A 114,038-nucleotide genomic window follows, 5' to 3' on the forward strand; every position below is an offset into this window, starting at 1 on the left:
CTAAAATCATGACAAATGGATACAGGCATTCAATAATGCGTTATAAAAGGGATTCTGCTCAGGATGAGCTGATGATGGATTTTTATGCTCATAAAGGTTCTTTAGCATTTATAGCTAAACTCTATCAAAATTTTCAGGTTGGCCATTAATATGCGTATTATTAGTCAGATCATTCAATTTGCTTTGACTAAAGCTCTGCCGCTCAGTCTACTCTTCCATATCCCACATGCTTCAGCTGCAAACCTTTATATTTTCAAAGATAAAGATGGTAATGCTTTGCTGACCAATGTGGTTGGTCGTGATAAAAAACCTAAGGGTGAGCTCAGCCAATATAGTAACCAAGTCAAGGTGACTTGGTATCCGGATACTAATGTTCATGCATATCGTAATTGGGGCGGTAGTGAAGCGTCGGTTCTCCCTAGCTATAGTCGCAACCGTAATGCCTATGATGATCTGATTACGAGTGCTGCAAGCACATTTGGCGTGGATCAGGGCCTTGTTAAAGCCATCATGCACACCGAATCAGGATTCAACCCCGGTGCTCGCTCGCCCGTTGGTGCACAAGGTCTTATGCAGCTCATGCCTGCAACTGCACGACGCTTTTTTGTGAGTGATTCTTTTGATCCTGCGCAAAATATTTCTGGTGGTGTGAAGTACTTAAATTTTTTGCTTAAACGTTATAACAATAATCACGAGTTGGCGATCGCTGCATATAATGCGGGTGAAGGAAACGTCGATAAATACCATGGTATTCCACCATTTCGGGAAACTCAGGATTATGTAAAACGCGTGATGAGCCGTTTTAATAACCTATACAGTAATGGGATTAAAGTAAGTGCTAGTTCCTCGTCACCAAATAACGGTGGTGAATCAAATTTAGGTGCGCGATCACGTCCCATTATTACGTATACGAATGCTGATGGCTCTGCAAGTGCAACATTCACACCGACTAGTCCTGCGAATACCAGCGCATTTGATGCGTTGCGTAGTTCAGCAAACTAGAAAATGGCAATCAACCACATTACCCGCGCTCAGGCAGCATGGCCTATTCTCATTCGAACGGCCAGAAGAAGAGCACGTATCAGCTATAGTGAACTGTGTGGTGCAATTGGTCTACATCCCCGCGCCGCTACTCATTTACTGAATGTGATCTATCAGTATTGCTTGATTTACGAGCTTCCCCCTATTGTTGCTTTGGCGGTGAGTAAATCAAGCCAACTCCCAGGGGTTGGTTATACAATTACTGGTCGGGGTGGTTTTGATTATGAGGCGCTTTTGGAAGAGATCTATGATTTTGATTGGCCAGATCGAGTTCCTAATTTTGCATTGATTGACCCAAAGCGTAAAATAACTAAAAATATTGATTAACAAAAATATAGAAAATTTCAGCCCTTAGCTCTTACTTGGCACAATAATATTCCCTGCAATTAGGTTATTCTTTCTTCAATTATTTTTTCTATTTCGTTCAGAAACCTTTTGAACTATTCGAGTTTCTTTTTATGTTGCCACGCTCACGTCCACTGAGATTCTTCATCATCACAGTCATAGCGCTTATCAGTATTGCCTTAGTGTGGTATGTGTTGAAGCCCAAAAATACAACTCCAGAATATATCACTGCTGCGGTGGTGACAGGAAATATTGAGGACAATGTGCTGGCTTCAGGGACCTTGCAGGCGGCCCAGCAAGTCAGCGTCGGTGCACAAGTCTCTGGACAAGTTAAAAATTTATCGGTCAAACTCGGCGATGATGTTAAAAAGGGGCAATTGATTGCACAAATTGATTCGACTACCCAACAAATTACTCTTAAAAATAATCAAGCGGCAGTGGCAAATTTAGAAGCACAGAAACTGGTTAATCAAGCTAATCTCGAACTTGCACAAGTACAGGCAGATCGCATGAAAGTCTTGCTGCATGATCAAGCTGTCTCCAAAACAGAAGCCGATACCGCCACATCAACGTTAAAAGTTTCTAAGGCTAATATTGCGGCGGTTGATGCTCAAATTGAGCAAGCTCAGCTTCAGGTGAACAATGCGCAGGAGTATTTGGGCTATACCCGAATCACAGCTCCTATGGATGGAACTGTTGTTGCCATCGTCACCGAACAAGGACAGACCGTAAACGCCAATCAAACTGCACCCACCATTATTAAGCTTGCAAAGCTTGATACATTGACAGTCCGTGCGCAAATTTCTGAAGCCGATGTCGTCAAAGTCAAATCAGGACAGACCGTTTATTTCACGATTCTAGGGAATCCAGATAAACGATACTATGCGAAGTTGCGGAGTATCGAACCCGCCCCTGAGTCGATTGCAACAGATACAACCACATCGAGTTCAAGCACAACTGCGGTGTACTACATCGGTTTATTTGATGTTCCTAACCCTGATGGCGAATTGCGCATAAAGATGACTGCTCAAGTCTATGTGGTAGTAGCGGATGCAAAAAATGTCCTTCTTATCCCTTCCGCTGCATTAGAAAAGGCTGCCGATGGAACACAAAGCGTTCGAATCTTAGATGTAAATGGGCAAGCGCAAACACGCACTGTCAAAATTGGTCTAAATAATCGTGTTAATGCTCAAGTTCTATCAGGCCTTAAAGCAGGAGAAAAAGTAATTATTGGGAATGCTTCTGATACTACGGATACAAAAAAAGCAAAACGTGATCGGGAAATGTAAATTATGAACTTTCCGGTTCTCACTACTGATAATACAGAACATATAACAAATCAAAAATTAAAACCACTGTTACAAGTAACAAATCTTGTGCGGGAATTCCCTGCGGGTGAGAGCGTTGTACGCATTCTAGATGATGTCAACCTGAGCATCTATGCAGGTGAAATGGTTGCCATTATCGGGCAGTCGGGTTCGGGGAAATCTACCCTAATGAACATTTTAGGGTGCTTGGATCGCCCAAGTGCGGGTAGCTATCGCGTTAAGTCTCAGGAAACACGGAGTTTAGAGCCTGATGCTTTAGCTCAGCTACGTCGGCTTAATTTTGGATTTATTTTTCAACGTTACCACCTTTTAGGTGATCTAAGTGCGCTTGGTAATGTCGAAGTGCCTGCTATCTATGCAGGGCTTAGTGGTCACAAAAGACATGAACGCGCAAGTATGTTACTGAAACGTTTGGGACTCGAACAACGTCTCCATAACCGACCAAGCCAGCTTTCAGGAGGGCAACAGCAGCGTGTGAGTATTGCTCGAGCTCTCATGAATGGTGGTGATGTCATTCTTGCGGACGAACCTACTGGTGCGCTGGATCGACACAGCGGCGTAGAAGTGATGAATATCCTGCGGGAGTTAAATAGCGAAGGTCATACCGTTATTATTGTGACGCATGATCCCAATATTGCTGCACAAACGGGTCGAATTATTGAAATCAGTGATGGTCGAATTATCTCCGATCGACCGAATACCCCCACGCCTCCACTCGATCAAAAAAAATCCTTAGAACGACCATCTATCACGGACCGATCTTCTTTTAATGCGTTGTTTGGTCGCTTGACTGAAGCTTTTCGCATGGCGCTCCTTGCGATGAATGCACATCGTATGCGCACTTTTCTGACGATGCTCGGGATTATCATCGGGATTGCATCGGTAGTTTCTGTAGTCGCTTTGGGGAATGGCTCCCAAAAGCAGATTCTGAGTAACATCAGTGGACTTGGTACCAATACGATTAGTATTTACTCTGGTAAAGACTTTGGTGATATGCAGAGCGGCAAAATTCAAACGTTGCGAGCCAGCGATGCGACTGCCCTGGCCGATCAACCCTATATTGATAGCGTGAGTCCTATTGTAAATAGCGCTGGAACACTTCGCTTCCGTAATGTTGAATCCAAAGCGACCATCAATGGTGTGGGGGAAAGTTATTTTAGAGTCGATGGATTAACGATTGCGCAAGGACAAGGTTTTGACAGTAATGGGGTTCGTGAACAGAATCAAGATGTGGTAATTGACCCCAATACTCAGAAAGCCTTGTTTGGTGCAGAAGGGGCTCCTAGCATCAATCCCATTGGTCAGGTTATCTTATTAAATAGTTTACCGAGCCGAGTCATTGGCGTCACAGCGCCTCAAGATAGCGTATTTGGAAAAAGTGACCGGCTGAATGTCTGGCTCCCCTATAGCACGGTCATGAGCCGTATCTCGGGGCAAGGATATTTAAGTGGTATTGTCGTCCGCTTAAAAGATAGCACTCCCAGCAGTGCAGCTGAGGCTGCCATTACGACGTTATTGACGCTAAGACATGGTGCCGAAGACACTTTTACCCAAAGTAGCGACTCGATAAGAACCATGATTAAGAAAACAACGTCGACAATGACGCTCTTGGTCTCTGCCATTGCCTTGATTTCACTGATGGTTGGAGGAATTGGTGTCATGAATATTATGCTGGTCTCCGTCACTGAGCGTACTCAGGAGATTGGCGTACGCATGGCTGTTGGTGCACGGCAAAGTGATATTTTGCAACAATTTCTGATCGAAGCAGTCCTAGTCTGTTTAGTCGGTGGGCTATTAGGCATTGGTATTGCTTTATTGGTAGGTGCTGTCTTTAGTCACTTTGCAGCAGGGACTTTGCAAATGAGTTTTTCTACAGTTTCGATGGTTGGAGCATGCGTTTCTTCATCACTCATCGGTATCGCTTTTGGTTTTGTACCGGCTCGCAATGCTGCGCGCTTAGATCCTGTTGTGGCATTAGCACGGGAGTAATTTATTCAAATGACTCTTTTACGTTTACCCACGCCAAACTTAGGCAGCATCCAATGCATAAATGCAGTCAGTATGGCCACAATTACAACGACCCAAATCACCCAAGTTGAGAGTCCAAACCGTACTGGATACAGTACATAAAATGCCGATAAACCAATACTATTACAGGCTAAAATTAAAATCGCACACGCATAGTCATGGAAACGTCTGGCATGGGCTGAATTGATCATCCATTCGATGTCTGAGTTATAGCTAGGTAAGCTTAAGTGGGCATCATTTAATTGCTCTAGTTGTGCTAGATAGGCTCGAATATTGGCAATAATCAGCTCGTATTTATAATTTAAAAATGCAAAGCTTGCCGAAGCAACCGGAAAACCTAACAAAATCCACTCAATATGAGCATTATCCAGACCTGATGCACTATGGGATGCAATCAGCGCGGCAAGTAACCCAACAAAAAAACTGATAAAAATGGTGAGCGCTTGTTGACGCTGGGATGTGCGCGCATTCAACTCGTTATAAGCCGAAATATAGCGATAGTTTGAGGTGACGTATTCATTCTCGAAACGATGAGTCATGATAAACCTTATAAACCATTAAATTGCTCTCAATAAACCTCATAATGAGTACGGGATGCGTACTCATTATGTTGATGCAGAAATAGACTCTAAATTAGTCAGCCATCATCCGTTCACTCATTGCCACAGTGTTAAAACCACCATCGACATACAGAATCTCACCAGTAATAGCCGAAGCCCATGGCGAGCAGAGGAATAACGCTGCATTGCCGACTTCTTCGATAGTTACATTGCGTTGTAAAGGTGCAATTTGTGCATTCACATCAAGCATTTTGCGGAAGCTCTTGATACCACTTGCGGCTAAAGTCCGAATCGGACCTGCAGAGATGCCGTTGACTCGTATTCCCTCGCCGCCCAAACTCGTCGCAAGATAGCGAACACTGGATTCCAAAGAGGCTTTCGCCAGACCCATGACATTGTAGTTAGGTAAAACGCGCTCACTGCCTTGGTAGGTTAAAGTCAGCAAACAGCCTTGGCGGACACTAAGTAAAGGGCGTGCTGCGCGTGCAAGAGCAATAAAGCTATATGAGCTGATGTCATGGGCAATTCGGAATCCTTCTCTATTGGTGACTGTTGTGAAGTCCCCTTCTAATTGATCCCCAGGTGCAAAACCAATGGCATGTACCAAACCATCCAAGCCATCCCAATGTTTGGCAAGATCAACAAAGGTTTGCTCAATTTCTGTGTCACTGGCAACATCACACGCAAATACCAGCGTTGAACCAAATGATGCTGCAAATTCATCCACACGCTTTTTAAGTTTTTCATTAGGGTAAGTGAATGCCAGCTCTGCACCTTCACGATGCAACGCCTGAGCAATGCCATAGGCAATGGATAATTTACTTGCAATTCCTGTCACGAGGAAACGTTTACCTTGTAATAGCATATTCACTCTCTTTATTTAGCACTTAAATCAAAACTGTGAAATTAAAAAATCTTCAAGCTCTTCATCCTAACAGATTTTTGATACCGCCCAGAACAGCAAAAATTGACATAAAGTACTCGCACGATATCAATCTTTAAAATAATGAGGCAGAGATCAAGCGTTTGGTGTACTCCGTTTGAGGATTGGCAAACAAATCCGCTGTCGATTGTAGCTCAATCATATGACCATCCTGCAAGACTAAAACGCGTTGGCATAATGCGCGGACAACCGCTAAATCATGGCTAATAAATAGATAACTGAGTTTTTCTTGTTGTTGTAATTTCCGTAATAGCCTGACTAAAGTACGCTGCGTGCTACGATCGAGTGCCGAGGTTGGCTCATCTAAAATGAGCAGTTCCGGCTGCATGATCAGTGCGCGTGCAAGTGCAACACGTTGCCTTTGTCCGCCGGATAGCTCATGGGGGTAGCGGTACATAAAATCTACGGGTAACTCAACTTTCTGTAAGGCAGATGCTACCGCCTGACGACGCTCACTAGGCGATATAATCTGTGCTTTTATACCTTCTTCAATGATACTTTCCACATTTAATCGCGGGTTCAGACTTGCAAAGGGGTCTTGAAATACCATTTGAAAACGATGACGAAATGGCCGCAGTGCAGACTGGTTTTGCCCGTGTAAAGCGTCGTTACCAAGCCAAATCTCCCCTGAACTTGATATTAAACGCGCAATTGCAAGTGCCAGAGAGGTTTTCCCCGACCCGCTTTCGCCGACTACCCCTAAAGCAGCCCCTTGCTGTAAAGAAAAACTTAAGGGCTTTAAGGCTTCAAAGCTGCGATGGGATTTATGCTGTCGAAGGTAACTTAACATTCCAAATGCATTATGGTTGAATTGGACACTTAAATCTTTGACCTCAAGAATCTGTGTATGCTTATCCGAGGAGATATGCAATGGATCACCGAAATGATGGTTCAATAAACTTCGCGTATACTCGTGCTGGGGGTGCTTGAAAATTTGATCGGTACGACCTTGTTCAATGACACGACCTGCCTGCATGACAATGATATCGTCACTGTATTGATTGACTAGGCTCAAATCATGACTAATCAGAAGTAACGCCATCTGTCGTTTTTGCTGAAGTTGATGGATGAGCTCTAGAATTTGTGTCTGCATGGTGACATCAAGCGCGGTTGTCGGTTCATCCGCAATTAAAATGTCAGGATTCCCCACCAGTGCCATCGCGATCATGACACGCTGCCTTTGACCACCAGACAATTGATGTGGAAAACGTCTTAAATATTGCTCAGGCTCTGTTATACCCACCTGAATTAACAGTTCAATGACCTGCCGTCTTTTTTCTATTGGTGAACCTGATGACAGCATCAGTTCTCCAACTTGATCTTCAATGGTATGTAGCGGGTTGAGTGCGGTCATAGGTTCCTGAAAAATAATCGCAATCTTTCGTCCCCGAATATGACATAACGCCGTCTCAGATAAGCCTAAAATGTCATCACCATTCAGCATGACTTGCCCCGAAGCACAGATGGCTTCTGGTAATAATCCCATCAGTGCGAGTGCTGATAATGATTTTCCAGAACCACTTTCTCCGACCAATGCCAGAGTGCGTCCCGGATACAAATCGAAAGACAGCGTGTCTACTAGAGCCTTTTGCTCCCCTTTCAACGAAAGCGTTAGATTTTCGACTGTTAAAGAGATCTGTTCCGAATCGCTCAGCAGATCATTTTGTTTGATATTAGCGCTTGGGGTCGAATGCATCACGAGCAGCCTCCCCGATAAAGACTAATATGGTGAGTAGAATGAGAAAAGTAAAAAATGCAGATAGGGCTAACCAAGGAGAATCCAAATTATTACGTGCTTGCGTAAAAAGCTCGCCTAGAGAGGGTGACCCGAGCGGTAGACCATAACCGAGGAAGTCCAAGGTGGACAGCGCAGTAATATTTGCAGTTAATATAAAAGGGATTTGCGATAAACTCGAGCTAAAAACATTAGGCAAGATGTGTTTGAATATGATTTTAAATGGACCTATCCCCATGCCTTGCGCAGCACGAACGTAGTCTAAATGCCGCGCTCGTAAAAACTCTGCGCGGACTAAGCTGACTAAACTCATCCAGCCAAACAACAACATAATCGCAAATAACCAGTAAACACTGGGTGAGAACATACTCACCAGAATCATTGTTAAAAAGAGCTGAGGCATCCCTCCCCAAACCTCTACTAACCTTTGGCCGATTAAGTCAATTAAACCGCCAAAATATCCTTGTACTGCACCCACAAGAATAGCGAGCAACGTGCCTGCAAACGTTAATGCAATTCCAAATAAAATAGATACACGCAAACCATATAAAATTCTTGCAGATACATCTCTACCCTGATCATCAGTACCCAACCAGTTTTGGCTGGATGGTGCTGAGGGGACGGAAACGTTGAGATCTAAATTAGGGCTCTGGTCTGAAAAAGGAATCGGAGGCCAAAGCATCCAGCCCTCTTTACTAATCAACTGTTTGACCACGGGATCACGATAATCCGTTTCGGTTTCAAAAGTACCGCCAAACGTCGTTTCAGGATATTGCTTGAATATCGGGGTATACAGATGATCTTTATAAGAAAGCAAAAGGGGGCGATCATTGGCGATCAGGTTAGCGAACATGGATATGATTAATACGAAGATAAATATCCAAAGAGACACATAACCAAACTGATGTTGCTTAAATCGCTGGATGCGCCTTTGCATCAGGGGGCTCAATTGAGTCAAATCGATCATAGAAGTCCCTGTTGATTAAAATCAATTCGAGGATCAATCCAGCGATATAAAAGATCACTCATCAATCGGAACAACAGCTGTACGAGCGTATAAATAAATAAGATGCCGAAAATAACGGGATAATCACGTTGCTGTATCGCCTCAAAACCCAGCAAGCCGATCCCATCTAAATTAAATACGATCTCAATTAGAAGGTTTCCTGTGAGAACGATCCCAAGCAGGGTTTCGGGCAATCTTGCAATCAGCACAAGTATGGCATTTTGAAAGACGTGTCTATATAGTACCCGGCTCATGGTCAAGCCTTTGGCACGTGCAGTAAGCACATAGGGTTTACTTAGCTCTTCTACGAATGAAAATTTAACGAGATAGGTGACAGCTGCAAAACCACCGATGGTCATGGCGATCAATGGCAACATCATATGCCAAAAATAATCTTTAATTTTTCCATAAAAACTTAACTGATCAAAATTCTCGGACATCAGTCCCTGAAGCGGGAACCAATGCAAATACGAGCCTCCAGAAAAAAAAACGATCAATAAAATTGCAAAGATAAACATGGGAATTGCATTGCCAACGACCAGCAATAAGGCCGTCCCTTGATCAAATCGACCACCGTGACTGACAGCTTTTTTTATACCCAATGGAATTGACACTGCATAAATCAGCAACGTACTCCATAACCCTAATGAAATCGTGACGGGTAGCTTGTCAATAATGAGCTGAATCACAGGTTTATCTTTAAAAAAACTGGTGCCGAAGTTTAACGACGCGTATTGTTTTATCATCATCCAAAAACGCTCAGTAGCACTTTGGTCAAAACCATATTGAGTTTTGATTTGTTGAATGATTTCTGGTGACAATCCTCTCGCACCTAAATACTGAGCTTGATTTGATTGTGCAAGCTTACCCACTTCACCTGATAACTCACCCACATGACCTAAACCCTGTGTGTCGAATTTTGCACGCTCAATGGCCTGCTCGACTGGACCACCTGGTGCCATCTGTACAATGACGAAGTTTGTCAGCAGAATTAAAAACAAAGTCGGGATAATTAATAAAAGACGTTTAAATATATAGATAGTCATTTATTGGCTACCTAGGTATTGATTGACTCTCTGTTCTGCTTTGGCATCAATCCACCAATAATCTACACCGATATCATAGAGAGGGCGTTGTTTGGGCATTTGATATAGATTCCAAAACGCGACTCTATTTCCCAAAAAACCATATAGAGGAATCATATAGAATTCTGCGCGAAGTACGCGATCTAATGCGCGGCTCAGATTGATAATAGCGCGTCGGTCTTTCGCAATCACCAACTGCTTCAGCAACGCATCAACCACAAGGTTTTGAATGCCTGCCGTATTGAGGCTCCCAGATTGCTCTGCGACTTGACTTCCCCAATAGCCTTGTTGCTCGCTTGACGGCGTTAAAGTTTGTGGAAATGTATCCATGATCATATCGTAATCAAAACGCCGTGTTCGCTCTATATATTGAGGAATATCAACTACACGAAGGCTTGCGCTGATGCCAAGTTTCTCAAGATTGCGAATAAATGGCAGAATAATACGCTGCTGACTCTCATCATTACTTAAGAATTCAATTTTATAAGGTTGACCATGAGCATCAAACAAATGACCGTTCACATAACGATAGCCCGCATTTAACAATAACTGCCGTGCTTTTAATAGATTATCGCGGTTAAAGCCCTGTCCATCGCTCATTGGTGCTTGCCAAGAGCTCAATATGCCTTGTTGAACCCCATTGGATAAATGAGGTAATAACGGTCTTAGATAGACGAGCTCGGCTTCAGGGGGTAGACCTTTTGCTTCGAGTTCACTATTAAAAAAATAGCTTTGTAGCCGAGTGTATTGTCCATTTAAAACAGATTTGTTTAGCCACTCAAAATCAAAGGCAAGCGTTAAGGCTTGACGTACTTTGAGATTTTGAAACTTTGATTGACGTAGATTAAAGACGAGCCCACTCATCGTAATGGGATTACGATTCGGCAAGACCTGCTTAATGACCAAACCACTTTTAATGGCGGGGAAATCATAACCACGAACCCAAGATCGTTCTGATTTTTCTAATCGAAAGGTATATTGCCCGACTTTGAAACCCTGAAATGCGGTATCTAAATCTCGGTAATAAAGATATTTGATTCGATCAAAATTATATTTACCTTGATTTACTAGCAAATCACGTCCCCAATATTGAGGATTGCGTTTGTAGATAATACTCCGACCGGCATCAATACTTTCGACGATATAGGGTCCACTGCCCAATGGCGGAGTCATCGTGACTTGATCAAAGGGGCGATTTTTCCAATCTTGACGCGATAAAATAGACATTTGTCCAATCGCAAATGCAATTTTACGGTTATGTTTAGTTTTAAAATCAAAACGTACCGTGTTCTGATCAACTGCTGTGACTTTTTTGATATCTCCATAATAGGATCGAAGTCCTGGGACAGCTCGAGTTAGGATCGTCTCGAATGTGAATACCACATCATCGGCAGTGACAGGTTGCTGATTCGAAAATCGAGCATTGGGATGAATATGAAATATGATCCACGATGGATCTTCAGTATCTCGCGTGATTTTGTCTGCAAGCAAACCATAAGCGACTGAGGGTTCATCCAGTGAGGTCGCGAGTAAAGAATCAGATAAATAGGCCGTTCCGTTAACAGCAGTCCCTTTGCTAATCAGTGCATTGAGACTGTCAAACGTCCCCTGAGCCATCGTTGAAAAAGTTCCACCTTTGGGGGCATTGGGATTGGCATAAGGAAAAAAAGCGTCTTGGGAATGTAGTGGTGTTCCATTCAGCGCTATAGCATTGCTTGTAGTTACTATGGCAAATGCTGGTGTGATTAGAAAAAACACCAGACTGACTACGATAACCTGAATACTGCCCATCCTTGGGCGGTTGAAGCACATAACTAGCGATGACTCTTTTTCTTCGCTACTGGTTTTTCAGGCTCAGGGACACTGATCGTATCACCTGCTTGGATACGTGTATCCGCAGGAATGTCATTTAAATCCGCTAAAGCCACGACTGTTAACCCATGCTTGGCTGCTATACGAGCCAAGGTCTCACCACTTCTGACCTTGTAATCACTCGTTGGTGTTTTTTCAGTAGATGGCTTGTCATCTTTAGCTGACGATTTTTTGTTTGGCAACTCAATTGCAGGAACGCTGATTGTATCACCTACCAGTAAGGAGGTTGTTGCGGGGATATCATTGAGTTTCGCTAAGTTACCAACGCTTAAGTTATAACGACTGGCAATCTTAGCTAAAGTATCGCCACGCTTAATCGTATAGTCATCTGTTTTTATCGTGCTGGATTTTGCATTACTGGCTGTTGAATCACTCACCTTGTCTGCTAATTTACCTGTTGAGTCCTTTGAAGTAGCACTGTCCGTATTTGCCACAAGATTTAAGCGGGTTCCTGTAATCAAATTACTCGTGACTTTTAAATTATTACGATCCGCAAGTTCACGATTCGTTAGGTTGAACTGTGCAGCAACATCCGTCAATGTATCGCCTGCCTGAACCACATAAGTCGTAGGCGTCTCAACAATTTTCTTCGCACCATAAAGATAAAGCGGCGTCCCTGTGATCAAGTTCGCATTGGCATCCATTTGGTTCCATTTAGCGATATCACGCCATGCTAGGCCAGCTTTCGTTGCCACATTCAATAAGGTATCACCTGCTTTAACGATATAAATCGTCCGTACACCTTTAGGCTTATCTGATACCTTGACGTCGGCCACGACTTTGGTTTCAACAGGTGTCAACTTATGGGTCTTGATATCTGTTGCTGTCGGTGATTTTAAATATGGTTGGTCATAACTTAGTGAGCGGGTTTCACCTTGCTTGTCCAAGACTGATTGCTGAGTCTGAATAGCGGTCAGCTGAATTTTGCCATCTAATGGATCAACGACTGGGGTGCTGGATGATGTAATCGATCTGATTTCGGTGACAACTTTATTTTTATCATCAGCACTCAAATTCGGCAATGAGCCGTTTTTGATATCAGCACTTTTGGGATCGATGGCCACAGCAACAATTGGAGCCGAGTTCAACGTTGTTGCTGGTGCAACGATAATCGGTGACTGAGTAACTGGCGCTGAGCTGTCTACAGGCGCTGTCGTATTACTTGCTGTGATGTTAGTCGCAGAGACATTTGGATTACTCACAATAGGCTGCACTGTTGATGCAGGTCTTGTAGTAATTGTCATTGTTGTTGCATCGGTCTTAGCAACAACAGGGGCTGGAATATTACTAGCAAGTTGAGTCGCAGTACTTTGACTTTGTACAGCATTCGCACTGTTATTTACGTTAGCAACAGCTTTTTGAACATTCGTTTGAGATGGCACGCTGGCTTGGTTAGCCATAGCTGCTAATGCATCGGCATTGGTTGGAATCCGCTGATTACCACGGACGGTCACGGATTCAGTAATGTTCGCTGTTTTACTGCTGCTCACCACATTGCCTGCTGCCATAATTGCGGCGGCTTGGGGCGTACTCACAGCGGTAGAGGTCTTGCCATCTGAACGCGTAATGGTTTGAGTAATCGTCTGTGTGATGGGTTGATTCATCGCGAGCAAACTACCTGTATCGGTCACGCCAAATCGACTTGGGTCTACGGTAGGTAGATTTTTAAGTCGTGCATCGACCGAAGCAGAAAGGCTGGTCGGAATCAAAACCCGATAAGGGCCATTCGGCGCAGTTACCCCTTGTAAGAATGCTGGATTGAGCTCGAATATCTCCTTGCTGGTTAAGCCGGTTGTTTCAACAATTTTCGCGAGATCAACAGGCCCTTGTAAGGTCACCGCACGGAAATGCGGACGGTTTGCAATACTATTGAGCTGAATACCGTAACTTTCTGGATTTTTGATAATTTGTGCGACCGCAATAAAACGTGGCACGTAATTCATAGTTTCTTCAGGTAACTTAAGTGACCAGTAATCGGTTGGCAAGCCTTGTGCAATATTGCGATTGATTGCCTGCTGAATACGGCCTGGGCCAGCATTATACGAAGCCAAGGCAAGTTCCCATGAACCAAATTTCTGATAAAGGCTGGTGAGAAAGTCGTAAGCTGCGCGGGTGGATTCAACAACATCTCGGCGTCCGTCATAGTACGAATCTTGGCGTAAACCATAGATACGACCCGTACTTGGGATAAATTGCCACATCCCTGCTGCCGAGGCGTTACTTGTTGCAAAGGGATCATAAGAGCTTTCAATGACGGGCAATAAGGCAAGTTCAGTTGGAATCCCACGGCGCTCTGCTTCAGTCACAGTATAGTAAAAATAACGACTGGCACGTGCTGATAAACGATCGATATAGGGCTGACGACTAACAAACCAGTTACGTTGAGCACTAATTCTTGGATTTTCAACCGATAAATCTAATCGATAACCTACCCGAATACGGTTCCATAAATTACCGTAGCGTAGAACGGCTAGACGATCACCTTCGACCGCTTCCATATCTGTCGCTTGTAATAGTTCTTCTAAGGAGTCTGCACTTTCGAGATCGAGATTATCCTGTGGGTTGCTACGCGATTGAGTTGAATGATTTTTTTTATTCGGAATCTTATGGGCAGAGTTTTGCGGTGGCGTTGAGCTACAGCCGGCCATAATACCGACAATGGCAAGGACTAGTGCATGAGGGGTATAACGGTATAGCATTGGTAAGGTACCAATGCGACCATTTTGTTTAGGTGTTTGTGCAAGTATTGCATCAGGACCGACTTGCGCAGGCAGCAAAAACGACGACATCATGTATTATTCCAAGTCAAACGCATATGTAATTAACATTGTAGACCGATAATGCATGCTCTACCAATACTCATAAAGTGTTTGGACGTAAGCGAATGTTGCGTTTGTGGTATCTTGTCCTACACTTTATTGAGTTATGTGAACTGTTACACACGAATACTCCAGAACCTTGACTAAAAATTACGGCATAATGGTCTTAAATGGTTCTTTATTTGCTGTGTAGTCAGCAAGATTTTCTATTTTTCTAGTGCTGAAAGCTCGGAAAACATACTGACTTCAGACTAGTACTCGTTCTATCGTTTTAATTTTAATCAGTCAACTCGGATATCACCATGTCGCTACTCACAACCTCATCCCAAATGATTACGCTTTATGTCGATGGTGCATGTCGGGGTAATCCTGGAAAAGGTGGTTGGGGTGTTTATGTGGAGTATGCGGATGGCAAAAAAACAGAGTTTTGTGGGGGAGAGCCGCATACCACCAATAATCGTATGGAGCTTATGGCTGCTATAGAAGGGTTAGCGCGTACTGACCCTGCCCTTGCCGCAACAGTATGGACTGACTCGAATTATGTTCAAAAAGGGATTAGTGAGTGGATCCATAATTGGAAGAAAAAGAATTGGAAAAAGAGTGATGGTGGCGCGGTTGTCAATGCAGATTTATGGAAAATTCTAGATAGGCTCAGCCAAAATAGAAAAATAGACTGGCGCTGGATTAAAGGTCATGCGGGACATGCTGGCAATGAAAAAGCGGACCAGTTGGCAAATCAGGGCCTAGAGACTCAAGGACCATCTGTGGCATTAGCTGGTGATAAAAACCAAACGTTGGCAGCGCATATGGACTCTCCGGAAGATCGGCCACTTATCATCAAAGCTAAAAATACTGAGTCAACTCCGCTCATGGATTTGCTTTTGCCCCCCGAAGAGTTCGATGATCTTGAAGAACCAAATTGGTTCAATGAAGAAGAACAAGATCTGTCAGAGTCGTATGAGCGTTTCGATGATGCTGAAGAGACAGTGGCAACACGACGTCCTTTGCCATCATCCCTAACCGATGATGCTCATGCCGAAGAATCACAAGGGGTGGTCCGCACTCATAATACAGCGCGATTAGATGCATTTACCAGTAGTGGTAAACGTCAGCTCATCTTAGATACAGAAACGACAGGTTTTGACCCCAAAACAGGCGATCGGATTGTCGAAATTGGTGTTATTGAACTTATTAATCGTAAATTGACTGGAAACTCTCTGCATGTTTATCTGAATCCACAGCGGTTAGTTGGTGAGTCAGAAAATATCCATGGACTCAGCGACGCGTTTTTAAGTGATAAGCCTTTATTTGCTGATATTGCCGATGAGCTTGAGGCATTTTTGGTGGGTGCAGAAGTGATCGCACATAATGCGAGCTTTGATATGCGCTTCTTGGAAGCTGAAATGCAGATGGCTGGGCGTCGGCCACTTGCTGAGCAAATCACGGTCACGGATACATTGGCTATCGCCAAGCGTAAGCATCCAGGGCAAAAAAACTCGCTTGATGCCTTAGCAAAACGTTACGAAATCAAAGAGCGTGACCGTACGTTTCACGGCGCATTATTAGACGCAGAGATTCTTGCTGACGTTTATTTGCTGTTAACTGGTGGTCAAGTTACGCTGGATATGGATATTCAGGAGGAACGCAGCGCTCAGGCAAATGAAAGCCGTACGCGTATTTCGCGTAAACTCACCGTTGTACAAGCCCATACAGACGAGCTTGATCTTCATCAAGCCTGGATTGCTGAAATGGATGGTGGTCGTGATGGTGCTATTTCCATTTGGCATAAATGGGAACAAAGTCAGACATCATAGCATCATGGATATATATGACTAAGCGTAGAATGTGAATCGGTTGGCATTACTTGCTTTTCTTGATAGGAGTGACTATCGAAGGATGAATGAAAAGTGACTAAGCGAGCATCACATTTGGTTTGAAGAACGACTTAATTCATGCTTAACCATTTATATCTATTCATATTTGATGTTTAGTCATGAAACATGATTGAGTTAAATTGTTGATCATGACATCATTGGATATAGCACGGATTCAACAACAGGAAAGGAACATGCCTGCATCACTCGCCTCAAATCCAAAATCATATTTTGATGTCCAGCACTTTGATATATCCTCTCTTTATATCGTCAAATCAGAAATTAATGCATCCTTGAATCAGGTCGAGTCTGCGTTAAGCCTATTTATTTCAGATCAAAGTGTCACTGTTGGGTTATTTGATGCAGCAGATGCGATGCATCAAGTTACGGGCATTCTCAAATTGTTACGTATGGACGGCGCTATTGAACTATCGGATGGAATCCGTCTGCTGTTGATTAATATTTCAGAGAATCCTGATACAACCGATGACAGTAAAATCACTGCACTCAGTGAGGGGTTGATGACGCTGACACGTTATCTTGAATTTGTACTCTTGAATGAAACGTTATCTGCTCAGTTGTTACTACCCATCACCAACTTAATCCGTAAGCTATTAGGTCTCCCCTTTCTATCAGAAGGTTATTACTTACAGCCTTATCTTGATGACGATGCGATACAAAAAAATGCATCGGCTGCGACAACAATGCCTCTTGCTCTGCAAGACAATCAGAAACAAGTCATTAAAGACCAACTTGCACAAATGTTTCAAACGGGCTTACGTGCTGTGCTGCAAAAGAAGTCTCAAGCACGTGATTTTGCCTTGATGCATAAAGCGACTACACTAATGACATCTCTGAGCATTCAACCAGAAGCACTTTACTGGCAGATTGCCGCTCAAGTGATTGCAACCCTTAAACCAAGTACACTATTAACGGATAGTCGTAAGCGTGTATTGATCTATATTGAACGGCGCATTACTCAGCAAAATGCCCTCTTCACACGTGATTCTATTGCGGACCTACTCGCCATGACGGCGATTATGGATGATGCAAATCCACTCTTGGCACAATTTGGTTTAACTGATTTAGTGAAACCCGATCAAGAAACATTAAATCATAAACAGTTTCTATTTGGACCTGACCAGGAGATGATTCATACGGTTAGTCAGTTGGTACATCAAGATATTGCCAAAATTAAAGAGCTTGTAGATCTGATTGTGAATAATCAGCAACCCGATGATGCTTTAAACACGCTGAGTACTTCTTTAAAAGAGCTTGGACAGACTTTGGAAGTGCTCACCTTAAACTATGCGGGTAAGGGCCTCAATGATCAAGCCAATCGGGTTAAAGAATGGGTAAGCCTTCCTGATGAAAACCAGATTAACGCCTTGATGGATCATCTGCTCGATAGTGAAAATGCCATTATTCTCATGGAGCAGACTCATACTCCGGGTTTAGTCATGTTGCCTTTTACAAATTTACGAATTTCACTGCATCAGTTAGTCGATGCACGCAGTTTAATCGTTGCAGAAAGTAGAACGAGCTTAGCAGGTGCAATGGACATCATTCTTTCATACCTCGAGAACAATACAGATTCAGCGCAAATTCAAAGTATTGCAGCAGCTTGCGAGTCTGTGAGTGGTGCCATGGCGTTTTTGAATGCACCACGTGGACAAGCTATTCTTCGTGCAGCGGCTCAATATGTGCATGAATCATTTGAAATCACACAGCCTAGCCTGCAATCTATTGAGTATCTGACGGATGCTATTGCTTGCGTCGATTACGTTCTGGAAGGTATGGAAAAGAAAAAACCAGCAGGTGAAAATCCTTACCATTTTGGTGAACGCAGTTTGGCTAAATTAGGCTATCCTGTTGATCAGATCGCCGCTTAGATGTTAAAGGATTACCGTGTTGAGTACTTTGCCACCAAGTCGAGCCAATGATTTAGACATAACAACGTACGGACTCCTCATTGATGGCAATGCAATTGCTGTCACTGAGGATGGGCGCCTCCCTATTCTTTCTGAACGCTATCCAACTGATATTGTTATTGCTGTGACAAGTGAAGCCATTTTCATCGCTCGGTCAATGGAGTCCGGGCAGGAGTTAGTGGGTTACACACTTACGCCATTGCGTCAGCTATTGACCCGCTGGTCTACCACTGAGTTTGAACGAGCCTCGCGGGGTATCCAATTATTAGAGTGGCGGCGGAACCATGGTTACTGTAGCCGCTGTGGCACAGCAACTGTTACTCATGCCCATGAATATGCAATGGTTTGTCCTCGTTGCGAGTATATGCAGTACCCAAGATTACAGCCTTGCATTATTGTTGCTATTACACGTATTGATTCTAGTCACAGACATAGCTTATTACTTGCGCGTTCATCCCGATCAAATATGCCGATGTTTAGCTTGATTGCTGGTTTTGTTGAGGTTGGAGAAACTCTAGAACAAGCAGTCGCAAGAGAAGTTAAAGAAGAAGTTGGACTCGATGTCAAAAACATTAGCTACTTAGGTAGCCAACCTTGGCCATTCCCCTCTAATATTATGATTGGATTTCATGCAGAGTATGCTGGCGGTGAATTGGTCTTACAAGAGGAGGAAATTGCCGAAGCTGCGTTCTATGCCTTCGATCAACTCCCCCTTGTTCCTCCGACTGGATCTATTGCACACCGAATGATCCAACAAATCATTAGCCAATATAATCATTAGTCTGCGTTCAGGCCTTGATAGAAGCGCCACATATCAATCGCCATATCATCAACGGTACGCATTGCTTCCCACCCGAGTAACCGCTTAGCATGCGATACATCAGCATAAACACTTGCGGAATCACCTTGACGGCGAGGAACGACTTGATAGGGTAAATCATGACCAACAGCTTTTGAAAAAGCATTGAGCATCTGCATGACAGAGATCCCTTCTCCGCGACCCAAATTTAAAATCTCAAACGCTTCAGATTGCTTGGTGAGCCAAGTTATAGCTTGTACATGACCACTGATGAGATCTTGGACATGGATATAATCACGCACTCCAGTGCCATCAATGGTGGCGTAATCATCGCCAAATACTTGTAGATAGGGACGTTCCGCCCTTGCGACTTGAGCGATATAAGGCATTAAGTTATTTGGTATGCCATGCGGTATTTCACCAATCAAGCCACTTTCATGAGCACCTGCAGGGTTAAAATATCGCAGAACTGCAATTCGCCAATCTTGTTCAGCACGTGATAGGTCTTGTAAGATGAATTCACACATCTGCTTACTACGACCATAAGGTGTGATCGGTGCTTGCTTTGCATCCTCTACAATTGGGAGTGATTCAGGTTCACCGTAAATAGCAGCAGTTGAACTAAAGACTATAGTTTTAACATGTGTAGATTTCATCACCTCTAAAAGCGAAATTAGACCATTAACATTATTATCATAATAATCTAAGGGCTGCGAAATCGACTCATTAACAGACTTTGACCCAGCAAAGTGCACGACGCTGGTTACCATATATTTTTCAAATATTTGCTGCAACTGTTCTTTTACTCTGACATCCATCTGTACAAATGGAATCTCATGACCAACTAATTGTGTCAAGCGATGCAGAACTGAAATGTTTGAATTGGATAGGTTGTCGACCAAGACAACATCATGGCCATCTTTAACGAGTCGCGCAGCCATATGCGAACCCAAATAACCAAGTCCGCCTGTGAGTAAAATCATCTACTTTCCTTACGTAATGTCTTTGACTATGAATTCTTGATAACTGCTATTATGCCACTGAATTCCATCATGCTAATCCTATACTTTTTTATGAGCAGCGTCTTACTTTTATTAACAGAACCCATGACCTCTCCGCTGGCATGGTATAGTGCCGAACTTGCAAAATCATTACTTGAGCAAGGCGCACAAGTCAAAGTTTTCTTCTACCAAGATGCAGCGGGTATTGCAAGTCGCTTGAATTGGCGTCCAAGTGACGAACCTGATTTGGCACAATTATGGCGACAGCTTGATTTAGATCGCGTCGTTTGTGTCAGTGCGGCCTTACTGCGTGGCATTACCGATCAAGATAACGCAACACGGCATCAGCTAAAGGGCGATAACATTGCTGAAGGATTTCGTTTAGTGGGTTTAGGGGATCTCGCAGACTCAATGTTGCATGTCGATCGCGTTATTCATCTGTAATCCGATAAATTTGCAAGCTTATTCTTTACGAATAAGTAACGTTATAAACCGCTCAATGCAGAGCACTTTTTTGTGTAATACATTTAATACTTATATGAAAACACTCCTCGTCATTATTAGTCAGAGTCCGCTTCAAGGACAATTACTACTAGAATCGCTTTCTGCAGTTATGGTGCTGGCGACTTACGGTATCCAAGTAAAAATTTTACTGACAGATGATGGGGTTGATTTATTAAGAGTACCATTCAAAAACGAAGAAAATACATCACACCCTTTTAAGTCAGCTCATGCTTTAGTAGAAAGTTTTGAATTCTATGATTTACTTCCCGTCTGGGTAGATCAAATCAGCGCAGAACAATATCGATTAACTCTCAATGAGACCATTATAGAGCATGAATTCATTGAATTAAACTCAGCAATATTGGGGTCATTTGATGGGGTGTTGAGGTGGTAAATATAATGCAAAATAATATAGATGCACTGAAAGTTGAATCTCTCAATAATACCTTACATCTACTCACAGCCGCCCCCCGTTACTGGCCAGTACTTCTGCCTCAGCTTCAATCAGTATGGCAATTGGGTGATTTATTGCTTTTAATAGCGGAAGCTGCGCAGGGTTATCATTCGGTAAAATTGGCGCCATTTGATCTAACTGCAATTCTGCAGTCAGACATGCAGCTATTGGGTATCGCTCCAAACGATGCCAATCCCATACAGATTGTTACTATAGATCAGTGGGCAGAATTGACCCTTGTATTTCAACGTACCCTGACATGGCGCTGTTAAATAGAATGACAGATAAAAACATCTCTAAAGATCAATTGACCCAAGAGTTGACATTACTCATTGCAATGCCCGAAGTGGACTCAGATGGTCATTTAATCAACTACCTAAGATGGACACCCGAAGTTGCACAGTTGTTGGCAGCACAAGATGGACTTGTCTTGACGGAGGTACATTTACAAGTACTTTTCGCAATGCGAACTTTTTATCAACGATTTGAACATGCGCCTGCAACTCGCCCATTGATCAAATTTTTGTTGCAATCAATCGGCCCTGAAATGACAAATGTTCATCTCATGGCGCTCTTCAACACAGGCCTTGTTGCTCGCACTCTGGCTCGTTTGTCAGGATTACCAAAACCAGCAAATTGCTTATAATATCCATCTAATTGTTGTTACATGTTATATTTAATAAATAACATGTAACAACAATTATTAAATAGTATTATATAGTTACTATTAATTCGGTATATTCAGTTCAGTCATCGGCCAACGCGGCGTCGTCGTCACGGCGAGTTCATCATGCTGCCCGGCTTTAAGTCGTTGCCACCCTGCAAAAGCAATCATTGCACCGTTATCTGTACACAGTGCAGGTTCAGCGTAATAAACTTTTGCAGCGATTCGCTCGATCTCCATCTGTAATCGTGTTCGGAGTGCCTGATTTGCACTGACACCACCGGCAATAACCAAGCGTTTAAGACCGGTTTGCTTTAGTGCTCGGACACATTTTTTGACCAAGGTATCTACCATTGCTTCTTGAAAACTTGCGGCTAAATCAGCTTCGCGCCCTTGCCCTTCAATTTTTTTATATTGGTTCAAAACCGCAGTTTTCATACCGCTAAACGAGAAATCTAAGCCTTGGTGCAACATAGGGCGCGGCAAATTAAACGCTTGTGGATCACCAGATTCAGCCAATTTGGCTACATTGGGTCCACCGGGGTATGGCAGGTTCATCATTTTTGCAACTTTGTCGAATGCCTCACCTGCCGCATCATCAATGGACTCACCCAATAATTCATATTGACCAATACCATAGGCAGCCATAAGCTGACTATGTCCCCCTGAAACAAGCAATGCAACAAAAGGAAACTCTGGGGGCGCCTCAGATAACAAGGGGGCTAACAAGTGGCCCTCCATATGGTGTACGCCGATAGCGGGAATGTCTAATGCAAAAGCCAGCGTACGCCCAAATAATGCGCCAGTCATCAGTGCACCCATGAGGCCAGGGCCTCGTGTAAATGCGACCGCATCAAGATCAGATTTCCGAGTTTGAGTTTGTGTTAGGAGCGTTTCTAATAAAGGAATCATTTTGCGGACATGATCACGTGATGCCAGTTCGGGTACGACACCGCCATACTCAGCATGTAATGCGATTTGACTATGCAAAACTTGTCCAAGCAAACCTTTTTCGCTATCAAACAAAGCTAAACCGGTCTCATCACATGATGTTTCCAAACCCAAAACCAGCATAAAATCAACCTTTACAAAATCAGAAGACCACTTAAGGTGCACATTATAGAGTTTTCACTGAGATTTAATGCAGAAAATTTGCAAAAAACCTGTATATATCTACGTTTCATGGTTGTCACTCGCAAAACTTCACGGTAGAATAGCTGCCTTCGTCTAACTAAGACGGATGTTTATTGATCGCAGTGAAAATTGTGTTAAAATGAACGTCTGTAGACCAACCGATATTGAACCACTGAACCTAAACTGAACAATAAGTTCGAGGAAGTTACATGCCACAAGTTAAGCTTAAAGAAGGCGAACCAGTTGACGTCGCAATCCGCCGTTTCAAACGTTCATGCGAAAAAGCAGGCGTTTTGGCTGATGTACGTAAACGTGAGTTCTATGAAAAGCCGACTCAAGAGCGTAAACGTAAAAAAGCAGCGGCTGTAAAACGCCACGCTAAAAAGCTGTCACGTGAATCAGTTCGTACAACTCGCTTGTACTAAGATGATTTGCACACATTGATAAACTCATTAATGTGTCAGTAAATGCGTTATCAGATTTAAAGCCGAGCTCATTGTCTCGGCTTTTATCTTTTTGGATAGGTGCTTTACGCTTCTTTTAAATTTTTATAGTCATTCAATATAAGGATATTGATTTCATGTCCGAGCTAAAACTCCGTTTAACCGAATCAGTTAAGTCTGCAATGCGCGAGCGTTTGTCTGACCGCTTATCCGTACTTCGCGGTGTACAAGCTGCAATCAAACAAATTGAAGTTGATACGCGCGAAGAGTTGGATGATGCTCGTGTTTTAGCATTGCTTGAAAAACAACTCAAACAACGTAAAGAGTCCATTAGTGCATACACTAATGCAGGGCGTGATGATCTTGCTCAAAAAGAGCAATTTGAACTGGAAGTTATCAGCGAGTTTTTGCCGGCAGCGATGACCAGTGAAGAGCTTGAAGTACTCATTAAAAATGAAATCGTGACCCAAGGCGCAACCAGTATCCGTGATATGGGGAAAGTGATGAATGCGCTGCGCCCACAGATTGCTGGTCGTGCTGATGCTGGTGATGTTTCCGCGCGTATAAAAGCAAAGTTATCGGTCTAATTAAAATATTGGGTATATTTGGTTGTTTAAAACTTAATAAAAAAGTCAAATATACCTATAATATTGATCACAGGCTCGAGAGCTCTAAAGCCCTCTATCCTTTAAATTAATAACACTCGCAACTATAAGTCTTTCAGCTTCTCTTTCATTTTCTGCTCCATATATTTGGTACGTAGCGTAATAAGTTCAAACTCAACTGATTTTTTATCTGCAAGTGCTTCAGCACGATCAAGTGAACGCAACGCAGATTCAATACTTCCTTGCCAAAATAGCATTTCAGCGCGATATCTCAGGACACTGATCGCATTTTTATTTGTGGCGGGAAGTTTTTCTGCCGCCTCCTTCATCAATTGCCAGAGCTGAATATCTTGGGGGCGTTTAAGTGTCCATGGACGCAGTAAATCGATCGCAGTTTGCCCTTGGCCTAGAAGCACATAGGCGCGTGCTAAAGTCATGATGATCGGACGGCTTTCTGGCATAACTCGCGATAAGGGTTCAAGCAGTTTGATTGCTGTAGCAGATTTATTATCAGCAATCTCAATTTCAGCAGCAGTGATGGTCACATAAGCCGAATCTGGATAGCGTGTGAGCAAAGGGGTGACCAGTTTTCTGGCATCAATAATTCTTCCTGCTTTTTGGTATAAATACGCTAAAGCAAGTGCTGCAGCATCATCAGTTTTTGCTTGTGGAATCAATGCTGAAATATTAGTTGTATTTGTTACAGCAGCAACACGTAATTGCATTACATGAAAGGCATCAAGCTGTGGAGAGCTTAATAAGCTACTGCTCTGATTCATCATAGAAGAAGCTGGCCGGACTTGATCCAAGCTATATTGGTTTGCTCTGAGTCTTGCTTCGCTAATACGCTCACTCGTTAGCGGGTGGGTCAATATAAATGATGGGACAAAGCCGACCATTCTGGTTTTCTTCTGCATAATTTCAAAAAAATCAGGCATTGCTCTAGGGTCATAACCCGCACTTTGCATGAGCTGCATCCCAACTCGATCCGCTTCCCGCTCGTTATCCCTACTGTATGCGAGCTGTTGACTCATCAATGAAGCTTGTGTTCCCATAAAGAGTGCTGATGAAGTGTCGCCATCTTTTTTTGCCAAGGCAATGGCAGCAATGGCACCACCTAATGCCCACCACTTTTGATTTTTCATGGCATCGGTCTGGCGACTATAGTGACGCTGGCTCACATGGGCGATTTCATGTGAGAGCACTCCCGCGACCTCGTCAGCATTATCCGCACTGAGAAGTAATCCCGTGTTCATGGCAACTAAACCTCCCGGTACAGCAAAGGCATTAATTTCCTCATCCTGGATGAGTAATAATGCAGTAGGCGTTCCCAACAAGGTTTGAGCATAAATCCGCCGATACATCCGTTCAAGATCATCCTGAACTAAAGGATCATCAACCACAGGCACTTCTTTATTGATCTCTCGCAATACCGCTTCGCCAATTGTCTTATCCCGCGCTTGATCAATCAATCCAGGCTGCGAACCTAAAGTGGGTAAAACGTAGCTTTCGCTTGAGGAGTGGACCTGCGTATCCCAAACATCTGACTCTATCTTGGCATGAGTGAGCATTGGACATATTGCGGAGATACCCAGTGTCCATAAAATAAGATTACATCTCATTAGCATGCTAAAATAACCCGTCATAATCAATGTTCATCTGAATTATCAAGGGATGATGTTCAGAGCGATAGTATGATTTTGCAACGAAAATCATCTCTTTATGAAACGTTTCTAGCTTAGCTGATAAAGATGAATCTATACTGACACACTTGAACGTTTTAGATATGGAAGTGAGCCCTCAGCCCCATGATATTTGAAATTGATACCAGTGGTTTACACTGCCCCATGCCATTACTCAAGCTTAAAATGACTTTACGCCAGCAGGCTGATGATGTGCATATTCGCCTTATTTCGACAGATCCAATGAGTCAACAAGATATCAAGCGCTATTGCGATATTGCAGGCTTAGTTTGCATTCAGCACTTCAACGACGATAAACAAAATAAGTTTATTTTTGATATTCACAAAAAATAATACAACAGACGATTATTTTTTATACAATTTATTTAACTTGCATTCCTGTGTAAACAATTTAAATCCTAAACTAAACCTAGATAAACAAAGCTTTGAATAACGTATACAAAGCGCCAACTCAGAAGCACTATAATAGCCCCTCTTCCATGCACTCTCTCTGATTTTTCTCAGAAATCTGTAAATCGCAGATTGACGTCATTCTATTGATTAAGCCCTCAAAAATAAAATCTGATTTTATTTCTGATAATTTTTTTATCTTATATTTAAGGAGCTCTTATGCAATTGAGTATCGATGAGCTTACGAGGTCAACACAGACTTGGCTTCCTGTCATTATGCAATACAGCGGTAAGTTACTTTTAGCACTCATCACACTGATTATCGGTTGGTGGCTAATCAACAAACTGACTCAAAAAATTGGTTGGATTTTACGCACTAAAAACGTCGATCCGGCACTGCACAGCTTTATTTGTACCATAGCGAACATTCTCCTTAAAGTACCCTTAGTGATCAGTGTTGCATCGATGATCGGTATAGAAACCAGTTCATTTATTGCTGCGCTTGGCGCTATTGGACTAGCGATTGGACTGGCATTGCAAGGGAGTTTGGCCAACTTTGCAGGGGGCGTATTAATTCTATTATTCCGTCCTTTTCGCATTGGAGATTGGATCGAAGCGCAAAGTGGAGTGAGTGGCAATGTCGATAGCATCCAGATTTTTCATACAACATTGAAAACTGCGGACCATAAAGTTGTGATCGTACCCAATGGCAGTTTATCAAATGGAAATATTACCAATTACTCACGTGAGCCCATGCGTCGTATCGATATTAACCTAGGGATCGACTACGATAGTGACATTAAACGTGCGCGTGAGGTATTACTGAATATCGCCCGTGATCAACGTGTTTTTGCAACGCCAGAAGCAGCAGTTCATGTGACGGGGCTGGGTGATAATGCGATCAATATTACGTTACGAATTTGGGTAGCCAATACAGATTATTGGCCTGTCACGTTTGACTTCTTGGAGCAAGCTAAAGAACAATTAACTGATGCAGGTATTGGTATCCCCTTTCCTCAGCGAGTCGTTCATTTGGTTCAAAGCTAAATTTAATTAAGCCGTTAGGGGGTATTACAGCTGTTACATTGCAGTTTGTATTATCTCCAAATTATCATGATTTATCCAATATGCCTCCAATCCTTCAATTTGAAACAAAGCGGCTGTTACTGCGTCAATGGCAACTTTCGGATTACCCGTTATTTTCAAAACTAAATGCTGATTCAGCGGTGATGGCATATTTTCCTTCTACATTGAGTGTCAGAGAAAGTGATGCAATGGCAGCGCGCTGTCAATCTTTGATTGCAGAGCGAGGTTGGGGGTTCTGGGCAGTAGAGGTCAAGGCAACCCAGCAATTCATTGGTTTTGTGGGGTTGCATATTCCAACTGCTACACTGCCCTTTTCTCCCTGTGTCGAAATAGGCTGGCGCTTAGCGGCTGAGTTTTGGGGACAAGGATATGCGACAGAAGCGGCTTGTAGTGTTTTGCAGATCGGGTTTGAAGTCCTTCATTTACCCGAGATCGTTTCATTTACGGCTTTATTGAATCAGAGATCACAAAGGGTTATGGAGCGAATTGGGATGCATGATGTACAGGAAAATTTCGAGCATCCGTCAGTTGCAATAGGCAGCCCGCTTCGACCACACTGCCTATATAGGCTTTCATATCAATAATGGAAACACCAGAAAAATAATTTATTCGATCGCTCGGACGACTAATACTGTGCCTTCAATTGCGATGACTTTTACCTTGGTTCCTTCAGCTAATGACAGCCCATCTTCTGTTCGTGCTAGCCAAAAACTATCTCCTACACGGATTTGAGCCGTCGGCTCGAGCGCACGCGAAAGGATCAATACGTGATCAATGAGATGATGCTGAATTTCCGAAATCACCGGTTTTTCTAAAGCTGTCTGTTGCTGGCGCCAGCGTGCCCAAATGATCAGAAATATCGTTGATAGAATGGCAAAAACGATACCCTGACCAAATGGCGGTAGTATCCATGTCACAGCAACAGTGATTAGTGCAGCCAGACTTAAACATAGGCAGAATAGAATTCCTGTCATTAGTTCAGCAATAAGCATAATGCTGGCAATGATCAGCCAAAATACCCCAGCACTCATGTGCGATCCTGTGGTGGTGAGAATCGTGATGGTTTAGGGGGAGCGACTGAAGTCGCCTGCCCTGTACGTTCAGACAAGAGTTCAGCAACACCCCCGACCGCACCCACTAACGCGGATGCATCAAGTGGCATAAAAATAACCTTACTGTTTGTGCTTTTTGCCATGTCCTTGAGAGATTCAACATATTTTTGTGCAATGAAATAGTTCAACGCTTGAACGTTACCATTGGTCAGTGCTTCACTGACTTGTCGTGTTGCAGTGGCTTCTGCTTCAGCGAGTCGCTCACGAGCCTCAGCTTGTAAGAACGCTGCTTGTCTTTCACCTTCCGCTTTGAGAATTTGAGCTTGTTTTTCACCTTCTGCCGTCAAAATTTCAGCTTGGCGACGACCTTCTGCCTCAAGTACATAGGCGCGCTTGGTTCGTTCAGCTTTCATCTGAGAGGCCATGGCATTGACCAAATCAGCGGGTGGATTAATATCTTTAATCTCAATCCGCGTCATTTTTACTCCCCAAGGCGATGTCGCATGGTCGATCGAAGACAATAACTGACCATTGATCTGATCGCGCTGCGATAACATGGCATCCAATTCCATTGAACCAATGACGGTACGAATATTGGTCATGACAAGATTGTTAAGTGCTATGGGGAGGTTACTAACTTCGTAAGATGCCTTATAGGCATCCATAATCTGATAAAAACAGACGGCATCAATCGTAACACCAGCGTTATCGCGAGAGATGACTTGTTGCGGAGGAACATTTAATAACTGTTCCATCACATTGACCCGCTTTCCAACTTTTTCAATAAAAGGAGTAATAAAAGCCAAGCCAGGCTCAAGTGTGCGGCTATATTTGCCAAAACGCTCGATGGTATATAGAAACCCCTGTGGAACTATCTTAATAGCCTGTAGCCCGATAAATACCACCAAAACTAAAAGAACAATCAAAAAACTTCCAAGCATGTCATCACTTCCCTAGATAATCTGACGCTATGATTAAGTTCTGACGTCAGTATTAGAATTACATTTCAAATATAACTGATTCAGATCAGCATATTCTGTCTATGATGTAACTTAATATGCATGATGATGAGCCACAATCATCTCCCCCCACATTTTGCATCAATCTATCGTATGCGAGCGGCAGATCGAGCATCGAGCATCGCGGCTTTCATATCACGAATTGCAGCCTCAAGACCAATGAAAATACTATCTGCAATTAATGCATGACCAATATTTAATTCATGGATTGTTGGAATTGCTGCAATTGCTGCAACATTATTCATATTTAAACCATGGCCTGCATTAACTATTAAGTCCAAGTCCACAGCATAAGCAGTTACATCTGTAATGCGCTCAAGTTCTAATAATTGATGGTCACCAACCGCTTCAGCATAAGAGCCAGTATGGAGCTCAACTACAGGAGCACCGCAAGCAATCGCTGCGTCAATTTGCTGTACGCAAGGATCAATAAACAATGACACCTCACAACCTGCTTTGGTGAGAACCTCCACAGCATGTTGAATTTTTTTATGCTGGCGGACCACATCAAGCCCACCTTCTGTCGTAAGCTCATTACGTTTCTCTGGGACTAGACAAACATGTTGAGGCCGAATTTCACATGCAAAATCAATCATAAAATCTGTGACAGCAATTTCCAGATTCATTCGTGTTTGTAAGAGTGGTCGCATACGGCGGACATCGTCATCTTGTATATGACGGCGGTCTTCTCGCAAATGTAAGGTGATACCATCGGCTCCGACACGCTCGCATAGGAGTGCAGCTGCCACTGGATCGGGGTATGCAGTACCACGAGCTTGACGCAAAGTGGCGACATGATCAATGTTTACCCCAAGTAAAAGTGACATTTTAAGCTCCTATAAATTGTTTTATATCATGGTATTAATGAGTATATAACGATGATGCTTTAATTCTGTTGATATACGTCAAAATGATGGTCTGATTCTCTATTCTTTGTTAATCGCTTTAATATACGCTTGATTGGTAGGGTTCACTGTATTAACTTTTCATATGAAATCGGTAACGAAGAGCAAACGAACCATCGCGATGTGAGCACAATATTTAAGCTTATCTCTAGTCTGCATAACCCGCAAAATATTAGTTTGAAATATTTGTCTTATTGGATATCCAAAGCGCCCGACTTTTCAAGGGCTTATCACCTAATTGTGCGGCTAAAGCATTCCGTAAAACTCGCGTTAGCATGGGGAGTGACTCTACTGAAAGTGTGAGTGGGACTTCATCACTTAGATCACCCATCGCTAATAGTGATGCACCTGTTTCGCCAGAAGTATGAAGTGCAAAACCCTCATCCCTTTGATAACGGTATAGCAAATGAGATTGAATGGGTACACCTAAACGATCATTTTTAAAGTCTATGGCATAACCCAACTGCGACAAAAGAACGAGTTCAAAACGCCGTAAGGTTGCAATTAAAGATTGCTGGTCAGCAAGAGCCTGTAAAGCATGCGTGTAAGCTGTCACTACAGTAGGCAAAGGCTCTTGATGAGGCAGTAACCTCACCAATAATTCATTTAAGTAGAATCCAGCAAATAGTGCATCTCCGGAGAGTATCTTCGCAGTCCCTACTGTTTCCGCTTTTGCAAAAGTTTTGAGCGCGGATTTTCCCGTTGCGAACAGGAGTGTCGGCTGATAAAGCGAAGGGATACTCTGCCGAGTAATCCCATCTACCCGTCCGGCTTCAAATGATAAAAAGTTCACGAGCTTACTATTTTCACGATAAGCTCGCTGATGTAGAACATAACCGTGAAGCGGTTCATTACGCATCACAAATTCCGTTTAGCCGATTGACGAAACTAATTTCAACTCGTAGCGTCACTTTTACTCGTATCTTTTTTATCATCGTCTTTCTTGTCTTTGCTATCGGGGGTTAAAAGATCAACGGTTCCCCCGACTACGGCTGCCGTTCCTTTAACTGCAACTTTAGTGACGTCATAAGCGATGCCAAGAGGAACAGTCACGATATCAGTAATACAACCTGATAATAAAAGACTTGAGGCAATAACGACTAGTAAAACTTTCTTCATTACACTTCCCTTTCCTTGAAAATAAAACGCGTGTTAGATATCACCATAACCAAGGCTTTTGAGTGCACGCTCATCATCAGACCAGCCCCCTTTTACTTTAACCCACAGCGTCAGCATGATCTTTTGTTCAAGCAGTTTTTCCATATCCTGCCTTGCCTCCACACCAATCTGCTTTAAACGTGACCCTTTATCACCGATCACAATTGCTTTTTGACCCTGACGTTCAACAAGAATCGTGGCGTCAATGAAAGTACATGCAGCTTTTTTCTGCCCATTGGCTTTAACTGCTTCGGGTTCTTGTTTAAAACTTTCAATTTGTACTGTTAGATCATAAGGAATTTCTTCGCCTAATTGACGCATAATTTTCTCACGAATAATTTCAGAGACTAAAAAGCGTGCAGGACGATCCGTGATCTGATCTAAGCCATACAGGGGTGGCGAGAAAGGGAGATGTTGTCCAATAACTTCATGTAAGCGATCTAAATTAGATCCCCGTAAAGCGGATACCGGTACAATTTCACTAAACTTCATACGAGTTGATAGGCGCTCAATATGCGGTAAAAGTGTGTTTTTATTGTCCAAGGTGTCGGACTTATTAATCACCAACACGACTGGCATTTCGGCATGGATCAGTTTTTCAAGAACCAGTTCATCGTCTGGAACCCACTTCAAAGCATCTACAACGAATAATACGAGGTTCACATCACGTAGCGCAGATGTAGCCGCTTTGTTCATCATGCGATTGATTGCACGTACTTCTTTCTTATGCATGCCTGGTGTGTCGACATAAACCGCTTGTACATTATCACGGGTATCGATTCCAACAATTTTATGGCGGGTTGTTTGTGGTTTACGCGAAGTAATCGAAAGTTTTTGTCCCAGTAGATGATTCATCAAAGTCGACTTCCCGACATTAGGACGACCGACGATCGCGACAAATCCTGCCCGAAAATCGGCAGGAACAACAGGAGAGTCTTTAAAAAATTGACTAATAAGGTCATCCGCAACGACTTTGTTCTGTTGTTTTGGTTGACTTGCGGAAGCGATGGAATTTTCTTCAGCAATGTCAATTTTATGATAAGTCAACGTATCGAGTTCTTCATTGGCCAACTGAGATGCGTCATTGTCCAAAAAATGTTCAGGCAAGTCGTTTTTGTTTGGAGAATTGCTATTTGAATTAGTCATTGTATGATCGCTTAAATAAAGAAGAGGTGATCTCGATGGCTTAAAAAAGCCCATCGAATAAAGTAAAGTGATATCAAATAAATCTAGATATAAGATATACGTTGATTGTGGTTCATTGTTGGAGATGTCTTCGCAATTATATTACGAAGACTTTGTTTTAGGTGGAAGTGATTCTAAAAACTGCAATAGCTCACTTGCGGCACTTTGTTCCGCATAACGTCGACTTTGCCCATGTCCGACAGTTATGGGGGCACCTTCGACATGGCATTCTACGGTGAATGTTTGATTATGTGCTTCACCTTGAGTGGCAGTCAAAGTATACGCTGGTAACGGTAAATGCTTTGCTTGTAGTAGCTCTTGCAGCCTCGTCTTAGGATCTTTTAAAGTATCTTTAGGAACTAATGTTGTCAGATAGGGCTCATACCATCGCAGCACAACATCACGTACAATATTTAAATCGGATGAATCCAAATACATTGCACCGATCAAAGCCTCAACTGCATCAGCCAAAATAGACTCGCGGCGATGACCACCACTTTTCATCTCGCCGCTACCTAAAATAAGATGCTCTCCCAGCTTTAAGTCTCTGGCAATCGCGGCCAGTGAGTCTTGCCTCACTAATGTCGAACGCAGGCGTGTCAAACGCCCTTCATCCTCGCTTGGAAAGCGATCATAGAGATAGCAGGCAATAATGACGCCCAACAGTGCATCACCCATGAACTCGAGCCGCTCGTAATTGGACTTTGAACTCACCGAGCGATGAGTTAGTGCTTGTTGGCATAGTTCAAGCTTATTAAAACGATAGCCTAAAGCCTTTTGTAATCGAACAACTTTTAAGGACTCAGTCATGGAGAAAACGCACTGCTATCTATACTCATCTGTTGGTACAATTAATTTCCTGCCTGAATTGACTTTTGATCAAATATTTTCTTGAAATGAATGACCAAATCAATGTTTGCAATAAAGTTTTTACGAACTTCATATTGCTTAACCACCTCAATACCACCATCCGTAGTTACCGTTAAGTAGTCACTAACCTTAACATCACGAATACCATTCATATCAAATTGTTGACTAAATTCGCGCATAAGTGCTTCTGGATTGCTATCGGTAGGTGCTGCTTTTAGGCGCTCAGCTATAATTTTATTCATTGTAAAATCATCGAGGTAAACCCCACCCACCGCTAAAGTAAACTGAATGCTTATAAATGCAATAAATAAAAGTGCAACTATACTCCAGTACGACATTCCCTTTTGTCCACGCATGTTTATCCCCTGTCAGCGCTGTTTAAAACTACAATCCTTAGTTAATCACACCATTACGACTAAAGCTAGGTAAATGCCAGCCCGGTTCTTTATGCATCCACACATAAACCGCTCGACCTGCTAAATTTTCTTCAGGAACAAAGCCCCAAAAGCGACTGTCTGCACTGCGATCACGATTATCACCCATCATAAAATAATGTTTTGCAGGGACAGTTACCTCCCAGTGGTGACCATTGCTTGCGACAAATACGCCATTATTAAGCGAATTGACAAACGGAGCTTGTGATGCAGACCACACGCCAGAAAGTTCACGGGTAATATGACTATGTGTTCCCATTTGTTCGCGAGAAAATTGCTCATAGGCGGAATCACCCATATCTGGTAATGCAACTTTTGCAACCTTCTCTCCATTAATGGTCAAACTTCCTTCGTCATAAACAATTTTGTCACCCGGTAATCCTACCAAGCGTTTAATGTAATTTGTCGAAGGGTTGAGCGGATAGCGAAATACGACCACCTCTCCCCGTTTAGGCTCACCACTGTCTAAAACTTTGGCATTCGTGATAGGCAAACGGACACCATAATCAAATTTATTAACCAGAATAAAATCTCCAGTTAACAACGTTGGATTCATTGATTCTGATGGAATATTGAAGGGTTCAAACAAAAATGAACGGACGACCAAAACAAGGGCGAGGATCGGAAAAAAATCATAACCCCAACTTACCCACATGCTTTCTGTGGCAATTTCACTAGATTTAACGCGCTTGCGCTGTTTGAGTACTAATATATCCAGCAACCAGATTGCAAAAAAAATCAGTGTTGCAGGCACCAGTATCAGATTAAAGTCAAAATCCATTGCAGCACAACCTTCTAGTAAAAGACCATTTTCATCTATGAATAGAACCAAAGGATTATGTAGCAATCTTCCCTTTGGCTAAATTCACTTACTTTTTGTCGACTTGCAATACGGCAAGGAACGCTTCTTGTGGAATCTCCACGCTACCGACTTGCTTCATGCGTTTCTTACCTTCTTTTTGCTTATTCAACAGTTTCTTCTTACGTGACACGTCACCGCCATAACACTTGGCCAAAACGTTTTTACGCATGGCTTTTACGGTAGAGCGCGCAATAATCTGGCTACCGATAGCAGCTTGAATCGCGACATCAAACATTTGACGAGGAATCAAATCCTTCATTTTCTCAACCAAGGAATTTCCACGGAAACGTGCATCTTCCATGTGAGAAATCATGGCTAATGCATCCACTTTTTCACCATTAATCAGCACGTCAACTTTAACCAAACGTGCTGGCTGAAAGCGTACAAAATTGTAATCCAATGACGCAAAACCACGCGATACGGATTTCAAGCGATCAAAAAAATCGAGAACAACTTCGGCCAAAGGAACTTCAAAAGTCAGGGAAACTTGATTACCTAAAAACTTCAGATCTTTTTGCACTCCGCGACGTTCGATACATAATGTCATCACATTGCCCAAATAATCCTGGGGGACCAGAATATGACACTCGGCAATCGGCTCACGTAACTCTTCTGTGGTACTTCCATCAGGCATTTTTGATGGGTTATCCACAAGAATCACATCACCATTTTTCTGCACTGCTTCGTAAATAACAGTAGGTGCAGAAGTAATCAGATCAAGATTATATTCACGTTCTAAACGTTCTTGAACGATCTCCATATGTAGCATACCTAAGAATCCACAACGGAATCCAAAACCCAGTGCATCAGAAGATTCTGGTTCAAAAAAGAGTGCAGAATCATTGATTTTAAGTTTTTGCAAAGCATCCCTAAACGCTTCAAAATCACTGGAATCAATTGGAAACAATCCCGCATAAACTTGAGGCTTAACTTTCTTGAACCCAGGCAACATTTCAACATCGGGAGTGCCATGCAGGGTGATCGTGTCACCCACGGGAGCACCAAAAATATCCTTAATACCGGCGATGACAAAACCCACCTCACCTGCTTGAAGGTATGGTGTTTCTGAATGCTTGGGATTAAAGACACCCACAGAGGAAACGGGATGACTTTGTCCCGTAGACTTCACCAGCATTTTGTCGCCTTTTTTAATGCGACCATGACGTACGCGCACAAGCGAGACAACACCTAAATAGTTATCAAACCAAGAGTCAATAATCAATGCTTGTAATGGCGCCTCAGGATCTCCTGTAGGGGCAGGAATGCGCTCCACCAGAGCAACGAGTAGATCATCAATACCAATCCCCGTTTTCGCAGAAACACGTGGAGCATCATCGGCTGCAATGCCAATAATCTCTTCAATCTCTTTGATTACACGTTCAGGTTCAACTTGCGGCAAATCAATTTTATTCAGTACAGGAACAACTTCTAAACCTTGCTCAATTGCGGTATAGCAGTTGGCGACCGACTGTGCCTCGACTCCCTGTGCAGCATCAACAACCAGTAGCGCGCCCTCACAAGCAGCTAGGCTACGAGACACTTCATATGAGAAATCGACGTGACCTGGTGTATCAATAAAATTCAATTGATAACGTTCACCATTAGGGTGATTAAAATACAGTGTCACCGAATGCGCTTTAATCGTAATTCCACGCTCACGCTCTAAGTCCATGGAGTCAAGGACTTGCGCTTGCATTTCACGATCCTGCAAGCCACCACAACGCTGAATGAAGCGGTCAGCGAGTGTTGATTTGCCATGGTCAATGTGGGCGATGATTGAAAAATTTCGAATATGCGTAATGTCAGTCACGGTATGCTTATCAGTCACGGTAGGCTTATAGGGTTCAAAAGAAAATAGTGCCGCATTCTAGCGCATTTTCTAACAAGATGCTGCGCTTACGAAAGCGATGTCGCTTTAATTCACGAGGTCTTATCTGACTCGGCGTAGCTTTTCAATGTGCAGCTTTAAAAATGAATTAATTGAATGCATTTACTTGACGCCATAAGCTACTTTAAATTCTGGAGGCATACGATGTGGGCGGCCAGTATCAATCGCAATACAGACCCAGTGGGTATGTCCCTCAAAAGCCAGTTTTTGATCAGATAAGCGAGTAAATCGGTAATAGCGATGTAAGTTCAATGCATTGTTATTATCAAGCCAAGTTTCCATCTGAACCTGCTCATTAGGAAAGAGGGCTGCCAGATAAGTCATATGATGCTCTCTGGCCACCATCGCATATCCTAAACGTTGAAAATCTTCGACTGTTATCCCCAATACATTCGAGTGGCTCCAAGCCAGATCTTCCATGAGTTTCAAATAGACTGTGTTGTTCATATGCCCAAGTCCGTCGATGTCTGCGGGTTGGACTGTGTAAATTTTTTGAAATACAGCGGATTGAGTAGCGGTTGCTTGATGAGAGGATTGATTATTCATTCATAGCCTACTGAGTTATATCCGAGTTAATTCATGCTGTTTTAATTGATGCCCCATGCACGTTAGTCACTCACTGGGCAGCTATTCTGCTCAGTGTCGTGGGAGAGACATTGCTTGATACTAAGGCACTTTCTACATGGACCGAAATATTTTTATCAACCATGGCTGAATAACTGTCCATGCCCCAATCATTACGATTCACTGTTAGATTGGCTTTGGTATTAATCGTCACGATTTTGGATGCGGCATCAAACTTAGGTTTTTCTAATGTCATAGCAAACTCAATTGGCTTCGTGACCCCAATCATTGTCAAGTCGCCATGTACCAGCGCATGAGCAGGATCAATTAGGGTGACCTGCGTACTTTTAAAAGTGATCACTGGGTACTTTTCAACATTAAAGAATGAGTTACCTTTGAGGATGTCATCACGCATCCCCGATCCAGTAGAAATACTATTTGCTTGAACAGAAATTGTCGTTTCCATATGTGCCGGATCGAATGCATCGCCTTTAATCTGACCCTCAAGGTGATCAAATCCACCATCGACCTTCATGATCCCCGCCGTAGTAAAACGAATCAATGTTTTACTGGCATCAATCTGCCAGTCCGCTGAGAATGCTAAAGCAGGACTTAGCACAAAGGATGCAATAAAACCCATTTTTAGTATTAATTGCTTTGAAAATATTGTTTTTGGATTTTTCATTATTCCCCGCTCCAATTTTTTGATGTTAATGAGAGTCTACTTCTGAATGCACTAATTAAAACATGGAGCAGCCGTGACTACACAGTATTCATAAGCAAAAAATATGAAAATCTACCTCAAAAAATTTTAAATCGTTTTTTTCGATTAAAAACATAAAAATTAACGGTTAGACAAATAGTCTGCCCAATTGTATCTTTGTTTCATCGAGACGACAGTATGTTTTAGTGGATTAAGACTTAGATTGTCATCGATCAAACAATTTTCTTTAACTGGATCTTTTCGTCAAGACTTTAATCGAAACTTATTAGAGTCGTGATTGAATGATTACTGAAGTTCATAGCGAGGATGTCATGACAAACCCAGCAGCAACACAATCAATCACTATCAAGAATCTTGAATCGGCTTTTGCCGGTGAATCGATGGCGCATATCAAATACCGTTATTTTGCCAAGCTCGCCCGCGAAATGGGTGACGAGGAAACAGCCAAAATTTTTGAAGAGACCGCGTCTCAAGAGGTTATGCATGCTTTTGGTCATTTAGATCTACTTTATCCTAAAGCAGAAATGACATCCGCAAAAGCATTGCAAATAGCCATTGAAGGTGAAACATACGAATACACTGAAATGTATCCCCAATTTCGTCACTTGGCAATTGAGGAAGGAAATACCGCAGCCGTTGCCGAATACGATGAACAGATTGAAGAATCGAAGGTGCATGCTAGCCAGTTTAAAGCCGTGCTTGAAAAGGCAGCAAAGCGCTTTGCCGCGCTTGCAAAAGTTGAAGAGCGTCATGCCAATCATTATCAACATGCTCTCGATGAATTGCTTGCACGGGGATAATAACGCTTTTTTTGTTGAAATTTTCACCCAATAGACCTGCTTTAAAAGACATTTTGGGGTTTGACATGGGAAATTTAGACGCTCAATGAATACCTTGGGTTTTAGATATTTAACAATCGCTGTATAATCGCGGCAAATTTGACGTACTGGCAGGACTCAAGATGTCACGATGACATCACTCCCACCGTGCGCCCTTCGGAGAAAGTAATGAAAAAGTATCAATGTATTGTTTGTGGTTGGATCTATGATGAAGCAATCGGCTGGCCAGATGATGGTATCCCAGCAGGCACATTGTGGGATGACATTCCTGATAGCTGGGTTTGCCCTGACTGTGGTGTAGGTAAAGCTGATTTTGAAATGATCGAAGTATAATTGCTCATTTAGCCAGCCATGCTGATATTTTTTAAGTCAGTACAGCCAAACGCTTTGGATTTAAGATTAAAGGCACCCGTTGCGTATAATCTTGAAACAAAGCGTTTTTTATATCTAAATGATATATGGGCAATCTTTTTTGGTTCTATTTGCGGAAATAGCATTTGGCTTTGTATTGGAAATGATATTGATTGTTTTTAATACATCCGTTTCAAGCGCTTGGTTTTATACTGCAAAGATGGCCTTATATATTTTATAGAATCAATCGAATTTAAGTAGTTGCCTTCACATGGATAATATTATGAATCCCATCGTTGTCGTTGGTTCCGGAATGGCTGGTTATACCCTCGCTCGCGAGCTACGTAAAGCCAGTGCAGAAGCACCACTTTTGATCATCACTGCTGATGACGCTATCAACTATTCAAAACCCGTATTATCAAATGCATTAAGTGGTGGAAAGCTACCTGAACAAATTGGTATGGGCGATCACGCTAAAATGACTGAGCAACTCAAAGCATCAATCATGGCACATACCCAAGTTCTAGAAATTGATAAAGAAAATAAAACCTTAACACTAAGAACAGATGCAGGTATCGTCACCCAGCCCTATGCACAATTGGTTTTGGCAGTTGGTGCGAGCCCAATCCGTATTCCCATTGAAGGCGATGGCACTTCTGAAGTCTATGCGATCAATTCATTAATCGACTACAAAACCTTCCATGCCTCATTAGCACAAAAGAAAAGTAAACGAGTTCTGCTGCTAGGTGCCGGGTTGATTGGTTGTGAGTTCGCCAATGACTTATTAACCACAGAGCATGATGTAACTGTTGTTGATCTTGCGCCACGCCCTTTAGGCCGTTTATTGCCTCCGGAAGTTGCAATTGCGTTTCAAAAACAATTGGAAGCCAAAGGAATACGCTTTGAACTTGCAACAACGGTTAAGCATATTGCGCATACAGACACTGGGCTGAATGTGACACTTGCTAATGGCCAAACTTTTGAGGTTGATATTGTGCTCTCCGCGATTGGTTTGAAACCCAATACAGAGCTTGCACATGCAGCTGAGTTGGCGATTAATCGTGGTATTCAAGTCAATCAATCTTTACAAACCAGTCATGCTGATATTTATGCAATGGGCGATTGTGCCGAAGTTGAAGGGCACTTGTTACCCTATGTGATGCCATTGATGCAGCAAGCACGGGCTTTAGCGCAAACACTAACTGGGAATCCTAGCTTAGTGCACTACCCTGCTATGCCAGTCAGTGTTAAAACACCTGCTGCGCCCTTAGTTGTACTTCCCCCTGCTCCCCATCTGGGGGTGACATGGAGTTTTGAAGAACTTGAAGACGGTATGATTGCTAAAGCAACAATAGGTGATGTACTGCAAGGGTTTATTCTGCTTGGCCCAACAGCGACTAAGCAGCGTATGGCATTAACAAAGTTAGTTCCCGACTTATTGGGCCTGCCAGCTTAATTCAATGTGATTGCCCAAAAACGCCTGCACTAAGTAGGCGTTTTTTATTGTTTATGCATATTGGGCTTAATGCGTTCGCTTATCATATAATAATCTTCTGACAATATAAATTGTCAGAAGATTATGTTAGGCTAAGTCAACACCAAGTACCTTAATACTTTAAACAACGCGTACTATACGGAAAAAGATTATGTCCTCATTGCAAGCGCCTATTATTTTTACCCCATCACCTTATGCTGACTTCATGCAACAAACTACGGTCAGGGTTGGAGACTTGGATTTTCATGTTGAAATTGGTGGTAAAGAGGATGCCCCTGTTATTTTGCTGATTATGGGTCTAGGAGCGCAAATGCTGTTGTGGCGAGATTTTTTCTGTAAAGGGTTGATTGATGCGGGTTATCGCGTTGTGCGCTTTGATAATCGTGACATTGGTTTATCTAGCAAAATGCGTGAAAAATCTCCTCGTTTTAGTCAGCCTCAATTGATGGCCCGCTTCACCTTTGGCTTAAAAACTGATGGAGCACTGTATACACTGTATGACATGGCAAACGACACCAAAGGTCTGCTGGATGCTCTTGGTATTGAAAAAGCACATGTGATTGGTGGTTCAATGGGAGGGATGATTGCGCAAATCTTGGCAGCAAATTATCCTGAAAAAGTTGAAACACTCGGATTATTATTCAGCAGTAATAATCGCGCCTTCTTACCCCCACCTTATCCAAAACAGTTCAATGCTTTAACCGGTCGTCCTGATTCACAAGATGAGGCGGGGCTCGTTAAACATTCCTTGAAGTTATTTGCCGCCATTGGTACGCCGGATCAAAGTACTGAAGAAGAGAAAATAGAATTTGCTCGTACACTGTATCGACGCAGCTATTCACCAGCAGGAGTAATGCGTCAATATCTCGCAGTACTCACGACAGGTTCCCTTCGTGCTGAGGGCGAGAAAATTACCGCACCAACGATCGTTCTTCATGGCAGCGAGGACAGATTATTACCTGTTGCGCATGGCCGTGCGGCAGCTAAAGCCATTAAGGGTGCAAAATTTCATTTGATTAGCGGCATGGCACACGATATCCCTAAAGGCTATACTCCACTCTTGGTTAAGCTCTTTACTCAACACATTAAATCTCACTCAAAGCCATAATTTATGTCTGCTCTTCCTTCACTACGCCAATTGTCGTATCTAGTGACACTTGCGGAAACCTTACACTTCACTGAAGCTGCAAAGCGCTCCTTTGTCACGCAATCTACACTGTCAGGTGGAATTATTGAGTTAGAGCGTGTTTTAGGTGGTGCTTTAGTAGAGCGTAGTCGTCAAACGGTTCGCCTTACCCCTTTAGGTGAGCAAGTGGTTGAGCGTGCAAGATTAATGCTTGCTGATGCGGGGGACTTGCTTAAACTCAGTCGCGAGCTTGGCGAACCTTTGACGGGTGACTTGCATCTTGGTGTTATTCCAACGATTGCTCCTTTTGTCCTTGCCAAGCTATTACACGCTGTACGCACGCAATACCCCAAATTAAACTTACGCATACATGAAGCGCAAAGCCAAATTCTAGTCCAGGACTTAGAAAACGGTGATTTGGATATGGTGTTGCTTGCATTGCCCTATCCGACTGAAAATCTTCAAGTAACAACATTACAGACAGAGCCACTTCTACTGGTTTGCCATGAGGATGACCTTTTAGCAAAGAAAAACAATCAACGCGTTAGCCAGTTACCACTTGAAGAGCTTCTGCTCTTAGAAGAGGGGCACTGCTTACGAGAGCATGCACTGAGTGTGTGTAGCCTCGGCGATCGAGCTAATTTAGGTGATCTTGAAGCGACGAGCCTACCTACTCTAATCGAAATGGTTGCTGCGCAACTAGGCTTTACACTGATGCCTCAGATGGCGATTGATTCAGGTTTTTTACAGGGCTACCCTATGCTTGTCTGCCAGCCTTTAATCGAACCACCCACTCGAACTTTAGCGTTATTAGCCCGAAAAAGCACGACCCAACAAGTTGAACTTGACGCATTAGCCAAGTTAGTCCGCCAGCTCCATTAATTTTTTATCACCGTAAATATTTAATATACTTATATTAGTGGTTGAAAGTCCAATTATAGAGCCTCCTACTATCGCTAAGCGCTTGACGGACTATAACTTTGCGAGTAACTTCCATAAACACGCAGCAAAAAACAACAAGACTTGACATAAAGCTTAATAAAAACTGTAAATAAAACTCAATAAAAAGACCGCCATAACATAATTATCTCTATCAGATATGGCTTAAGACGTTGAATAGTGCTCATCCAAAGGGGTTACAACGATGTCGATTCATAAATTATCCATTCAATCTTATTATACTCAAGCCACGGCTCTTGCCGCTGAATATGACCACGGATATCTTAAGCCCGAGCGACAGGAAAATCTAAGAATTGTAGAAGACTGGTTACCGGATTTCTTTTCTAATGCCAAAGTCCTTGAAGTTGCTTGCGGCACTGGATATTGGACTCAATTCATTGCCCCGGCAGCCGAGCATATCGTCGCGATAGACACCGCTCCTGAAACAATACGTATGGCTCGAAAACGCATAACGAATAGTAAAGTCTCTTTTATTGACGGGGATGCTTACGAACTTGAGCATGATATCGGGAAATTCAACGCGGCCTTTGCAGGATTTTGGTTCTCTCATATTCCCAAAGCAAGGCGCCGCGAGTTTTTACTCGGAATCAATGCGTTACTTGAACCGGGTTCAAAAGTTATTTTGATCGATAATCGGTACGTTGAAGGGAGTAGTTCACCGCTGACCCAATACGATGCTCACGGTAATACCTACCAGACTCGAATTCTTGAAGATGGTACAGCCCATCGTATTCTAAAAAACTTCCCATGTGCTTCTGAATTCAAATCATTAATGATGGATCTGGGGCATCAATGTAAATTTACGAATTGGGAGTATTTTTGGGCTTTTGAGTATGAAACCCCTTCCTAATGATATGAAAATCATCATTTCCAAAAAGAGATCTGATGCTACATTGAGAGTCTAGATGATGAATATTTTTAAAACGTGTTCTATCTGGTCTATTCTTTTTGCCCCACTCCTTTGCCACGCCTCTACGCTCAACGTCAAGGCTGGGGCATGGGAGGTGACCACATCAAGCACAGTCAAAGGTATCAACATTCCCGCTGAGACGCTGGCAAAGATTCCTCCTGAAATGCGTGCCAAAATTGAAGCGGGAATGAAAGCCAATCAAAAACCTCATGTGACTAAAAGTTGCATCACACAAGCAGACCTTGATCAAAACAAAATGCTGAGTAGCAATGAGTTTGGCTCTTGTACGAGGAAAGTGATTTCAAGCTCCCCGACTAAAATGACTTTAGAAAGTACTTGCCCAGCACCTCATGCCTCAACAGCACTAATCACCGTTGAGGCACTTAATCCAGAGAGTATGACGGGAAGCATTGATATCACAGCAGCATCTGCAAAGACGCATATTGATATCAAGGGGCATTGGTTGACGCCGAGTTGCGCAGGGATAAAGGGACGACCAAACTGGAAAGCAAAAATGGAGTCTTACCATCAACAGTTACCGCAAAGCAGTGAGTAATTTTTTTTAAATGAAGCTGAATAAGCATCCAGCTCCATATTTGCATCGAGCACTAGCGTGCTAACTTCTCAAGCAGTATCGATTGAGCCATATGTAACGGCTCACCTTCTTTAGGGACTACTCGCTCCCATATGCCTTCTTTGGTCAAGTTCCAAGCCTGTTGATTATCTTCAAGATAATTCTGTAGACCTTGTTGAATAATCCTACGACGGAGATGACCATTGTCTATTGGGAAACACACCTCAACGCGAGAAAATAAATTACGATCCATCCAATCGGCACTGGCACAATAGACCTTAGGTTCTCCGCCACTCCCAAAGTAATACACTCGGGTGTGCTCTAGAAAGCGACCGACGATTGAACGTACAGTAATATTCTCCGACAATCCTGGAACTCCTGGACGTAAACAGCAGGTCGAACGAATAATCAGCTCAACTTTCACACCAGCTTGTGATGCTTTATAGAGCGCGTCAATCAATTGACGTTCAGTTAAAGCATTCACTTTAACGATGATATGGCCACCTTTGCCAGATTTTGCAAAACCAATTTCTTCATCGATATATGCAAGAAGTTGCGGATGTAGAGTGAATGGTGCATGCAATAACTTCTGCAATTTTGCCGCCTTCCCCATACCTGTCAGTTCTTGAAAGATTTTATGAACATCTTCAGATAACTGTGGATTTGCCGATAGTAAACCGTAATCAGTATACATCCGAGCATTACCAGCATGGTAGTTTCCGGTCCCTAAGTGTACGTAGCGGGTCAGTTTGTCACCTTCACGGCGTACGACCAGAATCATTTTAGCATGTGTTTTATAACCAACAATTCCATAAACAACGACAGCCCCTGCTTCTTGCAGGATGTTGGCCACTTCCATATTGGACTCTTCATCGAAGCGTGCACGTAGTTCAATAATAGCGGTTACTTCTTTACCCTGACGTGCTGCATCGGCCAATATTTGTACAATCTCGGAGTCAGCACCACTGCGATATAGTGTTTGTTTGATTGCAAGAACCTGTGGATCGCGTGCAGCTTCACGGAGAAAATTAATAACCGGTGCAAACGACTCAAAAGGATGATGAATCAAAATATCCTGTTTTTTAATTGCTGCAAAAATATCTTCTGATGTTTTTAGAGCCGCCGGCATTGCTGGCGTAAAGGATTTATAGCGCATTTTTGGTCGATTAAAGTTCGACAATAAACGCGCCAAATTTACAGGGCCGTTCACTTTATATAATTGTGTTTGATTTAAGCCAAAACGACGGAGCAAGTATTCGACAATATTTTCTGGGCAATGGCTAGTGACTTCAAGTCGTACAGCCCGTCCAAAGCGGCGAGAGCTGAGTCCACCTTTCAATGCTTTCGCGACGTCCTCAGCTTCTTCATCAAACTCCAAGTCGGCATTTCGCGTGACACGGAATTGATGACAACCAGTGGCTGACATTCCTGGGAACAACTCACTCACGTGTTCATGAATAATTGCCGATAACATCACATGATGTTCGAATCCACCTGTCAAATGATCTGGCAAACGAACTACACGTGGGAGTGAGCGTGGTGCCGGAACAATTGCAAATTTTATATCACGACCGAAAGCATCTTTACCATCTAAGGTAACGATGAAGTTCAAGCTTTTATTGACCAAGCGAGGAAATGGGTGTGCTGGATCCAAGCTAATCGGTGTTAATACAGGTAGAACTTGTTCTCGGAAATATTGATGAACCCAAGTTGCTTGGTCATTGGTCAGCTCTTCGCGTCGCAAGAAGCGAATATTTTCTTCGGCAAGTGCGGGTAATACTTCTTCATTTAAAATTCGGTATTGACGATCAATTGCGGCATGTGCCGTTTCTGAAATTTTTGCAAGAATCTCAGATGGATGCATGCCATCAGGAGTCGTTGTATCATCACTATAGCTCAACTGCTGCATCAAGCCAGCAACGCGAACCTCAAAAAATTCATCCATATTGCGTGAGAAAATGAGTAGGAAAACCAAGCGCTCAATGACTGGGTGTAATGGATCAACAGCCTGCTCAAGTACGCGTAAATGAAAGTCTAATAAGGACAGATCGCGATTCAGATAGCGAACGCTTTGATCGTATTCAATCGCTTCAGAAGTTTGGACGGCCTGATTCATGATATTCCTAGTTTTTCAAATTAGTATGGTCAAAATGGGGTGAATATATGCAGGTTGCAGGTATTGAAGTCTGTTTGAAATAGTGTTGTAACAATCATTTGCATGTTCCCCCTATATTGTGGAGATGGAATATGACAGTTTATTGACAACTGCTATGTCATATCTTATTCAACAATATCTCAAATTACATTTGCCGCATCAACTCTATTCAGGGGTACGAGAGTACTCCATATAACGCCTAATGAGTCCAACGCGACGTAGCATTTTTCGATCTTTAGGATTCACTTGATAATACACAGGATTTGGCACAAGCCCTGCCAGTTTCGCAGCTTCAGTGGCATTAATTTGTGATGCTGATTTGCCGTAATAATATTGAGCCGCTGCCTCTATTCCATAGATACCACGTCCAAACTCAATCACATTCAGATACACTTCTAAGATACGCTGCTTGCTCCATATCCGCTCCATCATCCATGTGATGATTGCTTCTTCGCCCTTGCGGATATAAGAACGCTGATTGGTTAGAAAAAGATTTTTAGCAAGCTGTTGACTAATCGTTGAACCTCCAGCTACGACATGCCCTTTTTTATCATTCTTTTGTAGCGCGGCACGGATACCATCCCAATCAAATCCATGGTGGTATATAAATTTGGCATCCTCCCCTGCAATCAATGCACGTTTTACATTGATACTAATATTTGCATCATCGACCCATTGTTGATCAAGAGGCTTTCCTTCAGAGCTCCAACTATAAGCACGCATAAACATGGAGTGGTGAACAGGAAAGTGCTGCCACCATAACAAACATGCAAATACCCAGAGCTGAACGGCAAGGAATAATGACACTAGAACCAACAGGCTGCGAATCAATAGAGCTTTCATGTACGCCTAAGCATCAAAAAAGTTAAGATGGCTTAAGCATAGCTGATTTCACGATGATTCATGGCCGCAAACAGCGCCTCTTGAAAATTAAATGAATGCTTTTGATTCTGTTTTCAGCAAATACATTGAATATTGGAGTCTTTTTTCAAGTTTACCCCATCTAACCAAGGTCTATTAAATATCGATGACATGGATTCTATACGGCACTGAGGGTTGTCATTTATGCGAAAGCGCAGCACGTTTAATCCAGCAGTTTACAGCGGCTCGTTTTGTTGATTGGTACTATCAAGATATTATCGACTTGGCACTGGAAGAAACGGAACGATTAGGTTTATTTATTCCCGTTCTCAAGATCAAGCATGAGGAGCATCATTGGCCCTTTTCATTGGTTGAACTTTTACAGTGGCACCACGAACAATATCAGACCGAAGCCCTTTTAAAGCCCATCTGAATTTTTTAAAATCAACAGATTAGGAGTTGATAGAGCATGCTTTTATCTAACTGGAAGACTTTGGGATTAACTGGATTTTTTCTTTTAATAAATGTCTTGGTTTTTTCTCTTGAAACGGTCAACGGGGTCAATGTTTTTAGCCCGTCAACAGTTGATTTACTTCGCTGGGGTGCTAACTTTGCGCCACTGACATTGACTGGGGATAGTTGGCGGTTGTTCAGTAATATGTTTTTGCATATAGGCATCATCCATTTGGCTGTGAATTGCTGGGCACTCTATGCTTTTGGTATCTATACAGAATTTTATTATGGCAGACTCTACTATTTGGGCTTGTATTTAAGTGCAGGCTTAGTCGGAAGCTTAGTGAGCCTTATGCATAATCAAGCTACCGTAGAGATGCTGCTTAAGGGTGATATCCCACCAATTAGTGCAGGTGCATCTGGCGCAATCATGGGTTTAGGGGGAGCTTTAATTATTGCGGCGTGGCGGCCTAAAAGTGGACTGCTGATTACTCAGACGTTGAAATTAAAACCGCTATTGGTCATTATGGCAATCAATTTTGCATTTGGCTTAAGTGTTCGAGGTATCGATAATGCCGCGCATTTCGGTGGATTATTGACTGGAGCACTGGTCGGACTAGTTTTTTCTCTTACGGATCAACGATCACCAACGATTAAAACGATATTCAGAATCAGTATTTTTTTTCTTTTATTAATCGTCAGTTGGATCATATTGCATCAGCTTCAAGCACAAGCCTCAGCGCTTTTACCCATTCGCGCGGATATATTGTCAGAGTTGAAACCTCGCCGATGATCAAAGATTGAGTCTGCGACCAATATAAGGAGATAACACTGCTCTTTGAGAGTAGATGTTATATCCTGTAGATGAAAAGTAGTTTTTTACTTTATAGTCCTAGGGTTGCCAGATTTGGGCGCTATACTTAATTTAATATGAAGTTTTGATTTTTTTCACAATGCCTAAAAAATAGCATCAAAAGCGGTGCTAGGTTAGTTGTCATATTTTATGCTAAAACAGGATTTTTGAATGTCTATACACCCCGATCCATCCATTAATACGCGTAATGTATTGGGTGAGCCTTTGGCAAGCTGTTGTTTTAGCCCAATAACGGGTTATTACCGCGACGGATTCTGTCATACCGGATTACAGGATTTCGGTTTACATACGGTTTGCGTGCAAGTGACTGCAGAGTTTTTGAGCTTTTCGATGCAAATGGGGAATGATTTGGTTACGCCAATCCCTCAATTTGATTTTCAGGGCTTGGTACCAGGCGACTATTGGTGCTTATGTGTCACGCGCTGGAAAGAAGCTCTGGATGCTGGGGTTGCACCGAAAGTCAAATTGGAAGCATGCCATGCTGCGGCATTGTCGGTGGTTACCTTAGAAGAGCTACGTGAATATGCTATTTAGTAAATAGATTGTGATTTAGGGCTCTTTGAAAATAGTCTATAAATTTTGATTAAAGATAATTAATTTTTTCGGGATAATTCGCGCTAAAATAGCCTTCTACCCAATTCGCTGTCTGTAACCCTTTAATCACGACACTCATGTTCGTGAATAAAAGCTATTTATATCAATTCATCTACACAGAGTGACTCTATGTCTGCGATTACACTTAATCAATATCTTTTGACTCGTCAAGCCAATAGCCATTCTCCAAGACGTATTAATCACTTATCCGTAGATCTTACACAATTGATTTTGCAAACAGCAATTGCATGTAAAGGGATCAGTGCCGCACTACATAAAGGTGCTTTGGCAGGGATTTTGGGCAGTGCAAATACAGACAATGTTCAGGGTGAAACACAAAAAAAACTGGATATTATTTCTAATGTTTTAATGGTCGATACATTGCTTGGTGGTGGACAGGCTGCGGCGATTGCTTCTGAAGAAATGGATGAAATGATCGTGGCTAGTGATTCTGGTCGCTATCTGATTTTATTTGATCCTTTAGATGGTTCAAGCAATATTGATGTCAATATGAGCGTAGGAACGATCTTCTCGATTTTAGAGCGCCCAAATAGCAATGCAGTCACGACCGAAGATTTCTTTCAAGCGGGTCAACATCAGGTTGCAGCAGGATACGCATTATACGGTCCTTCAACACTGCTTGTTTTAACATTAGGTGATGGCGTCGATGTGTTTACACTAGATCGTGATCTCGGAGAATTTATTCTTACCTCTGAGAAGTTGACGATTCCTGAAGATACCCAAGAGTTTGCAATTAACATGTCAAACCAGCGTCATTGGGAACCCCCTATGCAGCGTTATATTACCGAGTGTCTCGAAGGTAAAACGGGTGTGCGTGGTAAGGATTTTAATATGCGTTGGGTTGCGTCCATGGTAGGTGATGTACATCGCATTTTGATTCGTGGCGGTATATTTATGTATCCCTACGATCTTAAAGACCCGAAAAAAGCAGGAAAATTGCGCCTGATGTATGAAGCCAACCCGATGAGTTTTTTAATTGAGCAAGCCGGCGGTGCTTCTACGACAGGTCGCCAACGTATTATGGATGTTAATCCTGATGGGTTACATCAACGTGTTCCTGTAGTATTGGGGTCGCGCAATGAAGTGTTACGTGTAACACATTATCATTTATCGCCTAATTCCGAGTTTCAAGAGTAATATAATATATTTCAAGGCATTAGCGCCTAGTTCTCTTAGCTCCAGTTTAAGGTATTGTTTGTTATATGCTTCCCGAGAAACCTTTTTTGCCGATCACTTCACGCGACAATCCACGTTTAAAGCATTTACGTGGATTGCTTGAGCATGCAAGTGTTCGACGAAAGTCGAGCCAAACGGTACTTGAAGGCATTCATTTATTGGATGCGTATCAACGCGCAGAAAAAATCCCAGATAGTATCTTTCTTGCTGAAAGTGCACAAACGCACCCTGAAGTAAATGATCTATTAGATGCATGGCCCAGCGTGGCACGTTTTGTTCTGCCAGATGCACTATACAAAGAAATGCGTACCTTGGGTCAAGGCATCGATATTATGGCTTTGATTGATACCGCATTTACAGCATTGCCTGAGCAATTGGATGCGGATGTTCTGATTCTTGAGGATGTTCAAGATGCGGGTAATGTAGGCACGCTTTTACGTACCGCTGCAGCCGCAGGGATTAAACAAGTTATTTGTACAACAGGTACTGCCCTAGTCTGGTCACCTCGTGTTTTACGCGCGGGTATGGGCGCTCAGTTTGGCTTACAAGTTATTGAGCATGCGGACATTAGAGAGATTCTTGAGCGTTTAACTATACCGTTACATGCAACAAGTTCGCATGCAGATCAGAGTTTATATGCGCTGAATCTTAGAACCCCAATTGCATGGCTCATGGGAAATGAAGGTCAAGGAGCAAGCCAAATTGCTTTAGAGAATGCAATTTCAGTCAGTATCCCACAGCCTGGTGGCCAAGAGTCACTTAATGTTGCGATTGCAGGGGCGGTATGTATGTTTGAAATGGTTCGGCAAAGATTGATTTAGTCTCCTCTTTGGTTATCGTTGCAGAATCCAGTACTACACGCCATGCATTTAACTTTGCTTCAAATGACATTCCAGCATGTGCGGGACTGGTCGATGGCAATCGCAGATATTCAATGTCGAAATTCTTAACTTTAGCTAGAGTATGACGTTTAAATGATGCTTCAGCTTTTGCACCATTGAAAAAAACGTGTCTGATCTTTGGATAATTTTGGAATAAAGTTTTAAAATCGTTTTCAGTTTCAGTCTCTGTCACAATACTTGAATCTAAACTGCCATCACGTTGACACGTTTGGAGTACATCCCAAAGCGCTATGCCTGAGGACTTTAAATGCACCAGTTTTTCTGGATATGGTGCGTGCGGATTAATATTCAAGAGCGCTGACATGATGCGCCAAAACGCATTTTGTGGATGCGCATAGTATTGCTCCTCATTCAAAGACTTAATCCCAGGCATACTTCCTAAAATCAAAACGCGAGCAGAATCAGAGATCACGGGTTCAAAGCTACGGATCAGACCACTCATGATTCAGCTCGCATCATCACAATCATCGACATTTAATCGCTCCAGCCGGAGCGTTTACGAATTTCAGTCAAGGTGACTCGATGTAATAGCTTGCCATTCTCAAAGATGGGTAGAAGCAGATTTTTTCTTCCCGCAAGCTCATCTAAGCGAATCGTTTCAATTCCATGCTCGGTTTCAATAACTGCTAATCTTCCGCGCTTACTGCGTTTAGCTTGACTGGTAATCGGGTCTTTGTAAACATCGCGCCAGATACCACCGACATCTGCAGCACTTGCTTTCATTGCCCAGCCCAATGTGTCGCGATCTACTTGCTGCAATAAACCACCGCCCATGCCAAATGCTAAATTGTCTACGCTAAACCCAGCAGCGATAATTGCATCTAAAATTTTCTGCAAGCTCACTGCGTTGATACCATCTCCTTGGATAATGCGTACATAATCAGGTAGGACCTTATAGCCTTTTTGATTGATACGATAGCCGAAGCGTACGGCTAAGCGCTCCAGTGACTCTCGCACAATTTTGACTGGATCGCCACTGTCAGGGCGAATCACCAAGACACCGCCTTGTTGCCTGACCTCCTCACGCAGCTCGCCGCCCCACAGATTATCGATGGCATTCCACAGGTCGTAACTATCACTCACCACCGCTACGATTTTTCCGGGGCCACCAAATTGACGGAGCATATTACGATAGGCATCCACTTCACCTTCTCGTCCCCATGAGGTAATCGTGCTGTGCTCCGCAGCAGGAATTGAAAATCCTGCGATTTTTTCTGGAGTTGTCATTCCATACCAGCGAGATGCGGCAATCAAACTGCTGACAGTGTCAGTCCCCATGAAATTCACCAGATGCCCTAAACCACCCAGTGCTGCACTTTCTAAGCTTGAGACACCACGTGCGCCAAAGTCATGGAGTTTGAATGGTAGTCCGCTCATAGATTCACAAGTTTTCTCCATTGCACAGTGAATAATCTGGCGACAGGCATAACTTTGACTTGCCACTGTCGATGGATACCAAACGGCACGCAATAATGCTGTTTCAAGAAAACTCGTTAGCCAATAGCATTGCGGATCGGTATTAATGATTTGTAGCACGGCATTTTTTGCAGGAAGAACAGTACCTTCAGCAAGTGCTTCGATTGCAATAGGCAGGAAGCCACTATGATGATCAACAATATATTGCCAACCGTCACGATGAAAGGGTACGCCATGCGCATTTAATAGTAATGCAGCCTCTTCAACATCTGCTAATGTGATCGGATGTGATAGATATTCAAGTAAGAATGCCTGTAGGCCAAAAAATACCACATCAGAAAACAACCCGCCACGCGGTTCGATATAGCTTGAGATAAAACGAGTTTCGGGAGGATATTGCAGCCAATGCGAGTATTTATAACTATCGCTATTCAGCAGCATGTTGCCAAGGCGGTTCGTTAATTGACCGATTTGATGTACGGATGCCATGTCAGAACTCCTCTGTCGGGCAGTGAATAATAAGAGTCAGCCGTCTATCGGCTCGCCTCCTTTTGAACATCTTAAAATTGATCTACAACAATTATGACGATCACAATCCGATCATTTCATTCATGATGGCGTAGTGATCTTCGTATAATAAATCTGGCGTCACGTTGGCTAAAGGCACCCAAAAAGCACTCTTGGCATCATCTCCCCCTTTCACCCGTGGCAAGCCTTCAGGGTCATTTTTTAATGCAAAGTAAAATGCATGCGTAATTGTACGGCCGCGTGCTGAGCGATAAGGGTCATCAAAACTGCGCTCACCATGTAGGGACCCGCGGAGCACTGGATCAGGGACTTTAAGCCGTGTTTCTTCACGGAGCTCACGGATACAAGCATCTACCAATGTTTCCCGCTCACCAATAAACCCACCCGGCAGTGCCCATAACCCACGCCCTGGCATTGCTTTACGTTCTACAAGTAAAATATGACCAGATTGAACAACAACAGCATCGACAGTCACAAACGTTGGTGGATAAGGTGAGCGTTCCCATTGTTTACGATAGGTATCGATAAACCATGCTTCTTCTTGCAGAAGTGCATAAGCAGAAGTTTTCTTAAATTCAGTAAGCAATCTAGAGGTACTTTCAGGTACGCGATCTGGCTGAGGCATGGCACCCAGTAAATAACTCTCCCGAATTGGTGTTGCTGAAAGACCTTGATAGTTTTCGACAGGAACAGAAGGCCAATGAGGAAACAGGGAGGGGTAGTAGGATGTCTTGTCTTTGCTATGGCCAATTAAGCCAATTCGTGCTTTATCTTTTTTTTGATAGTCGACATCAACCACCGATGCGACAGATTGTTGAACATGTACCACCCAACGCGTATCGTTATATAGGCAGTCATTCAAAGGAACACAGTGGATCCGTTTTGCATCATCTGCATGGAACGCAGCTAGAATCATTCGTACACGCTCGTCATAACTAAAAGCATTACGTGTACTACGTGGTAAGAATGCAGAGCCAATCAGCACGATCACTTGACGACTCCGCGCAAGTGCGGCACGGATTACGGACTCATGTCCAAAATGAAATGGTTGAAAACGACCAATAAACACGAGGTAATCGAAGTCAAATGCATCATTTGATGAGCGATCTATTTCAGATTCGTTATTCACGCGCAAGCTCCTTGGCGTTAGTGAGTGCACCATCGTCTATCGAAGTGCACGTCTTGAATCTAATAGACGACAATGCTTATTGTCAATACGTTCGTGTATCGCTTATGAAACTGGAGCTATCCAGCCAAGGCATTCAGCCCACGAGCTAAATCCAGTTGGATATCTTCGATATCTTCCAGCCCCACCGCGATCCGAATGAGCCCTTCGGTCACACCGGCCAGTTGCTTAGCTTCAGCAGATAAACGACCATGCGTTGTTGTCGCAGGGTGGGTTATCGTGGTTTTGGTATCACCTAAATTTCCCGTAATGGAAAGCATTTTAGTTGAATCAATGACCTGCCAAGCCGCCACACGACTCTGCTCTGGCGTATCCCCTTTGACCTCAAAGGATACAATTCCACCGAATGCACGTTGCTGGTTTTTTGCCAATTCATGACCCTGATGGCTTGGCAAACCACTGTAATAAACTCGCTTCACGGCAGGATGTGCTTCTAACCAAAATGCTAATTTCAACGCACTGGCTGAATGGGCTTCCATACGCAAACGTAAAGTCTCTAATCCCTTTAGAAACACCCATGCATTGAATGGACTCATTGAGGGTCCAAGCGTACGAGTTACGAGGAAAACCTCTTCTAACAATTTTGCACTACCCACGACTGCACCACCCAATGCTCGTCCCTGCCCATCCAAATATTTCGTTGCCGAATGGATAATCAAATCGGCGCCAAAATTGAGGGGTTGTTGCAGGGCTGGCGTACAAAAACAGTTATCTACGGCAAGTAGGATATCGTGTTCATGTGCAAGCGTTGCCAGAGTTTTCAGATCTGCTACTTGCGACAAAGGATTACTCGGTGTTTCACAGAAAAAAAGCTTTGTTTTTCCGGCCTGAATTGCACCTTTCCACTGGGCCAAATCGGTTAAGTCAACAAAAGTTGTACTTACCCCGAACTTACGCATGTATTTATCAAATAATGCGGTTGTGGTTCCAAACACGGCACGTGAACAAACAACGTGATCACCAGCAGCAAGATAAGCCATCGCAACTGACAGAATGGCTGCCATGCCTGATGCTGTAGCAACGCAGCGTTCCCCGCCTTCTAAGGCAGCTAAGCGCTGCTCAAAAATACGTACTGTCGGATTAGTAAAACGGGAGTATATATTGCCGGATTTCTCACCCCCGAATACCTGTGCGGCCTCAGCTGCACTGCTATAGACAAATGAAGAGGTCAGAAAAATTGGTTCGCTGTGTTCTGCCTCATGGGTTGGAGTATGGCCTGCACGAACAGCTAATGTATCAAAAGAAAATTGTGGTTCTGCAAGACCATCATTATCTTGGTTAATTTCGTATTGCAAACCACGGGGTAAACGCTCAGGTAAATCACTCATGACACTACTCATTGGGATAAAGCAAAAAAAAAAATTGGAAAAATTAACATTCTTCACATATGCATAAATTCTTTAAAGCTTATTATTCAGCATTCAATCAATGCATTGTGAAAGCCACTATCCAGTACGTCAAGCACAAAATCATGTGCTTGTATATCTCTAAGCCACAAACAAAAAGTTTGAAGCATCATTGACCTTATGCACTTTAATTTTGCGCGGCATGCCAACAGATAAACACCATGTTTATTGTTAAACTAAACAAATTGATCAGGCTTTGCTAAAGCATAAGTGCTGCATTAGAATTCATCGCTCTTTTTATCACCACCACATTCTAAAAATTACTGTATTCAGGTTTGGAGTCACGTTCATGTCGTCGTCTGTTAAGCGTTCTTCATTAAAGCAATCACGCTTTAAAGTCCCTTCGATAAAGAAACTGACAGAGTCTGCTCGATTTATTAATTTACATGACCGTATGTTTGATAGTGAGAGTCTTGTTCAAGCAGGTAAAACCCCTTTTACTGTCGTTTCCGATGATATTCAAGAACAAGGTCTCATCAAGTTACGTCATTATCCAGCACTTGAAGGCTTCCCAACACGTCATCGTGTGCCTGTTGTCATCGTTGCGCCACTCGCTATCAACATGCTGGTCTACGACTTGTTTGAGGATCGCTCTCTGGTTCGCTATTTATTAGAGCAAGGTTTCTCTGTCTATATGACCGACTGGGGAAGCCCAACACGGGAGCACTCGCGCTACAACTTTGAAGAATATGTGCTGAATTTCTTGCCCAAACTGCTTGAACAAGTAAGACAACACAGTAGGTCTCAGGAGCTATCCTTGCATAGCTGGAGCATGTCGGGAGTTTTCACTCTTCTCTACGCCGCCGCAACTAAAGATCCTAATATTCGAAATATTATCGTCTTAGGAACCCCCGTCAGTGCTTACCTCTCGGGTACCAATGGTGCACTCTTTCAACGTGCAGGCAAAGCCATGAATTGGATTGAACAGCATACTGGCTTCCACCCTCGCACACTTCCTGCTGGTTTATTGCATTCTTATGGGTGGGCCAATGCCCTCGGTTTTAAACTCTTAGATATTCAAGGCACTTTGAAAGGCCATCTATCGATGCTACGTCAACTCGATAATCGCGCCGCAGTAGAAAGTCATGCGACACATGGGGCATTTCTCAATCATATGGTTGATTATCCAGGTGGAATCAACCGAGATATGCTCATTAAAGTCTGGATGGATAATGGTCTGGCGCATGGCGAGTTTAAAATTGGTGGCAAGATTGTTTATCTGAAAGACATTCATGCTGCCTTACTTGCGGGTGGTGGTCGATCAGATACCATGGTCACCATTGATGCCGTACGACCATTGGTTGATCTTGTCGGTAGTCGTGACACCACCTTTGCCACATTGCCGGGTGGTCATGTGAGTATGATTGCGAGTGAAGCGGCGGCCAAAGAATTTTGGCCTATTCTTGGCGAGTGGTTAGCAAAGCGCTCAGATTAATTTTTTATCAATCAAGTTTAAAACACATATTTTTGAAAAAATATGTGTTGAGGATCCACTTTTGACTCTAAGATGCGCCATATATTGCACAGTTATCGATAACTTCGGTGACGTCGGCGTGTGTTGGCGTCTTGCACGACAGTTAGCCCATGAATACGAGATGGATGTTGTGCTGTGGGTTGATGATCTCGCCAGTTTTTCCAAACTTGCGCCAACATTAGAAGTTGACTTATTTCAGCAGAAATTGGATCAGATTACTGTTTGCTTATGGCAGGAGAATGATCTCACTGATATTCGTGAACACTTTGACTTGGTGATTGAAGGGTTTGGTTGTCGTTTACCCGACGCAATGATCAATAGAATGGCTAAGCAATCCGCAGATGGGCAACCCCCGTTTTGGATTAATTTAGAATATCTCAGTGCTGAAGCATGGGTTATTGACTGCCATGCCATGCCATCTACTCACCCACAAACGGGTTTGATTCAATACTTTTGGTTTCCAAGTTTCTATGCACAAAGTGGCGGTTTAATTCGAGAAGCTTCGTTATTCAATAGATATCTCGATCATTCAAGTATTCAATCCGATTTTTGGAGCGCGTTAGGCATTGGTGATGCAATGCATTTCGATCGACGTATTTCACTCTTTGCTTATGAGAACGTAGTTATTACTCATTTGTTGTCTGATTTAGTATCCGACCATGTCTCAACACTCTTACTGATTCCGATGAGTAAAGCACTCACTATCGTGAGTAAGTGGGTGGGTCGTGATTTAGAGGTTGGTGATCGAATCACTTTTGGGGCATTAACAGTCGCTGTTCTCCCCTTTATGAATCATACTGACTATGATCAGTTACTTTGGGCGTGTGATTTAAATATTGTCCGTGGCGAAGACTCATTTATTCGTGCGCAATGGTCCGGAAAGCCATTACTTTGGCAAATCTATCCGCAAGAAGATGATGCTCATCTTTTAAAACTTGATGCATTCGTAGATTATGTTACATCCAATGTTGATATTCATCCTTCTTGGCGACAAGCTATGAGCGCTTGGAATGATGCAAATACCCAAGATCACCTCTGGACTTCTTATCTGGCTCAGTTACCCAACTGGACCGTCTCTGCATACCATTGGCAGAAACATCTAACCAAGCAGTCAGATCTCGCGAGGCGATTAATGCATTTCTTTTCCAAAATGACTGCTAAAAGTTAAACATTTTATAAATAACCTTCAAATAATCATAAAACCGGATAACAACACACATAACAGTCATGAATTTGGTTAAAAAATCGGGTAGAATCGCGCCTTACCGAAACGCTCCATAGGATTCACCCCACATGAAAACCGCACAAGAAGTCAAATCTGGCAACGTAATTATGGTCAACGGCAACCCTATGGTTGTTTTGAAAACCGAATTCAACAAATCAGGCCGTAACTCAGCCGTTGTCAAAATGAAAATGAAGAACTTGTTGAATGAACAAGCTCAAGAGTCTGTATACAAAGCTGATGAAAAGTTTGATCAAATCATTCTTGAAACACGTGATGTGACTTACTCTTATTTCGCTGATCCAATGTACATTTTCATGGACGACGAATTCAATCAGTATGAAGTTGAAGAAGAGAACTTAGGCGATACCAAGAACTTCATCGAAGATGGCATGACTGATGTTTGTGAAGTTACCATGTATGAAGGTAAAGCAATCTCTGTAGAATTGCCAACGATCATCGTACGTGAAGTTGAATACACCGAGCCTGCAGCTAAAGGTGATACTTCAGGTAAAGTCACCAAAATTGCAAAATTAAAATCAGGTTATGAGTTGCAAGTTGCGTCATTCATCGAAATCGGCGAGCGCATCGAAATTGACTCACGCGATGGTTCATTCCGCGCACGCGCTAAAGGCTAATTTTGTTTTCTAAGTGATGCTTTGAAAACAAAATGTCTGCATGTTAAAAAGAGAGCTTAGGCTCTCTTTTTTTATGACATGAGTTATAGGACCGATTATGCATCCTAGCAAAGTGGATCGAAATCTTCTCACTCAACTGACGGATCTTCCTAACATTGGGAAGGCTTGTGCGGCAGATCTACAGTTGCTCGGAATTTCCAAACCTCAGCAACTGGTCGGTGTGGATCCCTATGCTTTATATGAATTGCTTTGCTTAAAAACAGGAGTTAGGCATGACCCGTGTATGATTGATACCTTTATTTCAATTACTCGCTTCATGAATGGCGAGGAAGCAAAGCCATGGTGGACGTATACGGCTGAGAGAAAACAGAGCGTTAGTTCAAGCACTAAAATTAAATAATAATCTTTTGGATACTACCAAAAATCTTATCGCCGGCATCCCCTAATCCAGGCACGATATAGCCGTGCTCATTGAGCCCTAGGTCAACTGAAGCGGTATAAATCTCAACATCGGGATGAGCATCAGCTACGCGTTTAATCCCTTCTGGTGCTGCGACCAGAACCATGACGCGAATATCTTTACAACCACATGCTTTTAGTACATCAATTGCCGCAACGAGTGAGCTTCCTGTCGCAAGCATAGGATCGATAATCAGACCTAAGCGATTGGCGATATCAGGAACCATTTTCGAATAATAGGTTCGGGCTTTTAGTGTTTCCTCATCCCGCTCCAACCCGAGCACACTTACTTTTGCACTGGGGATCAGGTTTAAAACGCCATCAAGCATCCCGATTCCTGCCCTTAGAATCGGCACTACAGTTATTTTCTTGCCTGCAATTCTCTGAACAGTCACTGGACCTGCCCATCCTGCAATCTCTTGGTCTTCAAGCACGAGGTCTTTAGTCGCTTCATAGGTCAAGAGCATAGTCACTTCTTGCGCAAGCTCACGAAAGTTCTTGGTGCTGATATCTGCGCGGCGCATTAAACCTAATTTATGACGAATCAGCGGATGACGAATTTCGTGAGTAGACATAATCTAAAAACTCCAAAATTTATAGGTAAGTTATCTTGAAATCCGGCTAAAAGATATTAGCCATCAACCACATTTGACGGTAATCTTCGATTCGAAAATAATGGCAATAACTGTATTAAAACAATACACAGTAAAATTAAAATACAACCTAATATGCCCTCAAAGTCCAAAACTTCGCCAAGCAATAAAAAGCCAAAAAAGGAAGCAAATAACGTTTCAGAAGACATTACAATTGCCGCGTCTGCTGCTTGAGTATAACGCTGTGCAATCACCTGCCCTGTATAGGCAATACCAACCGATATTAAGCCCGCATAGAGAATTGCGGTGGATGCTTGTTCCATGCCCGCAAGAGAAAATGGTTCCTTTATTAACCCCCAAACGAGTCCTAAAACACCGGCAACAAAGAACTGTGAAAATGCAACGAGAAAAGGAGAGTTAAGTCGCTCAGCGATGCGTCCAACAAATACGATCTGTAGTGCCCAAAACGGACAACTTGCTAAAACCCAGCTGTCTCCAGAGCCAAAAGTGAGTGAGTCAATACCTGAAAGTAGACCTATGCCGATCACGCAGCCAATTGACAAGGGCCATACAGACCAGTGGGGTCGCTGACGCAGAATCAACCAGGATAATAAGGGCACCATAGGAACATAGAAGCCTGTGAGGAAACCGGCATTTGTTACGCTCGTACTGGCAATACCAACTTGCTGCAAGAGTGCAGCAACAAATAGAAAAACACCTAGCATCGCCAATTGAACAAAATCATTTTTTTTATAAAGATAAATATTTGTCTGTGGGATGAGTCGAATGGTTTGTTGTCGTTTTTTATATTCGCGGTATACCAGAGGTGAAATCGCGAGTGTGCCCAGCACAAAACGTAAACCTGTGAAGGTGATTATACCAACCCCCTCAAGATTTTTTTGCACAACAAAGGTGGTTCCCCAGATTAAAGAAACCACCAGAAGCAATAAATTTGCCTGTAAACGACTCATATGAGGGCAACGTAATTTATAAGAAAAGTAAGCAAGAAAAAGACTTTAAAATCATTTGGGCCAAGACTAGGCCTTAGTTCATTTAAAGTTTAATTTGAGGTTAAATTATACCAATATTTGACTCATTGGTATAATTTTATTTAATGAATAACCCCAGACTAAATCAATGATTTATTTGACCTAGAAATGTGCGAATACGAGGATTCTCTTGTGCAGAAAAAAACTGCTCTGGCGAAGCATCTTGCGCGATACAGCCTTGGTCAAAAAATAAAATCCGGTCACCGACTTCTCGTGCAAAGCCCATTTCATGAGTAACAACAATCATCGTCATGCCTGATTTTGCCAGTTCCTTCATGACGTCCAGAACTTCTTTAACCATTTCTGGATCAAGTGCAGATGTAGGTTCATCAAACAGCAGTACTTCTGGCTTCATGGCGAGCGCACGGGCGATTGCGACACGTTGCTGTTGTCCACCAGACAATGCAAAGGGATATTTTGAGGCATGATCCAGCATCCCTACTCGTTCAAGGAGCTGTAATGCTTCGATATTGGCTTGCTCTTTGGATAATTTACGAACTCGTCTTGGTGCAAGCGTAATGTTTTCAAGCACGGTCATATGGGGGAATAAATTGAACTGTTGGAAAACCATGCCAACTTCAGCGCGCAAAGCACTTAAGTGACGTAAATCGTCGTCAACTTCGATGTCGTTGATAATGATCGTACCGCTATCATGGCGTTCCATACGATTTAGCATACGTAATAGCGTACTTTTTCCTGATCCGGATGCACCTATAATGACGGCAACTTCGCCAGCATTAAAATGCGTACTGATATTTTGCAATACATGAGCACTACCAAAATATTTATTAACGTGGTCAATGGTAATTAATGGCTTAATCATGATTGTCGTCCCTCGACATCAAATCGACGTTCAACTGCATTTGAAATTTGCGTCAGGATAGTCGTCAACAATAAGTAAATGACTGCGGTCGTCATCAATGTTGGAATGGGCTGGAAGGTCTCGGCTTGAATCCGGTTGCCGACATTAGTGAGTTCCACTACACCGATGGCATAGGCTAAAGAGGTGTCTTTGAGCAACGCAATAAAATTATTGACTAGTGGCGGTAATGCCACTTTGAATGCTTGTGGAAAAACGATGTCAGTAGCCGTATGCCAAGCAGATAACCCTAAAGACTGTGCCGCTTCGACTTGCCCCTTAGGTACAGCAAGTAGGCCAGAACGAATTGCTTCGGCATTATAGGCCCCTGCATTCAACGCTAAAGCGATCGCAGCAGACGTGAAGTCAGAAAACTGGAGCGACGGTATAAAAATAGGCAATGCTAGATACACAAATAAAATCTGGACCAAAAGCGGTGTGCCACGGATAACCCAAATATAAAATCCTGAAATTAAGCGAATAAAACGAAAACGGGACAATTTACCTAATGCAGCGATCACTCCCAACACTACGCCGATTACCCCTGCAATAATCGCCAACTCAACGGTTATACGTGTGGCTTTAGCAAACTCTTGAGCGTTTTCACCGATGGGTGATGGGATGTGTGCCAGAGGAATCGCAAGCAACCAAAGGAATAGCAGTAAAATGGCGATGGCAATAGCAATCGTCGCCGAACTTTTGCTCTGTCGGCCCCAACTGGCAGGCCAGTTTAAAAATTTTAATGACACTAATTTTCTCAACTACTTAAATATCATGAACAATACAACAAGAACCCAATGTCCGTGATGTCAAATTCTATTTACAACGAATATCTTCTTTAAAATATTTATTAGAAATAGCCGCATAGGTGCCATCTGCAAGGATCTGGTTAAAGGCTTTGTTATAAGCTTCTGCTAATGGAATATTTCCTTTGGATACAAGAGCGCCTACTTTTTCAACAAAAACAAAATCACCAATTTTAAGTCCAGATGCGGGATTCGCTGCGATCGCAGCTTTAGCCAAAAACTTGTCCGAAACCCATGCATCAGCACGTCCCATGGTCACAGCAGCTTGAGCATCAGTATCTTTAGGGAAGGTTTTGATATCTTTAATATTTGGAACTTTTTTGAGATTTTCGAGATAAGATGTCCCGACTTGAACAACCACATTTTTTCCTGCAAGGTTTGCCACACTACGTATTGCAGGGTCTTTGGACACAATGACCCCACCGGTACAATAATGGGGCGTTGTAAACGTGACGACTTTAGCGCGTGATTCAGTAATTCCATGCGATGCAATAACCAGATCCCAGCGATCTTGTTGTAGGCCAGCTATGAGCGCATCAAAACCCACACTTTTCCACTCAACAGATAGCCCCATTTTTTGAGCAACCGCATTGGCAATGTCGATTTCAAAACCTGTGAGTTTACCTGCTTGGAAGTAATTAAAGGGGGTAAACTGCCCTTCCGTCGCAATGATGATTTTATGATCTTTTTCTATGGCAGACAGTGAGCGCGCATCAACCCTTTGCAACGGCAGCAATGCAAGCCCTGCCAAAATGCCTGTTATACTTAAAGATACGATATTTTTAGCTTTCATACTCATTTCCTGCTTGTCAATCATTGCAATCTATCAATCATGGATATCATTATTTCTCATCGTGCCGAATCATTATATTTTCGACGCTCAGCAATGTTCAGCAATATATATACCAAAACTGATCTACATGTTCATCATCGGGTGATCTTATATCTTTGTAATGATAATAAAATATCATCGATAGCGCAGTATCACTTTTGATACGAATGACGTCATCTGCGAACCTTCGCAATCCGTCATGACTGTAATAATATGCTTTGAATCAGTGCATTAAGCGAATTTAAAGTTATGACTAATCTTCTGAAGCTTCTTACATATTTTGCAAAGGGTGCGATTGTAAGGTCTCTTTTATAGATGTGGTTAATTTATTTTCTAAATGGTAAAATTAAAAGATGTCAAAAAAAAAATAACTACCGTCTAAATCGACATAGACATTTAATCTATAGGCATATTTTACAACGTAATATCGACGGAGGAACCTGAAAAATGACTCAATCAATCGCATTTCTTGGACTTGGTGCTATGGGCTGGCGTATGGCTGCTCATCTACCGAAAGCATTTTCGGATGTACGGGTTTGGAATCGTACATTTAGCAAAGCCGAAGCCCATGCCGTACAGTTCGGCACACAGGCCAGCTCAATCGAGAATGCCGTTCAGGCCGATGTCATTTTTTCATGTTTATCGACCAGTGCAGAAGTCGAAGCATTAATTGCTGCCTCTCCACCTAAAGCAGGAAGCATCTGGATTGATTGTACCAGTGGTGAACCGACTTCCGCTCAGCGTCTTTCTGCAAAGCTTGCAGAAAATAACGTTCACTTCTTAGATGCGCCTGTTTCTGGTCAAACTATTGGTGCTGAAAAAGGGATTTTGACAGTGATGGTGGGTGGTGATGCGGTTGCACTTGAACGTGCACGCTCTGCAATTGAGCCTTTTGCTGGATTGATTGAACATGTTGGGGGGAGCGGCGCAGGTTTTGCGGTTAAGGCTGTCAATAACATGTTATTGGCCGTTAATCTTTGGTCTGTTGCAGAAGGGTTTAGCGCCCTAAAAGCTCATGGTGTCAATCTTGAAAATGCGCTCACTTGTATTAATGCTTCAAGTGGTCGTAGCTTGGCATCAGAAAATACATTTCCTCAACGTGTATTAAATCGTGAGTTTCCATTGACGTTTGCATTGAATCTACTCGCAAAAGATACGGGCATTGCGATTGATCTGGCGCACAGTGCAAAACTCCCCTCTCCTTTACTTGCACTGACTCAAAGCCTATACCGTGCTGCGAGCAATAGTCTGCCAGAAGACAGTGACTTTTCTGCTGTGGTGAAGTTGTTAGAAAGCTGGACAGGACAAGTCTTAGAAGTTTAAGTCCACACATTCACGATTATTCATCAGCATACATACTTGAGAAAATCGATTGAACGAGCCATCTCAAATGTTAAGTCTGCGTCAGTTAAGCGCATCAAATCCACAGGACATTGATGCGCTTTTTCTATTGTTTGAGCAAGCGTCTGACTACTTTCGTATCATTGAAGATCGGCCACCTAAATACAATGATGCCTATCTTACGCTGACTGAACTTCCCCCACTAAAAGGCATCGAAGATAGGCTATGTATGGGATTTTATATAGACCAACAGTTGGTTGGATGCATCGACCTGATTAGGGGATATCCAGAAACACATATTGCCTATCTGGGTCTGTTGTTTTTCTCTAAGAACCACCAGAGACAAGGTTTTGGAAAGGAAGGCGTGCAGCATGCAATTCAAATTTCTAAATCTTGGGGCTGTACTGTGCTTCGTTTAGCGGTAATTGAAACCAATCAACTTGCATTTTCCTTCTGGCAAAGACAAGGTTTTCAAGAAATTTATCGTAAATTCCTTTCCCAATATACAGGTCAGGCGATTGTGATGGAGCGGCATATCTAGAGTTTATGATCAGGTATAGTCCTATTTAGGAGTTTTAACTTGAGAACAATTGGTTTAATCGGTGGCATGAGTTGGGAGTCCACCATGCCTCACTATCGAATGATCAATCAAACTATTAAAGATCATTTAGGTGGTTTACATTCAGCAAAAGTCATTCTTTATAGTGTTGATTTACAGCCTATTGTAGAGCTTCAGCACACGGGAAATTGGTTAGAAGCTGGTCGGCAACTTGCAGAAGTTGCTTTATTACTTCAAAGTGCGGGTGCTGAAAGTATCGTGCTTTGTACCAATACCATGCACAAAGTTGCGCCTGCAATTGAAAGAGTCGTGAATATCCCCCTACTTCATGTCGTAGATGTCACTGCGGAGGCTATTAAAAAATCCAATTTTAAAACCGTGGGACTACTCGGCACGCGCTTCACAATGGAACAGGATTTTTATCGGAAAAAATTTGAGATTGAGCACGATATAAGTATTGTGACTCCCAATGAAACTGATCGTGAAACAGTCCATCAAGTGATTTACCAAGAACTGTGTTTAGGGAAAACTCTAGATTCGTCACGTACGGAATATCTTAGGATCATACAGCGATTAATAGATAATGGCGCTGAAGCAATTATTTTAGGCTGCACCGAAATCTCAATGCTTGTACATCAGGATGATTGTTTTGTACCACTTTTTGATACAACTGCACTGCATGCAAAATATGCTGCGAAATGGGCCTTATCTGAGTCGTATTAATTCATCAATACTTTTAGCCAACGCATAAAGCTGCCCATAATCTTTTTTTAATGTGAGTGATAAGTTTAAGCGATAAAAGCTTTTAATTATGATCGACCATGAAAAAAGGCACGCTTTGCGTACCTTTTTTTTTAATGACTTTCTAAATTTATTTAAACACTAGTCGATGAGAAGATGCTGGAGTTGCAGTAGTAAACCTGCACCCCCTAGATAAAGTGCTCCAACACCCGATGCCAGTGGATTGGTCAATGCTGTAGATTTGGTATTAGCTCCGATTGCATTAATTGCAGTCAAACCGGCTACCGCAAGCGCGTTGACTCCGATATCGACTTGTTTAACGACATTTAGGCTAACTGGATAAACGACAGGTAGTTTAATTCCCAAAAGACCACCTGATACTTGATCGATTTCTTGTACATTAAGTTCGCGAAGTGTGGACATTTCATTCACCATTATTAATTAAACTTATATGGAAAAACAGGATTATCATTACTAAACACAATTACTACATTGTTGCAATTTCAACGTTTCATTGTCATCACAGGGATGATGACAATGAGCCAACAGTACGCTTTATCCATAGAATATTCAATATCGAAATAATGCTTTATTGAGACATAATATACATTTTATAAAACTGATATTTTTAGATAAAAATATAATGTATTTATTATTCAATGATTTGTGGTGTACCAAATGATCAATTCACTTTTTCGGACAAACACTACGGGTCATAAGGTATAAATGCTTACGTAAGATGATGTGTTAACTTACAACATCTTCTTTTTGTTGAACATTTGGAAAAATTTAATGTGTAAAATATATTCTTTGCAACAAAAGAATAATAAATGTTAAATATGAATCATCTATTTGTTTAAGTTAATATTTATTTAATATGTGGTGCGTCGAGTCGTCATTTATTATTATTTTAATTATCCTTATAAAATCTTTGTTTAAGATGAATGAGAAATTATAGATGCTCTCTTGATTACGGCATTGAAGAAAGTTGGCGTGAATATTTCTTATGAAATTTCCACGCCAACTTGTGAGGTTTTATAGCCCTGTATGTTGAGCTATAAACGCTTTCATATCATCAACATTTGATGTCATGACTTTGACGCGTTGCGGCAATGCTTCAATATTTTCAAACCCAGCAGGGCGCTCAGCATCGCGACCTAATGCTTCTTGGATTGTCTCGTTAAATTTCGCTGCAAGAGCAGTTTCAAGGACGATCATCGGTACGTCTTGCTCGAGGTGCTCAAGCGCAACTTTGATGCCATCTGCAGTATGCGTATCAATTGTAATACCGTAATTCTGCTCAACTTGACGGATCGTATTCAAACGATCGCTATGTGTAGATTTACCTGATTGGAAACCAAATGCCGCAACTTTCTTGAATTCATCCCCATCACTACCTGTCTGGCCTGATAGATCGAAGCCGCCTTCCGTCTCTACTTTACGGAAAAGTGCGGCAACTCGCACAGCATCGCGATCAAGTAGATCGTAGATAAAGCGTTCAAAATTTGATGCTTTTGAGATGTCCATGGAGGGGCTTGATGTATGCCAAGTTTCCGCTGACTTTCGTACGCGGTAGATACCCGTTCGGAAGAACTCATCAAGCACATCATTTTCATTGGTTGCGACAACAAGCTTTGCGATCGGCAGCCCCATCATGCGCGCAATATGACCTGCACAGATATTGCCAAAATTACCCGAAGGGACTGTGAATGATACTTTTTCAGTATTTTGGGTTGTTGCTCGTAAATAACCCCGGAAATAATAAATAACTTGAGCAATGACCCGTGCCCAGTTTATCGAGTTGACCGTCCCGATTTTTTGCTTTGCTTTATAGGTTAAATCATTTGATACGGCTTTAACCATGTCTTGGCAATCATCAAACACGCCTTCGACCGCAATGTTGAAAATATTGTCATCCAATAAACTAAACATTTGCGCTGTTTGAAAAGCACTCATTTTTTTATGAGGGGATAACATGAATACACGGACACCTTTTTTGCCACGCATTGCATATTCTGCTGCGCTGCCGGTATCGCCCGATGTCGCTCCAAGAATGTTCAATTCTTCATGTTGTTTACTGAGCGTGTACTCAAACAAATTACCGAGTAACTGCATAGCCATGTCTTTGAATGCCAAGGTAGGGCCATTCGACAGGGCTTGTATAATCAGTTTACGGCCTGATTGGTCCTCAAGTACGCGAAGTGGTGTGATTTCAGATGCATTCTCACCAGCGCGAGCATTTTTATACACTTCAGCCGTATAGGTCTTAGTCACTAAAGCTTTAATGTCATCTTCAGGAATATCAGTAATAAATTTCTTGAGTACTTCAAAAGCAAGATCAGCATAAGAGAGCCCGCGCCAAGCATTTAGCTCATCATGGCTGACTTGTGGGTAGACTTCAGGCAAGTAGAGACCGCCGTCTGGCGCCAAACCACCTAAAAGGATTTCAGAAAAATTTTGAGCTGCGGTATAGCCGCGAGTTGAAACGTATTGCATAAGAGATATGGAATAGTGGCTGTTATTGACCGCAGATTATCGGCTATTCCAGCGCCTTTAGTCGAGTAAAATCTGTAGCTAATCGCCCTGCACTCGACTCTAGGAAGGTTTTACTGTCAATCTTCATGCTGTTGCCCGATGCTCAATAACGCTTCTGCATGAGCCAGTGTTAATGGCTCAAGACGTACATATTGACCATCGAGAGTAATGGTAATGGGTGACGACATATCAATCTCTAACCCCAAAAGATAGGGTTAGTTCACTTTTCTGACGATGACTGAGCCGATTGAATAGCCAGCACCAAACGAACAGATCACACCGACTTCCCCTACCGCAAAATCTTGAGAATTTCTATGGAAAGCAATGATTGAACCAGCAGAGCTGGTGTTGGCAAACTCATCGAGAATAATCGGGGCGAGATCCGCACCATGCTCAATATCTTCAGTGGCTTCGGCCGCGGACTCTTTGCCAAGGATCATTTTTAGAATAAATTTATTCATAGTGCCGTTAGCCTGATGTAACCAGAAACGACGTACTTGATGCACATTAAGGCCATTGGCTGCGACATGGTCAGTAATCATCTGTGCTACAAGTGGAGAAACTTCACGGAATACCCGGCGACCATCCTGACGAAATAATTTATCCGGTTGACCTATACCAGATTCATCGCCGCGATTGAGGAATCCAAAGTTATTGCGAATGGCATTAGAAAACTGGGTCAAGAGTTTGGTACTGATGATTTCAAAACCTGGTTTAGAGTCAGTTTCTTCGACGATAACCGCTGTACAAACATCGCCAAAGATGAAATGACTATCACGTGTACTAAAGTTATTGTGTCCTGAGGTGATTTCCGGGTTGACCATCAACACACGCTTAGCTGAACCCGCTTTAATTGCATTCGCTGCTTGCTCTAAACCAAACGTTGCTGCACTACATGCAACGTTCATATCAAATCCAAATCCATGGGTCATTCCTAATGCGCCTTGGACTTCAATGGCAATCGCAGGATAAGCCCGCTGCATATTTGAACAAGCCACCAAGACCATATCGATGTCATTTGCAGTTAAATTTGCCGCTTTCAGCGCCTCATTTGCAGCGATAACTGCAATTTCAGCTTGAATAGAAATTTCATCATCTGGACGTTCTGGGATGATTGGTGCGAGGCGATGAGGATCTAATACCCCTTCTTTATTCATGACATAACGTGCTTTAACACCTGATGCTTTTTCAATAAATTCAGCGGAGGTACTAAGTTTTGCTGCTACTGTTCCTGCTGCAATTTCCGCAGCATGCTCAGCATTATAAAGTTCAACATGTGTATTTAGACTTGTAGCAAGCTCTTCATTACTAATCGAAAATGGTGGTATGTACAATCCTGTACCTGTAATGCGAATACTCATATCAACCTCGTCATCAAACCATTTAAAAGATAAACTTAATGTTTTTGTAAAAAACTATTTCAAAAAAAAAGAGATCAGCTAGTTTCAACTGCTTGCCAGAGTTTGTCCAGTCTTGTAGGTGACACAGGCGTTCTCGTTTTCATAGGTTGAGCAAATAATGAAATTCGTAGCTCTTCCAGTAACCAGCGATATTCTGCCAATTTTGTTTCACTATCACGATCCTGTATTCTTGCCATGAGTGGACGCAATGTTTTAACGCCATCAGTATCTTTGCTCAAGCTGTTTGGAAGGCGTTCTATACGCATGGCAAGTGCTTTTAAATAACGTGGATACTGTCGCCAGTGTTCATTATCGATACGATACACAAAATCATTCAAATGCAGTGCATCCAATTGATCTTCTATATCATCCATATTAATGCCAAAGATCGTTTGATCGAGTGTCATCATTTTGCGACGTATCGCCTGCCATTCGACAAAAATTTCAGTCAATTCTTTAAGGACCTGCTGTCCAACAGATAAGAATTTTGCTTTATCCTTAATGATCATTACTGAGAATTCTCCACTTGTCAGTGGTAGTTCAGCAAATGTCACATCTAGCGTGGCGCGAATCAGCATATTCTCAAGTTGAGCCTGATTGCCAAGTGGCGCAAACGTTAAGATTAAGGCTTTTGGTAGTTGTTTTTTTAGTTGCTTGGCCTGTTCAACAACTTGTAAAGACAATAAGTGGAGTACGCCGCGTCGATGAGCTTCTCTTGCCGCTTTTTCATCGGTGAATATCTGAATTTTAATTTGGTCAGTTTTTTCATCGACAACCAATGCTTGAAATTGACTCACTTGTAGGCCTGAGATTGTCCGATTACTTTCAAAATGGAAACGCTCAGGGAACGTGGTGATTAAACCATTTTTTTCGGTTTGATCACTATTCTGATGTAGAGGTGATGTGGTCAGCGACTTACATTTAGCTTGCAATTCCAGTAAGTCTCGACCTTTTGCAACCACATGTTTACGTTCATTAATGACTTCAATCAAGGGACGTAAGTACAGAGGTATGTTTGAGACATCAAAACTACTTTGCTTGATGTCCTGCATGTTTAGTACGCGGACTATTTCAGCGGTAATGCTTTGACCAGAATCCATATCAAGTCGATCATAGATTTCATCTACGGTATCTGGAATAGGAACAAGCTTACGTCGCTGCTCTTTCGGCAATGACTTGAGTAAGGCTTCTACTAGCTCCAAACGCCAACCTTGGATACCCCATGACAAGGCATTCGCATTTAACTGTGGCAATGCTTGAACGGGAATCATGACAATGGCGCCATCATCATCGCCAGCAGGATCAAAAATATAACGTGTAGGCAGTGTAAGCTTACCGACCTGCCATTTTTCAGGGAAATCATTGGTATCAGGAACAGAGCCCGCTAAAATATCAGCTTCTGTTAAACATAAGAATTTAGGATTGGTTTTCTCGACTTCACCACGCCAATCTTCAAAAGCGCGACGACTAGCGATCGTTGCAGGTACTTTTGCTTGATAGAACTCAAACAGCGCTTCTTCATCAACCAACAAATCACGACGCCGTAGCTTATCTTCAACGCGCTGTACATCTTCAAGCATTTTTAAATTGTGCTTTAAGAATGGCGGCGTAATTCCTAACTCGCCTGTAACTAGACCATCACGCAGAAATATTTCATGCGATTCTGTTTGATTAATTTTTTCGTAATTAATCAGTTGTCTGGCTTGAATAATCAAACCAAATAATGAAATCTGGGCATAAGCATTGACGAGACCCGGTTTTTTTGCCCAATGAGGTTCAAAATAGTGATACTTAAGCAATCCACGTGCTGCTGAAATAATCCATTCCGGCTCAATTTTAGCCAGTGTGCGCATAAATACTTGGCTAGTTTCTACAATTTCAAAAGACATGACCCATGCTGCATTGGCACGATTTAAAGTACTGGCAGGGAAAATACGCGTCTTTTGCTGGCGTACTGCCATATATTCATTTTTTTGGTCCGTTTTTTGGGCAACAAAAGACAGCAAACCCGTGAGCAATGCGCGGTGCAGATTTTCATAGTTTGCTGGGCGTACATATCCATCTTCATCTGGAGCTTCAACCACTTTAGCTTTGACCTGTTGATCAATCAGCTTATTTGTAGTGACTGTCTCATTGAATGAAAGCTTGAGCTGCTCTGCCAGTTCAAGAAGTTGCTTATGTGTTTGCTTCCACTCTCGAATACGCAGCCAACTTAAATAATGTTGCTTTGCAAAGTTACGGCGTTGATTCTCAGTCAACTCTCTTTTTTGCTCAGCCAGCACTTTCCAAAGTTTAGTATAGAACAAGAAGTCCGAGTCTTTTTCTTTAAATAGAGCATGCTTCTGATCCGCTTGAGTTTGTTTATCTGCGGGTCTTTCACGCGGGTCTTGCACGGATAGTGCACTTACTACGATTAACGTGTCATGCAAGACTCCGAAATGTGAGCCTGCCAAAATCATACGAGATAAACGTGGGTCAATCGGCATCCTGGCCATCTGTTGGCCAATGGTGGTCAGTGTCGTCTCACCTTCATTCAGCGCGCCAAGTTCAACCAGTAACTTGGTCCCATCATTGACCAGGCGGTAGTCTGGTGGCTCGATAAACTCAAACTCATCAAATGTACCTAGACCCAAATTTGCCATTTGTAGAATAACGGAGGCTAAATTGGTTCGTCTAATCTCGGGTTCTGTAAATTCAGGACGTCCAAGAAAGTCAGCCTCACTATACAATCGGATGCAAACCCCTGCTGCGATACGACCACAGCGGCCTTTACGCTGATTTGCCGCTGCCTGACTAATCGCCTCAATGGGTAGGCGTTGTACGCGAGAGCGATAGGAATAACGCGAAATTCGCGCAAAGCCCGAGTCAATGACATAGCGAATATTAGGAACCGTCAAAGCTGTTTCAGCGACGTTGGTGGCAATAATAATGCGCCGTCCTTTGCCGGATGGATTAAAAATTCTTTGCTGTTCACTTAAGGCTAAACGAGCGAATAACGGCAATATCTCGGTATGCTTTGGCCCATAACGCGTAAGCGCCTCTTGCAACTCACGAATTTCAGATTCAGTACTGGCAAAGATAAGAATGTCAGCTTGCTGAGGATTGCCTTTGGTCGTGGCATCTTGATAACACTCTTCTACAGCGGCAACAACGGCTCGGGGAAGATTTTCTTCAAAATCATCAAATGCATCATCATCGCTGCCACCCACCGCAAGCTCTGAAATTGGGCGATAACGCAGTTCAACAGGAAAACTGCGCCCTTCTACAGAAAAGATCGGTGCATCATTAAAATAACGACTAAAGCGATTCACATCCAATGTTGCTGAGGTAATAATCACTTTCAGGTCTGGGCGTTTAGGCAGAATCTTGCGCACGTAACCTAAGATGAAATCGATATTTAAGCTACGTTCATGAGCTTCATCAATAATCAGTGTATCGTATTTGGTTAAAAAACGATCATGCGCCAGCTCTGCCAATAAAATCCCATCGGTCATCAGACGAATAAAGGCATCGTTATCACCGGTTTCATTAAAGCGAACTTTAAATCCGACAGATTTACCTAGGGGCTCACCTAGCTCTTCAGCAATGCGCTGCGAGACACTTCGTGCTGCTAGGCGTCTGGGTTGAGTGTGCCCAATCAGACCCGTTAATCCTCGCCCTGCTAATAATGCGAGTTTAGGGAGCTGCGTCGTTTTTCCAGATCCGGTCTCACCGGCAACAATAATGACCTGATTTTTTTGAATGGCTTCAATCAGTTCATCACCGGATTGGCTCACAGGTAAATCTGGGTTTAAGGCGATTTTAGGTAAGCGGCTATAGCGTGCTAAGACTTCGGCATTTGATTTTTTTAATAATTCAGCATGGCGTGCTGCATCATGATGCTTTCCTCGTAATAGCATCGATAAACGATGACGATCACGAGCCATGGGTAGGTGACGGATTGCAGAAAAATCTGGCGTAGTAGATGTCTCGAATGAGTTTGTCGGGGGTTGCGTTATTGTTGTATCTATTTCAGCTGACATTAACCATCTACTCTTACACTATGCTCAACCAATGGGTTTTCAAACGAAAGACCTTGCTTCATTTTTTCAAACATTTGTGGGTCTGCCCACTCTATTTGCACTTGTTCAGAAAATTCAAAATCCTGTAGCTTGAGTAAACCCATTTGTTCATTTTCCACATCAGCACGGAAACATTGGGCATAGCCAGTAGCTGTTTCGTGCACAATCACTGAATGGACCGTCACATCGCCTTCACCATTATGCGTAATAGTTTGGCGTAAAATGCTATCGGCTAAAAAGAAGAAGAATCTTGAGAATTGCTCAGCAGAGGGAGAAACCGGTAGCGAAATCCAACGTGCACTGTATTGCTTACATGCAGCAATATAGCCTTCATCATCCTGATTCCAAAAACAAATGGCATGATCAAAGCTGTCAATAATGTCACGAATCTGGCCTTTCAATAAGCCGAAATCATAGACCATTTGTCCATGATCCAAACGATGAGCCTCTAGGATCAATTCCACCTGATAACTATGTCCGTGGATTGAACGACGGCAACGATCACTGGTGCAATTGCGCACGATATGAGCGTTTTCAAATTTAAATAACTTGCGAATCAACATAATCTTTTACAGCTTAAATTTTGAGGGGCATACGATTAGAAAATAAGAGTGCGACTGATACAACAATGATCAAAGACAGCGCCATAGTGTTGATTATACGTCCTTCAGAACACTTTACGAAGAGGTCGATAAGATTAAGTGATGTGATGTCGCAACCCTAGAGTAAAATACATCGGCTAGAGCGGTCAATTAACGTTAAGACCCCGTTGGTTTTACAGAAAAATAGGGGATCGGTGCAAAGCTACGTTGCCATGCCGTCACACTTTGAGAAGTTCGCACTAAATCACTGGTGAGAAAACGCTCTCGTCCATTTGAGTTGACATCGATCCAAGTTTGGAAATAACTACTTTTTACATCGATAAGCTTTTGTATATTGTTTCGTTGTTCAGGTGGTGTTAATGGGATTTTTGAAAAAGACGAATCATTTAGAAAAGTAGCTGCACTTTTGATGATCGGTGTTGTTGCACCTATACGCTGGGTCACAAATGCAGTCATATCACTGACGGTCAAGCTATCATCCAATGCTGCCAAGACTACTGCAGGTGCAGTATTGACATTAATTTTTGAAGCGCTTGGTAAAGCCGTAATATAAGGTGCAATCAAATTATATTTTGCACCCTCAAAGCCACGCACCTTCCGCAATTCTTCAGGTTGTCCGAATAACCTATTCGCTGCAAGATAAGGAGGATTTTGTCCAAGATAAAAACTACTTTCTGCACCCAATGAGCCCGTAGGTTCGTCATTGGCATCTTCCCAATCGAGCACAGCGCCGGCAGATTCAGGATCAATGCCAACCTGCTTTAAGAGACGTTTAAAATATGCCAAGTTCGCAGCTTTATCTGTATCCGCAGCTAAATATAAATTATTAAGATTAAACATGCCGGATTGATCAATAATCCGTACGTTAATCACAGCATCTTCTATCGGGATTGGTGGTCTGGGCTTAGCCCATTCATCCTTAAGACTATCTGCACCAGTATTAAGTTTCGCACTCTGCATTAGCCCTGCACCCACCACACTCTCTCCTGCAAGTGCATACTGCAGTGACTGATCCTGACGTAAAAGTACATTGGTTTCACGAAGCATACGATCTTGACGCGTTAATAAACCGACGGCCAAGATCGTCGCAGTCACTACCATGAGTAGGATGGTGAGCAAGGCAACCCCTTGTTGTTTACTCTTTAAATGAGGGTGAGCTGGGTGTTTCATCTCAATCTCGCCCTCCGCCTGTTGTTGGTACGGCATTATCCGCTACGGGGTTTTGAGGAGTGGCTTGTGATGAATTCTGATTATCTTCTGGCTGGCTATTAGTAGTAGGCACCTGATTGGCGTTGGTATCGCTCTGTGGATTTGTTTGAGCCACAGCACTTGCACCATTTGTATTTGGAGTGGCTTGCATTGAGGCCGGTAGGTTTTTAACTAAAGGAAACAACCACTTCAATTGCTGGCCATGGGATGTCAGTGTAATTTGCACAGCCAAAGGTAATTTGATGAATGCCTGCGAGTCCGGTTCTGAGGAGGTTGGAATGCTACCATCCGTGCCGACAGGCCAAGTTGTTGTAGATGCTCTGTCTGCACTATCATCGATTGCGCTTACCGTCCAATCTGAAACATCATCCAACATCACTGTTTTGATTGGAATGAGGTTACCCGTTTGATCGACTTGTGCAAATGATTGACGAATCAGTTGTCCTTGTTGCACTGAATAAATGACCCGTTCTAATGGAGATACGCCCATTTGCAATGGGTCTATGACACCTGTTCGGGTTAAGTGGAACTCATTGTCTCGGATGAGCAATGCGGACTCTTTATTGCTTCCTAGTGTTGCTGAGCGCGGGATTGCTTGCGTGAAATCGCGTGACAATTGCTCATAAGTGGCTTGAATGCCATTAATTTGTTCTGCCTTGATCGCCGTTCTTTCACGCATTTGAATAAGATTTTCAAAAACTTGCCATCCCGCTAACGTTAATACCGCAAATATCGCCATGGCAACAATGAGCTCGATGAGGGTAAAACCCTTTTCGAAATACATTGCTGGGTGGGTAAGATGACGTCGGTTTTGAGTTTGATAATCAGGGAACATAAGACTTCTACTGCCCTGCTGGACGTTGAATGAAAATCACCAAAGACGTCACAGCATTCCCTGATTTGTCTGCACCTGATTCTACGGGCGCAACGGTGATGAGAACACGGCGTACGTCTTGTGAGAATGGTAAGGTGGATGCTTCGGTTCTTACAAGCCAATGCTGCCCTTGTTCCTCAACGTTATCCTCACCGCTCCCTTCAAGCCATGTTTGATTAATATTAATGTTGGCGGCTTTATTCATGGCGACAAAATGTGCCAGTGTTCGAGTTTCCAGTCTTTTGACGGTATTCACATAACCCATACCTGCCTGCGTTAAAGCTACAGCTGCAACGGCAAAGATGGCTAAAGCGACCATGACTTCAAGCAATGTAAAACCTGCTTGCTGTGGTTCTGCTTTAACGACCGAAACAGAAGACATTATTGATCACCATGCGTTGTACTATTGGATCCCGATGTATCGGTATTGACCCGTCCTAATGCTGTTACTTCAATAGCATCACCCACAGGTTTGGCATCTTGAAGAATCTGTAAGCGTGCGGCCGTTGCTTCACCGTTACCGAACCAAATCAGCTGTGGATTCAAAGCTGAATCGACCTTGAATTTTTCAAGCGCAGTATTCTGATTACGCGGCGCATTGTCCTGCAATAACGAGATGTTCAGCTCTGATCCAAGTGGTAAATCATGAACCTTGAAATCTTCCGCAAGTTTCCATCGCTTATCTTTGTTGGATTCATTGGGATCGAATTGAACTACGGCATATCGCGGTGGATCAGTTGCAGTCTGGTAAAAAGGCACTAAACCGAGCATTCGTCCTTGATCTTGTGCTTCTAAACGAATGATCGCAATCGAGTCAATCAACTCTTCACGCTCTTGCAGTAATTTACGGGTTTCTGAGCCTCCAAGCGATAAACTTACCATAGTGGTCAGTATCCCTGCGATCAAGATAACCAGCATGACTTCAATCAGAGTAAAACCTAATTCGTTTTGTCCACGCCCTTGATATTTGTCAAAATTACGCATTGATTAGTGGGTGGCTTGCGGAAAAGGAAGAGAAATCATTTGCTCAATCAATACCAACTTCAAACTCTCACGCTCCCCTAAATAGCGTTGATAAAAACTCGAGTTTAGAATTGCGGCGCCACCTTGCGTGACCGCCCAGACTGCTGCCAAGTAGTCCCGAGTTGTTAAGCGGCTATTAATACTCTCTAAATAAGAACCTGTTAAGGGTACAATGCGACGTAAACGTTGTTTTCTAATTCGATATAAATCTGAGAATAGACTACCCAAACCCACACCACCAGCAGCGAGACGTTCCTCGAGCTGATGCAAAAGCGCTGTACGCTGAGGCTGATCTAAGTGATGGCGCATATAGGTGATGAGCAACTCTTGAAATTCTGCTGTCGATTCTAGCAACAAATCAAGGAGTGCCTGTTCATGGCGAATAATGAGATGTAAATACAGCTCATCTTTACTCTGGAAGTGTTTATACAACGTCCCTTTGGCTAGATCCAGATGCAGCGCTAGCGTATCAAGCGTCATTCCACCTTCACCAGAGTCCAGTAAAAGTTGCTCGGCCATATCAAAAATCTGCGCTTCACGCGCTCTGAACTGAGCGTGACGATCTATTTGACGATCAGTAGTCATCCAGTCAATCCTTTATCTCGTACGATTGATATATCTAATGTACTTTGATTTAAATGATGATTATTCGTTTGTAGAGCTGCATGAATTTTATCTAAACGTTGCAGTGATTCTTGGGCATCCTGCAGCATCCGATCAAAATTGTTCGATGTGATTTGGGCTAATTTTTCTATAGAAATTTGATGCAAGTCAGCAAGGACACGCGCTACATGAGGCAAGTAGAGTGGCTCGTTGGATTTACCTCGATATGGCATAGGCGCCAAATAAGGGCTATCTGTCTCAATGAGTAAACGATCAAGAGGAACTTGAATGGCCACATCTCTTAAATCTTGAGCATTCTTGAAACTAATAATACCTGAGAATGACACGTAATAACCTAAGGCTAAAGCGCCTTCAGCTGTTGCCCAATCTTCAGTAAAACAATGCAGAACACCGTGAATTTTACCAAAAAACGCATGTTGTTCACGCAAAACGGTCAATGTATCAGCCCGTGCTGCACGCGTATGGACGATCACAGGCTTCCCAGTCAATTGACCTGCTGCAATATGTCGTGAAAACGACTCTCGTTGAACTTCTGCATTTTCAGTACTGTAGTGATAATCAAGTCCAGTCTCACCGATTGCCCATACTTTAGGGTCTTGAGCCAATGAAACTAAAGTATCGACAGTCGCTAATGTGAGCATCTCAGCAGATTCACAAGGATGTGCACCTACACTGATACCGATATCCCCATGATGATTCGCAATATCAAGCAGAGTCTCATGGTCATCTAAATCAACCGCCACGGCTAAAAAACGTGTAACACCCACTAAACGTGCCGCGTCTAAGGCGCGTTCTAACGAACCATCATAGGGCGTCAAATCAAGTCGGTTTAGATGACAATGTGAATCGGTAAACACGAAAAATACCCTATCTAAAAAAAGACTACTTTAAACCCAACATTATGCAAAAATACAATACTACAAAGTATATGTTGGACGATCAGAGTTCAGCAGGCCAGCGAGCGCCTTTTCAATTAAAATTTTGAGTTTCTGTCCTTCTTCACCAGCTAATTGCAAGGCAAAGCCCGCAGGACGTGTTCCTTGTGTGCGGTGTGTGACCCAGATCACTTTACCAGTCAGCGGCGTACGCTCTGTCGATTCTGGTAGCGTAACAACCACAAAAACCTCCTCCCCCAGAGGAAAGGTTCGATTACTGGGAACAAACAATGCTCCGCCCTGCACAAACGGCATGTAACTACTATATAACGTTTGCAAATCCCGGATGGGATAATTGATGATTCCTCCTGCTCGTGTGGGCAGCATATACACTCCTTTGTGTTAAAACTTTGAACATGCACCAAAATAACATGAATGCATCACTGCGTGCTAAGAATTGGGCACAAAAAAATAGGCTTTTAATTCATTTTCAGTAGGATGAATCATGAATTTTAGCTTATAGCTGCATCTCTTGTGATTTTAGTCCTACGGCGTATCCTGATTTAAGATATGTGCAATCTGATGTTCATGACTTTCATAGTATTCAACAGAAAATCCTTCAGCGCGCCAAGCGTCTATCCCGCCATGCAGAGATCTGACTTGAGTATAGCCTCGGCGTTTGAGCTCTCGGGCAACTTGAACGGCACTGGCATCATTAGGACAAGAACAATAAACAACCATCACCTGATCAAAAGGAATATCTGTAATAGTTTCAGCCAGCGCTTTTGGGTCTAATGCACGTGCCCCTGTAATACGCGCCAAGTCTAAACTTTTAACTAATGAGGACCTTGCATCAAAGATGAGTGGCAATTGCTCTTGGTTAAGAAGCTCCGCTAGCTCTTTAGGTGTAATTCGCGTTTGCAGTGCAAAGCGCTTAATCCGGTAACGTTGCCACCAGCGGAAAATCACATAAGTGATTAAAAACAGGAGTATAACAAATATGGCAATTTTGCCAAACTTAGCCATAGTGACCAAGACGATATTGATTTGCTGATAAAAAATAGCGCCGACGATCAGCCACGTCCCCGCCCAAAGTGCTGCTCCAGCAGTACTAAAGATGAAAAAGCTAGACCGACGTAAACCGAGCGCACCAGCCAAAGGGGGTGCAAGTGTGGCCAAACCCGGGATAAACTTGGCAATTACTAGTGTCGCAACGCCCCAACGATTAAAGTTGGTTTCAGATTGACGTACACAAGAGTCAGGGGAAAGTGAGATACGACACAGCAGATGCAAGATACGATGTCCGTAACGACGCCCTGCCGAATACCAGACAAAATCACCGAGTAAGGAGGCAACAATAGCAAGTAGTAAAGCGGTCAGCCCTAATTGTGGATCAACCATTGCTAATGAACCCATTAATAGCAATAACGGCAATACAGGAATGGGTAATCCAAGCTGTACAAGGAGCACCACAAGGAAAACACCTAGCGCACCATATTCAGTTAAAAGTGCAAACAATGTGGTCATTGCAAAATTCCTCATGCAGGAATGATAGGATTGCAGCTTGAATTCTCAATTAGGGCGTTCAAGGTGATCATCTCGCTAATCTTAAGACGAATAAGCAGTGATCGGGATTGTATTGTCCTCTTTTTTCTGCATTTAAAAAGAGTTCATGTCTGATAAAAAATATAAAACATTAATAAGTTCAGCTTAAGTATTCTTATCGCATCGCCAGGCGCTGCATCATATTTTCCATCACTAACTGCGCATTCACATTTTGCGTTTGTCCTGCAATGAGGTTGACTGCACAACGATCGAGATCAAGTAATGTGTCCAGAGTGACCAATTTCTCCAACTGATTAAACTGCCCAGCATCTAAATCGGTTTGAACTCTTCCTTGTCCCACATGTTCAGCAATCACATCACGCAGTAGTTGACGAACTAAATCAAGCCAGCTTTGAATCGGTAATTGTTTTTGCCAATAAGCCGCAGCATCAAGCACAGATCGTCTACCCGTCAATATTGCGAGCCAAGTCGCTAACCACTGACCGCGCAATTTAAACGAATCCATATTCGCAAGTGCAGTTGCTGCTAAAGGTGCGCCGCCAGCTAGACCTAATAACAATGTCGCTTGTTCCGTAGAAACGGCTGCCTCATCACGCACATATTCGATCGCAATCTCTGACTCAATACGCCCCAATGGAATTTGTTGTACACGACTGCGTATGGTTGCTGGTAATTGTAAAGGCTGATCAGCAACAAGAATGAGTAAAACACGTGGGGCCGGTTCTTCAAGTGTTTTGAGCAGCGCATTGGCTGCGGCAGTATTTAAGCTTTCTGCGGGTTCAAAAATAACGACCCGCCAACCCTGCCCCGTTTGCTGGACAAATGGCATTAGATCACGGATCTGATCAATTTTAATTTGGCGACTTTGTTTGCCTTTAGCATCTACTTCGCGCGAGATACGTAATAAGCTGGGATGATTGCCGACTTTCAGCCATGTGCAGCTTGCACAATGCCCGCAAGCCCCATCAACCGTTGGCGTATCGCACAATAACCAACCTGCAACATGTTCAGCGAAACGACGCTTTCCCGTTCCTGCTGCGCCAGTCAATAGGATACCGTGCGGTAAATTTGGCATGCGCCCAGTCAAACGATGCCACGCCTCACGTTGCCATGGCAATAAAGGCAAAAAATGCAATTGCTCGTGTGCGATTTGAGCAATGTCATCATCTTTTGCTTTAGGGGGAGCTTTCGCCATGGTTGTTTAGCCTGTTATAAAGCAATGAAATAAGAAATAAGTGTGCACTGCAAACGATATTACAGGTAAACCGAAGCGCCCAGTGCACGAATACGCTCCAAATCGTCAGGAGTATCCACGCCACCTGGCATCGAGACCACTGCATCCGCTATTGCAATTCGTCGCCCATGCTCAAGAACACGTAATTGCTCCAGACTCTCAAGCAGCTCTAAGACACCGACAGGCCAACTGACGTAATCCTGAAGTAACGATACACGATAAGCATAAAGTCCTAAATGTCTGCGTGCTGAAGCAGGGACATGGTTCACACCTTCCTTAAAACCGTCCCGATCATAAGGAATGGTAGCTCGGCTAAAATAGAGAGCCTCTCCTGTCAGGCTGCGGGCTACTTTCACGATACTGCTACGTAGATATTCATCGACATGGAGTATCGGCTCGCATAAAGTCGCCATTGCACACTGTGGCTGTGCATCAAGTAGTGCTGCAACCTGCTCAATCAGTACAGGTGGTAGTAATGGCTCATCCCCTTGTACATTGACGATGAGATCATTGGCGTCCCAGCCTTGTATGCGTGCCACCTCAGCAAGACGATCTGTTCCAGAGGGATGATCCGCAGAAGTCATTACGACATCAACACCCGCATTTCGGCAGACCTGCGCAATTCGCTCATCATCTGTCGCCACACATAGGCTATCCATCCCTTGAACTTTTCGTGCCTGATCAACGACACGGAGAACCATTGGTTTACCCCACAAGTCCAATAAAGGCTTACCGGGTAAGCGACTACTCGCAAAGCGGGTTGGAATGACAATATGACGCATAATTTTTCCTAAAACACGCAAAGAAAATTTTTAAATCTTGATCAATATATTGGATATTAACGTTGAATTTGACGTCGATCCGGTAAAACACCGATTTCTAAGAGTTGACGATACAGTAGGGAATAGCAAGCTGGAGAAAGCCATGCTTTTACAGGCAGTATCCATGCTTGCTCAATGAGTCCCTGTAAACGTGGGGCATCTTTAGCTGTAGTAATGATCTGAAGATCATCATTAAACTGAACATCACTGAGTTGATAAGGGTGATGGTCGGCAAAAGGATGCTCAATCACATCAAATCCAAGGTGCCTTAAACTGGTAAAGAATCGTGCAGGATTACCAATACCCGCTACAGCATGAACACGCTGCGGTGGCTGAGGTGCGGCCATTAGATCCATTGATTGATCCAATGGTACCAATTCTCCTGGAATTAAACGCATCTGATAAATGGACTGACCTGTTTCTGGATCATCAGTGAGCGGAAAGTCGCTATGCTCTATTACTGTGGCTGTATTCAGTCGATCTGGACTTTCACGAAGAAAACCTGCTGGGAGTAGCCAACCCTTCCCTATTCCGCGATTGGCATCTAAAACTATCCACTCAAGCTTTCTACCCAGTGCCAGATGTTGTAAACCATCATCACTCAAAATCAAGTTTAGGGACGAGCCTTGTGCAGCAACTTCAGCCAATAAGCATTCAATAGCCGCCTGCCGATTTGCGCCGACTGCCAGAGGCACCCCTGTCTGCTGTACGATGAGTAGAGGCTCATCGCCAACAACTTGCGCCGAATCATCAGCATGTACGATACGGGGAAATGTACCCATTTGTCCCCCATAACCGCGACTGATGACGCCTATGCCCAATTTTTGTTCTTGCTGCAAATAGCGAACAAGCTCTATCAATAATGGCGTTTTACCACTGCCACCCACGGTAATATTGCCGATAACCATAACCGGCACGGGAGACTCGTAAGCTTTTTTGATATCTAATCGATAGAGTAATCTTTGCAACCCCGTGACAGCGGCATAGAGCGCTGATAGTGGGCGGAGCCAAAACAACCACGGTGCTTGATTAGCCCAAGCTCTTGGTAGTGCAGTGCGCAGACTCATCACACCCGTCCTACATACGAGGTATCATCTAGACTCAATAAGATTTTGAAAAAAGTCTTATTCATGTGTCGTAACAACATCTACGAATTCGCGTTGATGGAGCTGGGCATACAAACCATTTTGAGCTAAAAGATCCGCGTGAGTACCTTGTTCGACGATGCGACCTTTGTCCATGACAACGATTCGATCAGCTTGTTCAATGGTAGATAAACGATGGGCAATTACAAGCGTTGTCCGACCATGCATGGCATGTGTCAAGGCTTGTTGAATGTAATGCTCTGACTCATTATCCAGCGCACTTGTCGCTTCATCTAGAATGAGTATAGGTGCATCTTTGAGCAGTGCACGCGCGATTGCCAATCTTTGGCGCTGTCCACCAGACAAAGACATCCCACTCGCACCAATCAGCGTGTCAAAACCCTGTGGAAGTGCATCGATGAATTGATCTGCAAAGGCATCTTTAGCCGCGGCTCGCACTTCTGCATCAGATTTATTGGCAAGCTGCCCATAGGCGATGTTTTCACGCACGGTTTGATCAAACAAAATGACTTGCTGCCCAACGGTCGCAATTTGGCTGCGTAGACTTTCAAGCGTGAAGTCTTTAATCGGTGTTCCATCTAATAGTAATTGACCACTGGTAATATTTTGAAAACGCATCAGTAGATTGATGAGTGTGGTTTTTCCTGCACCAGAGCGTCCAACCAAGGCGACGGTCTCACCCGCATTAATCGTTAAATTAATATCTGTCAGAGCGGCAGTATTATCCGAATATGAAAAACCAACGTGTTCGAAGGTGATCTGACCGACTAATGGTTTTATCAGCTTGCCTTGATCCTCTTCAGGAGGAGTATCAATCATCTCAAATACGGAATGCGCAGCAGAGATTCCTCGTTGAATCTTTTCATTCACATCAGTTAATGCACGTAAAGGTTTGCTGAGCATTGCAGCCGCACCGATGAAAGAAACGAATGCTCCAGCACTGGTCGTTGCACCCAAAATTTCAGGTCTTAGCGCTATCCAGACCACGGCCGCCATTACGAATGCCATGAGGAGCTGAATAATCGGTGAGTTTAGGCCGCTTGTAACGACCATCTTTAGACCCCTTTTCAAGTTCTCAGCAGAGGCACGACGGAAACGTTCACGCTCATAGGCTTGTCCACCGTAGTTTTTGACAACGGTATAGCCATTAATCGACTCATTGACAATATGACTGACTTCGCCCATCGCATTTTGCATTTGATGCGCCAGTTTGCGCATTCTCTTACTGGCTTTACGCACAAGGAAACCAACAAGCGGTGCGATGATAATCAGCATTAAAGACAAGCGCCAGTTGATCCAGAACATATAACCGAGTAAACCAATAACGGTTAAACCTTCCTTTAAGATGGTCTTAGCTGCTTCAGTTGAAGCAAAAGCGACTTGCTCTACATCATAAATAATCTTTGATGAAAGATAGCCGCTGGCGTGAGCAAGATAATATTCAGGGGATAATGTAAGTAAGCGATCAAAGACTTCGACACGTAGGTTATGTACCACGCTACGCGCTATGACGGAAATATAATATCCACCGACAAAGGAACCAACACCACGGAAGAAAATCAGGATAATAATAAGAAGCGGAAACAGGTTTTTTGCGTGTTGATCTTGCTGATTAATCGCATCAATAATATATTGGATGAGTCTTGCACTGCTGACCTCTGTTGCTGCAGCAATGATATTGCCAAGCAAAGCCAAAAGACCTGCCCACCAATAAGGTTTTAAATACGTTAATAGCCGATGATAAACTGCAAAACCTGACAATTATTTGCTCCCCATCGGAATTCGCGTACTGATATTTAAATTAACGAACCCTAGTTTGCCAGAAACATCCATAACTCTCACCACAGACTGATGAGTAGCACGTCCATCTGCAGCAATAACGAGCGGTCGAGTACGATCACCATGACTCGCGGTATCAATTGCTGTACGCAACTCATCCTCACTATCGGTGACCAACGGTTTACCGTTCACAGTATAAGCACCTTTCGCATCAACACCCACTTCAATTTTCTGAGGACGTTTTACCTCAGGGACTCCTGTGGCCTGAGGCAGTACAAGATTCAAGCGACTATATTTATTAAAGCTTGTTGAAACCAATAAGAAAACAACCAGAAACAACAAGCAATCAATCATTGGCGTTAAATTAATCGAGATTTCCTCAACCTGAGGTTTCCGGAATTTCATGATTGACTCTGTTTTACAGCAATTGGATTTGGTGCAATTTTCTGCGCAAATACCGATCCGGCGACATCTGTTGACGTGGGAAGAGTGCTCTCAGTTGGCAATGCCACTGCCACAGCAGCAATACTTGCTTGCTGAGGAATACCATGAATAAGATGGAGCAAAATACCAGACTGCTCTTCCATTTCCACTGCAAGATCTGCAACTTTTCGTTGATAGTAGCGATAAGCGATCAAAGCCGGAATAGCGACGAACATACCTGCCGCTGTAGACATCAGTGCCTGAGAAATCCCTGCTGCAAGCATTGCTGGATCTGTATTTCCACCGACATTGACTGCTAAGAAGGATTCAATAATACCCAGAACGGTTCCAAGCAAGCCCAGCAAAGGGGCAATATTACCAATGGTTCCAAGCAGGTTAAGGTGCTTCTCTAATCGGTGAATTAGCGTACTGGCACGGTTTTGTATCTGCAAAGTCATGTATTCAAGTCCACCACTTGAATATTGGATACCAGTTGCTAACAAATCACCCAGAGGTGAACTGAGTCGTAAAGCGGATAACTCTTCAGTACTTAATGTGCCTTGCTTGAGCTTTGTTTCCAATGATTGAACTAGGCCATTTGGTGCAACTTTTTTGTGCTGTAAACGGATTCCGCGTTCAATGATAATGGCAAGTGCAGCAATGGAACAGATGACCAACGGAAACATCAGCCAGCCGCCAGCCTTAATTAACTCCCACATCTTAAATCTTCCTAATTTTGGTTAAATTATCCATATATATCAACAACTGTAAACAACACGGTAAACTCGGCAAATGATATCGGATCAAGGTTGAACCGACATCACAGCCAAAATACCATCAAGCTCATCCAGCGAGTGGTAACGAATGACCAATTTTCCTTTTCCCTTAGGGTTGTGACTTAACTCAACACGGGCCCCTAATCGCTCAGCAAGACGTCGCTCTAAATCCCCGATATCTGCTGGTGCTACGCGAACAGGTTTCGCAGCGGGTGGATTTAATCGCTCACGAATCAACTGTTCAGTTTGACGCACTGATAAACCACGACCCACCACTACACGAGCAATGATGCTTTGATCTTCTAGGGTCAATGCAAGCAGTGCACGCGCATGCCCCATGTCCAGATCACCATGATCAAGCATGGTCTTCACTTCTTCGTTCAAACTCATCAAACGCAGCAAATTACTGACTGTCGCACGAGCCTTTCCAACAGTTTCAGCAATTTCCTGATGACTCATACCAAATTCATCATGGAAGCGTTGAAGTGCAAATGCCTGTTCCATTGGACTTAAATCTTCACGCTGAATATTCTCAATCAACGCCAACGCAATCGCAAGTTCATCCGGCAGGTCACGAATAATCGCGGGAATAACGTTAAGACCCGCTATTCGGGCTGCACGCCAACGACGCTCACCAGCGATGATTTCATATTGTGCTTCATCATCAGAGCCGCCAATACGCCGTACTACAATCGGTTGCATGACACCATGACGCTTAATCGAATCGGCAAGATCCGTTAAACTTTCTGGTGCAATTTCACGACGGGGTTGATAGACCCCACGCTGTAACTGATCCAGCGATATCTCAAGTAATGCTGCATTTGCAGGTGTTAGAGTATGCGTCTCGGCGACTTCTTCTCGAACCTGTTTAATTGAACCCAACAATGCATCTAGACCACGCCCTTGCGCAAGGCCACGCTTACGAATCATAGAGACTTTCCTTTTTTAAGCTTACCAGTGCGCACAAGTTCAGCCGCAGCACTCAAATAAGATAAAGCTCCTCGCGAACCTTTTTCATAAAACATGACAGGCATCCCATGTGCTGGCGCTTCTGCTAAACGCACATTACGAGGAATAATTGTTTCCAGCATTAAATTACCAAAGTGCACTGATAATTCTTGAGACACATCATTTGCGAGAGTATTACGCGGATCGAACATGGTACGTAAAACGCCGCGAATTTTCAGCTCAGGATTAAGGGCATCTCTTATACGATCTATCGTTGCAGACAGGTCCGCGAGACCCTCTAGCGCATAATACTCACACTGCATAGGAATAATCACCCCCGTTGCAGCACTTAATGCATTAATAGTTAGTAAATTGAGACTTGGTGCGCAATCAATTACAATAAAATCGTACTGATCTTCGACTTTTGCTAATGCGGTTTTTAGAATAAATTCTCGTTCTGTTCGTTCAAACAATGAAATTTCTACACCTGCTAAATCGCGGTTTGATCCCATTAACCGATAACCCACCTGAGTCGGTTGAATAACCGCCTCAATTGGCGCAACTTCAAGCAATACATCGGTCACACTATAAGGCAGTTCTGTTTTCTGTAACCCAGATCCCATGGTGGCATTGCCTTGAGGATCTAAATCGATGAGTAAAACTCTTTTTTTAAGCACGCCCAAAGACGCGGCTAAATTGACAGCCGTCGTTGTTTTTCCGACCCCGCCCTTTTGGTTCGCCACAGCCCAAATTTCAGGTCTCTTTCGAGGAGATATGTCGGTCATGTTCATTCAATTCCGAAAGGTTACACATAATAAAGTTGAGATATCTTAAAGGATGTTCGCAATCGCGTTTGTCACTTTTTAGGCAGTCATTTTTTTAGTCAGTAAAATCAAATGCCTTTGTTCATCTAATGATGGAACTGCAAGTGTGATAGTCTGCTGATGCCAGCTATCCATATCTGCCATTTCTTCACTGGGGATCAAGCCTTTCATCGCAGCAAGTACGGCATTTGGCTTTAAATACACAGCACAGTCGCGCACAAAATCAGACAGTGCAGCAAAAGCACGGCTGGTTACCACATCAAATTGACCTAAATCAGATAATGTTTGTGGGTCTTCAATACGGGCTTGTACCGGCAATACATTCGGCATCTTCATATCTGCAGTCATTTGGCGCAAAAATCGTATTTTTTTGCCATTACTATCCAAAAGAACACAATCTCTCTCAGGCTGAACAATGGCGATGACGAACCCTGGCAATCCCCCACCAGTGCCAACATCCAATAAACGTCCTTCAGGTAAATGAGGAATAATACTTAAACTATCAAGTAGGTGCTTGACCAGCATCTCCTTGGGATCGCGAATTGCTGTTAAGTTATAGGCTTTATTCCACAGCGATAGATTATCTTGATATTGCAGCAATTTACTCAGTGTATCGTCGGACAATTCCAAACCGAGTTTAAGTGAACCATCTTTGAGCTTGGAAAATAAAGGATGCATAGTCTTTTTTGCTTTGAAAAATCTAGGGGTGAATGATAGCAGGATGTGAGGCATGCGAATATTTTGATAAAGAAAATATTAAGATTTTCACAATAAAATTTTTAATATCAAGTAAATGTATCTGCGTCGAATGCGTCGGTCTGTTATGGCGTTAGCATATTTCTGAGATGAGCTAGAACAAAGTCTACAAGAGCCATTCTTCAAAATGACTCTTGTCAGCGTATCATGCTCAAACAGCTTGCTTGATGCCTTGACGTTTAATCATAATCAGCAGTAATTGTACCGCTGCTGGGGTTACACCCTGAATGCGTCCAGCCTGTGCGAGTGTGGCTGGACGAACAGCTTTGAGTTTCATGGTAATTTCTCGTGACAACCCAGATACCGCATCGTAATCAAAATCAACAGGCAAGGCTGTTTCTTCGTAACGCTTTAGATGTGCCACATCATCTTGCTGACGATCGATATAACCTGAATATTTCACTGCAATTTCGATTTGTTCACCAACCATTGGGGCAACATCAGAACCTGTTAATTCTGCAATTTGCGCAAATGTGACATCAGGTCGCTTTAATAAATCATAAGCATTATTTTCACGATTCAGGACTTCGCCCGTTTGCGCGATGAAAGCCATGCCTAACTTGTTATTTGGCGTTGCCCAAAGCCCCTTCAATCGTGCCGATTCACGTTCAATCGATTCAACTTTTTTACAGTATGCTGCCCAGCGCTCATCACTGACCAAACCAAGCTTACGACCCGCTTCAGTCAGACGTTGATCAGCATTATCTTCACGCAACATGAGACGATATTCGGCGCGGCTGGTAAACATGCGGTAGGGTTCTTTGGTTCCATGAGTGATGAGGTCATCAACCATAACACCTAAGTAAGCTTGGTCACGACTTGGTGTCCAGCTTTCTTCGTCGACTGCGCGGCGTGCTGCATTGAGCCCCGCAAGTAGACCTTGAGCTCCCGCCTCCTCATATCCTGTAGTGCCGTTAATTTGACCAGCGAAATACAAATTATGGATCGACTTCGTTTCAAGGGTTGGTTTCAAGTTTTGCGGGTTGAAGTAATCGTATTCGATTGCGTAACCCGGACGCGTAATATGAGCATTTTCGAGCCCTTTCATTGAGCGAACCAGACGCAGTTGAATATCAAACGGTAAGCTGGTTGAAATGCCATTAGGGTATAGCTCGTGCGTATTTAAGCCTTCTGGCTCAATAAAAATCTGGTGACTATCTTTATCTGCAAAGCGATGAATCTTGTCTTCAATTGATGGGCAATAACGTGGGCCTACCCCTTCAATCACACCGGTATACATCGGCGAACGATCCAAACCACTACGGATAATATCGTGTGTCTCAAGGTTGGTGTGTGTCATCCAGCAATTGACTTGGCGTGGGTGCATGGATACATCACCCATAAATGACATCACAGGTAGTGGTGTATCACCGGGCTGTGGAATCATCACAGAAAAATCAACACTTTTTGCATCTATTCGTGGTGGCGTTCCCGTTTTTAAACGCCCTACAGGTAATTTAAGTTCACGTAAACGATCTGCTAGCGCAATTGAAGGGGGGTCCCCTGCACGCCCGCCACGGGATTGTTGCATACCAATATGGATAATACCGCCCAAGAATGTGCCGCTGGTCAGGACAACAGTCCGAGCATCAAAGCGAATTCCCGATTGAGTAACCACACCTTTTACAGTATCGCCTTCTACAATGAGATCATCTGCAGCTTGTTGGAAAATATCCAAGTTCGGCTGATTTTCGAGCATTGAACGAATCGCCGCCTTGTACAAAATACGATCCGCCTGCGCGCGCGTGGCACGAACTGCTGCACCTTTACGGCTATTTAGCACTCGAAACTGGATGCCAGCGTGATCAGTTGCAAGTGCCATAGCGCCGCCCATGGCATCAATCTCTCGAACCAGATGTGATTTCCCTATTCCACCAATAGCCGGATTACAGCTCATTTGACCCAATGTTTCGATATTATGGGTCAGCAGTAGAGTCTGACGCCCCATCCGTGCTGCGGCAAGTGCAGCCTCAGTACCCGCGTGTCCACCGCCAATGACGATGACATCGTATGATTTTGGGTAATGCATGATGGTGACCTCAGGTTTTCAATCAGTATTTAAAAAGCGGAAATAGGAAAAATAGCCATTTGTGGCAATAATCTGAAGCATTATATCAAAAACATAAAAAGCCGTGTTGGTCTTCGATGAAAACGTTATTATGTTGTTAATTTAATTAAGAATTAATAATTTGAAACTATAAAGCAAAGTTGATCACGGCTAAAAGTGGATACTTAAGGCGTAAATATATAACTTAATTGACTTATTCTCTATTTGCCATCTTCCTATTGGCTTATGATCTTTTAAGTTTATTTTTCACCTAAGTATGGTGGTAATTGGTATTGAACTTGCAGGAGTCACTGGCAAAGCACTAAACTTGTGCGGAAACTATTAACAGTTTTCAGGCGAAACACGTGCAGGTACAAAACTTACGCACGATTAATTATTAATATTATAAACTAATGTTTTTATTAATTTTATTATTTTTGATAATATCAAAATTAGACACTGAAGTGATAATACCATCTGTGATGGTTTAGACTCTGCGTTACTTTACAGAGATATTCTAAGTGTATTTGGATGCATCGGACATTTGATTCATGAGCCGGAGGCTTGGATGAGGAAGTGATGATCGACGTATGCGACCATGAACAGACTATATTTCTAGCTTAAGACTGACTTTAACTACAGGAGATTGACCTATGCCAACCAAACCGATTACCAACAAATTTATGAAGTTTCATTGGTTATTTGTTTTTCTGATCGTTGGGTTACTTGCATATTTCGGTGGTGAGCAATTCAGTTCTAAAGCTATCCAACTGATTACCCAGGATTTTATTTTTCCAGTTTTAGGGTTCTTTTTTTCGATCTATTCAGCACTTCGCATAGTTGATCATACTGAAATCGGTCAAAAAATTCCAAGTAAAAATAAGAGTTTAGTTGCAATAGTTATCATGCTTATTTTTCTGGCTATCTATCTTGTTGTCCCATGTTTAATTTTATCATCAAAAATCTTTAATTAATTTCCAAGAAAAACCCGCATTATTTGCGGGTTTTTCTTGTGCACTTGGTCTACATATTTGGTCGGTCGTTTGGCCGAGCTGGTAAGCTAGTTGTTCTATGGTGGCTACCTTTATAAGCATGATGATGCTTAGCTCGATGATGGTGCTTATAAGAATGATGCTTAGTATGTTTATAAGTATGATGCTTATGAACATGATGATGGGTTGGTCGAATGGTAGTTCTGTCAATAATTTCTGCCTGCGCAGCAATTGGTGCAGCCATAACCCCAACCAACATTACAATCGATAATATTTGCTTTAACATTTTCCCTTTTCCTTAAGATAAAAGATCAGAAAATTACAGCCATATAAATATATATTAAAATTCTTAAATTGGTCATTTAAGCATCAAAAAATAACAAATTGAAAAGGCTCTCATGGCATTGTTGGATGTCTCTTCGTTTGATTGAATGGATTCATTTGACGAGAATCACTGGCAATAATACTTTCTTTCTGCTTTCAGCAGTAATCGTTGTGTCGTTGATAAAGAGCAGGCGAGAATCTTTTCGTATGGATGCAGATACAGCAGGCATATGCATGCAACGCTGGGACTCTATTTTAAATCGGATTGGGAATTTTCCGCGTACTGATCGTTTGATGGATGCTGCGGTGGTTATCGATGCTGGAGCATCGGCTATGCCTGCATCATAAAGTGAAAGTTCAAGTACTGAGCCAGCAGGGATTTTGACTGACTTAGGACCCTGCACTATACCAGACACCTGCAATCTACAGTTTTTTTCTGCATATGCTTGCGTTGCAAACGCAGTAAACATTGTGATCACGACTAAAGTTTTAATAGATGATTTCATAAGACTACTGAACACAATTTACAATCATAATAAAGAGCTTAGCCTACCCGTTTATTAAGCGCTACTGCATTGTATAAGGTCAGCTGGAAACGAATCCGTAATCATTTTAATACACGAACACGCAGTCGATGCTACATGGCATGGCTGTTTTAACATTTGAAGATATGCTATAAACAATGCTCATTATTTAAACGATAGTGGCGATTATCATGGATAGATGCGATATTCAATGTCCCAAATGTGGCAAACATGAATTCAAGGCAGTTCCAAATCGAGAAAGAAAAGATCGAATCGATGGCTGTGTTTGTAGCAACTGTAATTATTTCATTAGCACGCCAAAGTTAATCGAAAAAATCGAATCAGAAAAAGGTGCTCTGGTTACCAGTAAATAACCTTTTTATATGATGTTCCTTCAGTTAGATGGCAATCTAATTACGTCCCACTGCGGCCTGCGCTGCAGGAGATTGAGCAAGACGATCTAATGCTTGCTGGGTATCACCTTCATTAATAGGATGAAAGGTAGGTGAAGTCCACCTTACGATTGATTGAATAAGTAAACGAACTGTTGGAACATGATCATTTTCTCGACCCGCATTCTCTAGCATCATCAGCAGTCGAATCCATGAATGCTGACTGAGTTGCTTTGCTTTCTCATCTTGTTTAGCAATATGACGAAAGCTGTCCGCTACGACTTTGACAATAACCGGAATAACGACTGCCATAAGTGCTTGACGACTGATAAAAAAACCGAATTGGTTTTGACACAAGTGCTCAAATAGGTCATACGCAACCGTACGATGTTCAACCTCTTCTGCAAGATGCCAGCGAAACAAATCAGTCATAACCGGATCGGCATCATCCAAACTGGAATTTTCTACTGACCATTGCCCGACCCCCCCGTAAAATGCTCAATACAAGCAATCACGCCTACGCGCAGCACGAGCCATGGTTTATATAAAAGCTTTCTTTGCAGAAAGTTAAGTCCAACTGGCGCATCACCCAAAAACTGTGTAAATAACCAATCAACTCTTTCCATATAATCATCGGTTTCAATGCCATATTTCGAAAAATACTCCAGTGCTTTGGCATGTGAACGCGAATGTACAGCTTCTTGACGAATAAATCCCTCTACATCAGCGCGCAATTGTGGGTCAGTGACATAAGGCAGAGCTTGATTAAACGTCCGACAAAACCAGAGTTCACCTGCAGGCAGTAAAATGTGCGCAACATTCAAAAAATGAGTGGCGAAAGGATCATTAGGAATCCAGTGCAGTGGTGTATTTTGAAAATCAAATTGCACACGCCTTGCTTTAAGTTGATGGCGAACGATGCTGTTCATAACGATCTCCTGCAGCTAATGTTCGTTATTAACGAGTGATATCAATACGAGCAATCAAACGTGACGCACTGGGTGCAAATCGACTCAGCAAACGCGTTGTCCATGCTTCAACACCCACCAGTGAAATGGCTGAATTATTTTGCACTGCTTTAAATACAGACTCAGCTACGTCATCTGGGGAGAAATTACGGCGTTTATACATTGCATCCGCTTTTGCACGCTTCTTCGCCTGCTCTGCCTCAGTCAATCCCGTGTAGATTGTTGCGTTTGCGATACCGGTTGCAACAAAGCCAGGGCAAATCGCGGTAACACCAATTTTCTTATCGCGTAGTTCAGCGCGCAAGCACTCCGTAAGCATGTAGACCGCAGCCTTACTGGTTGAATATGCAGCAAGTTTTCGATTCGGAGCAAAAGCAGCCGCGGAGGCGATATTAATAATATGTCCGGAACGATGTGCATCCACCATCTGCTGTGCAAACAGACGTGATCCATGGATCACTCCCCAAAGATTCACATTCAGGAGTTTTTCCCAGTCAGAAATACTCGTATCCAACATCCCGCCAGCCATGCCTATGCCGGCGTTATTGATCACGATGTTTGCTCCACCCAACTCAGTCTTCACCCAATACGCAAGCTTTTCCATCGCTGTCGCTGAACCCACATCAACTGTACGTGTCCATGATTCAGCACCAAGCAAGCGACAAAGTGTAGCGGTACGTTCAGCTGCTTCCAAATTAATATCTACGACTACAATGTCAGCACCTTCTTCGGCGAATTTCAGCGCAGTTGCGCGACCTATGCCTGAGCCTGCACCTGTAATTACAGCCAGTTGACCTGTCAGAGGAAGTTTTGCCCGATTTGCATGCACACGAGAGCGTTGTAGTGCGCCTGACATCTGCCCACTTTCAATGCCCCCTACAAACTCCCCGATCCATTGTGCAATCAGATTAGGGTGGCTTAGTGGAACCCAATGATTTGCATTGATATCTCGTCGATACAGTTCTGCAACCCACTGGTGTAAATCTTCATATAGCTGTATACCCGCATAATTGTCTTTAGTTGGTACAATTAACTGTACCGGACATGCAGTAAAGCGTTCTTCTGGATTAATGAGTTTGTCACGAAAGTTTGCGCGGTAGAGCTGTACACCGTGGACACCGTCTTCAGCTTGCGTAGGGCTTGGAGTCGACTCAACGACGCCTTCACGATGCTCTAGATAATGCGGCCACAATTTACCAAATCCAAACTTCCAGCTTACAGGGGCAAGTACAGGTAAATGGAAAAAACCGATATACCATGAACTCAGCGCCTGTTTAAATACTTGAACCTTCGCAGCAGGTGAAAGATTTAAAGTTCGTTCTTTTAGCCAATGCCCCATATGATCTAATGAAGGACCAGAGATCGTGGTATATGAAGAAATACGGGATTTAAGGCGATCGGTCGTTACAGATTCCCAACTTTGTATAGAGCCCCAGTCATGTGCAGCGAGATGGAATGAGCGATTTGGGATTAATGTATCCACCACTGCTGCAAGATCCGCTGCCAAAAGCTCCATCTTATAGTCGGATTGTTTTTTAGGGATATCGGACTGACCAGCCCCGCGTACATCATAAGCAATCACAAAATAATTTTGTGCAAGACGTAAAGCGACAGGTTCCCATACTAGATGATTATCAGGATAGCCATGTACTAATACGATAGGTGTTTTTTGATTATCCCCATACGTTGCTACAAATAGCTCTATCCCATTGCTTTTAATTTTTAAAGTCTGCGTATTCATTATTTATTTACCATATTGGCTTTTTCAATTGGCCATAAACCGCGTTCTTTCCAGCGTTTTACGTGTGGGGATTCGTCGTCCAGCCAATACGCATCATCTTCGGTAATGACCAGTAGCTCCTCAAACTTTGCTCCCACGCCACGAAAACCCAGATGAGGTTCAACTGCCCAAAGCCCGGGAATTGGGGGATGGTTGGAACTCGCATTCGATGACCAAATCGGCGACCAACCTTGACCTCTTGCAACCAAGGCAAGTCGTCCCAAAGACTCAAGGGCTTGGAAGCCGAATTTGAAAAGTGTATTGGGCTTTTGGCTCTTCCGTAATGGCATTGGCTCTACAGTATGCGCAAGTGTTTCAAATGGATATGCCTTATGACGTGGTTCGTAGCCTTGTTTTAAAATGAGTTGATCAACTGCACGTGAGACTTCACTCATTGGACGGCGCTGCTTGATCAACTCTAAAATCATTGATCGATACTCAGCCAAATCATCCAGAATTTGATCTAATATTTTGTTTTCGCCTAGTACACCTGCATAGCCAATGTCGGCAACATAGCCATTAATAACAGGCGCATTATCCAAAATAAACGGCATGTTCTCTTCTAATCGACGATTAGTCGGTAAAAACTGAAGTGCCACTTTAAATCCTTGGAAAGCGGTACGATCGCCAAACCAAGCAAATGGAGAGTGAAACCAGTCTGTAACCCCATGATCAAGTAACCAAACTTCCTGCATTTTAGCTGCTTGCTTCTCCGTCATACCCGGTTTGAGCTCTTTGGCCACAGCTTCCGCTGCAGCATAGGCTAATCGCTGGACTTTTCTAAACTGCTCAAGATCTTCTGCACTAGGTAAGTAACCTTTTACTGCGGGTGCTTTTTTTAACATGATGTTCTCCCAGTCATATTGGATATAAAACGAATTACAATGAAGCCGCTAATTCAGCGCCATCACGAATTGCCCGTTTTGCATCAAGCTCAGCTGCCAGCTTAGCACCACCAATAATGTGATATTTGGCACGAGTCACAATTTCCTCAGTTGGATAGAGCGCCCTTACGGATTCCTGGCCTGCGCATACAACGATGGTATCAACACGCAGTAACTGTTGCTGCCCATCCACGGTAATCCAAAGGCCTTCGTTGCTGACACGGTCATAGCTGACACCACGCATCATTTTTACGCCACCTTTTTTAACTGCAGCACGATGAACCCACCCGGATGTTTTACCTAGACCTGCGCCAACGCTCGTGGTCTTTCTTTGCAACAAGTAAATTTGACGATAAGGTGGGTGTAGCTGAGGACGTGCTAATCCTCCCTCACTGTCGTAATTAGCATGACGGTCTACTCCCCACTCTTGTTGCCAATCAGCCAATGGCTGAGGCTGAGGAGTCTCTGGATGACGTAAGAGAAACTCACTCACATCAAAACCGATACCACCAGCACCGATCACAGCGACGCGAGAACCTACAGTCGCACCTCTCAATACTTCGGCATAGCTTAGAACCTGTGGTAACTCACTACCTTCTAATTTAAGTGGTCTCGGTACCACGCCTGTTGCTACGATCACGTCGTCATAACCTTCGCGTTCAAGCTGCTCACGACTGACTTGCGTATTCAAGCGGAGGTCAACTCCAGTCTTATGGATCATTTTTTTGAAATAGCGAATTGTCTCGTGGAACTCTTCTTTTCCAGGAACGACCTTGGCGAGGTTAAATTGACCACCAATATCATCCTGAGCTTCAAATAACGTGACCTGATGTCCGCGGCTCGCAGCAACGGTTGCTGCTGACATGCCTGCCACACCACCACCAACCACAGCGACACGCCGAGGTTTCTTTGTCTTGATATAGAGCAGTTCAGTTTCATAGCACGCTTGTGGATTGACTAAACATGATGCACGTTTGTTTGCAAATGAATGGTCGAGGCAAGCTTGATTGCAGGCAATACAGGTATTGATTTCATCGACACGATTTGTTGCCGCTTTATTTACCCATTCTGGGTCAGCTAAAAACGGACGAGCCATTTGAACCATATCTGCTTTGCCACTAGCCAGTACCTCTTCCGCAACATCAGGCATGTTGATACGGTTGCTGGCAATAATTGGAACCTGGATATGCTGACGTACCTCAGCAGTAACATCTACAAATGCGGCCCGGGGCACTGACGTCACGATGGTCGGCACGCGCGCTTCATGCCAACCTATCCCACTATTGAGCAATGTAATCCCAGCACTTTCAAGTGCTTTGGCAACCTGAATCACCTCATTCATGGTGTTGCCGTTATGTACAAAGTCAATCAATGACAGACGGAAACAGATGATGAATTTTGCGCCTACTTTTGCTCTGATCGCTTTAACGATTTCAACAGCAAAACGCATGCGATTTTCGATATCACCGCCCCAGCGGTCTGTACGCTGATTGACATGGCGGCTTAAGAATTGATTAATTAAATACCCTTCTGATCCCATGATCTCCACACCATCATATCCAGCGAGCTTTGCGATCCTGGCACAATTTGCGTAGTCTTGAATTGTCGACAAAATGTTGCGTTCACTCATCTCGCGCGGCTTAAACATGGATATAGGAGATTTAATCGGGCTAGAGGAAACAACCAGAGGCTGATAGCCATAGCGGCCTGCATGTAAAATCTGCATCAGAATTTTACCACCGTGCTTATGCACGGCACGGGTAACTAAACGATGATTCAGCGCATCTGTTGGCGAATTCATGCTCCCACCAAAAGGTAATAACCATCCTTGACGATTCGGAGAAATCCCTCCTGTAATCATCAAACCCACTCCCCCTTTGGCACGTTCACCAAAATAAGCGGCAAGTTTTGGATATTGATAAAAGCGATCCTCTAAGCCCGTATGCATGGACCCCATGACAACGCGGTTTTTGAGTTGGGTAAATCCAAGATCGAGAGGTTGGAGCAAATGGGGGAATTTTGGAATTGACATGGGTGATCTACACTCTTTAAAAGACATCGACGTATCACTTTTTACATTGCTTGCTTAAATTTATTTTAAATGAGCTTGCTAATGTGTACACTGACAACATTAAATTAGAAAATCGATATTGTCAATATAAAATTACGCCATCTGAACGATGGGGAGTATGCGTTTACGATAGATAAAATAGGCAACTGTTATAATGGTTGTATGAGCTACGGCGAAATATTAATGTGAAGGACAATTTAAGGTGACAAACAGCACTTCAGAACTAGAGCAACTAACCCCTCAATCTCAAGCAACCCCAAGAAACTATGCGAATAATTATCATCATGGCAATCTAAGACGTTCGCTCATTGATAAAGGGCTTGAATTATTGGAGAGTCGAGAAAATGCTGAAATCAGCTTGAGGGAGCTTGCTAGAGAAGTTGGTGTATCGACCAATGCGGCATATCGACATTTTGAAAATAAAGATGCGTTGATGGTTGCTTTGGCTGTAGAGGGCTGTCAAATTCTAATGCACGAACAATTGATCGCAGCAAAACAAGATCAAAACCCCGAGCGACAGTTCAGGAATATTGGCCGTGCTTATGTTAATTTTGCGATTAAGAACCCGGCGCTATTCCAACTCATGTTTGGTCGTTTTACTGCTGGAAATCATAGTTCCGAGCTAAATTCCGCCGCCGATCAAATCTATAAATATTTGATCGAAATTGTCTCATCCGCTATCAAACTTGAACAGGAAGATCCACGCGTAATCGTCTTTGCCTCTCAAGCTTGGAGTTTAGTGCATGGTTTAAGCGTTTTGATCTTAAATGGTCAATTCAAACGCCTGACTGATGATATTGATGGTTTGATCGGTGCGATCTTTAAAAATCAGATGTCGCTAGCCAGAAAAAGCTAAAAAAACCTGCCGTATAGACAGGTTTATATTTTTATCAGTTTAAATAGCTAGAGGGATTTCTGGCTTAGTTTCAATAGGCTTAACGAATTCAAATTTGTCCTTACTCTCCCCTTGCAAGGGCCTGTTCTCCGCTTTAGAGGGTGGTTTGGGTATAGTTGTAGGTACCGGTGGTTTGTCACCTGGGATTGTTGACATAACTTTAACCTCAATATAGAGACAAAATTGACGCTATGTTTATAGTCTACGCCTATACTCCTTCTGCAATACCTGAGTCACGTTTGTAAGTTGTCACGCCTTTATATTTTTACAGAGACTTCGTGTAACTTTTAGGTTTATATTTTAATATTAAAACAGATTACACTTGTTTTTATTCATGTTCCAAGTGCAAATCATCACTATATTCTTCAATAAAAAAAACAGTATAAACTTCAGACATTAGGATCTTATCTAGACAAGGGAAATTAAACATAATGATCGAAACGCAAAGTACTGAGCCCAAAGCCCCTTTGATCAATGGCCGAGCTATAGACTGGATATTATTCCTGCTTGCAATGATTTCACTTGGTCTACTCATTTGGCAAAATTTCGCACATGTTAGCCAATTTGAACTCATGATCATTAGACTGACTGATTATTCAGTGTGCTCAATCTTTGCAGCAGAGTTTTTTTGGCGCTGGTTTAAGGATGGTTGGACTCTTAAGTACCTCGGTCGTAATTGGTATGCCATCTTAGGGATGATCCCTATTTCTAATTCTATGATGCACCCTTACCCTTGGCTGCGCGCACTGCTAATCCTTGCGCGATTCGGCCGAGCGATCGATCGCATTCTGGGCGAGGGCTTCACTTATCGTTTAGTGAATCGTCTAAAAAATACTGTGGTCAACGCGATTAGTGGCTTGGTCACAATTGCGGTACTGGATCGGGTCACAGATGTTCTGGTCAAGGGCACATATACCGATAATATTGCACGTGCTCTTGCCGAAGATGAAGGACTATTGCGAGCAATGGTCTTGGAAAAGTTAAAATCTGATCCCCAAACTGGGCGCTTATCCTGGTTACCTTATCATGATGAGATTGTAGAAAGCGTTATCAATGCTGTTTTGCGAGTCACGGAAAGTATTTTAAAAGATTCACGAACCGATGAGCTCGTGTCAAATATGTTGCGTGTGAATGTTGAGCAACTTCGGGCAGCGATTGATGCAGAGGAGCAGGAAAAAGAAAAGGATTAACCTATAATTATTAAAATTTATAGTTAGATCTACTTCCAGTGGGTCATCTTACAAACTATAAAACTTGTGATTGATACCTAAAATCAAAACTAATTGCTCACAAATTAAACTCGTCGGAATGAAAATTAAGCAAAAGATCAATAAAGACCAAAGATTTATGAAATTAGTTCTTTTTTAGGTTGCGTCTGGTGCATATTTTCCCTAAAATCTCGCACCACGACAGGCGTATAGCTCAGCTGGTTAGAGCACCACCTTGACATGGTGGGGGTCGCTGGTTCGAGTCCAGTTACGCCTACCAAATTTGGTAGACAAAATAGTCACTTAGTGTTAATTCGCTAAGTGGCTTTTTTTATTTTCGGGGTATTTTCTGCGAATTAATTATTTTTTCAATAAAAAATTATAAAATGCATCGCTTACATGCGGTGTAAGAGGTCGAAGGTTCGAATCCTTTTATATGCTCACCTTGAAGCCTTACCCGTCTTCCCTTGAATTACATTAATCTAATGAGTTAGAGCATCGCTAAAGGATGATTCCGTGGCACCTTAAACCCTGCTGCATTTCGATGACCACCGCCGCCAAACTCAGCGGCAATCACTGCTACATCAAGACCGGCATCATTTGATCGCAAGCTAAATGCACGATGATCCTTTGTATCGGTATAGCAGGCGGCAAATGGATGACCTTCAGACAAGATGTGACCTGCGTCACTGCTAAAGGTAAATGGAACATTTGCCGTAGGCACACGATAACCAGCAATCTCCATTGTGCGAGTAACTTGATCCAGTATGTCGCGTAGATCCTTACGTTGCTTCAACGCCATGGCATTACCAGCCTGAATAGCTACATTTAGGTCTTCGCTAATGATCTGATCCAATTTATCCCAATTTTCAAAGGTTTGATCGAAAGCAAACACATAAGAAGTAATTTCACGTGTGTGATCTAAGCGGAACTGCCACAAATCACGGTCTTGAACGTATTTAACCAACAATGGCGAATCTTCTAATGGATAGAGATAATCCCAGGCCAACTGTGCCCCACTGCGGTTATTATCTGTGAACCACTCTAGATCATCTAAACCTGCCAAATCTTCAAGAGCAGTCTTGTGATGATCAATCAACACGACCTTTCCAGCAACTTTGATCATTGCCTCGACAATCGCACGCTTATAGCTAAAATCGACAAGGTAAACGACACGACCAGTCACATTCGGCGGTGCTTCAGAAAATACGCCCGGATGAAAATCAACGCTATTTCCGAACTTCTTAAAAAACACCCATGCAGCAGTGAAGCCGTCGGCACATTTGCCGTGGTAAATGACTATTGGTTTGCTCAATTAAATTCCCCTAAATATGATTTGGATTGTACTTGTAAGGGGGCTTGATGAATACGCTACGCGGTTTAATAATCGAAAAACACCACATTGAAATTGTTGAATGGCTTTTTATTGCGTTTATTGCGAATAGAAAAGCCAGAGTAAGTTCCAAATAAAACCATTTAAGTGACAATATTTGTTATTTGTTGACATTTGTCAGAGTCGATATTGCCCACTCTGAACCTCAATCTTCTCTATGACATTTACCACTTTTCTTAAAAATATTTAGCAAAAATAACGCTTGTCATCCATAACATACCGCTCGCCCAAATTTCCAAAATCTAGGCATGGTTTATGCTTGTGTTGAGTGTATTTTAATCAAAGCTCATCCAACTTAAGGATCAACCAGATGCCTAAAACAATACAAACAGACTCTGAAACCAAAGACCAGAACTCATCCATGGATCAGTTTCTGAAAGACAACCAAGATTTATCGTTAGAAATTCTGGCAGAAATGCTACAAAGACCCGCATCTGAGATTCGCCGGCGACGCCAGAATCTAGGCATATTCCGAAATACGCGGATTATGAATTTGCTTCCTTCTCACTAAACTGAGAGGCCATATCTAATAATGGCTTTAAGTAATCTAATATCAAAGAGTCACACGGACGTTACTCTTTACGCCAGCTTCTGACGATCATCATCATCTCTTTTATCGATTCTTTTTCAGAAAATAAATCTGTGCTATAGCGTGCGGTACGATAAATAGAAGCTATTTTTTTAGCTTGGTGTTCATATCCTGCAAGCTCAACACGCTTTAACCATTGCAACATGCCTTCATGGTCTTTTCGAGCCAATCCATGCTTGTCCAGACGACGCGATAATCTGATCAAGGGGATATCGAGTGGATGCCATTTTGGTCGTTTGCGACTCCATTGCACGAGAACGACAACGGCTAATACCAAAGCAAAAATCATAAACATCACTAAGACCTGCATCACTTGTGAACGCAAGCCTAAAAATTTAAACAAAAAATCGTTCTGACGTGCTTGATCAAAACCGACGACATCCCGTTGCCATAAGTATTTTGCATAGTCCACCCACTCATGCGCCTGCCCAAAAATTTTAAACTGGTTATAGCGAAGCGTCCCCGCAATTCCATCTCCGAACATTGTCGGGTTTTGTGAGGTTAGCGCTCCCATACCGCGTTCAATACGATCAGGAGCGATCGCTGCAGTTGGGTCATAACGAACCCAGCCTCGCCCCGTAATCCATATTTCGCTCCAAGCATGGGCATCCATCTGGCGAATCTCTAGGCTATGCCCATCTCGACCTAGCTGCCCTCCCTGATAACCCACTACCACGCGCGCAGGAACGCCTGCCGCACGCATTAGAAAAGTAAATGCCGAGGAATAATGCTCACAAAAACCACGTCTGGTTCTAAATAAAAACTCATCTATTCGATCACCATTCAGTGGCGGTGGCTGTAATGTATAAACAAAATTCTCATGCCGTATCCAAGCAGTCACATAACTGGCATAGAGTTCGGGATTACCTTTTGCTTGTTTAAATAAATTGTGCGCAAAAGCACGACTTTGTGGGTTACCACTTTCAGGAAGCTGCAAAGTATCTTGTGCGAGCCATTCTGGTAAGTCTGCATCTATTGTTTGTGTATTAAAGCGCAACAGTTTGTAAGTAGTTCTTTGTCTGATGTCATCGGATGCTTGAACCGTATATTCACGAGTTAAGCCGACATCAGAATTTTCTCCAATGGGAAAATTGAGTGCAAAAAGCCAGGGCTGTTGCGTTGGCTCAAGAGTAATTGAATACTTTGTTGGTTCACGGGTCTTTAAAGTCACCCCGTGAGCAAGCCATGGAGGAATGGACTGAGTTCCCCATTGGGTCGCTTTCAACCGTGCATCTTGCGTCGGACGCCATGTTCTTCCATCAAACGTGCCTAATACTAGGCCACGCCAATAAAGCTCTGCATTAGGAGGAATGAGGCCTTCAGGGAATACCGCACGAAATGCAAGTTCAGTGGATTGACTTAAGTTTGCAATATCACCAGGTGACATGCTGTCACTCATCCCCGTCTTCGCCTGATCTTGGCTCAGATGAATGGACCAAATCGGAGATATTCTAGGGAAAAAAATGAACAAGATAACCATCAGTGGCACGGCAATGGTTATTATAAAAAAAATAGTTTTAAGCGCATGGTAAGGACTAATGCCGTTGACATCCGTTCGAATAACTTGAATGGGTTGTGAATCATTCACGACCATATTCTGCATCATCATGGCATACAATATACTGCAGGTCGCCAATACAACCCAAACGGTTGTCGTTAGTCCTTGATCAAATAAAAATAGCCCAGCAGTAACAAATAATCCTAACGTCAATACAACATACACATCACGGCGCGTATTTACCTCAAATAGCTTACCCAATAAGCAAATAATCAGAAAAGCAGTGCCCGCTTCTAGTCCAAGTATCGTATGAAAAGTTTGAAATATTCCAAACAATCCTGACAAAAAAACGATCCCTTGCAATATCTTCTGCATGCGCAGCGACGGCGTAAAAAGACGCTGATGAACGAAAGACAGTTGCATCAGAATAGAAAATAAAGCGATTAGCAAAAGCCAATAAGGTAAATGTTCTGAGTGTGGGAAAACCACAAGTAGTTGGACAAGCATGACACTATCTTTAGCGGTCATTCGCATCACTGGATCTCCGCGAGCAAACGTAATGCCATGGCTTGGTGAGAGAGTCCTTGGCCAAGTGGAAGTGAGCGGCCAAGAACCTTTAATTCAAAAGTGACCTGTTCATCAGTCATCTTTTTGACCCAATATGCGAGTTTTGATAATCGTAGCTCATGACCACCGTACATATCCTTATAGTCGAGTATTTGCTCTCGACTATGTGCATCTGAGAATTGTTTGGTGTACGTCCCTTGACCACGTGCAAGGTGTGTCCATGAAACTCGAGATAGTGATTCACCGGGCACAAATTCTCTGAGATCATCAAACTCACTGGATCCTGCTACACGGATAACAGCTTCATCTTCTTCAGTTGCCATCGCGCTTTCGCCATGCAGAATACCTTCTATCGGTTTAGGAGATACCCATGCAATCAGATTAAAGCGGACATAGCTCCATGCTCTTAAAACCCCTAATGGATAGACGGTCTCTACGCGCAGTCGTGATGGTAAAAAACGTCCACGATCAGGTGTTAAAAGTTTGAAGCTTAATAAAACAGGACGATCCAAGTGTTCGATGATTTGATGCTGATCATCCCAAATCAGTTGGATTTGATAAGGAAACTTTCGACCATGAGGGGTCAAACGAATACGATACTCTGTATGCCCACCTGCTTCACTGTCAGTTGCATCGATAGCTTCAAGAAGTAAACCGGATAAGTTATTGAACGTATAATAGATGGTTACAATTACGGTACTACCTAGAAAGAAGCACAATCCTAGAACCAGATTGTTCGCATAATTGACACCCGCGATAAAGATAGCCAGCATCATGAGAGCTAGCAAACCACCCTCTTTGGTTAAAAAGATAAAAATTTGCTTTTGAGTCAGTTTGATTTGCTGAATAGCGGGCAAACGTCTGTTTTGCCACGCTTGAGTTTTTTGTTGAAACCATCCCTGAACAGCCATGAATCATCCATAAATTTTAATTGATTCGATTTAAATTCGGTTGATGCATCTACATAGTGAAGTGCATCAACTTTAACGTTCCTCTCGCTATATTTTGAGCCCTCGGACCTAATGCGTTGCATGTCCTCGTACTTTTTGAATCAGCATCACGATGATCAATACAATAGCGCCTGCGATCACCCCAAATAAACCATTTAATCCAGCCTCGACAATGCTTTTGATCGGCCCACTGATCTGCCCAACATGTTCAATCCATGTAGGTACGGCATGCAGATTAAGACTATGCATACCGTGAACGAGGATACCCCCTCCCACTAAAAACATTGCGATGGTTCCTGCGACAGATAGGAATTTCATCAGTTTGGGTGCAGCAGCGATTAGGACATGGCCTACGGCTTGGAGTGATTGACTTTTCTTTTTCTCAAGATAAAACCCAAGATCGTCGAGTTTAACGATTCCAGCGACAATGCCATAAACCCCGATAGTCATCACTATAGCCACCAGTGACAGTACTAAGGCTTGCTGCAAGAGCGTTGCGCCAACAGCCATCGTACCGAGTGCAATCACAATAATTTCTGCTGATAAGATAAAATCTGTACGTATGGCACCTTTGATCTTATCTTTTTCATAGGCAACCATATCCACATTTTTATCGAGAAAAGCTTCGACCAAGGCTTCCTTTTCTTGTTCGGAGTGATTTGAAGCATGCAGAAACTTATGGGCAAGCTTTTCTACGCCTTCAAAGCACAAATACAGGCCGCCAATCATCAGGAGCGGTGTGATTAATACTGGTAACATAGCACTGATCAGGAGTGCCAACGGAACGAGAATGAGTTTATTAAGCGCTGAGCCCTTTGCAACGGCAAACACGACAGGTAACTCCCGCTCTGCTCGAATGCCGTGTACTTGCTGAGCATTTAAAGCCAAATCATCCCCTAAGACACCAGCAGTCTTTTTTGCGGCAACTTTGGTCATCAAAGCAACATCATCTAAGATCGTTGCAATATCATCAATTAATGCAAATAAACTACTGCCCGCCATGTTCTTTCCTAATAAAGTTTACAATTTATTTAAATTTTAGTTATTTTTTAAACGACTACCGCGACTTGTTTCAAGCTCTGACCCGCAGTCGATACTCCGGCAACAACGCCACCCAAGCGATGATCTGCGACAGCCACAAAAACAGCTTGAATATCTTCGGGTACCGTATAACTCCGTCCAGCAACAAACGCATAGGCCTGTGCCGCGCGCTTCAGTGCAAGGACGCCCCGCGTCGATAGTCCAACATGTTGCCGTGACTCACGCGTTTTCAGCACTAAGCGCTGGAGATAATCTAAAACGGGAGTGGCGACATGAACCTGTAATACCGCTTGCTGCCAATTAATCAATGTACCCTGCTCTAACAAAGGCTGCATCTGAGCAAGTAGTTTTCTTCGATCAACACCGAGGAGCAAATCGCGCTCTGCTTGTTCAGATGGATAGCCTAAAGACAAACACATCAAAAAACGATCTAATTGTGATTCGGGTAATGGATAGGTTCCCGCTTGCTGCATTGGATTTTGTGTTGCAATGACAAAAAAAGGCTCTGGCAGTGGTCTTGTCTGCCCATCTTGCGATACTTGCCGCTCTTCCATTGCCTCAAGTAGCGCGCTTTGTGTTTTTGGACTCGTACGATTGATTTCGTCTGCAAGTAAAACCTGAGTAAAAATCGGGCCTGGGCGAAATTCAAAGCTCTGCTTTTCTGGATTAAACATTGAGAAACCCAGAATGTCGGTCGGAAGCATATCACTTGTGAACTGTACGCGACGGTAATTCAAACCCAGCCCTCGTGCTAAGCTTTCAGCGAGCGTTGTTTTCCCCATACCGGGTAAATCTTGTAGGAGTAAATGCCCGCCAGCAAGCAAACAGGTCAGGGATAATTTAATTTGTTCAGGTTTATCTAGAATGATATGACCCAAAGCGGTGAGCACTGACTCTATCAATGGTTTAGCTTGCTCAATGAGCGTGTGAATGCTTTGATCCACAACTGGTGACGGGTGCTTTTGGACAAATTGATCGACTGTCACGAAGTGGATATCCTTATGATTACGTGAATAGTATGGCTGTAGTCTAACTGAATCTACGCCTTTCATATATCCATTCAATCCCCTAAGTTCATAAAAATAAAAGAAGGCACTCTACTTTTCAAAGTAGAGTGCCTTCTTAAGAGTTCACCCAAGATTCGAACTGCTGGGAGCTCGGATCTCTGATGTAAGTTATTGCTTGTCGATTCGCAATCCTAGCATTCGTGGAGAATTGCCACGCAAAATTAACACACCCACTACACCTTGTTTGGGGAGTGCACGCTGCGCTTCGATAAAGGCTGAGAGATTCGATGTCGGGCGGTTATTTAAACGCACGATTACATCGCCCGGTTGCAACTGTGCTCGATCAGCAAGGCTATCTGGCTCAATGGCATCAATAACAACACCTTTAGCCGGTGCATCCGTTCTTTCCTTGTCATTCATCTCGCGGACTTTTAAACCCAGAGAGCCAGCACTGCTTGCCGCATTAGCGACTTTTTCTGGAGAGTCATCATCTTCTGTTGCGGCTTTCAATTTTGCATTCAAGGTCAATGGGCTACCATCACGTTGTATGCCTATCGCTACAGTTGCGCCTGGACGGGTACGATTAATGCGATTCACCAGATCAGAAGCTCGGCTAATTGGTTGATTATTATAAGTCAGGATAATATCACCATCTTTAATTCCCGCTTCACTTGCTGCAGATTTAGGTGATACTTTGGTCACTAAGGCACCTTCTGGTTTAGGAAGGTGATAAACCTCCGCAAGGTTGCGATCAATATCTTGCGGATAGACACCTAAGTATGCACGAGAAACCTTGCCACCACCTTTCAGCTGATCGGCAATATCAATGGCAACATCAATTGGGATTGAAAATGACAGCCCCATATAACCGCCAGTACCACTGAAAATTCGTGAGTTAATCCCGACGACCTCTCCTTTCTGGTTAAACAGTGGTCCTCCAGAGTTACCGGGATTTAAGGCAACATCTGATTGGATAAAGGGTACGGCACTATCGGCGGTCATTGAGCGCGATGTGGCACTGACAATACCCGCAGATGCTGAATAATCAAATCCAAAAGGTGACCCAATTGCCAGGACAGGCTCACCAACACGAAGGGCATCAGAATTACCAATTTTTAAGGATGGGAAATTCGTGCCTTTCACTTTTAAAACGGCAACGTCAGTGCGCTCATCACTACCAACAACTTCGGCATCGATTTCGCGACGGTCACTCAAAGTGATTGTGACTTTCTTTGCATCATCGACCACATGACGGTTCGTCAATAAATATCCATCAGGGCTGATAAAAAAAGCACTGCCATAGGATTTTTGTTCTGTTTGAGGTTTAGGTTGATTTGGGATTACGATTTGATTGCCGAAAAAGCGCTTCAGCATCTCGGGTAACTGCTGCTGCATCTGCTCTTCTTGAGTCAATTTTTTTGCGACGGTTACTCTAACGACTGCGGGTGCTACATTCGCGACCAAATCAGAGAAATCAATGGGCGCAGCTGCTTGCGTTGTTTGTAAAAGTACACCACCCATGGCACTCGACAATACAAGTCCTTGAAATAAACGATACCCCATTTTTTTTGAACCTTGACTTTCCATTACTTCCTCACCTGACTGAACCAAATATTAAGCTGACCTTCAATCGAAAACATGCGCTTTGGGCGTCCATTGCCGCAAATTCCCTTGAATAAATGACGTTAAAAACAAGATATTGCAGTTTGTTTTTTACCATAGCTGCTTTGGTTTATCTGTTAGCAATCGTTGCTTCCTGTGGTATTAATTTCAATGCACTACATGCAAAATGTAAAATAGCGCCAAACTTGATCAAAATTCATCGCGAATCTCATTTTAACCTTTGCCTGATTCGGCTCAGCATAATGGCCTCATGACCCATGATATCTGCTAAAAACGTGTCCCAACTGACAAAAAATACCAATTATTGCAATGACTCAAACGTTTCCCCCCTTGCACAGACGCCTTAATTCTTCGATACTCGCGCTCTTCTTTTAGAATTTTAAAGGTAATTGTCGTCCGTGAGCATGACTAAAACCAATAATGCCGCTAACTCAGCCCCTGCAGCGGATACATCAGCATCCATCAACCAATCAACGGATCTCAATTTTGATGTCATCATCGTTGGTAGTGGTGCAGCTGGGCTCACGCTTGCACTTTCTTTACCGAGTCATTTGCGCGTTGCCGTCATGGCAAAAGCGCCACTCACAGAAGCGAGCACCTATTACGCACAAGGCGGCGTTGCTGCGGTTTTAGATGAAACAGATTCAACGGAAAATCATATTGAAGATACATTGATCGCAGGCGCAGGATTATGCCATCGCGATGCGGTAGCATTTACTGTTGAAGGCGGCCGTGCGGCTGTTGATTTCTTGTTAAAACAAGGTGTTCGTTTCACCTTGGATGAAGAAGAGCAACTCCATCTCACTCGAGAAGGTGGACATTCGCATCGTCGAATCATTCATGCTGCAGATGCAACCGGTATAGCCATTTCAACGACCTTGATTCGCCAAGTGAAGAAGCGTACCAATGTGGCGATATTGACAAACCATGCTGCAGTTGACGTCATTACCAGTGACAAGCTTGGCTTGGGCGGTAAAAATCATGTGGTTGGTCTTTATGCTCTCGACATGACCACCAATAAAGTTAAAAGCTTTCAAACCCGTTTTATTGCATTAGCCTGCGGCGGTGCCAGTAAATCTTATCTTTATACCAGTAATCCAGATATCGCGACCGGCGATGGCATTGCCATGGCATGGCGTGCGGGATGTCGGGTTGCCAATATGGAGTTTAATCAATTCCATCCAACCTGTTTATACCATCCTGAAGCTCGCTCCTTCCTGATTACTGAAGCAATGCGCGGTGAAGGCGCTTATTTGCGCTTACCGAATGGCGAACGCTTTATGCCCCGGTTTGACGAGCGTGCTGAGCTTGCACCACGTGATATTGTTGCACGCGCAATTGACTATGAGATGAAGCGTCTAGGTGCACGTCATTTGTACTTAGATATTAGCCATCGTCCTGCTGACTTTGTTAAAGGTCACTTTCCAATGCTTTATGAGCGTTTGTTAGAACTCGGTATTAATATTACTAAAGATCAAATTCCTGTCGTTCCTGCTGCTCACTATACCTGTGGCGGAGTGATGGTGGATCTGAATAGTGAAACTGATATCTCCGGTCTTTACGCTATCGGCGAGACCTCTTTCACTGGTCTGCACGGTGCAAATCGTATGGCCAGTAATTCATTGTTGGAATGTTTTGTATTTGGCGCAAGTGCAGCACGCCACATTACCCAAAAACTATTAGAGCAAGACGTGGAGCCAAATCTCGTCGAAGTGCCACGCTGGGATGATTCCCGTGTACAGAATCCTGATGAAGACGTTGTCATTTTGCATAACTGGGAAGAGTTACGTCATTTCATGTGGAACTACGTTGGTATCGTACGCACGACAAAACGTTTAGAGCGTGCACTGAATCGCATTCAAATGCTCAAGCACGAGATTGAAGAGTACTACTCTAGCTATATTATGAGTAAAAATTTAATTGAACTGCGTAACCTTGCATTAGTCAGTGAAATGATTGTGCGCTGCGCATTACAGCGTAAAGAGTCTCGTGGTTTGCATTACACCTTGGACTATCCTGAGCTTTCGACTGAGATCAAAGACTCTATTCTTATCCCTCCTGATTTTACTGCTGGCTAAAGTTGACGCTCAGTATTTGGTATCAAAATGAGATGCCAATTACTGAGCGTTCCGACTGTTTTTTAATCACTCATTCTGTTACCCAAAAGCACATTATTTTCTTTAATTAATATTGTATCATTCACTATATTATTAATAATCGAAGCGTATTATGAGCACTCTCGCAGATGTAGCATTTTCTATGCTGGACTTGGTTCCGATTCAGGATCACGGCACAGTCAAACAAGCCATCGATAACTCTCTCAATCTTGCACAGCACCTTGAAATTTTGAACTTTAAGCGTTTTTGGCTCGCAGAACATCACAATATGGATGGCATTGCCAGCTCTGCCACCGCAGTGCTCATTGGGCATATTGCAGGGGGAACTAAAACCATTCGTGTTGGTTCTGGTGGTGTCATGCTACCTAATCATGCGCCTCTTATTGTCGCTGAAAACTTTGGTACGCTTGCTGCACTCTATCCTGATCGGATCGATCTAGGTATAGGCCGGGCACCTGGTGCAGATCAAATTACGATGCGCGCCCTACGACGCGGGTTAGTGGACGCAGATGACTTCCCAAATCAATTGAACGAACTACGTGCCCTACTCGCGCCTGTTCAGCCTAATCAGCGACTTATTGCTACGCCAGGAGCCAATAGCAATGTCCCGATATGGTTGCTCGGTTCTAGTCTTTTTAGCGCACAACTTGCAGGACAGTTAGGATTACCCTATGCCTTTGCTTCTCACTTTGCGCCGCGCATGTTGCACGAGGCCATTCATATCTATAAATCTCACTTTACGCCATCAGAGACGTTAAGTAAGCCGTATTTATCTCTAGGCGTGCCATTGATTGCCGCTCCAACCGATCAAGAAGCCGAGTTCCTCGCAACAACCAGTAAACAACGCATCCAAGCACTTTTCAGCGGTAAAAGCTTACGATTAAGGCCACCAATTGAAAATATGGGTCAAATTTGGAGTTCGCATCAAGAACAAATTTCGGTTGAATCATTCCTAGCCGCAGCAGTAATTGGCGGACCTCTAACGGTCAAAGCCAAATTGGAAAAGTTTCTTGAAGAAACGGGAGCTGATGAACTGATGTTTGTCAGTGATATCTATGACTTTGAATTGCGGAAAAGATCATTTGATATCGTTAATGCGTTAAAACACGCTTAACGTTATCTTTTTAGCAGTCTTAAAACATAAAAAAAGACACCCGAAGGTGTCTTTTTTTGAACTTACAATCTACAAGAGATTAAGCAAGAACGTTAGCAACTACACCCGCACCAACAGTACGACCACCTTCACGGATCGCGAAACGTAGACCTGGGTCCATCGCGATTGGGTGAATCAGTTCAACTGTCATTTGGATGTTGTCACCTG

Annotated in this window: 106 protein-coding genes, 1 tRNA gene and 3 pseudogenes; 42 read left to right on the forward strand and 68 right to left on the reverse strand. The window is 43.1% G+C overall.

Features of this window, described 5'->3' with window-relative positions:
• The first annotated feature begins 150 nt into the window (after nt 1-150).
• The 4 genes from ACLHG7_RS11485 to ACLHG7_RS11500 all read left to right on the forward strand — a co-directional run bounded on the left by ACLHG7_RS11485 (nt 151) and on the right by ACLHG7_RS11500 (nt 4,703).
• A complete protein-coding gene (locus tag ACLHG7_RS11485) occupies nt 151-1,002 on the forward strand; it encodes a lytic transglycosylase domain-containing protein (protein ID WP_410211156.1) in 852 nt (283 codons plus the stop codon).
• Between the two features lie 3 nt (nt 1,003-1,005).
• Complete coding sequence (locus ACLHG7_RS11490; protein WP_114898827.1) at nt 1,006-1,368, forward strand: hypothetical protein; 363 nt, start codon at nt 1,006-1,008, stop codon at nt 1,366-1,368.
• A 131-nt stretch (nt 1,369-1,499) separates the two neighbouring features.
• A complete protein-coding gene (locus ACLHG7_RS11495) occupies nt 1,500-2,675 on the forward strand; it encodes an efflux RND transporter periplasmic adaptor subunit (RefSeq protein ID WP_410211157.1) in 1,176 nt (391 codons plus the stop codon).
• Between the two features lie 3 nt (nt 2,676-2,678).
• Nucleotides 2,679-4,703, forward strand: coding sequence for a MacB family efflux pump subunit (locus ACLHG7_RS11500; protein WP_410211158.1), 2,025 nt, complete (start codon nt 2,679-2,681; stop codon nt 4,701-4,703).
• Nucleotides 4,704-4,708: 5 nt separating this feature from the next.
• Here ACLHG7_RS11500 and ACLHG7_RS11505 read toward each other — a convergent pair whose 3' ends face one another.
• From ACLHG7_RS11505 to ACLHG7_RS11535, 7 genes are all read right to left on the reverse strand, one after another.
• Nucleotides 4,709-5,281, reverse strand: a complete 573-nt coding sequence (locus tag ACLHG7_RS11505) for a hypothetical protein (RefSeq protein ID WP_410211159.1) — start codon at nt 5,279-5,281, stop codon at nt 4,709-4,711.
• A 94-nt stretch (nt 5,282-5,375) separates the two neighbouring features.
• On the reverse strand, nt 5,376-6,167 hold the full coding sequence (locus ACLHG7_RS11510; RefSeq protein ID WP_410211160.1) for an enoyl-ACP reductase: 792 nt from the start codon (nt 6,165-6,167) through the stop codon (nt 5,376-5,378).
• 133 nt (nt 6,168-6,300) lie between these two features.
• Nucleotides 6,301-7,941 carry an ABC transporter ATP-binding protein gene (locus ACLHG7_RS11515; protein WP_410211249.1) on the reverse strand — a complete coding sequence of 547 codons (1,641 nt, stop codon included), beginning with the start codon at nt 7,939-7,941 and terminating at the stop codon, nt 6,301-6,303.
• Nucleotides 7,919-8,929 carry an ABC transporter permease gene (locus ACLHG7_RS11520; RefSeq protein WP_410211250.1) on the reverse strand — a complete coding sequence of 337 codons (1,011 nt, stop codon included), beginning with the start codon at nt 8,927-8,929 and terminating at the stop codon, nt 7,919-7,921. The genes ACLHG7_RS11515 and ACLHG7_RS11520 overlap by 23 nt, the downstream gene beginning before the upstream one ends.
• A gap of 14 nt (nt 8,930-8,943) precedes the next feature.
• Nucleotides 8,944-10,032, reverse strand: a complete 1,089-nt coding sequence (gene yejB, locus ACLHG7_RS11525) for a microcin C ABC transporter permease YejB (protein WP_410211161.1) — start codon at nt 10,030-10,032, stop codon at nt 8,944-8,946.
• Nucleotides 10,033-11,883 (reverse strand): extracellular solute-binding protein, encoded by a 1,851-nt coding sequence (locus ACLHG7_RS11530; RefSeq protein WP_410211162.1) that lies wholly within the window; start codon nt 11,881-11,883, stop codon nt 10,033-10,035. It lies immediately after the preceding gene.
• A gap of 2 nt (nt 11,884-11,885) precedes the next feature.
• A complete protein-coding gene (locus ACLHG7_RS11535; RefSeq protein WP_410211163.1) occupies nt 11,886-14,735 on the reverse strand; it encodes a LysM peptidoglycan-binding domain-containing protein in 2,850 nt (949 codons plus the stop codon).
• A gap of 329 nt (nt 14,736-15,064) precedes the next feature.
• On the opposite strand from ACLHG7_RS11535, the gene dnaQ reads away from it, so the two are divergent.
• The 3 genes from dnaQ (at nt 15,065) to nudC (ending at nt 19,348) form a co-directional block, all read left to right on the forward strand.
• A complete protein-coding gene (gene dnaQ / locus ACLHG7_RS11540; protein WP_410211164.1) occupies nt 15,065-16,576 on the forward strand; it encodes a DNA polymerase III subunit epsilon in 1,512 nt (503 codons plus the stop codon).
• Between the two features lie 254 nt (nt 16,577-16,830).
• Nucleotides 16,831-18,528 carry a hypothetical protein gene (locus ACLHG7_RS11545; RefSeq protein WP_410211165.1) on the forward strand — a complete coding sequence of 566 codons (1,698 nt, stop codon included), beginning with the start codon at nt 16,831-16,833 and terminating at the stop codon, nt 18,526-18,528.
• 124 nt (nt 18,529-18,652) lie between these two features.
• On the forward strand, nt 18,653-19,348 hold the full coding sequence (gene nudC / locus ACLHG7_RS11550; protein WP_410211251.1) for an NAD(+) diphosphatase: 696 nt from the start codon (nt 18,653-18,655) through the stop codon (nt 19,346-19,348).
• On the opposite strand, the gene galE is transcribed toward nudC, so the two are convergent.
• Complete coding sequence (gene galE, locus ACLHG7_RS11555) at nt 19,345-20,349, reverse strand: UDP-glucose 4-epimerase GalE (RefSeq protein WP_410211166.1); 1,005 nt, start codon at nt 20,347-20,349, stop codon at nt 19,345-19,347. The genes nudC and galE overlap by 4 nt on opposite strands.
• Nucleotides 20,350-20,439: 90 nt before the next feature.
• Here galE and tusD point away from each other — a divergent pair, with 90 nt between their 5' ends.
• From tusD to ACLHG7_RS11575, 4 genes are all read left to right on the forward strand, one after another.
• On the forward strand, nt 20,440-20,811 hold the full coding sequence (gene tusD, locus ACLHG7_RS11560) for a sulfurtransferase complex subunit TusD (RefSeq protein WP_410211252.1): 372 nt from the start codon (nt 20,440-20,442) through the stop codon (nt 20,809-20,811).
• A 94-nt stretch (nt 20,812-20,905) separates the two neighbouring features.
• Nucleotides 20,906-21,265, forward strand: a complete 360-nt coding sequence (locus tag ACLHG7_RS11565; protein ID WP_410211167.1) for a DsrE family protein — start codon at nt 20,906-20,908, stop codon at nt 21,263-21,265.
• Between the two features lie 5 nt (nt 21,266-21,270).
• Nucleotides 21,271-21,597, forward strand: a complete 327-nt coding sequence (locus tag ACLHG7_RS11570) for a hypothetical protein (protein ID WP_410211168.1) — start codon at nt 21,271-21,273, stop codon at nt 21,595-21,597.
• 65 nt (nt 21,598-21,662) lie between these two features.
• Nucleotides 21,663-21,971: a TusE/DsrC/DsvC family sulfur relay protein gene (locus tag ACLHG7_RS11575; protein ID WP_410211253.1), complete on the forward strand. Its 309-nt coding sequence runs from the start codon at nt 21,663-21,665 to the stop codon at nt 21,969-21,971.
• Between the two features lie 81 nt (nt 21,972-22,052).
• On the opposite strand, the gene tsaD is transcribed toward ACLHG7_RS11575, so the two are convergent.
• Complete coding sequence (gene tsaD, locus ACLHG7_RS11580; protein ID WP_410211169.1) at nt 22,053-23,063, reverse strand: tRNA (adenosine(37)-N6)-threonylcarbamoyltransferase complex transferase subunit TsaD; 1,011 nt, start codon at nt 23,061-23,063, stop codon at nt 22,053-22,055.
• Nucleotides 23,064-23,332: 269 nt separating this feature from the next.
• Between tsaD and rpsU the strand changes: the two genes are divergently transcribed.
• Entirely contained in the window at nt 23,333-23,548 is a 216-nt protein-coding gene (gene rpsU, locus ACLHG7_RS11585) for a 30S ribosomal protein S21 (RefSeq protein ID WP_114898844.1), read from the forward strand.
• 155 nt (nt 23,549-23,703) lie between these two features.
• Entirely contained in the window at nt 23,704-24,153 is a 450-nt protein-coding gene (locus ACLHG7_RS11590) for a GatB/YqeY domain-containing protein (protein ID WP_410211170.1), read from the forward strand.
• Between the two features lie 122 nt (nt 24,154-24,275).
• On the opposite strand, the gene ACLHG7_RS11595 is transcribed toward ACLHG7_RS11590, so the two are convergent.
• Nucleotides 24,276-25,799 (reverse strand): M48 family metalloprotease, encoded by a 1,524-nt coding sequence (locus ACLHG7_RS11595; protein ID WP_410211171.1) that lies wholly within the window; start codon nt 25,797-25,799, stop codon nt 24,276-24,278.
• Nucleotides 25,800-25,979: 180 nt separating this feature from the next.
• Between ACLHG7_RS11595 and ACLHG7_RS11600 the strand changes: the two genes are divergently transcribed.
• The 3 genes from ACLHG7_RS11600 to ACLHG7_RS11610 all read left to right on the forward strand — a co-directional run bounded on the left by ACLHG7_RS11600 (nt 25,980) and on the right by ACLHG7_RS11610 (nt 27,934).
• A complete protein-coding gene (locus tag ACLHG7_RS11600) occupies nt 25,980-26,207 on the forward strand; it encodes a sulfurtransferase TusA family protein (RefSeq protein ID WP_410211172.1) in 228 nt (75 codons plus the stop codon).
• A gap of 276 nt (nt 26,208-26,483) precedes the next feature.
• A complete protein-coding gene (locus tag ACLHG7_RS11605; protein WP_410211173.1) occupies nt 26,484-27,311 on the forward strand; it encodes a mechanosensitive ion channel family protein in 828 nt (275 codons plus the stop codon).
• Between the two features lie 80 nt (nt 27,312-27,391).
• Nucleotides 27,392-27,934, forward strand: coding sequence for a GNAT family N-acetyltransferase (locus ACLHG7_RS11610; protein WP_410211174.1), 543 nt, complete (start codon nt 27,392-27,394; stop codon nt 27,932-27,934).
• Between the two features lie 21 nt (nt 27,935-27,955).
• On the opposite strand, the gene ACLHG7_RS11615 is transcribed toward ACLHG7_RS11610, so the two are convergent.
• The 12 genes from ACLHG7_RS11615 to ACLHG7_RS11670 form a co-directional block, all read right to left on the reverse strand.
• A complete protein-coding gene (locus ACLHG7_RS11615) occupies nt 27,956-28,381 on the reverse strand; it encodes an NfeD family protein (protein ID WP_410211175.1) in 426 nt (141 codons plus the stop codon).
• Nucleotides 28,378-29,343, reverse strand: a complete 966-nt coding sequence (locus tag ACLHG7_RS11620; RefSeq protein WP_410211176.1) for an SPFH domain-containing protein — start codon at nt 29,341-29,343, stop codon at nt 28,378-28,380. The genes ACLHG7_RS11615 and ACLHG7_RS11620 overlap by 4 nt, the downstream gene beginning before the upstream one ends.
• A gap of 164 nt (nt 29,344-29,507) precedes the next feature.
• The gene (gene pdxJ, locus ACLHG7_RS11625) at nt 29,508-30,248 is read right to left on the reverse strand and encodes a pyridoxine 5'-phosphate synthase (protein ID WP_410211177.1); all 741 of its coding nucleotides are present in this window, start codon (nt 30,246-30,248) and stop codon (nt 29,508-29,510) included.
• Between the two features lie 250 nt (nt 30,249-30,498).
• On the reverse strand, nt 30,499-31,185 hold the full coding sequence (gene recO, locus ACLHG7_RS11630) for a DNA repair protein RecO (RefSeq protein ID WP_410211178.1): 687 nt from the start codon (nt 31,183-31,185) through the stop codon (nt 30,499-30,501).
• Nucleotides 31,186-31,220: 35 nt separating this feature from the next.
• Complete coding sequence (locus ACLHG7_RS11635) at nt 31,221-31,445, reverse strand: NF038104 family lipoprotein (RefSeq protein ID WP_410211179.1); 225 nt, start codon at nt 31,443-31,445, stop codon at nt 31,221-31,223.
• A 33-nt stretch (nt 31,446-31,478) separates the two neighbouring features.
• Nucleotides 31,479-32,630, reverse strand: a complete 1,152-nt coding sequence (gene era, locus ACLHG7_RS11640; RefSeq protein WP_410211180.1) for a GTPase Era — start codon at nt 32,628-32,630, stop codon at nt 31,479-31,481.
• A 141-nt stretch (nt 32,631-32,771) separates the two neighbouring features.
• Nucleotides 32,772-33,479, reverse strand: a complete 708-nt coding sequence (gene rnc, locus ACLHG7_RS11645) for a ribonuclease III (RefSeq protein ID WP_410211181.1) — start codon at nt 33,477-33,479, stop codon at nt 32,772-32,774.
• Between the two features lie 41 nt (nt 33,480-33,520).
• The gene (locus ACLHG7_RS11650; protein ID WP_410211182.1) at nt 33,521-33,895 is read right to left on the reverse strand and encodes a DUF4845 domain-containing protein; all 375 of its coding nucleotides are present in this window, start codon (nt 33,893-33,895) and stop codon (nt 33,521-33,523) included.
• A gap of 37 nt (nt 33,896-33,932) precedes the next feature.
• The gene (gene lepB / locus ACLHG7_RS11655) at nt 33,933-34,754 is read right to left on the reverse strand and encodes a signal peptidase I (protein ID WP_410211183.1); all 822 of its coding nucleotides are present in this window, start codon (nt 34,752-34,754) and stop codon (nt 33,933-33,935) included.
• Nucleotides 34,755-34,842: 88 nt separating this feature from the next.
• Entirely contained in the window at nt 34,843-36,663 is a 1,821-nt protein-coding gene (gene lepA, locus ACLHG7_RS11660; protein ID WP_407640778.1) for a translation elongation factor 4, read from the reverse strand.
• 162 nt (nt 36,664-36,825) lie between these two features.
• Entirely contained in the window at nt 36,826-37,269 is a 444-nt protein-coding gene (locus ACLHG7_RS11665) for an acyl-CoA thioesterase (RefSeq protein WP_410211184.1), read from the reverse strand.
• 70 nt (nt 37,270-37,339) lie between these two features.
• Entirely contained in the window at nt 37,340-37,972 is a 633-nt protein-coding gene (locus ACLHG7_RS11670; protein WP_410211185.1) for a YceI family protein, read from the reverse strand.
• Nucleotides 37,973-38,292: 320 nt separating this feature from the next.
• Between ACLHG7_RS11670 and ACLHG7_RS11675 the strand changes: the two genes are divergently transcribed.
• The 7 genes from ACLHG7_RS11675 (at nt 38,293) to ACLHG7_RS11705 (ending at nt 44,248) form a co-directional block, all read left to right on the forward strand.
• Nucleotides 38,293-38,811 (forward strand): rubrerythrin family protein, encoded by a 519-nt coding sequence (locus tag ACLHG7_RS11675; RefSeq protein ID WP_410211186.1) that lies wholly within the window; start codon nt 38,293-38,295, stop codon nt 38,809-38,811.
• A 207-nt stretch (nt 38,812-39,018) separates the two neighbouring features.
• Nucleotides 39,019-39,183, forward strand: a complete 165-nt coding sequence (gene rubA, locus ACLHG7_RS11680; RefSeq protein ID WP_114898862.1) for a rubredoxin RubA — start codon at nt 39,019-39,021, stop codon at nt 39,181-39,183.
• Nucleotides 39,184-39,484: 301 nt separating this feature from the next.
• Complete coding sequence (locus tag ACLHG7_RS11685; protein WP_410211187.1) at nt 39,485-40,657, forward strand: NAD(P)/FAD-dependent oxidoreductase; 1,173 nt, start codon at nt 39,485-39,487, stop codon at nt 40,655-40,657.
• A 199-nt stretch (nt 40,658-40,856) separates the two neighbouring features.
• Nucleotides 40,857-41,804, forward strand: a complete 948-nt coding sequence (locus ACLHG7_RS11690) for an alpha/beta fold hydrolase (protein WP_410211254.1) — start codon at nt 40,857-40,859, stop codon at nt 41,802-41,804.
• Between the two features lie 3 nt (nt 41,805-41,807).
• Entirely contained in the window at nt 41,808-42,704 is an 897-nt protein-coding gene (locus ACLHG7_RS11695) for a LysR substrate-binding domain-containing protein (protein WP_410211188.1), read from the forward strand.
• A gap of 262 nt (nt 42,705-42,966) precedes the next feature.
• Complete coding sequence (locus ACLHG7_RS11700) at nt 42,967-43,632, forward strand: class I SAM-dependent methyltransferase (RefSeq protein WP_410211189.1); 666 nt, start codon at nt 42,967-42,969, stop codon at nt 43,630-43,632.
• 55 nt (nt 43,633-43,687) lie between these two features.
• A complete protein-coding gene (locus ACLHG7_RS11705; protein WP_410211190.1) occupies nt 43,688-44,248 on the forward strand; it encodes a DUF3617 domain-containing protein in 561 nt (186 codons plus the stop codon).
• A 52-nt stretch (nt 44,249-44,300) separates the two neighbouring features.
• On the opposite strand, the gene ppk1 is transcribed toward ACLHG7_RS11705, so the two are convergent.
• Nucleotides 44,301-46,382 (reverse strand): polyphosphate kinase 1, encoded by a 2,082-nt coding sequence (ppk1, locus tag ACLHG7_RS11710; RefSeq protein WP_410211191.1) that lies wholly within the window; start codon nt 46,380-46,382, stop codon nt 44,301-44,303.
• A gap of 204 nt (nt 46,383-46,586) precedes the next feature.
• Nucleotides 46,587-47,264, reverse strand: coding sequence for a monofunctional biosynthetic peptidoglycan transglycosylase (gene mtgA, locus ACLHG7_RS11715; RefSeq protein WP_410211192.1), 678 nt, complete (start codon nt 47,262-47,264; stop codon nt 46,587-46,589).
• A gap of 184 nt (nt 47,265-47,448) precedes the next feature.
• On the opposite strand from mtgA, the gene ACLHG7_RS11720 reads away from it, so the two are divergent.
• From ACLHG7_RS11720 to ACLHG7_RS11740, 5 genes are all read left to right on the forward strand, one after another.
• Nucleotides 47,449-47,715: a glutaredoxin family protein gene (locus ACLHG7_RS11720; RefSeq protein WP_410211193.1), complete on the forward strand. Its 267-nt coding sequence runs from the start codon at nt 47,449-47,451 to the stop codon at nt 47,713-47,715.
• Between the two features lie 36 nt (nt 47,716-47,751).
• Nucleotides 47,752-48,528 (forward strand): rhomboid family intramembrane serine protease, encoded by a 777-nt coding sequence (locus ACLHG7_RS11725; RefSeq protein WP_410211194.1) that lies wholly within the window; start codon nt 47,752-47,754, stop codon nt 48,526-48,528.
• A 231-nt stretch (nt 48,529-48,759) separates the two neighbouring features.
• Nucleotides 48,760-49,143, forward strand: a complete 384-nt coding sequence (locus ACLHG7_RS11730) for a DUF2237 family protein (RefSeq protein ID WP_114898871.1) — start codon at nt 48,760-48,762, stop codon at nt 49,141-49,143.
• 189 nt (nt 49,144-49,332) lie between these two features.
• On the forward strand, nt 49,333-50,361 hold the full coding sequence (locus ACLHG7_RS11735) for a class 1 fructose-bisphosphatase (RefSeq protein WP_410211195.1): 1,029 nt from the start codon (nt 49,333-49,335) through the stop codon (nt 50,359-50,361).
• Nucleotides 50,362-50,426: 65 nt separating this feature from the next.
• A complete protein-coding gene (locus tag ACLHG7_RS11740; protein ID WP_410211196.1) occupies nt 50,427-51,221 on the forward strand; it encodes a TrmH family RNA methyltransferase in 795 nt (264 codons plus the stop codon).
• Here ACLHG7_RS11740 and ACLHG7_RS11745 read toward each other — a convergent pair.
• The 4 genes from ACLHG7_RS11745 to ACLHG7_RS11760 form a co-directional block, all read right to left on the reverse strand.
• The gene (locus tag ACLHG7_RS11745) at nt 51,160-51,744 is read right to left on the reverse strand and encodes a DNA-deoxyinosine glycosylase (protein ID WP_410211197.1); all 585 of its coding nucleotides are present in this window, start codon (nt 51,742-51,744) and stop codon (nt 51,160-51,162) included. The two genes, ACLHG7_RS11740 and ACLHG7_RS11745, sit on opposite strands and share 62 nt — an antisense overlap.
• A 32-nt stretch (nt 51,745-51,776) precedes the next feature.
• Nucleotides 51,777-53,207, reverse strand: coding sequence for a nicotinate phosphoribosyltransferase (locus ACLHG7_RS11750; protein ID WP_410211198.1), 1,431 nt, complete (start codon nt 53,205-53,207; stop codon nt 51,777-51,779).
• A 100-nt stretch (nt 53,208-53,307) separates the two neighbouring features.
• Nucleotides 53,308-54,375 (reverse strand): bifunctional nicotinamide-nucleotide adenylyltransferase/Nudix hydroxylase, encoded by a 1,068-nt coding sequence (locus ACLHG7_RS11755; RefSeq protein ID WP_410211199.1) that lies wholly within the window; start codon nt 54,373-54,375, stop codon nt 53,308-53,310.
• A 116-nt stretch (nt 54,376-54,491) separates the two neighbouring features.
• Nucleotides 54,492-55,715 carry an O-succinylhomoserine sulfhydrylase gene (locus ACLHG7_RS11760; protein WP_410211255.1) on the reverse strand — a complete coding sequence of 408 codons (1,224 nt, stop codon included), beginning with the start codon at nt 55,713-55,715 and terminating at the stop codon, nt 54,492-54,494.
• Nucleotides 55,716-56,127: 412 nt separating this feature from the next.
• Between ACLHG7_RS11760 and ACLHG7_RS11765 the strand changes: the two genes are divergently transcribed.
• From ACLHG7_RS11765 to ACLHG7_RS11780, 4 genes are all read left to right on the forward strand, one after another.
• Nucleotides 56,128-57,273 carry an alpha/beta hydrolase gene (locus ACLHG7_RS11765; RefSeq protein WP_410211200.1) on the forward strand — a complete coding sequence of 382 codons (1,146 nt, stop codon included), beginning with the start codon at nt 56,128-56,130 and terminating at the stop codon, nt 57,271-57,273.
• Nucleotides 57,274-57,334: 61 nt separating this feature from the next.
• Nucleotides 57,335-58,480 carry an elongation factor P maturation arginine rhamnosyltransferase EarP gene (earP, locus tag ACLHG7_RS11770; protein WP_410211201.1) on the forward strand — a complete coding sequence of 382 codons (1,146 nt, stop codon included), beginning with the start codon at nt 57,335-57,337 and terminating at the stop codon, nt 58,478-58,480.
• A gap of 125 nt (nt 58,481-58,605) precedes the next feature.
• Complete coding sequence (efp, locus tag ACLHG7_RS11775) at nt 58,606-59,172, forward strand: elongation factor P (protein WP_410211202.1); 567 nt, start codon at nt 58,606-58,608, stop codon at nt 59,170-59,172.
• A gap of 97 nt (nt 59,173-59,269) precedes the next feature.
• Nucleotides 59,270-59,572, forward strand: coding sequence for a helix-hairpin-helix domain-containing protein (locus ACLHG7_RS11780; protein ID WP_410211203.1), 303 nt, complete (start codon nt 59,270-59,272; stop codon nt 59,570-59,572).
• Here ACLHG7_RS11780 and upp read toward each other — a convergent pair.
• The 5 genes from upp to ACLHG7_RS11805 all read right to left on the reverse strand — a co-directional run bounded on the left by upp (nt 59,565) and on the right by ACLHG7_RS11805 (nt 63,731).
• Nucleotides 59,565-60,206: a uracil phosphoribosyltransferase gene (gene upp / locus ACLHG7_RS11785; protein ID WP_410211204.1), complete on the reverse strand. Its 642-nt coding sequence runs from the start codon at nt 60,204-60,206 to the stop codon at nt 59,565-59,567. The two genes, ACLHG7_RS11780 and upp, sit on opposite strands and share 8 nt — an antisense overlap.
• A 56-nt stretch (nt 60,207-60,262) precedes the next feature.
• Nucleotides 60,263-61,171: a DMT family transporter gene (locus ACLHG7_RS11790; protein WP_410211205.1), complete on the reverse strand. Its 909-nt coding sequence runs from the start codon at nt 61,169-61,171 to the stop codon at nt 60,263-60,265.
• A 187-nt stretch (nt 61,172-61,358) separates the two neighbouring features.
• Entirely contained in the window at nt 61,359-62,096 is a 738-nt protein-coding gene (locus tag ACLHG7_RS11795; RefSeq protein WP_410211206.1) for an amino acid ABC transporter ATP-binding protein, read from the reverse strand.
• Nucleotides 62,093-62,881, reverse strand: a complete 789-nt coding sequence (locus ACLHG7_RS11800) for an amino acid ABC transporter permease (RefSeq protein ID WP_410211207.1) — start codon at nt 62,879-62,881, stop codon at nt 62,093-62,095. The genes ACLHG7_RS11795 and ACLHG7_RS11800 overlap by 4 nt, the downstream gene beginning before the upstream one ends.
• Nucleotides 62,882-62,948: 67 nt before the next feature.
• Complete coding sequence (locus tag ACLHG7_RS11805; RefSeq protein WP_410211208.1) at nt 62,949-63,731, reverse strand: ABC transporter substrate-binding protein; 783 nt, start codon at nt 63,729-63,731, stop codon at nt 62,949-62,951.
• 486 nt (nt 63,732-64,217) lie between these two features.
• On the opposite strand from ACLHG7_RS11805, the gene ACLHG7_RS11810 reads away from it, so the two are divergent.
• The 3 genes from ACLHG7_RS11810 (at nt 64,218) to ACLHG7_RS11820 (ending at nt 66,393) form a co-directional block, all read left to right on the forward strand.
• Entirely contained in the window at nt 64,218-65,093 is an 876-nt protein-coding gene (locus tag ACLHG7_RS11810) for an NAD(P)-dependent oxidoreductase (RefSeq protein WP_410211209.1), read from the forward strand.
• A 67-nt stretch (nt 65,094-65,160) separates the two neighbouring features.
• Entirely contained in the window at nt 65,161-65,652 is a 492-nt protein-coding gene (locus tag ACLHG7_RS11815; RefSeq protein ID WP_410211210.1) for a GNAT family N-acetyltransferase, read from the forward strand.
• Nucleotides 65,653-65,691: 39 nt separating this feature from the next.
• Nucleotides 65,692-66,393 (forward strand): aspartate/glutamate racemase family protein, encoded by a 702-nt coding sequence (locus ACLHG7_RS11820; protein WP_410211211.1) that lies wholly within the window; start codon nt 65,692-65,694, stop codon nt 66,391-66,393.
• A gap of 159 nt (nt 66,394-66,552) precedes the next feature.
• Here the strand turns inward: ACLHG7_RS11820 and ACLHG7_RS11825 are convergent, their stop codons facing one another.
• The 23 genes and pseudogenes from ACLHG7_RS11825 to mnmG all read right to left on the reverse strand — a co-directional run bounded on the left by ACLHG7_RS11825 (nt 66,553) and on the right by mnmG (nt 91,876).
• Nucleotides 66,553-66,834, reverse strand: a complete 282-nt coding sequence (locus ACLHG7_RS11825; RefSeq protein WP_410211212.1) for a hypothetical protein — start codon at nt 66,832-66,834, stop codon at nt 66,553-66,555.
• Nucleotides 66,835-67,446: 612 nt separating this feature from the next.
• The gene (gene thrC, locus ACLHG7_RS11830) at nt 67,447-68,907 is read right to left on the reverse strand and encodes a threonine synthase (RefSeq protein ID WP_410211213.1); all 1,461 of its coding nucleotides are present in this window, start codon (nt 68,905-68,907) and stop codon (nt 67,447-67,449) included.
• Between the two features lie 254 nt (nt 68,908-69,161).
• Nucleotides 69,162-70,307, reverse strand: a complete 1,146-nt coding sequence (locus tag ACLHG7_RS11835; protein WP_410211214.1) for a beta-ketoacyl-ACP synthase III — start codon at nt 70,305-70,307, stop codon at nt 69,162-69,164.
• 74 nt (nt 70,308-70,381) lie between these two features.
• Nucleotides 70,382-74,272: an ATP-dependent RNA helicase HrpA gene (gene hrpA, locus ACLHG7_RS11840; protein ID WP_410211256.1), complete on the reverse strand. Its 3,891-nt coding sequence runs from the start codon at nt 74,270-74,272 to the stop codon at nt 70,382-70,384.
• A gap of 95 nt (nt 74,273-74,367) precedes the next feature.
• Nucleotides 74,368-74,970: a 6-pyruvoyl trahydropterin synthase family protein gene (locus ACLHG7_RS11845; protein WP_410211215.1), complete on the reverse strand. Its 603-nt coding sequence runs from the start codon at nt 74,968-74,970 to the stop codon at nt 74,368-74,370.
• Nucleotides 74,971-75,165: 195 nt separating this feature from the next.
• Nucleotides 75,166-76,179, reverse strand: coding sequence for a type II secretion system minor pseudopilin GspK (gene gspK, locus ACLHG7_RS11850; protein ID WP_410211216.1), 1,014 nt, complete (start codon nt 76,177-76,179; stop codon nt 75,166-75,168).
• 1 nt (nt 76,180) lies between these two features.
• Nucleotides 76,181-77,053, reverse strand: coding sequence for a type II secretion system minor pseudopilin GspJ (gspJ, locus tag ACLHG7_RS11855; protein WP_410211217.1), 873 nt, complete (start codon nt 77,051-77,053; stop codon nt 76,181-76,183).
• Between the two features lie 7 nt (nt 77,054-77,060).
• Nucleotides 77,061-77,474, reverse strand: coding sequence for a type II secretion system minor pseudopilin GspI (gene gspI, locus ACLHG7_RS11860; protein ID WP_410211218.1), 414 nt, complete (start codon nt 77,472-77,474; stop codon nt 77,061-77,063).
• Nucleotides 77,474-78,076, reverse strand: coding sequence for a Tfp pilus assembly protein FimT/FimU (locus ACLHG7_RS11865; RefSeq protein WP_410211219.1), 603 nt, complete (start codon nt 78,074-78,076; stop codon nt 77,474-77,476). The genes gspI and ACLHG7_RS11865 overlap by 1 nt, the downstream gene beginning before the upstream one ends.
• A gap of 3 nt (nt 78,077-78,079) precedes the next feature.
• A complete protein-coding gene (locus ACLHG7_RS11870; protein ID WP_410211257.1) occupies nt 78,080-78,682 on the reverse strand; it encodes a TetR/AcrR family transcriptional regulator in 603 nt (200 codons plus the stop codon).
• A 137-nt stretch (nt 78,683-78,819) separates the two neighbouring features.
• A pseudogene (locus tag ACLHG7_RS11875) lies at nt 78,820-79,596 on the reverse strand (TatD family hydrolase); the annotation flags it as partial.
• Between the two features lie 60 nt (nt 79,597-79,656).
• Nucleotides 79,657-80,001: a PilZ domain-containing protein gene (locus ACLHG7_RS11880; protein ID WP_410211220.1), complete on the reverse strand. Its 345-nt coding sequence runs from the start codon at nt 79,999-80,001 to the stop codon at nt 79,657-79,659.
• A gap of 159 nt (nt 80,002-80,160) precedes the next feature.
• On the reverse strand, nt 80,161-81,141 hold the full coding sequence (locus tag ACLHG7_RS11885) for a DedA family protein/thiosulfate sulfurtransferase GlpE (protein ID WP_410211221.1): 981 nt from the start codon (nt 81,139-81,141) through the stop codon (nt 80,161-80,163).
• Between the two features lie 193 nt (nt 81,142-81,334).
• Nucleotides 81,335-82,375 carry a DNA polymerase III subunit delta' gene (locus ACLHG7_RS11890; RefSeq protein WP_410211222.1) on the reverse strand — a complete coding sequence of 347 codons (1,041 nt, stop codon included), beginning with the start codon at nt 82,373-82,375 and terminating at the stop codon, nt 81,335-81,337.
• A 59-nt stretch (nt 82,376-82,434) separates the two neighbouring features.
• Nucleotides 82,435-83,196 (reverse strand): 3-deoxy-manno-octulosonate cytidylyltransferase, encoded by a 762-nt coding sequence (gene kdsB / locus ACLHG7_RS11895; protein WP_410211223.1) that lies wholly within the window; start codon nt 83,194-83,196, stop codon nt 82,435-82,437.
• A gap of 56 nt (nt 83,197-83,252) precedes the next feature.
• A complete protein-coding gene (gene lpxK, locus ACLHG7_RS11900; RefSeq protein ID WP_410211224.1) occupies nt 83,253-84,302 on the reverse strand; it encodes a tetraacyldisaccharide 4'-kinase in 1,050 nt (349 codons plus the stop codon).
• Between the two features lie 57 nt (nt 84,303-84,359).
• Nucleotides 84,360-86,102, reverse strand: coding sequence for a lipid A export permease/ATP-binding protein MsbA (gene msbA / locus ACLHG7_RS11905; RefSeq protein ID WP_410211225.1), 1,743 nt, complete (start codon nt 86,100-86,102; stop codon nt 84,360-84,362).
• Complete coding sequence (locus ACLHG7_RS11910) at nt 86,103-86,525, reverse strand: ExbD/TolR family protein (RefSeq protein ID WP_410211226.1); 423 nt, start codon at nt 86,523-86,525, stop codon at nt 86,103-86,105.
• Nucleotides 86,522-87,262, reverse strand: a complete 741-nt coding sequence (locus tag ACLHG7_RS11915; RefSeq protein ID WP_410211227.1) for a MotA/TolQ/ExbB proton channel family protein — start codon at nt 87,260-87,262, stop codon at nt 86,522-86,524. Before ACLHG7_RS11915 ends, ACLHG7_RS11910 begins: the two co-directional genes overlap by 4 nt.
• An 84-nt stretch (nt 87,263-87,346) precedes the next feature.
• Entirely contained in the window at nt 87,347-88,249 is a 903-nt protein-coding gene (locus tag ACLHG7_RS11920; protein ID WP_410211228.1) for a ParB/RepB/Spo0J family partition protein, read from the reverse strand.
• On the reverse strand, nt 88,246-89,052 hold the full coding sequence (locus tag ACLHG7_RS11925) for a ParA family protein (RefSeq protein WP_410211229.1): 807 nt from the start codon (nt 89,050-89,052) through the stop codon (nt 88,246-88,248). The genes ACLHG7_RS11920 and ACLHG7_RS11925 overlap by 4 nt, the downstream gene beginning before the upstream one ends.
• Nucleotides 89,053-89,130: 78 nt before the next feature.
• Entirely contained in the window at nt 89,131-89,769 is a 639-nt protein-coding gene (rsmG, locus tag ACLHG7_RS11930) for a 16S rRNA (guanine(527)-N(7))-methyltransferase RsmG (RefSeq protein WP_410211230.1), read from the reverse strand.
• Between the two features lie 229 nt (nt 89,770-89,998).
• Nucleotides 89,999-91,876 carry a tRNA uridine-5-carboxymethylaminomethyl(34) synthesis enzyme MnmG gene (gene mnmG / locus ACLHG7_RS11935; RefSeq protein WP_410211231.1) on the reverse strand — a complete coding sequence of 626 codons (1,878 nt, stop codon included), beginning with the start codon at nt 91,874-91,876 and terminating at the stop codon, nt 89,999-90,001.
• 671 nt (nt 91,877-92,547) lie between these two features.
• Here mnmG and ACLHG7_RS11940 point away from each other — a divergent pair.
• Nucleotides 92,548-92,868: a hypothetical protein gene (locus ACLHG7_RS11940; RefSeq protein WP_410211232.1), complete on the forward strand. Its 321-nt coding sequence runs from the start codon at nt 92,548-92,550 to the stop codon at nt 92,866-92,868.
• A 455-nt stretch (nt 92,869-93,323) separates the two neighbouring features.
• Here ACLHG7_RS11940 and ACLHG7_RS11945 read toward each other — a convergent pair whose 3' ends face one another.
• The 5 genes and pseudogenes from ACLHG7_RS11945 to ACLHG7_RS11965 form a co-directional block, all read right to left on the reverse strand.
• The gene (locus ACLHG7_RS11945; protein WP_410211233.1) at nt 93,324-93,716 is read right to left on the reverse strand and encodes a YbaY family lipoprotein; all 393 of its coding nucleotides are present in this window, start codon (nt 93,714-93,716) and stop codon (nt 93,324-93,326) included.
• 428 nt (nt 93,717-94,144) lie between these two features.
• Nucleotides 94,145-95,055, reverse strand: a pseudogene (locus ACLHG7_RS11950) (metal-dependent hydrolase).
• 28 nt (nt 95,056-95,083) lie between these two features.
• The gene (locus tag ACLHG7_RS11955) at nt 95,084-96,835 is read right to left on the reverse strand and encodes an SDR family oxidoreductase (protein ID WP_410211234.1); all 1,752 of its coding nucleotides are present in this window, start codon (nt 96,833-96,835) and stop codon (nt 95,084-95,086) included.
• The gene (locus tag ACLHG7_RS11960; protein WP_410211235.1) at nt 96,835-97,719 is read right to left on the reverse strand and encodes a M24 family metallopeptidase; all 885 of its coding nucleotides are present in this window, start codon (nt 97,717-97,719) and stop codon (nt 96,835-96,837) included. Before ACLHG7_RS11960 ends, ACLHG7_RS11955 begins: the two co-directional genes overlap by 1 nt.
• 34 nt (nt 97,720-97,753) lie before the next feature.
• The gene (locus ACLHG7_RS11965; RefSeq protein WP_410211236.1) at nt 97,754-99,790 is read right to left on the reverse strand and encodes an FAD-dependent oxidoreductase; all 2,037 of its coding nucleotides are present in this window, start codon (nt 99,788-99,790) and stop codon (nt 97,754-97,756) included.
• Between the two features lie 241 nt (nt 99,791-100,031).
• Between ACLHG7_RS11965 and ACLHG7_RS11970 the strand changes: the two genes are divergently transcribed.
• The 3 genes from ACLHG7_RS11970 (at nt 100,032) to ACLHG7_RS11980 (ending at nt 102,212) form a co-directional block, all read left to right on the forward strand.
• Nucleotides 100,032-100,685 (forward strand): TetR/AcrR family transcriptional regulator, encoded by a 654-nt coding sequence (locus tag ACLHG7_RS11970; protein WP_410211237.1) that lies wholly within the window; start codon nt 100,032-100,034, stop codon nt 100,683-100,685.
• 470 nt (nt 100,686-101,155) lie between these two features.
• Nucleotides 101,156-101,914: a hypothetical protein gene (locus tag ACLHG7_RS11975; RefSeq protein WP_410211238.1), complete on the forward strand. Its 759-nt coding sequence runs from the start codon at nt 101,156-101,158 to the stop codon at nt 101,912-101,914.
• A gap of 221 nt (nt 101,915-102,135) precedes the next feature.
• A tRNA-Val gene (locus ACLHG7_RS11980) sits at nt 102,136-102,212 on the forward strand.
• Nucleotides 102,213-102,422: 210 nt separating this feature from the next.
• Here ACLHG7_RS11980 and ACLHG7_RS11985 read toward each other — a convergent pair.
• Nucleotides 102,423-103,247 carry a DHHA1 domain-containing protein gene (locus ACLHG7_RS11985; protein ID WP_410211239.1) on the reverse strand — a complete coding sequence of 275 codons (825 nt, stop codon included), beginning with the start codon at nt 103,245-103,247 and terminating at the stop codon, nt 102,423-102,425.
• A 388-nt stretch (nt 103,248-103,635) separates the two neighbouring features.
• Between ACLHG7_RS11985 and ACLHG7_RS11990 the strand changes: the two genes are divergently transcribed.
• Nucleotides 103,636-103,836 carry a hypothetical protein gene (locus ACLHG7_RS11990; RefSeq protein ID WP_410211240.1) on the forward strand — a complete coding sequence of 67 codons (201 nt, stop codon included), beginning with the start codon at nt 103,636-103,638 and terminating at the stop codon, nt 103,834-103,836.
• A 61-nt stretch (nt 103,837-103,897) separates the two neighbouring features.
• On the opposite strand, the gene ACLHG7_RS11995 is transcribed toward ACLHG7_RS11990, so the two are convergent.
• The 5 genes from ACLHG7_RS11995 to ACLHG7_RS12015 all read right to left on the reverse strand — a co-directional run bounded on the left by ACLHG7_RS11995 (nt 103,898) and on the right by ACLHG7_RS12015 (nt 110,498).
• Nucleotides 103,898-105,946: a transglutaminaseTgpA domain-containing protein gene (locus tag ACLHG7_RS11995; RefSeq protein WP_410211241.1), complete on the reverse strand. Its 2,049-nt coding sequence runs from the start codon at nt 105,944-105,946 to the stop codon at nt 103,898-103,900.
• Entirely contained in the window at nt 105,946-106,890 is a 945-nt protein-coding gene (locus ACLHG7_RS12000; protein ID WP_410211242.1) for a DUF58 domain-containing protein, read from the reverse strand. Before ACLHG7_RS12000 ends, ACLHG7_RS11995 begins: the two co-directional genes overlap by 1 nt.
• Before the next feature lie 108 nt (nt 106,891-106,998).
• Nucleotides 106,999-107,931, reverse strand: coding sequence for a DUF808 domain-containing protein (locus tag ACLHG7_RS12005; RefSeq protein WP_410211243.1), 933 nt, complete (start codon nt 107,929-107,931; stop codon nt 106,999-107,001).
• Between the two features lie 47 nt (nt 107,932-107,978).
• Nucleotides 107,979-108,914, reverse strand: a complete 936-nt coding sequence (locus ACLHG7_RS12010; protein ID WP_410211258.1) for an AAA family ATPase — start codon at nt 108,912-108,914, stop codon at nt 107,979-107,981.
• A gap of 231 nt (nt 108,915-109,145) precedes the next feature.
• A complete protein-coding gene (locus ACLHG7_RS12015) occupies nt 109,146-110,498 on the reverse strand; it encodes a Do family serine endopeptidase (protein WP_410211259.1) in 1,353 nt (450 codons plus the stop codon).
• 506 nt (nt 110,499-111,004) lie between these two features.
• Here ACLHG7_RS12015 and nadB point away from each other — a divergent pair.
• Entirely contained in the window at nt 111,005-112,678 is a 1,674-nt protein-coding gene (nadB, locus tag ACLHG7_RS12020) for an L-aspartate oxidase (protein ID WP_410211260.1), read from the forward strand.
• 151 nt (nt 112,679-112,829) lie between these two features.
• A complete protein-coding gene (locus tag ACLHG7_RS12025) occupies nt 112,830-113,831 on the forward strand; it encodes an LLM class flavin-dependent oxidoreductase (RefSeq protein ID WP_410211244.1) in 1,002 nt (333 codons plus the stop codon).
• A gap of 79 nt (nt 113,832-113,910) precedes the next feature.
• On the opposite strand, the pseudogene ACLHG7_RS12030 reads toward ACLHG7_RS12025, so the two are convergent.
• Nucleotides 113,911-114,038: pseudogene (locus ACLHG7_RS12030) on the reverse strand (elongation factor Tu); the annotation flags it as partial.

Source organism: Aquirhabdus sp. (assembly GCF_046462495.1).
Taxonomy (GTDB): domain Bacteria; phylum Pseudomonadota; class Gammaproteobacteria; order Pseudomonadales; family Moraxellaceae; genus Aquirhabdus.

Coding starts and splice junctions, on each gene's coding strand:
- ACLHG7_RS11485 (WP_410211156.1), top strand. CDS start 151: ATGCGTATTATTAGTCAGATCATTCAATTTGCTTTGACTAAAGCTCTG.
- ACLHG7_RS11490 (WP_114898827.1), top strand. CDS start 1,006: ATGGCAATCAACCACATTACCCGCGCTCAGGCAGCATGGCCTATTCTC.
- ACLHG7_RS11495 (WP_410211157.1), top strand. CDS start 1,500: ATGTTGCCACGCTCACGTCCACTGAGATTCTTCATCATCACAGTCATA.
- ACLHG7_RS11500 (WP_410211158.1), top strand. CDS start 2,679: ATGAACTTTCCGGTTCTCACTACTGATAATACAGAACATATAACAAAT.
- ACLHG7_RS11505 (WP_410211159.1), bottom strand. CDS start 5,281: ATGACTCATCGTTTCGAGAATGAATACGTCACCTCAAACTATCGCTAT.
- ACLHG7_RS11510 (WP_410211160.1), bottom strand. CDS start 6,167: ATGCTATTACAAGGTAAACGTTTCCTCGTGACAGGAATTGCAAGTAAA.
- ACLHG7_RS11515 (WP_410211249.1), bottom strand. CDS start 7,941: ATGCATTCGACCCCAAGCGCTAATATCAAACAAAATGATCTGCTGAGC.
- yejB (WP_410211161.1), bottom strand. CDS start 10,032: ATGACTATCTATATATTTAAACGTCTTTTATTAATTATCCCGACTTTG.
- ACLHG7_RS11530 (WP_410211162.1), bottom strand. CDS start 11,883: ATGTGCTTCAACCGCCCAAGGATGGGCAGTATTCAGGTTATCGTAGTC.
- ACLHG7_RS11535 (WP_410211163.1), bottom strand. CDS start 14,735: ATGATGTCGTCGTTTTTGCTGCCTGCGCAAGTCGGTCCTGATGCAATA.
- dnaQ (WP_410211164.1), top strand. CDS start 15,065: ATGTCGCTACTCACAACCTCATCCCAAATGATTACGCTTTATGTCGAT.
- ACLHG7_RS11545 (WP_410211165.1), top strand. CDS start 16,831: ATGCCTGCATCACTCGCCTCAAATCCAAAATCATATTTTGATGTCCAG.
- galE (WP_410211166.1), bottom strand. CDS start 20,349: ATGATTTTACTCACAGGCGGACTTGGTTATTTGGGTTCGCATATGGCT.
- tusD (WP_410211252.1), top strand. CDS start 20,440: ATGAGCAGCGTCTTACTTTTATTAACAGAACCCATGACCTCTCCGCTG.
- ACLHG7_RS11565 (WP_410211167.1), top strand. CDS start 20,906: ATGAAAACACTCCTCGTCATTATTAGTCAGAGTCCGCTTCAAGGACAA.
- ACLHG7_RS11570 (WP_410211168.1), top strand. CDS start 21,271: ATGCAAAATAATATAGATGCACTGAAAGTTGAATCTCTCAATAATACC.
- ACLHG7_RS11575 (WP_410211253.1), top strand. CDS start 21,663: ATGCCCGAAGTGGACTCAGATGGTCATTTAATCAACTACCTAAGATGG.
- tsaD (WP_410211169.1), bottom strand. CDS start 23,063: ATGCTGGTTTTGGGTTTGGAAACATCATGTGATGAGACCGGTTTAGCT.
- rpsU (WP_114898844.1), top strand. CDS start 23,333: ATGCCACAAGTTAAGCTTAAAGAAGGCGAACCAGTTGACGTCGCAATC.
- ACLHG7_RS11590 (WP_410211170.1), top strand. CDS start 23,704: ATGTCCGAGCTAAAACTCCGTTTAACCGAATCAGTTAAGTCTGCAATG.
- ACLHG7_RS11595 (WP_410211171.1), bottom strand. CDS start 25,799: ATGCTAATGAGATGTAATCTTATTTTATGGACACTGGGTATCTCCGCA.
- ACLHG7_RS11600 (WP_410211172.1), top strand. CDS start 25,980: ATGATATTTGAAATTGATACCAGTGGTTTACACTGCCCCATGCCATTA.
- ACLHG7_RS11605 (WP_410211173.1), top strand. CDS start 26,484: ATGCAATTGAGTATCGATGAGCTTACGAGGTCAACACAGACTTGGCTT.
- ACLHG7_RS11610 (WP_410211174.1), top strand. CDS start 27,392: ATGCCTCCAATCCTTCAATTTGAAACAAAGCGGCTGTTACTGCGTCAA.
- ACLHG7_RS11615 (WP_410211175.1), bottom strand. CDS start 28,381: ATGAGTGCTGGGGTATTTTGGCTGATCATTGCCAGCATTATGCTTATT.
- ACLHG7_RS11620 (WP_410211176.1), bottom strand. CDS start 29,343: ATGCTTGGAAGTTTTTTGATTGTTCTTTTAGTTTTGGTGGTATTTATC.
- pdxJ (WP_410211177.1), bottom strand. CDS start 30,248: ATGTCACTTTTACTTGGGGTAAACATTGATCATGTCGCCACTTTGCGT.
- recO (WP_410211178.1), bottom strand. CDS start 31,185: ATGCGTAATGAACCGCTTCACGGTTATGTTCTACATCAGCGAGCTTAT.
- ACLHG7_RS11635 (WP_410211179.1), bottom strand. CDS start 31,445: ATGAAGAAAGTTTTACTAGTCGTTATTGCCTCAAGTCTTTTATTATCA.
- era (WP_410211180.1), bottom strand. CDS start 32,630: ATGACTAATTCAAATAGCAATTCTCCAAACAAAAACGACTTGCCTGAA.
- rnc (WP_410211181.1), bottom strand. CDS start 33,479: ATGACTGAGTCCTTAAAAGTTGTTCGATTACAAAAGGCTTTAGGCTAT.
- ACLHG7_RS11650 (WP_410211182.1), bottom strand. CDS start 33,895: ATGCGTGGACAAAAGGGAATGTCGTACTGGAGTATAGTTGCACTTTTA.
- lepB (WP_410211183.1), bottom strand. CDS start 34,754: ATGGATTTTGACTTTAATCTGATACTGGTGCCTGCAACACTGATTTTT.
- ACLHG7_RS11665 (WP_410211184.1), bottom strand. CDS start 37,269: ATGAATAATCAATCCTCTCATCAAGCAACCGCTACTCAATCCGCTGTA.
- ACLHG7_RS11670 (WP_410211185.1), bottom strand. CDS start 37,972: ATGAAAAATCCAAAAACAATATTTTCAAAGCAATTAATACTAAAAATG.
- ACLHG7_RS11675 (WP_410211186.1), top strand. CDS start 38,293: ATGATTACTGAAGTTCATAGCGAGGATGTCATGACAAACCCAGCAGCA.
- rubA (WP_114898862.1), top strand. CDS start 39,019: ATGAAAAAGTATCAATGTATTGTTTGTGGTTGGATCTATGATGAAGCA.
- ACLHG7_RS11685 (WP_410211187.1), top strand. CDS start 39,485: ATGAATCCCATCGTTGTCGTTGGTTCCGGAATGGCTGGTTATACCCTC.
- ACLHG7_RS11695 (WP_410211188.1), top strand. CDS start 41,808: ATGTCTGCTCTTCCTTCACTACGCCAATTGTCGTATCTAGTGACACTT.
- ACLHG7_RS11700 (WP_410211189.1), top strand. CDS start 42,967: ATGTCGATTCATAAATTATCCATTCAATCTTATTATACTCAAGCCACG.
- ACLHG7_RS11705 (WP_410211190.1), top strand. CDS start 43,688: ATGATGAATATTTTTAAAACGTGTTCTATCTGGTCTATTCTTTTTGCC.
- ppk1 (WP_410211191.1), bottom strand. CDS start 46,382: ATGAATCAGGCCGTCCAAACTTCTGAAGCGATTGAATACGATCAAAGC.
- mtgA (WP_410211192.1), bottom strand. CDS start 47,264: ATGAAAGCTCTATTGATTCGCAGCCTGTTGGTTCTAGTGTCATTATTC.
- ACLHG7_RS11720 (WP_410211193.1), top strand. CDS start 47,449: ATGACATGGATTCTATACGGCACTGAGGGTTGTCATTTATGCGAAAGC.
- ACLHG7_RS11725 (WP_410211194.1), top strand. CDS start 47,752: ATGCTTTTATCTAACTGGAAGACTTTGGGATTAACTGGATTTTTTCTT.
- ACLHG7_RS11730 (WP_114898871.1), top strand. CDS start 48,760: ATGTCTATACACCCCGATCCATCCATTAATACGCGTAATGTATTGGGT.
- ACLHG7_RS11735 (WP_410211195.1), top strand. CDS start 49,333: ATGTCTGCGATTACACTTAATCAATATCTTTTGACTCGTCAAGCCAAT.
- ACLHG7_RS11740 (WP_410211196.1), top strand. CDS start 50,427: ATGCTTCCCGAGAAACCTTTTTTGCCGATCACTTCACGCGACAATCCA.
- ACLHG7_RS11745 (WP_410211197.1), bottom strand. CDS start 51,744: ATGAGTGGTCTGATCCGTAGCTTTGAACCCGTGATCTCTGATTCTGCT.
- ACLHG7_RS11750 (WP_410211198.1), bottom strand. CDS start 53,207: ATGGCATCCGTACATCAAATCGGTCAATTAACGAACCGCCTTGGCAAC.
- ACLHG7_RS11765 (WP_410211200.1), top strand. CDS start 56,128: ATGTCGTCGTCTGTTAAGCGTTCTTCATTAAAGCAATCACGCTTTAAA.
- efp (WP_410211202.1), top strand. CDS start 58,606: ATGAAAACCGCACAAGAAGTCAAATCTGGCAACGTAATTATGGTCAAC.
- ACLHG7_RS11780 (WP_410211203.1), top strand. CDS start 59,270: ATGCATCCTAGCAAAGTGGATCGAAATCTTCTCACTCAACTGACGGAT.
- upp (WP_410211204.1), bottom strand. CDS start 60,206: ATGTCTACTCACGAAATTCGTCATCCGCTGATTCGTCATAAATTAGGT.
- ACLHG7_RS11795 (WP_410211206.1), bottom strand. CDS start 62,096: ATGATTAAGCCATTAATTACCATTGACCACGTTAATAAATATTTTGGT.
- ACLHG7_RS11805 (WP_410211208.1), bottom strand. CDS start 63,731: ATGAAAGCTAAAAATATCGTATCTTTAAGTATAACAGGCATTTTGGCA.
- ACLHG7_RS11810 (WP_410211209.1), top strand. CDS start 64,218: ATGACTCAATCAATCGCATTTCTTGGACTTGGTGCTATGGGCTGGCGT.
- ACLHG7_RS11815 (WP_410211210.1), top strand. CDS start 65,161: ATGTTAAGTCTGCGTCAGTTAAGCGCATCAAATCCACAGGACATTGAT.
- ACLHG7_RS11825 (WP_410211212.1), bottom strand. CDS start 66,834: ATGTCCACACTTCGCGAACTTAATGTACAAGAAATCGATCAAGTATCA.
- thrC (WP_410211213.1), bottom strand. CDS start 68,907: ATGCAATACGTTTCAACTCGCGGCTATACCGCAGCTCAAAATTTTTCT.
- ACLHG7_RS11835 (WP_410211214.1), bottom strand. CDS start 70,307: ATGAGTATTCGCATTACAGGTACAGGATTGTACATACCACCATTTTCG.
- hrpA (WP_410211256.1), bottom strand. CDS start 74,272: ATGGCTCGTGATCGTCATCGTTTATCGATGCTATTACGAGGAAAGCAT.
- ACLHG7_RS11845 (WP_410211215.1), bottom strand. CDS start 74,970: ATGTTGATTCGCAAGTTATTTAAATTTGAAAACGCTCATATCGTGCGC.
- gspK (WP_410211216.1), bottom strand. CDS start 76,179: ATGAAACACCCAGCTCACCCTCATTTAAAGAGTAAACAACAAGGGGTT.
- gspJ (WP_410211217.1), bottom strand. CDS start 77,053: ATGTTCCCTGATTATCAAACTCAAAACCGACGTCATCTTACCCACCCA.
- gspI (WP_410211218.1), bottom strand. CDS start 77,474: ATGTCTTCTGTTTCGGTCGTTAAAGCAGAACCACAGCAAGCAGGTTTT.
- ACLHG7_RS11865 (WP_410211219.1), bottom strand. CDS start 78,076: ATGCGTAATTTTGACAAATATCAAGGGCGTGGACAAAACGAATTAGGT.
- ACLHG7_RS11880 (WP_410211220.1), bottom strand. CDS start 80,001: ATGCTGCCCACACGAGCAGGAGGAATCATCAATTATCCCATCCGGGAT.
- ACLHG7_RS11885 (WP_410211221.1), bottom strand. CDS start 81,141: ATGACCACATTGTTTGCACTTTTAACTGAATATGGTGCGCTAGGTGTT.
- ACLHG7_RS11890 (WP_410211222.1), bottom strand. CDS start 82,375: ATGGCGAAAGCTCCCCCTAAAGCAAAAGATGATGACATTGCTCAAATC.
- kdsB (WP_410211223.1), bottom strand. CDS start 83,196: ATGCGTCATATTGTCATTCCAACCCGCTTTGCGAGTAGTCGCTTACCC.
- lpxK (WP_410211224.1), bottom strand. CDS start 84,302: ATGAGTCTGCGCACTGCACTACCAAGAGCTTGGGCTAATCAAGCACCG.
- ACLHG7_RS11910 (WP_410211226.1), bottom strand. CDS start 86,525: ATGAAATTCCGGAAACCTCAGGTTGAGGAAATCTCGATTAATTTAACG.
- ACLHG7_RS11915 (WP_410211227.1), bottom strand. CDS start 87,262: ATGTGGGAGTTAATTAAGGCTGGCGGCTGGCTGATGTTTCCGTTGGTC.
- ACLHG7_RS11920 (WP_410211228.1), bottom strand. CDS start 88,249: ATGATTCGTAAGCGTGGCCTTGCGCAAGGGCGTGGTCTAGATGCATTG.
- ACLHG7_RS11925 (WP_410211229.1), bottom strand. CDS start 89,052: ATGACCGACATATCTCCTCGAAAGAGACCTGAAATTTGGGCTGTGGCG.
- rsmG (WP_410211230.1), bottom strand. CDS start 89,769: ATGCATCCTTTATTTTCCAAGCTCAAAGATGGTTCACTTAAACTCGGT.
- mnmG (WP_410211231.1), bottom strand. CDS start 91,876: ATGCATTACCCAAAATCATACGATGTCATCGTCATTGGCGGTGGACAC.
- ACLHG7_RS11940 (WP_410211232.1), top strand. CDS start 92,548: ATGCCAACCAAACCGATTACCAACAAATTTATGAAGTTTCATTGGTTA.
- ACLHG7_RS11945 (WP_410211233.1), bottom strand. CDS start 93,716: ATGAAATCATCTATTAAAACTTTAGTCGTGATCACAATGTTTACTGCG.
- ACLHG7_RS11955 (WP_410211234.1), bottom strand. CDS start 96,835: ATGAATACGCAGACTTTAAAAATTAAAAGCAATGGGATAGAGCTATTT.
- ACLHG7_RS11960 (WP_410211235.1), bottom strand. CDS start 97,719: ATGTTAAAAAAAGCACCCGCAGTAAAAGGTTACTTACCTAGTGCAGAA.
- ACLHG7_RS11965 (WP_410211236.1), bottom strand. CDS start 99,790: ATGTCAATTCCAAAATTCCCCCATTTGCTCCAACCTCTCGATCTTGGA.
- ACLHG7_RS11975 (WP_410211238.1), top strand. CDS start 101,156: ATGATCGAAACGCAAAGTACTGAGCCCAAAGCCCCTTTGATCAATGGC.
- ACLHG7_RS11990 (WP_410211240.1), top strand. CDS start 103,636: ATGCCTAAAACAATACAAACAGACTCTGAAACCAAAGACCAGAACTCA.
- ACLHG7_RS11995 (WP_410211241.1), bottom strand. CDS start 105,946: ATGCGAATGACCGCTAAAGATAGTGTCATGCTTGTCCAACTACTTGTG.
- ACLHG7_RS12000 (WP_410211242.1), bottom strand. CDS start 106,890: ATGGCTGTTCAGGGATGGTTTCAACAAAAAACTCAAGCGTGGCAAAAC.
- ACLHG7_RS12005 (WP_410211243.1), bottom strand. CDS start 107,931: ATGGCGGGCAGTAGTTTATTTGCATTAATTGATGATATTGCAACGATC.
- ACLHG7_RS12015 (WP_410211259.1), bottom strand. CDS start 110,498: ATGGGTGGTGTACTTTTACAAACAACGCAAGCAGCTGCGCCCATTGAT.
- nadB (WP_410211260.1), top strand. CDS start 111,005: ATGACTAAAACCAATAATGCCGCTAACTCAGCCCCTGCAGCGGATACA.
- ACLHG7_RS12025 (WP_410211244.1), top strand. CDS start 112,830: ATGAGCACTCTCGCAGATGTAGCATTTTCTATGCTGGACTTGGTTCCG.